At 64.4% G+C, this 115343-nt stretch carries 96 protein-coding genes, 1 tRNA gene and 1 pseudogene (1 of these 98 running past the window's edge); 51 read left to right on the forward strand and 47 right to left on the reverse strand.

Translation table 11 applies throughout. The annotated features are described in order from the left end of the window. The coding region (locus BM125_RS20440) for a hypothetical protein (protein WP_217647838.1) at window positions 1–201 on the forward strand (201 nt) is incomplete at its 5' end. A gap of 39 nt (window positions 202–240) precedes the next feature. Here the strand turns inward: BM125_RS20440 and trxB are convergent. Further along, window positions 241–1203 (reverse strand): thioredoxin-disulfide reductase, encoded by a 963-nt coding sequence (gene trxB, locus BM125_RS09020; RefSeq protein WP_092407134.1) that lies wholly within the window; start codon window positions 1201–1203, stop codon window positions 241–243. 272 nt (window positions 1204–1475) lie between these two features. Here trxB and ald point away from each other — a divergent pair, with 272 nt between their 5' ends. From ald to BM125_RS09095, 16 genes are all read left to right on the forward strand, one after another. After that, window positions 1476–2543, forward strand: a complete 1068-nt coding sequence (gene ald, locus BM125_RS09025) for an alanine dehydrogenase (protein WP_092407136.1) — start codon at window positions 1476–1478, stop codon at window positions 2541–2543. Window positions 2544–2588: 45 nt separating this feature from the next. Further along, the gene (locus BM125_RS09030; protein WP_092407138.1) at window positions 2589–4913 is read left to right on the forward strand and encodes a DNA translocase FtsK; all 2325 of its coding nucleotides are present in this window, start codon (window positions 2589–2591) and stop codon (window positions 4911–4913) included. Window positions 4914–5004: 91 nt separating this feature from the next. Beyond that, on the forward strand, window positions 5005–5655 hold the full coding sequence (gene lolA, locus BM125_RS09035; RefSeq protein ID WP_092407139.1) for an outer membrane lipoprotein periplasmic chaperone LolA: 651 nt from the start codon (window positions 5005–5007) through the stop codon (window positions 5653–5655). A 327-nt stretch (window positions 5656–5982) separates the two neighbouring features. Further along, complete coding sequence (locus BM125_RS09040) at window positions 5983–6390, forward strand: MerR family transcriptional regulator (protein ID WP_092407141.1); 408 nt, start codon at window positions 5983–5985, stop codon at window positions 6388–6390. After that, window positions 6387–7055 (forward strand): hypothetical protein, encoded by a 669-nt coding sequence (locus BM125_RS09045; RefSeq protein ID WP_092407143.1) that lies wholly within the window; start codon window positions 6387–6389, stop codon window positions 7053–7055. The genes BM125_RS09040 and BM125_RS09045 overlap by 4 nt, the downstream gene beginning before the upstream one ends. A 135-nt stretch (window positions 7056–7190) precedes the next feature. Continuing rightward, window positions 7191–9452 (forward strand): heavy metal translocating P-type ATPase, encoded by a 2262-nt coding sequence (locus BM125_RS09050; protein WP_245778860.1) that lies wholly within the window; start codon window positions 7191–7193, stop codon window positions 9450–9452. 666 nt (window positions 9453–10118) lie between these two features. Beyond that, window positions 10119–10538 (forward strand): DUF2141 domain-containing protein, encoded by a 420-nt coding sequence (locus tag BM125_RS09055; protein ID WP_092407147.1) that lies wholly within the window; start codon window positions 10119–10121, stop codon window positions 10536–10538. A 34-nt stretch (window positions 10539–10572) separates the two neighbouring features. Further along, window positions 10573–12084 (forward strand): carotenoid oxygenase family protein, encoded by a 1512-nt coding sequence (locus BM125_RS09060; RefSeq protein WP_092407149.1) that lies wholly within the window; start codon window positions 10573–10575, stop codon window positions 12082–12084. 54 nt (window positions 12085–12138) lie between these two features. Beyond that, window positions 12139–13488: a replication-associated recombination protein A gene (locus tag BM125_RS09065; RefSeq protein ID WP_092407151.1), complete on the forward strand. Its 1350-nt coding sequence runs from the start codon at window positions 12139–12141 to the stop codon at window positions 13486–13488. Window positions 13489–13517: 29 nt separating this feature from the next. After that, window positions 13518–15107, forward strand: a complete 1590-nt coding sequence (dacB, locus tag BM125_RS09070) for a D-alanyl-D-alanine carboxypeptidase/D-alanyl-D-alanine endopeptidase (RefSeq protein ID WP_175497983.1) — start codon at window positions 13518–13520, stop codon at window positions 15105–15107. A 99-nt stretch (window positions 15108–15206) separates the two neighbouring features. Then, complete coding sequence (locus BM125_RS09075; RefSeq protein ID WP_092407155.1) at window positions 15207–15764, forward strand: hypothetical protein; 558 nt, start codon at window positions 15207–15209, stop codon at window positions 15762–15764. A gap of 433 nt (window positions 15765–16197) precedes the next feature. Further along, on the forward strand, window positions 16198–17475 hold the full coding sequence (gene serS / locus BM125_RS09080) for a serine--tRNA ligase (RefSeq protein ID WP_092407157.1): 1278 nt from the start codon (window positions 16198–16200) through the stop codon (window positions 17473–17475). A 221-nt stretch (window positions 17476–17696) separates the two neighbouring features. After that, window positions 17697–17786, forward strand: a tRNA-Ser gene (locus tag BM125_RS09085). 802 nt (window positions 17787–18588) lie between these two features. Beyond that, window positions 18589–19014, forward strand: a complete 426-nt coding sequence (locus BM125_RS19775; protein ID WP_139224917.1) for a hypothetical protein — start codon at window positions 18589–18591, stop codon at window positions 19012–19014. Next, window positions 19011–19337: an STAS-like domain-containing protein gene (locus tag BM125_RS09090; protein WP_092407159.1), complete on the forward strand. Its 327-nt coding sequence runs from the start codon at window positions 19011–19013 to the stop codon at window positions 19335–19337. The genes BM125_RS19775 and BM125_RS09090 overlap by 4 nt, the downstream gene beginning before the upstream one ends. 748 nt (window positions 19338–20085) lie before the next feature. Continuing rightward, window positions 20086–20814 (forward strand): hypothetical protein, encoded by a 729-nt coding sequence (locus BM125_RS09095; protein ID WP_092407161.1) that lies wholly within the window; start codon window positions 20086–20088, stop codon window positions 20812–20814. A gap of 69 nt (window positions 20815–20883) precedes the next feature. Here BM125_RS09095 and chrA read toward each other — a convergent pair whose 3' ends face one another. Beyond that, entirely contained in the window at window positions 20884–22263 is a 1380-nt protein-coding gene (gene chrA / locus BM125_RS09100; RefSeq protein WP_092407163.1) for a chromate efflux transporter, read from the reverse strand. A 46-nt stretch (window positions 22264–22309) separates the two neighbouring features. Next, window positions 22310–23815 (reverse strand): MocR-like pyridoxine biosynthesis transcription factor PdxR, encoded by a 1506-nt coding sequence (gene pdxR, locus BM125_RS09105; RefSeq protein ID WP_092407165.1) that lies wholly within the window; start codon window positions 23813–23815, stop codon window positions 22310–22312. Between the two features lie 334 nt (window positions 23816–24149). Here pdxR and BM125_RS09110 point away from each other — a divergent pair, with 334 nt between their 5' ends. From BM125_RS09110 to BM125_RS09120, 3 genes are all read left to right on the forward strand, one after another. Beyond that, entirely contained in the window at window positions 24150–24575 is a 426-nt protein-coding gene (locus BM125_RS09110; RefSeq protein WP_092407167.1) for a Cif family virulence factor, read from the forward strand. A 540-nt stretch (window positions 24576–25115) separates the two neighbouring features. Then, window positions 25116–25517 carry a fluoride efflux transporter CrcB gene (gene crcB, locus BM125_RS09115; protein ID WP_245778861.1) on the forward strand — a complete coding sequence of 134 codons (402 nt, stop codon included), beginning with the start codon at window positions 25116–25118 and terminating at the stop codon, window positions 25515–25517. Then, window positions 25514–25834 carry a DUF190 domain-containing protein gene (locus BM125_RS09120; RefSeq protein ID WP_092407171.1) on the forward strand — a complete coding sequence of 107 codons (321 nt, stop codon included), beginning with the start codon at window positions 25514–25516 and terminating at the stop codon, window positions 25832–25834. The genes crcB and BM125_RS09120 overlap by 4 nt, the downstream gene beginning before the upstream one ends. Before the next feature lie 33 nt (window positions 25835–25867). Here the strand turns inward: BM125_RS09120 and BM125_RS09125 are convergent, their stop codons facing one another. From BM125_RS09125 to BM125_RS09140, 4 genes are all read right to left on the reverse strand, one after another. Beyond that, complete coding sequence (locus BM125_RS09125; RefSeq protein WP_092407173.1) at window positions 25868–26782, reverse strand: TSUP family transporter; 915 nt, start codon at window positions 26780–26782, stop codon at window positions 25868–25870. Between the two features lie 325 nt (window positions 26783–27107). Next, window positions 27108–27638, reverse strand: coding sequence for a hypothetical protein (locus BM125_RS09130; protein WP_139224918.1), 531 nt, complete (start codon window positions 27636–27638; stop codon window positions 27108–27110). A gap of 321 nt (window positions 27639–27959) precedes the next feature. Continuing rightward, window positions 27960–29615, reverse strand: coding sequence for an MFS transporter (locus tag BM125_RS09135; RefSeq protein WP_092407177.1), 1656 nt, complete (start codon window positions 29613–29615; stop codon window positions 27960–27962). A gap of 13 nt (window positions 29616–29628) precedes the next feature. Further along, window positions 29629–30975 carry a DcaP family trimeric outer membrane transporter gene (locus BM125_RS09140; RefSeq protein ID WP_425429609.1) on the reverse strand — a complete coding sequence of 449 codons (1347 nt, stop codon included), beginning with the start codon at window positions 30973–30975 and terminating at the stop codon, window positions 29629–29631. Between the two features lie 165 nt (window positions 30976–31140). Here BM125_RS09140 and acs point away from each other — a divergent pair, with 165 nt between their 5' ends. Next, complete coding sequence (gene acs, locus BM125_RS09145) at window positions 31141–33084, forward strand: acetate--CoA ligase (RefSeq protein WP_092407181.1); 1944 nt, start codon at window positions 31141–31143, stop codon at window positions 33082–33084. A gap of 71 nt (window positions 33085–33155) precedes the next feature. After that, complete coding sequence (locus BM125_RS09150) at window positions 33156–33815, forward strand: response regulator transcription factor (protein ID WP_092407183.1); 660 nt, start codon at window positions 33156–33158, stop codon at window positions 33813–33815. Between the two features lie 534 nt (window positions 33816–34349). On the opposite strand, the gene BM125_RS09160 is transcribed toward BM125_RS09150, so the two are convergent. The 8 genes from BM125_RS09160 to rnt form a co-directional block, all read right to left on the reverse strand. Further along, window positions 34350–37910: a hybrid sensor histidine kinase/response regulator gene (locus BM125_RS09160; protein ID WP_175497984.1), complete on the reverse strand. Its 3561-nt coding sequence runs from the start codon at window positions 37908–37910 to the stop codon at window positions 34350–34352. A 201-nt stretch (window positions 37911–38111) separates the two neighbouring features. Beyond that, window positions 38112–38846, reverse strand: coding sequence for a phosphate signaling complex protein PhoU (phoU, locus tag BM125_RS09165; RefSeq protein ID WP_092407187.1), 735 nt, complete (start codon window positions 38844–38846; stop codon window positions 38112–38114). Between the two features lie 9 nt (window positions 38847–38855). Continuing rightward, entirely contained in the window at window positions 38856–39680 is an 825-nt protein-coding gene (pstB, locus tag BM125_RS09170) for a phosphate ABC transporter ATP-binding protein PstB (RefSeq protein ID WP_092407189.1), read from the reverse strand. Beyond that, window positions 39673–40563 (reverse strand): phosphate ABC transporter permease PstA, encoded by an 891-nt coding sequence (gene pstA, locus BM125_RS09175; protein WP_092407191.1) that lies wholly within the window; start codon window positions 40561–40563, stop codon window positions 39673–39675. The genes pstB and pstA overlap by 8 nt, the downstream gene beginning before the upstream one ends. Next, on the reverse strand, window positions 40560–41531 hold the full coding sequence (pstC, locus tag BM125_RS09180; protein ID WP_092407193.1) for a phosphate ABC transporter permease subunit PstC: 972 nt from the start codon (window positions 41529–41531) through the stop codon (window positions 40560–40562). The genes pstA and pstC overlap by 4 nt, the downstream gene beginning before the upstream one ends. 174 nt (window positions 41532–41705) lie before the next feature. Next, on the reverse strand, window positions 41706–42791 hold the full coding sequence (pstS, locus tag BM125_RS09185; protein ID WP_175497994.1) for a phosphate ABC transporter substrate-binding protein PstS: 1086 nt from the start codon (window positions 42789–42791) through the stop codon (window positions 41706–41708). 174 nt (window positions 42792–42965) lie between these two features. Then, window positions 42966–43247 (reverse strand): FmdB family zinc ribbon protein, encoded by a 282-nt coding sequence (locus BM125_RS20200; protein WP_175497985.1) that lies wholly within the window; start codon window positions 43245–43247, stop codon window positions 42966–42968. A 31-nt stretch (window positions 43248–43278) separates the two neighbouring features. Further along, window positions 43279–43953 (reverse strand): ribonuclease T, encoded by a 675-nt coding sequence (gene rnt / locus BM125_RS09195; RefSeq protein WP_092407199.1) that lies wholly within the window; start codon window positions 43951–43953, stop codon window positions 43279–43281. A gap of 324 nt (window positions 43954–44277) precedes the next feature. Here rnt and BM125_RS09200 point away from each other — a divergent pair, with 324 nt between their 5' ends. Then, on the forward strand, window positions 44278–45441 hold the full coding sequence (locus BM125_RS09200) for an OprO/OprP family phosphate-selective porin (RefSeq protein WP_092407201.1): 1164 nt from the start codon (window positions 44278–44280) through the stop codon (window positions 45439–45441). A 243-nt stretch (window positions 45442–45684) separates the two neighbouring features. Here BM125_RS09200 and nth read toward each other — a convergent pair whose 3' ends face one another. The 5 genes from nth to BM125_RS09225 form a co-directional block, all read right to left on the reverse strand. Further along, window positions 45685–46323 carry an endonuclease III gene (gene nth, locus BM125_RS09205; protein WP_092407203.1) on the reverse strand — a complete coding sequence of 213 codons (639 nt, stop codon included), beginning with the start codon at window positions 46321–46323 and terminating at the stop codon, window positions 45685–45687. Further along, complete coding sequence (locus BM125_RS09210) at window positions 46320–46967, reverse strand: RnfABCDGE type electron transport complex subunit B (RefSeq protein WP_245778862.1); 648 nt, start codon at window positions 46965–46967, stop codon at window positions 46320–46322. The genes nth and BM125_RS09210 overlap by 4 nt, the downstream gene beginning before the upstream one ends. Further along, window positions 46964–47503 carry a hypothetical protein gene (locus BM125_RS09215; protein WP_139224919.1) on the reverse strand — a complete coding sequence of 180 codons (540 nt, stop codon included), beginning with the start codon at window positions 47501–47503 and terminating at the stop codon, window positions 46964–46966. Before BM125_RS09215 ends, BM125_RS09210 begins: the two co-directional genes overlap by 4 nt. Window positions 47504–47522: 19 nt before the next feature. Further along, window positions 47523–49685 (reverse strand): methionine--tRNA ligase, encoded by a 2163-nt coding sequence (metG, locus tag BM125_RS09220; protein WP_092407209.1) that lies wholly within the window; start codon window positions 49683–49685, stop codon window positions 47523–47525. Between the two features lie 91 nt (window positions 49686–49776). Next, window positions 49777–50229 (reverse strand): hypothetical protein, encoded by a 453-nt coding sequence (locus BM125_RS09225; protein ID WP_139224920.1) that lies wholly within the window; start codon window positions 50227–50229, stop codon window positions 49777–49779. A gap of 155 nt (window positions 50230–50384) precedes the next feature. On the opposite strand from BM125_RS09225, the gene apbC reads away from it, so the two are divergent. The 6 genes from apbC (at window position 50385) to BM125_RS09255 (ending at window position 54266) form a co-directional block, all read left to right on the forward strand. After that, a complete protein-coding gene (gene apbC, locus BM125_RS09230) occupies window positions 50385–51476 on the forward strand; it encodes an iron-sulfur cluster carrier protein ApbC (RefSeq protein WP_092407314.1) in 1092 nt (363 codons plus the stop codon). 2 nt (window positions 51477–51478) lie between these two features. Next, on the forward strand, window positions 51479–52084 hold the full coding sequence (locus BM125_RS09235) for a DUF1287 domain-containing protein (RefSeq protein WP_217647839.1): 606 nt from the start codon (window positions 51479–51481) through the stop codon (window positions 52082–52084). Window positions 52085–52156: 72 nt separating this feature from the next. Then, on the forward strand, window positions 52157–52726 hold the full coding sequence (gene dcd, locus BM125_RS09240; protein ID WP_092407213.1) for a dCTP deaminase: 570 nt from the start codon (window positions 52157–52159) through the stop codon (window positions 52724–52726). A 75-nt stretch (window positions 52727–52801) separates the two neighbouring features. Beyond that, the gene (locus BM125_RS09245; protein ID WP_092407215.1) at window positions 52802–53176 is read left to right on the forward strand and encodes a hypothetical protein; all 375 of its coding nucleotides are present in this window, start codon (window positions 52802–52804) and stop codon (window positions 53174–53176) included. 12 nt (window positions 53177–53188) lie between these two features. Beyond that, the gene (locus BM125_RS09250; protein WP_092407217.1) at window positions 53189–53545 is read left to right on the forward strand and encodes a hypothetical protein; all 357 of its coding nucleotides are present in this window, start codon (window positions 53189–53191) and stop codon (window positions 53543–53545) included. A gap of 100 nt (window positions 53546–53645) precedes the next feature. After that, window positions 53646–54266 (forward strand): hypothetical protein, encoded by a 621-nt coding sequence (locus BM125_RS09255; protein ID WP_139224921.1) that lies wholly within the window; start codon window positions 53646–53648, stop codon window positions 54264–54266. 60 nt (window positions 54267–54326) lie between these two features. Here the strand turns inward: BM125_RS09255 and pcp are convergent, their stop codons facing one another. From pcp to BM125_RS09300, 9 genes are all read right to left on the reverse strand, one after another. After that, window positions 54327–54980, reverse strand: a complete 654-nt coding sequence (gene pcp, locus BM125_RS09260; protein WP_092407221.1) for a pyroglutamyl-peptidase I — start codon at window positions 54978–54980, stop codon at window positions 54327–54329. Further along, entirely contained in the window at window positions 54977–55948 is a 972-nt protein-coding gene (locus BM125_RS09265) for a DUF979 domain-containing protein (RefSeq protein WP_092407223.1), read from the reverse strand. The genes pcp and BM125_RS09265 overlap by 4 nt, the downstream gene beginning before the upstream one ends. Further along, the gene (locus BM125_RS09270) at window positions 55935–56654 is read right to left on the reverse strand and encodes a DUF969 domain-containing protein (RefSeq protein WP_245778863.1); all 720 of its coding nucleotides are present in this window, start codon (window positions 56652–56654) and stop codon (window positions 55935–55937) included. Before BM125_RS09270 ends, BM125_RS09265 begins: the two co-directional genes overlap by 14 nt. A 79-nt stretch (window positions 56655–56733) precedes the next feature. Continuing rightward, complete coding sequence (gene pxpA / locus BM125_RS09275; protein ID WP_092407225.1) at window positions 56734–57483, reverse strand: 5-oxoprolinase subunit PxpA; 750 nt, start codon at window positions 57481–57483, stop codon at window positions 56734–56736. Window positions 57484–57615: 132 nt separating this feature from the next. Further along, on the reverse strand, window positions 57616–58587 hold the full coding sequence (locus BM125_RS09280) for a 5-oxoprolinase subunit C family protein (RefSeq protein WP_217647840.1): 972 nt from the start codon (window positions 58585–58587) through the stop codon (window positions 57616–57618). Next, window positions 58584–59279, reverse strand: a complete 696-nt coding sequence (gene pxpB / locus BM125_RS09285; RefSeq protein ID WP_175497986.1) for a 5-oxoprolinase subunit PxpB — start codon at window positions 59277–59279, stop codon at window positions 58584–58586. Before pxpB ends, BM125_RS09280 begins: the two co-directional genes overlap by 4 nt. After that, a complete protein-coding gene (locus tag BM125_RS09290) occupies window positions 59276–59701 on the reverse strand; it encodes an HIT family protein (RefSeq protein ID WP_092407227.1) in 426 nt (141 codons plus the stop codon). Before BM125_RS09290 ends, pxpB begins: the two co-directional genes overlap by 4 nt. Further along, entirely contained in the window at window positions 59698–60366 is a 669-nt protein-coding gene (locus BM125_RS09295; RefSeq protein ID WP_092407229.1) for a dienelactone hydrolase family protein, read from the reverse strand. The genes BM125_RS09290 and BM125_RS09295 overlap by 4 nt, the downstream gene beginning before the upstream one ends. Continuing rightward, entirely contained in the window at window positions 60341–62470 is a 2130-nt protein-coding gene (locus BM125_RS09300; protein WP_175497987.1) for a tetratricopeptide repeat-containing diguanylate cyclase, read from the reverse strand. The genes BM125_RS09295 and BM125_RS09300 overlap by 26 nt, the downstream gene beginning before the upstream one ends. 240 nt (window positions 62471–62710) lie before the next feature. Between BM125_RS09300 and BM125_RS09305 the strand changes: the two genes are divergently transcribed. The 9 genes from BM125_RS09305 (at window position 62711) to BM125_RS09345 (ending at window position 74271) form a co-directional block, all read left to right on the forward strand. After that, on the forward strand, window positions 62711–63559 hold the full coding sequence (locus BM125_RS09305; RefSeq protein WP_092407233.1) for a DUF3025 domain-containing protein: 849 nt from the start codon (window positions 62711–62713) through the stop codon (window positions 63557–63559). A gap of 202 nt (window positions 63560–63761) precedes the next feature. Continuing rightward, window positions 63762–64703 carry an ABC transporter ATP-binding protein gene (locus BM125_RS09310; protein WP_092407235.1) on the forward strand — a complete coding sequence of 314 codons (942 nt, stop codon included), beginning with the start codon at window positions 63762–63764 and terminating at the stop codon, window positions 64701–64703. Beyond that, window positions 64700–65434, forward strand: a complete 735-nt coding sequence (locus BM125_RS09315; RefSeq protein ID WP_092407237.1) for an ABC transporter permease subunit — start codon at window positions 64700–64702, stop codon at window positions 65432–65434. The genes BM125_RS09310 and BM125_RS09315 overlap by 4 nt, the downstream gene beginning before the upstream one ends. A 14-nt stretch (window positions 65435–65448) precedes the next feature. Continuing rightward, a complete protein-coding gene (locus BM125_RS09320; protein ID WP_092407239.1) occupies window positions 65449–67308 on the forward strand; it encodes a GldG family protein in 1860 nt (619 codons plus the stop codon). A 20-nt stretch (window positions 67309–67328) separates the two neighbouring features. Then, a complete protein-coding gene (locus tag BM125_RS09325; RefSeq protein ID WP_175497988.1) occupies window positions 67329–68567 on the forward strand; it encodes a DUF4340 domain-containing protein in 1239 nt (412 codons plus the stop codon). Window positions 68568–68652: 85 nt separating this feature from the next. Further along, window positions 68653–69027, forward strand: coding sequence for a DUF423 domain-containing protein (locus BM125_RS09330; RefSeq protein WP_092407323.1), 375 nt, complete (start codon window positions 68653–68655; stop codon window positions 69025–69027). Window positions 69028–69286: 259 nt separating this feature from the next. Beyond that, window positions 69287–69643 (forward strand): hypothetical protein, encoded by a 357-nt coding sequence (locus tag BM125_RS09335; RefSeq protein ID WP_139224923.1) that lies wholly within the window; start codon window positions 69287–69289, stop codon window positions 69641–69643. Further along, complete coding sequence (locus BM125_RS20805) at window positions 69640–71157, forward strand: LamG-like jellyroll fold domain-containing protein (RefSeq protein WP_092407244.1); 1518 nt, start codon at window positions 69640–69642, stop codon at window positions 71155–71157. Before BM125_RS09335 ends, BM125_RS20805 begins: the two co-directional genes overlap by 4 nt. Window positions 71158–71394: 237 nt before the next feature. Further along, complete coding sequence (locus BM125_RS09345; RefSeq protein WP_092407246.1) at window positions 71395–74271, forward strand: penicillin acylase family protein; 2877 nt, start codon at window positions 71395–71397, stop codon at window positions 74269–74271. A gap of 95 nt (window positions 74272–74366) precedes the next feature. On the opposite strand, the gene BM125_RS09350 is transcribed toward BM125_RS09345, so the two are convergent. From BM125_RS09350 to BM125_RS09385, 8 genes are all read right to left on the reverse strand, one after another. Then, window positions 74367–75440: a M35 family metalloendopeptidase gene (locus tag BM125_RS09350; protein ID WP_092407248.1), complete on the reverse strand. Its 1074-nt coding sequence runs from the start codon at window positions 75438–75440 to the stop codon at window positions 74367–74369. A gap of 198 nt (window positions 75441–75638) precedes the next feature. Continuing rightward, window positions 75639–78938, reverse strand: coding sequence for a S41 family peptidase (locus BM125_RS09355; protein ID WP_092407250.1), 3300 nt, complete (start codon window positions 78936–78938; stop codon window positions 75639–75641). 134 nt (window positions 78939–79072) lie between these two features. Continuing rightward, the gene (locus BM125_RS09360) at window positions 79073–79636 is read right to left on the reverse strand and encodes a M15 family metallopeptidase (RefSeq protein ID WP_092407252.1); all 564 of its coding nucleotides are present in this window, start codon (window positions 79634–79636) and stop codon (window positions 79073–79075) included. Window positions 79637–79976: 340 nt separating this feature from the next. Next, window positions 79977–80159, reverse strand: coding sequence for a DUF4177 domain-containing protein (locus BM125_RS09365; protein ID WP_092407254.1), 183 nt, complete (start codon window positions 80157–80159; stop codon window positions 79977–79979). Between the two features lie 19 nt (window positions 80160–80178). After that, window positions 80179–80370, reverse strand: a complete 192-nt coding sequence (locus tag BM125_RS09370) for a type II toxin-antitoxin system antitoxin (protein WP_092407256.1) — start codon at window positions 80368–80370, stop codon at window positions 80179–80181. A 34-nt stretch (window positions 80371–80404) separates the two neighbouring features. Further along, on the reverse strand, window positions 80405–81289 hold the full coding sequence (locus BM125_RS09375; protein ID WP_092407258.1) for an SPFH domain-containing protein: 885 nt from the start codon (window positions 81287–81289) through the stop codon (window positions 80405–80407). A 141-nt stretch (window positions 81290–81430) separates the two neighbouring features. Continuing rightward, window positions 81431–82360 carry a hypothetical protein gene (locus tag BM125_RS09380; RefSeq protein ID WP_092407260.1) on the reverse strand — a complete coding sequence of 310 codons (930 nt, stop codon included), beginning with the start codon at window positions 82358–82360 and terminating at the stop codon, window positions 81431–81433. After that, window positions 82357–83796 carry a transglutaminase-like domain-containing protein gene (locus BM125_RS09385; RefSeq protein ID WP_092407262.1) on the reverse strand — a complete coding sequence of 480 codons (1440 nt, stop codon included), beginning with the start codon at window positions 83794–83796 and terminating at the stop codon, window positions 82357–82359. Before BM125_RS09385 ends, BM125_RS09380 begins: the two co-directional genes overlap by 4 nt. An 86-nt stretch (window positions 83797–83882) precedes the next feature. Between BM125_RS09385 and purT the strand changes: the two genes are divergently transcribed. Further along, window positions 83883–85067: a formate-dependent phosphoribosylglycinamide formyltransferase gene (purT, locus tag BM125_RS09390; protein ID WP_092407264.1), complete on the forward strand. Its 1185-nt coding sequence runs from the start codon at window positions 83883–83885 to the stop codon at window positions 85065–85067. Here purT and BM125_RS09395 read toward each other — a convergent pair. The 4 genes from BM125_RS09395 to BM125_RS09410 form a co-directional block, all read right to left on the reverse strand. Continuing rightward, a complete protein-coding gene (locus BM125_RS09395) occupies window positions 85060–85779 on the reverse strand; it encodes an arginyltransferase (protein WP_092407266.1) in 720 nt (239 codons plus the stop codon). The two genes, purT and BM125_RS09395, sit on opposite strands and share 8 nt — an antisense overlap. A gap of 128 nt (window positions 85780–85907) precedes the next feature. After that, window positions 85908–86294 (reverse strand): putative signal transducing protein, encoded by a 387-nt coding sequence (locus BM125_RS09400; protein ID WP_092407268.1) that lies wholly within the window; start codon window positions 86292–86294, stop codon window positions 85908–85910. Between the two features lie 121 nt (window positions 86295–86415). Continuing rightward, window positions 86416–87288 carry an acyl-CoA thioesterase II gene (gene tesB / locus BM125_RS09405; protein ID WP_092407270.1) on the reverse strand — a complete coding sequence of 291 codons (873 nt, stop codon included), beginning with the start codon at window positions 87286–87288 and terminating at the stop codon, window positions 86416–86418. A gap of 217 nt (window positions 87289–87505) precedes the next feature. Then, window positions 87506–88081, reverse strand: coding sequence for an N-acetylmuramoyl-L-alanine amidase (locus BM125_RS09410; protein WP_092407272.1), 576 nt, complete (start codon window positions 88079–88081; stop codon window positions 87506–87508). Between the two features lie 667 nt (window positions 88082–88748). Here BM125_RS09410 and BM125_RS09415 point away from each other — a divergent pair. The 4 genes from BM125_RS09415 (at window position 88749) to BM125_RS09430 (ending at window position 92999) form a co-directional block, all read left to right on the forward strand. After that, window positions 88749–89264 (forward strand): alpha/beta family hydrolase, encoded by a 516-nt coding sequence (locus BM125_RS09415; RefSeq protein ID WP_092407274.1) that lies wholly within the window; start codon window positions 88749–88751, stop codon window positions 89262–89264. Beyond that, window positions 89264–91429, forward strand: a complete 2166-nt coding sequence (gene rlmKL, locus BM125_RS09420; RefSeq protein ID WP_092407276.1) for a bifunctional 23S rRNA (guanine(2069)-N(7))-methyltransferase RlmK/23S rRNA (guanine(2445)-N(2))-methyltransferase RlmL — start codon at window positions 89264–89266, stop codon at window positions 91427–91429. The genes BM125_RS09415 and rlmKL overlap by 1 nt, the downstream gene beginning before the upstream one ends. Before the next feature lie 74 nt (window positions 91430–91503). Continuing rightward, a complete protein-coding gene (locus BM125_RS09425; RefSeq protein WP_139224924.1) occupies window positions 91504–92046 on the forward strand; it encodes a hypothetical protein in 543 nt (180 codons plus the stop codon). 290 nt (window positions 92047–92336) lie between these two features. Beyond that, a complete protein-coding gene (locus BM125_RS09430) occupies window positions 92337–92999 on the forward strand; it encodes a class I SAM-dependent methyltransferase (protein WP_217647842.1) in 663 nt (220 codons plus the stop codon). Window positions 93000–93253: 254 nt separating this feature from the next. Here BM125_RS09430 and BM125_RS09435 read toward each other — a convergent pair whose 3' ends face one another. The 4 genes from BM125_RS09435 to BM125_RS09450 form a co-directional block, all read right to left on the reverse strand. Beyond that, window positions 93254–94048 (reverse strand): queuosine precursor transporter, encoded by a 795-nt coding sequence (locus BM125_RS09435; RefSeq protein WP_092407282.1) that lies wholly within the window; start codon window positions 94046–94048, stop codon window positions 93254–93256. Beyond that, window positions 94045–94752, reverse strand: coding sequence for a YceH family protein (locus BM125_RS09440; protein WP_092407284.1), 708 nt, complete (start codon window positions 94750–94752; stop codon window positions 94045–94047). The genes BM125_RS09435 and BM125_RS09440 overlap by 4 nt, the downstream gene beginning before the upstream one ends. Beyond that, on the reverse strand, window positions 94752–96791 hold the full coding sequence (locus BM125_RS09445) for a S9 family peptidase (protein WP_092407286.1): 2040 nt from the start codon (window positions 96789–96791) through the stop codon (window positions 94752–94754). Before BM125_RS09445 ends, BM125_RS09440 begins: the two co-directional genes overlap by 1 nt. A gap of 542 nt (window positions 96792–97333) precedes the next feature. Then, on the reverse strand, window positions 97334–98872 hold the full coding sequence (locus BM125_RS09450) for an FG-GAP repeat protein (RefSeq protein WP_092407288.1): 1539 nt from the start codon (window positions 98870–98872) through the stop codon (window positions 97334–97336). Between the two features lie 217 nt (window positions 98873–99089). Between BM125_RS09450 and BM125_RS09455 the strand changes: the two genes are divergently transcribed. The 7 genes and pseudogenes from BM125_RS09455 to BM125_RS20630 all read left to right on the forward strand — a co-directional run. Continuing rightward, the gene (locus BM125_RS09455) at window positions 99090–100973 is read left to right on the forward strand and encodes an FAD-dependent oxidoreductase (protein ID WP_245778865.1); all 1884 of its coding nucleotides are present in this window, start codon (window positions 99090–99092) and stop codon (window positions 100971–100973) included. Between the two features lie 373 nt (window positions 100974–101346). Beyond that, window positions 101347–103191 (forward strand): 2-oxoacid:acceptor oxidoreductase subunit alpha, encoded by a 1845-nt coding sequence (locus BM125_RS09460; protein ID WP_092407292.1) that lies wholly within the window; start codon window positions 101347–101349, stop codon window positions 103189–103191. A 157-nt stretch (window positions 103192–103348) separates the two neighbouring features. After that, window positions 103349–104404, forward strand: a complete 1056-nt coding sequence (locus tag BM125_RS09465; RefSeq protein WP_092407294.1) for a 2-oxoacid:ferredoxin oxidoreductase subunit beta — start codon at window positions 103349–103351, stop codon at window positions 104402–104404. Window positions 104405–104460: 56 nt separating this feature from the next. Next, window positions 104461–106578, forward strand: a complete 2118-nt coding sequence (locus BM125_RS09470) for an STM2767 family DEAD/DEAH box helicase (protein ID WP_217647843.1) — start codon at window positions 104461–104463, stop codon at window positions 106576–106578. Next, complete coding sequence (locus BM125_RS20205; protein WP_483862686.1) at window positions 106541–107206, forward strand: STM2766 family helicase-associated protein; 666 nt, start codon at window positions 106541–106543, stop codon at window positions 107204–107206. Before BM125_RS09470 ends, BM125_RS20205 begins: the two co-directional genes overlap by 38 nt. A 673-nt stretch (window positions 107207–107879) precedes the next feature. Continuing rightward, window positions 107880–109220: an NHL repeat-containing protein gene (locus BM125_RS09475; protein ID WP_175497990.1), complete on the forward strand. Its 1341-nt coding sequence runs from the start codon at window positions 107880–107882 to the stop codon at window positions 109218–109220. Between the two features lie 177 nt (window positions 109221–109397). Further along, window positions 109398–109760: pseudogene (locus BM125_RS20630) on the forward strand (integrase core domain-containing protein); the annotation flags it as partial. Window positions 109761–109920: 160 nt separating this feature from the next. Here BM125_RS20630 and BM125_RS09485 read toward each other — a convergent pair. Both BM125_RS09485 and BM125_RS09490 read right to left on the reverse strand, forming a co-directional pair. After that, a complete protein-coding gene (locus BM125_RS09485; RefSeq protein WP_175497991.1) occupies window positions 109921–112764 on the reverse strand; it encodes an outer membrane protein assembly factor BamB family protein in 2844 nt (947 codons plus the stop codon). Window positions 112765–113282: 518 nt separating this feature from the next. Continuing rightward, the gene (locus BM125_RS09490; RefSeq protein WP_139224926.1) at window positions 113283–114413 is read right to left on the reverse strand and encodes an MSCRAMM family protein; all 1131 of its coding nucleotides are present in this window, start codon (window positions 114411–114413) and stop codon (window positions 113283–113285) included. A gap of 557 nt (window positions 114414–114970) precedes the next feature. On the opposite strand from BM125_RS09490, the gene BM125_RS09495 reads away from it, so the two are divergent. Beyond that, window positions 114971–115343 carry the start of a tyrosinase family protein gene (locus BM125_RS09495; protein ID WP_175497992.1) on the forward strand. It continues 2024 nt past the right edge of the window, so 373 of the gene's 2397 nt are visible here — the first part of the coding sequence; it begins with the start codon at window positions 114971–114973; its stop codon lies off the right edge, out of view.

The raw sequence follows: 115343 nt of genomic DNA on the forward strand, positions 1-115343 counted from the left end.
GGCTTCAGCCGCGATGCACTTCTTGTTTCCAGATCCCCGCATGTTGCCGAAAAAACATCGAGCCTGAAGGCTCTTCCTGCAGAAGGGCCGAATCGGCGGCGCGGGTTTCTATGGCTTTCGATGCGTCGCGGCTTCGTTGTAGGAAGCGGCTTCAGCCGCGATGCTCTTGGTCACGGCAGAAAAATAGCGCCCCGCGTATGAGGCCGCCTCCTGCAGAAACAGGTCAGCCGAACCAGTCCATCAGCCGGCCAGGCCGAGTTTGTCGAGATACTTCTCGGCATCGAGCGCGGCCATGCAGCCGAACCCGGCCGAAGTGACCGCCTGGCGATAGACCTGGTCGGCGACGTCGCCGGCGGCGAACACGCCGGGGATGCTGGTTGCCGTGGCATTGCCCTCGAGACCGGTGCGGATCGTGATGTAGCCGTTGCGCATGTCGAGCTGGCCTTCGAAGATGCTCGTGTTCGGCGTGTGGCCGATGGCGACGAACATGCCGGTGACGGCGATCTCGCGGGTCGACCCGTCCTTCGTGCTCTTCAGGCGCATGCCGGTGACCCCGGTATGGTCGCCGAGCACCTCGTCGACGCTGTGGTCCCAGATGATGTCGATCTTGCCGGCGGCCTGCTTCTCGAACAGCTTGTCCTGCATGATCTTTTCCGCGCGCAACTTGTCGCGGCGATGCACCAGGGTGACCTTGGTCGCGATGTTGGCCAGGTACAGCGCTTCCTCGACCGCCGTGTTGCCGCCGCCGATCACGGCGACGTGCTGCTCACGGAAGAAGAAGCCGTCGCAGGTCGCGCAGGCCGACACGCCCTGGCCCTTGAACTTGTTCTCCGACTCGAGGCCTAGGTACATCGCAGTTGCCCCTGTGGCGATGATCAGCGCATCGCAGGTGTACTCGCCGCTGTCGCCCTGCAGGCGAAACGGGCGCTGCTTGAGGTCGGCCGTGTGGATATGGTCGAAGATGATTTCGGTGTTGAAGCGTTCGGCGTGCTGCTTCATGCGCTCCATCAGGGCCGGACCCTGCAGGCCCTCGACATCGCCGGGCCAGTTGTCGACGTCGGTCGTCGTCATCAGCTGGCCGCCCTGGGCGAGTCCGGTGATCATGGTCGGCTTGAGGTTGGCGCGCGCCGCGTAGACGGCGGCCGAGTAGCCGGCCGGGCCGGTTCCGAGGATGAGCAGACGCGTGTGCTTCGGGGTCGTCATGTATAATCCCGGCCGCATTTCCGGCCTTGTTCTTGTGGCGATTCTGTTCCGTGACGGTGGTCCATGCTTTCGCCTGGAGGCTGCCTTCACGCCTGGTCCTCGTTGCCGTTGCTGATGTCGATCCTTCGGATCGCCGCCGGCACGCGGGTCAAGAGGATGGGGGGCAGGCGCGGACGAATCAAGGCTTGGGCCCGCGCCTGCGGGATTCTAGTTTCGCCTGACCCGCGTCGACACTTCGTCCGGCGCGCCACCTGATCAATCTGGAGATTCTGATGCGCATCGGTATTCCGTCCGAGACCAAGACCCTAGAAGGGCGCGTTGCCCTGGTGCCAGCGGCCTGCGCCGACCTGGTCCGTCGCGGCCACGAGGTTTTCATCCAGTCCGGCGCCGGCACCAAGAGCGGATTCAGCGACGACGACTTCGTGCGCAACGGGGTCAAGGTCGTCGCCGATGCCGACAAGCTCTATGAGAGCGGCGAGCTGATCGTCAAGGTCAAGGAACCGATCGCCGGCGACCTCGCGCGCCTGCGCAAGAACCACCTGCTGTTCTGCTACCTGCACCTGGCCGCCGAACCGGCCCTGACCCGGAGCCTCTGTGATATCGGCCTGACCGGCGTCGCCTTCGAATCGGTCGAGGAGATGGATGGCTCGCTGCCACTGCTGGCGCCGATGTCGATCATCGCCGGGCGCATTGCGGTGCAGGTCGGCACCCATCTTCTGCACCAGCCTGCCGGCGGCAAGGGCAAGCTGCTGGGCGGCCTCCCCTCGACCGATCGCGGCAAGGTGGTCGTGCTCGGCGCCGGTGCCGCAGGCGGCAATTCGGCGGCACTCGCCGCGGCCGGCGGCGCCAACGTGATCGTCTTCGACAAGCGCCCTGATCGCCTGGCCCAGATGATGGCGCTCGGCGCCAACGTCACCGCGCTGTATCCGTACGAGGAATACGTCGCCCGCGAACTGCGCGATGCCGACCTCGTCGTCGGCGCCGTGCTTGTGCCGAGCGCGCGTGCACCGCGCGTGGTCACCGCGGCCATGGTCAAGGACATGGAGCCGGGCAGCGTGCTCGCCGACATCTCGATCGACCAGGGCGGTTGCTTCGAAACCTCGCGGCCGACCACCTGGAAGGAACCGACCTACGTGGTCGACGGCGTGACCCATTTCGCCGTGACCAACATGCCCGGTGCCGTGCCGCAGACTTCGTCGCAGGCGATTTCGGCGGCGATCCTGCCCTACGTGCAGCGCCTCGCCAGTGGCCCGGCCTGGCGCGACTATGCTCCGCTCAAGGGCGGCATCAATGTCGATGCTGGCAAGGTCGTGCATCCCGCGTTGGAAGGCGTCGTTTGATAATAAACAATCGCTTGCGCCACTAAATTAAGGTAACTTCTGCTGGTGGCGCGAGAATCCAAAACAAAAAAGCCCATCCCGCTCAACGACAAGCTGCAACGCCGCTTGCGCGAGGTGGGCTTCCTGCTGTTGCTGCCGCTGGCGATCTATCTGTTCGCCTGCCTGTGGACCTACAGCCCGGCTGACTGGGGTTGGTCCCATGTCGGCAATGAAGGTAGCGCCGTCAACAATTTCGGCGGAAAGATCGGTGCCTACATCGCCGACCTGCTGTTCTACTTCTGTGGCGCGATGGCCTATGCCTTCCCGGCCCTGTTGCTGCTGGTCGGCGCCGTGGTCCTGCGCGGCGCCGAGGAGATCGAGCGCTCGCCGCTCGAACCGGCCCTGCGCCTGATCGGCGGCCTGGCCTTCTTCGTCGCCGGCTCGGGTCTCGCGCAGATGCATTTCAACGGGCCGAGCCAATTGCCGGCCCAGGCCGGCGGCGTGCTCGGCGCGCTGATCGGCGGCTCGCTGACCCGTGGCTTCGGCTTTCTCGGTGCGACCCTGTTCCTGCTCGCCCTGTTCCTGATCGCGGTCACGCTGGCCACGGGGCTCTCGTGGTTCAAGGTCATGGACGGGATCGGGCGCGGCCTGCTGACCCTGGTCGGCTGGATCCGCGATCGTTCGCGGCGCGCCGAGGACTGGAGCGCAGCGCGCCAGGCCCGGGTCGAGCGCGAGGTCGTGCGCAAGGTCGACACGGCGCGCCAGTCCAAACGCGAGCCACTCAAGATCGAGCCGACCCTGGCGCCGATCGAGAAGAGCGAGCGCGCCCGTCGCGAAAACCAGATTCCGCTGTTCGTCGGCTCGCCGAGCGATGGCGAGGTGCCGCCGCTGGCCCTGCTCGATGAACCGAAGCAGCGCGTGGTCGGTTACTCGCAGGAGACCCTCGACGCGCTCTCGCGCCAGGTCGAGTTCAAGCTCAAGGATTTCCGCATCGATGCGCAGGTGGTCAGCGCGCATCCGGGGCCGGTCATCACGCGTTTCGAGATGCAGCCGGCGCCGGGCATCAAGGGCAGCCAGATCTCGAGCCTGGACAAGGACATCGCCCGCGGCCTGTCGGTGCTCAGCGTGCGCGTGGTCGACGTGATCCCGGGCAAATCGGTGATCGGCCTCGAGATCCCGAACGCCAATCGCGAGATCGTCTACCTCTCCGAGATCCTGCGTTCGGACAAGTACGACCTGATGAAGTCGCCGCTCGCCCTTGCCCTCGGCAAGGACATCGGCGGCGCGCCGGTGGTCGTCGACCTGGCCAAGATGCCGCACCTGCTGGTCGCCGGCACCACCGGTTCGGGCAAGTCGGTCGCGCTCAATGCGATGGTCCTGAGCCTGCTGTACAAGGCCAGTGCGACCGACGTGCGCATGATCATGATCGATCCGAAGATGCTCGAACTCTCGGTCTACGAGGGCATCCCGCATCTGCTCGCGCCGGTCGTCACCGACATGAAGGAAGCGGCCAACGCGCTGCGCTGGTGCGTGGCCGAGATGGAGCGCCGCTACAAGCTGATGGCCGCGGTCGGCGTGCGCAACCTGGCCGGATTCAACAAGAAGGTGCGCGACGAGGAGGCCAAGGGCACGCCGCTGCTCGATCCGCTGTTCCGCCCCGACGCCTCGCAGCCGATGATGAAGGCCGAGCCGCTGACCCCCTTGCCCTACATCGTCGTCATCATCGACGAATTCGCCGACATGATGATGATCGTCGGCAAGAAGGTCGAGGAACTGATCGCGCGCCTCGCCCAGAAGGCGCGCGCGGCCGGCGTGCACCTGATCCTCGCCACCCAGCGGCCTTCGGTCGACGTGATCACCGGCCTGATCAAGGCCAATATCCCGACCCGCATCGCCTTCCAGGTCTCGAGCAAGATCGATTCACGCACGATCCTCGACCAGTCCGGCGCCGAAACCCTGCTCGGCCACGGTGACATGCTCTACCTGCCGCCCGGCACGGCCACGCCCGAACGCGTGCACGGCGCCTTCGTCGATGACCATGAAGTGCACAAGGTGGTCGAATGGCTGCGTGCCCAGGGCAAGCCCGACTACATCGACGGCGTGCTCGAGGAAACCCAGACCATGGCCGACGGCAAGGTCATCGGCGAGACCGGCCTGCCGCAGGATGCCGCCGACGCCGAGGGCGGCGAGGATGCCGCGTTGTATGACAAGGCCGTGCGCATCGTCACCGAGACCCGGCGTGCCTCGATTTCGGGCGTGCAGCGGCATCTGCGCATCGGCTACAACCGTGCCGCCCGCCTGATCGAGCAGATGGAGCGCGACGGCGTGGTCAGCGGTCCCGAACACAATGGCAACCGCACCGTGATCGCGCCACCGCCGCCGCGCGACTGAGTTGCCCCAGCCAGCGACGCTTCAGGCCCGGCGTGTGATCCTGCGCTGCTTTGAAACCCCCGTTTGCCACGACTTTCCAGGAAACCCGTCGATGCTGCGTGCCCTCCTGCTGCTGTTCGCCCTCGTTGCCTCGAACGCGTTCGCCGCGGAGGCCGCCCGGGCCAGGCTCGATGCGTTCTCCAACGGCATCCGCACGATCAGCGCCCGCTTCGAGCAGTCGATCACGGGTGCCAAGGGACAGCGCGGCGAGACCTCGTCCGGCACGCTGGCGCTGAAGGCGCCGCGCCAGTTCCGCTGGCATGTCACCGCGCCCTACGAACAATTGATCGTCGCCGACGGCAGCCGGGTCTGGATCTACGATCCGGATCTCGAACAGGTCAGCGTGCGCGGGCAGGGCGCCGAAGAAGCGCACAGCCCGCTGGCCGTGCTCACCGATCTGTCCCAGCTCGACCGCGAGTTCACTGCCATCGAAGCGGGCCAGCGCGACGGTTTGCGCTGGCTGAAGCTCGTCTCGAAAGCGAAGGAACCGGAGTTCGCCTTCGCCGAACTCGGTTTCGACGAGAACGGGCTGGCGCGCATGCGCTTCGAGGACTCGCTCGGCAACACCACCGAAATCCGTTTTTCGGACTGGCAGCGCGACCCCAAGCTGGCGGCCGACACCTTTGCCTTCACGCCACCCGACGGCGTCGATGTGGTCGGCGATCCGGGCGAGGACGCCGAAGTCTTCCCGATCAAGGACTAGCTGCGTCCCCGCAGTCCCCAAGCTGCCAGGGCGTCGGGTCGGGCATTCGAAACTTCATGCCCACAGGGCCCTGCAACTTCATGCCCACCACGCCATCATCCCGGCGAAGGCCGGGACCCAGGGACTTTGGCCCCGCTCAAAGCCGAAGCTCGATCGTTCGGCTCCGCTGCAGCGACTGCGGCTCTGCCGCAAATCTGACTGGTGGCTGAACGCCTCGACCCAAGGCCTTGACTCTGGACCATGGTCCAGGGTGCAAGCTGCGCCTCGTGGAAACCGGCGTGGCGTGCAAGCCCCCCGGAATCCGTTCTCACCAGATCGGAGGCAGTCATGACCCAATTTGCCATCGGCCAGCTCGCCAGCGCCGCCGGCGTCGGCATCGACACGGTCCGCTACTACGAGCGCAGCGGCCTGCTCAAGCCGGCCAAGCGCTCGGCGTCGGGCTACCGGAAGTACGGCGAAGGCGAACTCGACCGCCTGAATTTCATCCGTCGAGCGCAGCACCTCGGTTTCAGCCTCGGCGAGATCAGCGAGCTGCTCGCGATCAGCAGCCGAGGCGACGTCAAGGCCATGTACCAGGCGGCCAAGGTCCGCCTCGACGACATCGACAAACGCATCACCGAACTGCATCGCATGCGCGACGCGCTGGCCAACCTGATGTCGGGTTGCCCGCGCGAAGGCATGGATGTGGATTGCCCCATCCTGCGTGCTTTGCTCCACAAGGAGGCTAGCCAATGAAATCCGTGAATGCTCTGGAAAGAACCGAAAACGTGTCGCGTGAAGCCAGCCGGTTGTGCTGCCTGACCCGCGTCAATTCCCTGCTCAAGGCATTGCGCACCCAGCACGCTCACGCCGACACCGCGCAGCAACTGCGGGCGATCCACGATGCGCGTAGGGACGACGATGGCGTGTCTGTCCCGACTCCGCACGACGATTTTGTCAGCGAACTCGAAGCCGCGGTTGCGATCGGCAGCTTCGCCCGCCTGCAACGGGACACGCTCGTGGCCTTCGACAGTGCGCGCGAGCTCGCCCGCGTAAAGCTCGTCTTCACGGCGACCCTGGCTGTTCCGCTGGTGCTGGTTGCGGTCGTCCTGGGTCTGTTCGGTGCGCAGCTCGACCGCGCCGTGACCTCGCTGCTGCAGGTCTCAGCTTTGGCCCTGGCCACGCCGCTGATCCTCAGCCTGGCAAGAACCGCAGTGCGCAGCGGCTGGCAGGGCATCCGCCAGCACCCGTGGCTGGCCCTGCTCGGCGCGGCCGCGGCCGGGGGTTATGCCAGCAGCGCCGTGGCGATGACGGGGCCGGCCAGCGCGACCACGTCGGCGATGACGCTGTCGGTGGCGGGCCTGCTGGTGATGACGGTCCAGCTCGGACATTGGTGGCTGGTGCGCCGGCCCGTGGCCTGACGCGCGATGCACACGTCTTCCGAACATGACAAGGGCGGGTGCCGGCATTGCCATGCGCCGACCGACCCGGGTGTCACGACAGAAAGGGCTCGCGGCACCGGCACCCACGTGTCGTCGACCGACCCCGTTTGCGGAATGTCGGTCGACCCGGCCACTGCGAAACACGTCGCCGAGCACGCGGGTCAGACATTTCACTTCTGCTCGGCGGGCTGCCGGCAGAAGTTCATCGCCGAGCCCGGCAAGTATCTGGATCCGGTAGCCGCCCGGTCGGCGCCCGCTGCTGACAGGGACGCCATCTACACCTGCCCGATGCATCCGGAGATCCGCCAGCACGGACCGGGCAGTTGCCCGAAGTGCGGCATGGCCCTGGAACCGCTGGTGCCGACCGGCGCGGTCGACGACGGCGAGCTGCGCCGGGTGCGGCGCAAGTTCCTGATCGCCTCGGTGCTGGCGATACCGTTGCTGCTGGTCGCGATGGGGCCGCACCTGTTCGGCCTGCATTTCGCTGCCGGCACGGCTACGGTGCTGCGCTGGGCCGAATTCCTGCTGGCGACGCCGCTGGTCACGTGGCTGGGTGGCAGTTACTACCTGCGCGGCTGGAAGGGCGTGCTGGCTGCATCACCGAACATGTACAGCCTGATCGGCCTCGGCGTGCTGGTCGCCTACGGGTTCAGTCTCGCCGCGCTGTTCGCGCCGGGTCTGTTCCCGGCCTCGATGCGCGATACCCATGGCGATGTGCCGTTCTACTTCGAGGCATCCGGGGTGATCATTGCCCTCGTGCTGCTCGGCGAGTGGCTCGAGCTGCGCGCGCGCGGCAGGACCTCGGCCGCGATTCGCGGCTTGCTCGATCTCGCGCCGAAGACCACGCATCGCGTTGGCGACGACGACAGCGAGAACGAGATTGCGCTCGATCGGGTCGAAGTCGGCGATCGTCTGCGGGTGCGGCCAGGCGAGAAGATCCCGGTCGACGGTACGGTCGAGGACGGCCATAGCAGCGTCGACGAATCGATGCTCAGCGGCGAGCCGATCGCGGTAGCCAAGAGCGCCGGCGACACCGTCACCGGCGGCACCATCAACGGCACCGGCAGTCTCCTCATGCGCGCCGAGAAAGTCGGCAGCGACACCGTGCTCGCGCAGATCGTCGACCTGGTGGCCAGGGCGCAGCGGTCGAAGGCGCCCCTGCAGCGCCTGGCCGACCAGGTTTCGGTCTGGTTCGTACCGGCCGTGGTGGCGATTTCGGCGCTGGCATTCGGGCTCTGGTTCGCGTTCGGCCCCGAGCCGCGCCTGGCCCATGCCGTCGTCAATGCGGTCGCGGTACTGATCATTGCCTGTCCGTGCGCGCTCGGACTGGCCACGCCGATCTCGATCATGGTCGCCAGCGGTCGCGGCGCCGGGATGGGCGTGCTGTTCCGCGAAGCGGCGGCGATCGAGGGCCTGAGCCGGACCGATACGCTGGTCCTCGACAAGACCGGCACGATCACCGAGGGCAAGCCGAAGCTGACCGATGTCGTCGCCGCCGAGGGTTTCGACGAAGCCGATGTGCTGGCGGTCGCGGCAAGCCTCGAGTCGGCCAGTGAACATCCGCTGGCACGAGCGGTCCTGGACGGAGCACGCGAGCGCTATGTCTCCACCGGCAAGACCCGGGGATTCGATTCGGTGACCGGGCAGGGCGTGCGCGGCGAAGTCGATGGCCGCAAGGTCTCGCTGGGCAACGCACGCCTGATGGCCAGCTACTCGATGCCGGCCGCACTCACCGACCAGGCCGACGTGCTGCGCAGGGACGCCAAGACCGTGATGTTCGTGGCCGTCGATGGCCGGCTGGCCGGACTGATCGCCGTGCAGGATCCGATCAAGCCCGATGCCGTCGAAACCCTGCAGGCACTCAAGGCCGAAGGCTTGCGCCTGGTCATGCTGACCGGCGACAACGAGGCGACCGCGAAGGCGGTGGCGTCACGGCTGCCGCTCGATGAAGTGCGGGCCGGACTGTCGCCGAAGGACAAGGCCGCTGCGATTGCAGAACTGCAGAATGCCGGTGCGCGCGTGGCCATGGCTGGGGACGGCATCAACGATGCACCGGCGCTCGCGGCGGCAGATATCGGGATCGCCATGGGCAATGGCACCGACATCGCGATGGAGAGCGCGCAGATCACCCTGGTCAAGGGCGAGCTCGGCGGCATCCTGCGCGCCCGACGCCTGTCCGCCGCGGCCGTGCGCAACATCCATCAGAACCTCGCCTTCGCCTTCGGCTACAACGCGCTCGGCGTGCCGATCGCGGCCGGTGCGCTGTATCCGTTCTTCGGACTCCTGCTGAGTCCGGTCATAGCCGCGGCGGCGATGAGCTTCTCGTCGGTATCGGTGATCGGAAACGCACTTCGCCTGCGCCACGCCAGGCTCTGATGCATGGGTGCCGCGAACGCGGAGAGGCTCCATACAAGTTTTGGCGAGTGCCAACCCCAGTTTCGATGGCGTGTGACGCGTCGCCGCTTCGTTGTAGGAGCGGCTTCAGCCGCGATGCTTTTCGCAAATTGGCGAAGGGCATCGCGCGTGAACGCGTTCCTACGAAAGCATGCGGTAAATGGCGCGGGCTTCGATGGCCCTGCAGGCGTTTCTGCTTCGTTGTAGGAGCGGCTTCAGCCGCGATGCTTCTTGGTGATCGTGCGCGAGGCTCGCGCCTGAAGACGCTTCTGCGAAGAGCGAGCCGAAAGCCGGCGCGGGTTTCGATGATGGGCCTCGCGTTGCGGCTTCGTTGTTGCTTCAGCCGCGACGCTTTTCCATCAACGTGAGGATGAACATCGAGCCTGAAGGCTCTTCCTACGAAGAGCGAGCCGAATGCCGGCGCGGGTTTCGATGATGGGCCTCGCGTTGCGGCTTCGTTGTTGCTTCAGCCGCGATGCTTGTCCATCAACGTGAGGAAGGGAATCGAGCCTGGAGGCTCCTCCTGCGAACGGTACGCGATGCGAGGTGAAGTGACTTTCGGCACCTCGATTTGGTGCCGCCTGGCACCTGCACGTTGGCTGAGGGAATTCCGATACTGATCCTGGCACCCAACCAGGAGAACACCTCATGAAATCGATCCTCGCCTGCACCCTCACGGCCGGCATGCTCGCAAGCGGCTTCGCCCTCGCCACCGATCTCACCGTCAAGGTCAACGACGTGCGCACCCCGAAGGGCAAGCTGCTGATGGCCGTGTTCGACTCGGCCGCAGCCTGGGACGGCAAGGCCGAGGCCGTGGCCAAACAGGCGCTCGATGCCAGCGCAGGCGCGGTCGATTTCCGCTTCACTGGCCTCGCCCCCGGCCGCTATGCCGTATCGGTCATGCATGACGAGAACGGCAACGGAAAACTCGACAGCAATTTCATCGGCATGCCAACCGAAGGGTATGGCTTCAGCAACGATCCGCAGGTGATGCGCAAGGCGACATTCGACGAAGCCGCTTTCGCCGTCGGCGCCGACAGCGCCACCATCGAATTGCACCTGCGCTGAAACCGTATTGCATCGCGCCCTCTGGAGGCCGCCCATGAACCGACGTCGATTCCTGCGCCATGCCCTTGCCGGCGCATCGGCCCTCGCGCTGGCTCCCGCGTGGCTGCGCGCTCAGGCCGGTCGCAACGGACCCGCCGAATTCACCGAAGGGCTGCGCGCGCATCCGTGGCTGGCCGGCTGGAAAAGCGTCGGCGGCGAGTCGTTCGGGCCGAGCACGGCCCAGATCGAAGGCCGCCTGCCGAAGGCGCTGGCCGGAACCTACTATCGCAATGGGCCGGCCTGGTACGAACGTGCCGGGCTGCGCTACGAGCACTGGTTCGACGGCGACGGCATGCTGCACGCCTGGCAGCTGGGCGAGGCCGGCATCAGCCATCGGGCGAGAATGGTGGCGACCTCCAAGTTCCGGCGTGAACAACGCGCCGGCCGATTCGTGGTGCCGGCCGTCGGAAGCCGGATCGAGGGGGCCGAGTCGATCCGCAACAACGACGACATGAATACGGCGAACACCAGCGTGCTCTGTCTCGCCAACCGCGTTTTCGCGCTCTGGGAAGGCGGCTCGGCGATCGAGCTTTCGGCCGATGACCTGGCCACGATCGGACCGGTGGCCTGGCGCGACGACCTCGCCGCCGCGCCGTTCTCCGCGCATCCGCTGCGCGACGACGACGGTTCGATCTGGAATTTCGGTTCACTCGACATGCTCGGCGGCACGGGGCTGCTGATCTGGCACCTCGATCGCCAAGGGCGATTGCTGACGACAGCGACGCTGAAGGACGAGCAGCACGGCTACCTGCACAGTTTCGCCATGACCGCACGGCATCTCGTCTTCGTGCTGACCCCGTACCGCATGATCGAAGGCAAGGCCTTCTTCGAGCGCCTGCGCTTTGCCGCAGACCTGCCTTGCCGAATCGCCGTGGTGGCCAAGGACGCGCTCGACGCGCCGCGCTGGTTCGATGCCGACTTCGGCAAGGTCTACCACTTCGCCGATGCCTTCGAACATGGCCGGGAGATCGTCGTCCGCGCTGCCCGTCATGGCAATCCGTCGGCGGCGCGCTCACCGTTTTCGGCAGCCATGCGGGGTGAAGTCGCCGATTCGGACGATCCGGTCGACCTGGTCGAACTGCGCATCGATCTGGCCAGTGGCACAGCGCGCTGGGTCGAAACGGGCATCCGTGGTACCGAATTCCCGACCTTCGATGCGCGCGCGGACAAGCCGGGCCGTTCGCGCATCTACGCGCCGATCCGGCACGGGCTGGCCCTTGCGCCCTATCCGAATGCGATCGCCGCGATCGACGTGCGCCGCGGCCGCATGGCGGTGCACCGTTATGGCGACGAGATCATGGCCGAGGAACATGTCTTCGTTCCGAAACCCGGGTCGCGTCGGGCCGGGCAGGGCTGGCTGCTCGGTACCCTGCTCGATCCGGTCAGGGGCCGCAGCGGGCTGGCCGTGCTCGATGCCGAACGCGTCGATGCCGGTCCGCTGGCCATGGCGTGGCTACCCTATGCCTTTCCACTGGGTTTCCACGGCGCGTTCAGCCAGCAAGCCTGAACGGTACGCGGCCGCTGCTCCGGAAACCGCGAGGGTTTTCCGTATCATGGCGACATGGCGCGCAAGAAAACCGCTGAATCTCCATCGCTGTTCACCGAACCCGAGGGTCTCAAACCGCTGGCCGAGCGCATGCGCCCGCGCACGCTCGACGAGATCGTCGGGCAGTCGCGCCTGCTCGAAGCCGGCAAGCCGCTGCGCCGCGCGATCGAGAGCGGCAAGCTGCATTCGATGATCCTGTGGGGGCCGCCCGGCTGCGGCAAGACCACGCTGGCCCTGCTGCTTGCCCGCTATGCCGACGCCGATTTCAAGGCGATTTCGGCGGTGCTGTCCGGATTGCCCGACGTGCGCGCTGCGCTGGCCGAGGCCGAGGTCAACTTCGGCCAGGGCAGGCGCACCGTGCTGTTCGTCGACGAGGTGCACCGCTTCAACAAGACCCAGCAGGACGCCTTCCTGCCGCATATCGAGCGTGGCGTCATCATCCTGGTCGGCGCGACCACCGAGAATCCCTCGTTCGAGCTGAACTCGGCGCTGTTGTCGCGCTGCCGCGTGCATGTACTCGAAGCGCTGACGATCGAGCAGATCGTGGCCGCCCTGCAGCGCGCGCTGTCCGACAAGGAACGCGGGCTCGGTGATCTCGGCCTCGCCGTCGAAGCCGAATCGCTGCGCCTGATCGCCCAGGCCGCGGACGGCGACGTGCGTCGCGCCCTGACCCTGCTCGAGATCGCCGCCGAACTCGCCGACGACGGCCAGATCGACGAAACCACGCTGACCCAGGTGCTGGCCGATCGCACGCGCCGTTTCGACAAGGGCGGCGAACAGTTCTATGACCAGATCTCGGCCTTGCACAAGTCGGTGCGCTCATCCGATCCCGACGCCGCGCTGTACTGGCTCACGCGCATGCTCGATGGCGGTGTCGACCCGGCCTATCTTGCGCGTCGGCTTACGCGCATGGCGATCGAGGACATCGGCCTGGCCGATCCGCGTGCGCTGACGCTAGCGCTTGAGGCCTGGAACACCTGGGACCGGCTCGGCTCGCCGGAAGGAGAGCTGGCCTTCGCCGAACTGGCGATCTATCTCGCGATCGCGGCCAAGAGCAATGCCGCCTATGCCGCGCTCAATGCGGCCCGCGCCGAGGTGCGCGCGAACGGGACTCTCGAGGTCCCGATGCACCTGCGCAATGCGCCGACGAAACTCATGAAGGGACTCGGTTACGGCAAGGGCTACCAATACGACCCGGACATCGAAGGTGGCGTCGCCCTCGACCAGCAATGCCTGCCCGATGCGCTGGTCGATCGCACGTTCTACCAACCGGTCGAGCGTGGCCTCGAACTGAAGATTGGCGAGAAGCTCGCCGCCCTGAGGGCCGCGCGCAGTGCCGCGCGAACGAACAAGGGCGAGGCCTGATGGTGGGTCTGCAGATCGCCGGGCGATGCTTGCATGATCGACTCGTGGCGGCTTCGTGGCCCGGCCGGACGGCGGGCGTTGCCGCACTTGTTGTTGCCGTGCTGCTGCTCGGCATGGCCCGGTCGCAGGCTGCCGAAGGCGCGACCCTGGACTCATCGAAGAATGCGAAGTCGCTGGCGACCCTGGCCGCGCGCATCGACGCGCACATCGGCGATCCGCAGTTCGCCGACGCTTCCTGGGGCATCGACGTGGTCTCGCTCGACAGTGGGAAGACGCTCTATGCACATGATGCCGACAAGCTGTTCGTGCCGGCCTCGACCGGCAAGCTGTACACGGCGGCGCTGGCGCTGGACACCTTCGGACCCGACTACCGGATTCCGACCAGCCTGTTCGCCACCGAGAAGGCCGGTCGTGACGGCGAACTGCGCGGCGACCTGATCCTGGTCGGCTACGGCGATCCGACCCTCGGCTTCGACAAGCGTGCGTCCTGGGCCGACGTGCTGGCGACCGCGGTGCGCAAGTCCGGCATCAAGAGCGTGCGCGGCGCCCTGATCGGCGATGCGACCTGGTTCGCCGCGCCGCTCTACGGCAGTGGCTGGGAAGCGGCCGACCTGCAGAGCTGGTTCGGCGCACCGGTCTCGGCGCTCAGCGTCGACGAAAACGTGGTGCGCGTCGAAGTGCGTCCGGCGCCGCAGTTCGGAGCCAAGGCACGCATTCTTTTCGATCCCCCCGGATCGGCGCCGACGCTCGACAACCAATTGCGCACATTGCGTGCCCCGGCGCCGACCGATATCAGCCTCTACCGCGCCCCCGGCGAACACGTGCTGCACGCATTCGGTACGATCGCCAGTAATGCCGGCCCGCAGTTCTACCGGCTCGCCGTGCATGACCCGGCGCTGATCGCGGTCGAGCAGCTGCGCGCCGCGCTGGCACGGCAGGGCGTCAGCGTGCAGGGCAAGTCGCGCAGCATCTACTGGCCCGAGAGCAACGATCGCCTGGCCAGCGGATCACTCGAGCGCGTGGCCGACGTCTGGTCGCCGCCGCTTTCCGAGATCGTCAGTCGCGGCCTCAAGGTTTCGCAAAACCTGTATCTGCAGAACCTGCTGCTCATGGTCGGCGCCAAGACGGCTGCCGAGGAGCGCCTGGCCGGCAAGGAATCGCCGGCGTTCCGCTCGACCGAAGCACGCGGCATCCAGGCCCTTCGCAACTATCTTCGACGCATCGACGTGCCGCTCGACGGCGTGCTCATGGAAGATGGGCCCGGCCTGTCGCGACGTGACCTGACCTCGGCCGCCGCGCTGACCGCATTGCTCGCCCATCTCGGCGACAACCCGGCAGCGCGGGCCTTCCGGCTCGGCCTGCCCGAGGCCGGGGTCGACGGCTCGTTGACCGGACGCATGCGCAACAGCGCGGCGCAGGGCCGGATCCATGCCAAGACTGGCAGCATGGCCTTCACCTACGCGCTGGCCGGCTATGCCCTGACCGCAGCCAACGAGCGGCTCGCCTTCGCGATCATGCTCAACAACTACCGGCGCCCGCGCGACGCCGGCCGACCCACCGCCGAACTCGATGCGATCGCCATCATGCTGGCCGAATTGAGCGAGCGCAGCGCGCCCTGACCGGGGTCGCCGGCCCGCGCCCGCCGCACGCTGCATCGCAGCTTGCCGCGCCCGTGGCCAACAGGTAGCGTCCGCGCACCATCTCTGGGAGGGGAAACCATGCGCATCCTGATTGCCGCCGTGCTCGGTACCGTCGTCATGTTCGCCTGGGGCTTCGTCGCCCACATGCTCCTGCCGATCGGCGAAATGGGCATGCACCTGCCGCAGAGCGAAGATGCCGTCCTCGAAGGGGTCAAGACCGGCATGCCGACGCCGGGCATCTACATGTTGCCGAGCCTCGATCCGCAGAAGTGGGGTGACGAGGCGGCCATGGCGCCCTGGGTGGAAAAGGCCAAGGCCAATCCCTTCGTCTACCTCGTCGTCGCGCCGCCATCGACCGACCCGGCCAGCATGGGACCGCAGCTGGCCAAGCAGGTGGGCAGCGACTTCCTCGGTTGCCTGATCGCGGCCTGGCTGCTGGCCGCCACGGCCTGGGGCTTCGGAGCACGCGTGCTCGGGGCGGCGGGAATGGGTGTTTTCGCCTGGACTGCCTCGATCGTGCCGATGTGGAACTGGTACCGCTTCCCGACCGATTACATGGTCGGCGGCTTCATCGAGCAGGGTGCGGGCTGGCTGCTGGCCGGCATCGCCATTGCCTGGTGGCTCGGTCGCAAGTGACCCGACCGCCGTCGCACCGAGATGAGTATTCCGGCATTCCCTGGCTTCTCCCGCCTGCGGGAGAACCTGCCGACAGGCTGATGAAGGGCCCTGGCTTCTTGCTTCTCCCGCCAGCGGGAGAAGCTGCCGACAGGCTGATGAGGGGCTTTTGCCTTGTGCTTCTCCCGCAAGCGGGAGCAGGATAAGGTCGGCATTCGCTCAAGCCAGCCGAACCCCGGCCGCTTTCCCGTTGCCCCATGGCGGAGGGTCCCAAAGGGAGCGTAGAGGCCTTGCCAATGTGCGTCCGCCGACTGCAGGCAGAGTCATGCGAGGCATGCTTGCAGCGGCATCTGCCATCAAGGTCACGCCATTGGGTCCGCAATGGACGGTTTGCGGCAGACGGCTCTGGGCGGCGATAATCCGCGCCCTTCGTCGTCTTGCGGATGTTCCCCCGATGCTTGATCCCAACCTGCTGCGCGGACAACTCGCCGTGGTCGCCGAGCGCCTGGCCACGCGCGGCTACACGCTCGACGCAGCAGCGATCGAATCGCTCGAGGCGCAACGCAAGGCCGTCCAGGTCGAGACCCAGGAACTGCAGAACACGCGCAATACCCGTTCCAAGGCCATCGGCATCGCCAAGGGCAAGGGCGAGGACACCGCCGCGCTGATGGCCGAGGTCGCCGGCATCGCCGAAAAGCTCAAGGCCAACGAAGCCCGCCTCGCCGAGATCCAGCAGCAACTCGCCACGATCACCCTGGGAATCCCGAATCTGCCCGATGCCTCGGTACCGCAGGGTGCGGACGAGAACGCCAATGTCGAGCAGCATCGCTGGGGCAGCCCGCGCAGCTTCGATTTCGCGGTCCGGGACCATGTCGAGCTCGGCGCGCACAAGGGCTGGCTCGACGGCGAAGTCGCGGCCAAGCTTTCCGGTTCGCGTTTCACCGTGCTGCGTGGCGAACTGGCGCGCCTGCATCGCGCGCTTGCCCAGTTCATGCTCGACCTGCACACCGAAGAGCATGGCTACAGCGAAACCAACGTGCCGCTGATCGTCAATTCCGAATCGATGCAGGGCACCGGCCAGTTGCCGAAGTTCGAGGAAGACCTGTTTTCGATCGAGGTCAACGAGGCGAAACGCTACCTGATCCCGACTTCGGAAGTGCCGCTGACCAACATCGTCCGCGACACGATCGTCGACGCCGACCAGCTGCCGCTGCGCATGACCGCGCATTCGCTGTGCTTCCGCGCCGAAGCCGGTTCGGGCGGCCGCGACGTGCGCGGCATGATCCGCCAGCACCAGTTCGAGAAGGTCGAGCTGGTCAGCATCAGCAAGCCGGCCGAAAGCGACGACGAACACGAACGCATGACCCGCAGCGCCGAAATCGTCCTGGAGAAACTCGGTTTGCCCTACCGGCGCATGTTGCTGTGCACCGGCGACATGGGCTTCGCCGCGGCCAAGACCTATGATCTCGAAGTCTGGCTGCCGAGCCAGGATACCTACCGCGAAATCTCCTCGTGCTCGAACTGCGGCGATTTCCAGGCCCGCCGCATGCTCGCCCGCTGGCGCAACCCGGAATCGAACAAGCCCGAACTCGTGCACACCCTGAACGGCTCGGGCACCGCCATCGGCCGCGCCCTGATCGCGGTCATGGAGAACTACCAGAACGCCGACGGCTCGATCGACGTACCCGAAGTCCTGCTGCCGTACATGGGCGGCATCACCCGCTTGAGCTGAAATCCGCTCGAGACCGCAGACGGGCTTTCCTTCTCCCCTCGGGAGAAGGTGCCGAAGGCGGATGAGGGTCCGGCCTTGGCTGGAGTCCGGGCTCCGAACGAACCCTCATCCGGCCTGCGGCCACCTTCTCCCGGAGGGAGAAGGAAGAGGTTTGGGCGGATCCGGCGACTGCGTTAGACTTCGACGTCCTCGCAGGGCGCAATGATGCCTGGAAAGGTTCCGGAGAGATGGCCGAGTGGTTTAAGGCAGCAGTCTTGAAAACTGCCGTGGGTTTACGCCCACCGTGGGTTCGAATCCCACTCTCTCCGCCATCCATTGGTTCCGAGAGTGTAAGGTCGAAATTGTTCGCGTGAAACTTCATTCCGGCCCATCTATCTCCGGTTGGAAGGTTCTCCCAAAGGACGGCATCGGACTCAAGTGAAGCGAAGGTTAGTACAGAAGCGATTGGTATTCTTGGCTCGTCAAAAGTGGTTGTCTACTCGAGCTGCAGCTGAATCCGAAAGAAGAAGAGAGCGGAGTGCTTCCGCAGAAGCGTTCAGGCACAAGGGCCGGCACGTAATCACCTCAAGTAAGAGGAAACCTGTTCGCTATTTTCCAGCGCCGGAAGCCATAGACCTGAGTGACAACTATGAGGCAACTGTAAAATTCCTGATGCAGTTTCGGAGGTGGACATCCTCAACCCGTCGAGCGAGTTCCTTCTACGTAGACCTCAGGCCAGTAAAGCGACTTACTCCTGCGGGCGCATTGCTGCTCGCCGCCGAGTTTCACCGATGGAAAATTGCTCATGGTCGGAGACTTCGAGCTCTTGATGCAGGCGAGTGGGATCTGGAAGTGCGGAATTTGCTGGGAACCATGGGGTTCTTTGAGCTGTTGGAGGTGGATCGAGGGTTGCTATCAATTGATGCTCCCCCATCACGCAACGGGGTCATTTACTTGCCGTTCGAGTGTGGTAGAGATACTGACACTAGGCCGTTTGTAAAACTTCGTGATCTAATCGAAAGTTCGGTAGGTAGACTCCCGCAGCGATTAGTTCTATATCAAGCAGTTAGCGAGGCAATTACAAATGTGAGGCATCACGCCTACGAGCGGAAGAATAATCTGTCGAGGTGGTGGATGTCTGCTTCCATAGACACAGTCGCCATGAAGCTAAAAGTGCTTGTATTGGATCATGGGCTTGGAATTCCATCGACCCTGCCGAGAAAGGGAGTGCTCGAAAAAATTCTTAGCTACCTAAAAATTTCTACGCTCCGAGGATTCTCGGATGACGGGCGAATGATTGACGCAGCAGTAACGCTAGGAAGATCTGCTGTGAAGATGCCGCACCGTGGTCACGGACTGAAGCGCGACATTCAATTTGCGATTCGGTCGTTTGATGGTATGGCTCGGCTTCGGATTCACAGCAATAGAGGCAGATATGTGTTTGCGCGCGACTTCGCAGGAACGGAGTCAAAATCCACAGCTTCGCTCAATAATTCTCTCGATGGTACCTTCGTGGAATGGACGTTTGAGCTGCAGCAGCTTGAATTGAATCTGACATGAAAATTGACTTAGCAAGAGAGTTTTCAACCGTCCCTTCAGGACGCTACTACAGCGACGGTCCGGATTCCGGCGAGCGATTTCGCGAGGAGTATCTGCGGCCTGCAATTTCTGAACCCGGGCCGATTGAAATTCGGATCGATGGGACAGCCGGGTTTGGTTCTTCATTTCTTGAAGAGGCTTTTGGAGGTGCGGTGCGATTGGGCTACATAGACGCGGCAACATTTCTAAGCAGGCTAAAGTTGGTTTATGATGATGAAGAATTTGCCATGTATGAAGATCTCATAAAGCTGTTCATAAATGACGCAAGATCAGAAAATCTCTAACCAGAGACTGGATAACGAGGCTTCGTTTCTGGAGATCGTATTGAAGTCTATCCCTGGCGGAGCAATCGCTGGAGGATTTGTGTCGTGGGTCATGGCGAGAAAGAAGATTAGAGAGGATTCGGTTGCCAAAATTGTGGATCTACAAATTGACCTAATTTCAGAGATTCATCTCTACTGGTCGCTGGATTCGCGAGATAGAGTCATCGAATCAACCATTGTCAGGCTTTTTCAAAGGTTCTCGAATCGGGTACGAGTGCACCTAACGAAGTATGGGAACAGGAAGAGTCTGAAACTGGCTATGGATTGCGTAACGCGTGCGCATGTAGCGATCACAGGGTCGCCATTTTCAACGAGTTCATGGAGGCGTGCGGTTTGGCGAAGCACGGCTGCCAAATCAGAGCTTGAAAATGTTGCTAAGTTTGTGAAGTGAATTTCGTCGAGTTGGAATTCGCCGAAATACGAGAATTCCTCGAAAATCACTGAACCTGGGCGAACTCATTTTGTCTGGCGCACTTCGTCAATGGAGAGTTGCGTAGGCCAATACGACTGTAAGGGGTGTTTGTAGTCCGGAGTTAACGTTTTAGTTGGGTGCAGAGTGTCACTGAAGCGAACTCCCGTCGTAGCGAGATTTGTTGATGCCGGTTGCAGTTCGGCGGCGCCCATATACCTATCAAACCCATCCCACACTCTCCCCGGCCAAAATGTACAATCAGCCAGGCGCAATCGGGCAGCGCAGGGAGAGTCATTGATGAGACGCGGGATCCTGGCAGTCCTCGTGGTTGTCCTGTTTTCCGGTTGCGCCAACTACCAGACCATGGCACTGAAGAAGGGGCAGCGCACGATCAGCACGACGGCCGAATCGGTGGTGCTGCTGACGGTCGAGGTGTCGCGGCCGGATGGCAGCCGCTATCAGCCGAATCCGGCGATCGTGCTTGTCTCTGCGATGCACACCGGCGACCGGGAGCAGGCGACGTTGTTCCGCTTCAGCCGCAAGGATGACCGGGTCGAGATGGACGGTCATGCCGTCTATCTCTCCAGCATGGCCCTGGCGCCGGGCCATTACCGGATCGATGGCATCTCGGGCATCGCCAACGCTTTTCCGTTCATTGGCCAGTTCTTCATTCCCGTGCTGGCCGAATTCGACGTCGAGGCGCAGTCGGTGAGCTATCTCGGTCACATCGCGGCGACGATGCGCGAACGCAGGGAAGGCGAGTTCCGCGCGGGTTCCACGATTCCGCTGATCGACCAGTCGGCGACCGGCATGATCAGTCATACGTGGGATGTCGCGATCGAGAACCGCTACGACACCGACATGGCCACGTTTCGCCAGCGGTTTCCGGCCCTCGCCGATCTGCGCGTGCAGAGCGAAGCGCTGCCTGCATGGGATCGCGCTGCTGCCCAGCGCCTTTGGGACGGTGTCAGCAAGCCGGCGGCCGAGACAACCGCGGACGAAGCCGTTTCTTCGCGGGCCAACTAGAACCGGACTGCGGGCGGTGGGCCGGACACCGCAGCAACCCTGAAGGACGGTCGGCCCATCTCGCGCCAATCAGCCGTGAAGGAAGATCCCGAGCAGGGCACAGCCGAGCAATAGCCACCCCAGCCCCAGCCGGAAGCGCAGGATCGCCACCAGCGCCGCGGCGGTCAGCAGCAATCTGGTCGGCTGCCATGACGCCCACACGGGCACATCGATCTGCACCGGTCCCGCACTCCACGCACGCAGTTCGCCGAACACCGTGTGCAAGGCAAACCACGCGGAGAGGTTCAGAATGACGCCGACGACGGCGGCCGTGACCGCCGACAGCGCCGCGTGCAGGCTGCGGTTCCTGCGCAGGGCTTCGACATAGGGTGCGCCGACGAAGATGAAGAGGAAGCAGGGCACGAAAGTAACCCAGGTGGTGAGCGCGGCGCCGAGCAGGGCGGCGGTCCATGGATCGAGCGTGCCGGGATAGCGATGGGCGGCCACGAAGCCGACGAACTGCAGGACCATGACCAGCGGGCCCGGTGTCGTTTCGGCGAGGGCGAGTCCGTCGATCATCTGGCCCGGCTGCATCCAGGCAAAATCCTCGACCGCACGCTGGGCGACATAGGCGAGCACCGCATAGGCGCCACCGAAGGTGACCACGGCGGTCTGGCTGAAGAAGCGGCCTTCGCGTGCGATGACATGGTCGGCGCCGAGCCACCATGCCGCCAGCACGACGGGCGTGAACCAGAGCACCACGCAGATTGACATCGTGGCAACGGCCCGGCGCAGCGACGGCACCGTGTGCGGGGCCTCGCCGTGAGCAAGCATGCGGTCGACCAGATAGTGCTGATCGGTTCCGGCAGAGTCCGCCGTGGCCGCCGGTAGCCATGCGGGCGCCATGCGACGGACCAGCAAGCCGATCATCGCCGCGCCGAACACGATCCACGGAAACGGCACCTTCAGCGCGAAGATTGCGATGAAGGCGCCACCGGCCAGGGCAATCAGGAATTTCGACTGCAACGCGCGCCGGCCGATGCGCAACACGGCATCGACGACGATCGCCAGCACGGCGGCCTTGAGGCCAAAGAAAAGAGCCGACACCAGCGGCACCTGACCGAAGCGCACATAAAGCGCACTGAGCGCGCCGAGCACGAGGGCGCCCGGCAGGACAAACAGCAGGCCGGCGATCAGTCCACCCCAGGTCCGGTGCATCAGCCAGCCGATATAGGTCGCGAGCTGCTGCGCCTCGGGCCCCGGCAGCAACATGCAGTAGTTCAGTGCATGCAGGAATCGCGGTTCGCTGATCCAGCGTCTGTTCTCGACGAGTTCGCGATGCATCAGCGCGATCTGACCGGCGGGGCCGCCGAAGCCGAGCCAGCCGATGCGCGACCAGACTCGCGCAACCGCGCCGAGACCCGGAGTCTGCACGGGCGCCTGGTATCCATCGCTGGGACACGTATTCATTCGGTCATGTTAGCCGGAGGAGGGCTAGAGGCACCTGGGTTTCGGATCAAGCAGGCGTCTTGTCATTTTCGCTGAGCTGTCGAACTACAGCTGGACCCTCTCTGCTCACCTGATCGAGGCAAACCTCCAGTATGGCCAGCCCCTCGCTGATTTCCGTATTCGAAAGCGCACCGTAGCCCATCAGAAGTCCGGCACGTCGCGGTGGCGACTGATAGCAGACGTCAATCGGGAACAGGCCGAGTCCGCGCTCGTGTGCGAGCTCGATCAGGCGTCGCCCGGTGGCGCTATCGCCGACATTGAGCCAGACCACGACGTGCATCCCGGAACTGGATTGCACGATGTCGAGTCGGCCCCGACTGAGGCGTTGCAAGCCATCGAGGAGGCGCACGCGGCGCTGCCTCAGCAACTTGCCGTTGCGCCGAAGGTGTCGTTCGAAGCCGCCGTTTGCCATGAAATTGGCCAGAGCGAGTTGCTCCAGAGCCGGCGAGCCCATGTCGTCGAGAAACTTCGCGGCGATGAAGTCCTCGCGCAGCGGCGCCGGAGCGATCAGATATCCCAGACGAAGTGCTGGAAACAGGGTCTTCGAGAACGTTCCTGCGTAGACCACGCGATCTCCATGATCGAGAGATCGCAGTGCGGCGACTGAACGGTTGCGCACGCGAAATTCGCTGTCGTAGTCATCCTCGAAGATCCAGCCATCGTGTCGCTCCGCGTACTGCAGGATCTGGTGTCGTCGCGGCTGCGACAGGACGGCGCCTGTCGGAAACTGGTGGGCCGGCGTCAGGCAGATCAGGCGAGCGCCGCGTTCGGGCAGGCGGTCGCACTGGAGCCCATCGCTGTCGACCGGCAGCGCGTCGACGCGCGCGCCGTGCGTTTCGAGCACGGTGCGCGTGGCGTAGTAGTGCGGATCCTCGATGATGGCGCGATCGCCGACGTCGAGGAGCACCCTGGCAGTCAGGGCGAGCGCCTGCTGCGTTCCGCCGACGATGACGACGTCGTCAGGTTGCGCGTGGATTCCGCGGTAGCGATCCAGATAGGTGCAGACCTGCGTGCGCAGTTCGTGAAGCCCTGGCGCTGACGGATATCCGGTCCGGCAGTACGCGCTGGCTCGGACCAGTTCGCGATGCCACGCGCTGGCGAGCAGCGGGTGGGCCATGGGCTCGCCGTAGAGGAAGGCGACGCGAACATCCGGGGGGCGCCGCCCCGGCACGGCACGATAGTCGCAGCAACTGCGCAATCTAGCAGCGTACGTGCTTGGCGGCGCGCAAAAGCGGCGACTGCCCGGTGTGCCTTGCCGCATATTCTGCGCGCCAGAAGCCTTGTGCTCGGCGACGCGTGTGCCGGCCCCGACATGCGCCGTGAGCAGTCCCTCGGCCTGCATTTGCTCGTAGGCAGCGACGATCGTGCTTCGCGAAAAACCGTACTCGGCCGCGAGTTGCCGGGTAGGCGGCAGCGCGCTGCCGGGAGGCAGGCTGCCGCTGGCGATCGTTGCCCGCAATGCGCGGACCAATTGCGAGACGATGGAGCCGGTTCCGTCCAGTTGCAGGTGCATCGTTCGTTCCTCGATGGTCCTATTCAACACGCGGTCATTGGTCTGGGAAAGGACCAATTCGCCGCCGCTCGACGCCGGCCAAGCGGCGCCCGATATCGCACGCCGGCATGCAAATCATCAGGTTGCATGACGTGACAGGAAGCGGATTGGTTGCCGCAATCGCGCATGAATTGTGTCTTTGGAGGGTGCCACGGGATTGGCAAGCTGAACTCCCCCCACGCGTCAAATCCGAGGTGGAGTCATGAAGATGCGAATTGCCCAGCTGTTGCCATCCCCGTTGGTCCTGGCAGGATGGTTGATCCTATCGGCCGCTTGTGCCGCGCCCACGACTGCCATGGCGTCGTCCACCGATGTCGCCAAGCCCATGCCATGGGATTACTTCTGTCGCCTGCAGTTCGATCTCGCGCAACGTACCGACATGGAGTCGTTCCGCGACTACGATGCCGACACGTTTCGTGCCGGACATACCGATGATGCCGTCACCGTGTTTTCGAGTGGCGCAGTGCGCTACGGCATAGACGCGATAATGCAGGCCCTGGCCAGTCATTTCTCCGGGCGCGAAGCGATCTGGGAATGGACCGAACTTAGCCGCAGCGTGAACGGCTGCAAGACCGCCTACATTCTCTACGAAACCCATTACCGCATTCCGCGCATCAATCTGGATATTCACGCCCTGACCGGAGTGACCTACACCTATCGACACGGCTTGTGGCTGGCGGTGGCCGACCAGGGCACCCAGCTGCCCGATCCTGCTCCCTGATTTCCGGGTCTTCCCGATCCCCAGGGAGGGTCTGATCAAGTAGCAAAGTCGTCATGGCGTTCGGAAGGTTCTCCACATGTGCTGCGTGGCGAAGTGAAGGCTGGTTGCCTTGACGAGGCGCGCGATGCGTGTGGGGAGCCTTCTGGGTACCACCTTGTCAACATCCAATCAATCGGTCAGGCGACGCCTGCCTGCGCGCAGCTCTTTGTTGCGCCGACTTGAAACGACTGCAGAGATGCAGGAGGTGAGGTCGCTCCAGCGCATCCTGCGCGCGCGACATTCGCACATCCCTGTGCAGCACAACGCAGGAGCAGTTGACGAGACGGCCAGTCTGTCTGTGCGATTCGCGATGTTGCGGCACGCAGGATTGCGACTAAGATGGTCGGGCAGGATGCGTGATTCATCTGCGCCAGTCGGGGCGGATCACGTTTCGCCATGCCGGGATCGGCGATTCCGGACCGGTTTCGCAGCCTGCGTTGGTGGACAAGGGCGGCGCCTGCTCTCGCGCAGGCGCCGCGGCAGAACTGGGAGACATCCAGCGTGGATCTGTTTTCGGCGTCAGGCATATTCGTGGGAGCCGGGCTCGGTGCGCTGCTACGTTGGGGGCTCGGCATCGCCCTCAATCCGGTGTTTCCGACCGTGCCACTCGGGACGCTGGCGGCAAACGTGCTCGGCGGCCTGCTGATGGGCCTGGCCCTGGGCCTGTTCACCCAATTCGAAGGCCTGTCCCCGGCCATGCGGCTCACGATCACGACCGGCTTTCTTGGCGGACTGACCACATTCTCGACGTTCTCCGCGGAGACCGTCACCCTGCTCATGCGCGGCGAGTATGGTTGGGCCGGCGCGACTGTGGCTTCGCACGTCTGCGCCTCGCTGGTGGCGACGTTCGCCGGCATCGGCCTGGTCCACTGGCTGCTCGGCCACCCGGGAGGAGCGACATGAACGGCGTGCACCTGCGTTTCTACACCTACGAAGACCGCAAGCATCATGGCCTGCTCGTCTACGAGTGGCTGCTGCAGAACGCGCGCAAGCTCGGCATCCATGGTGGCTCGGCGTTTCGGGCCATGGCCGGCTTCGGGCGGCACGGAAAGCTGCACGAACAGCACTTCTTCGAACTGGCCGGGGAAGTGCCGGTACTGGTCGAATTCATTCTCGATCCGGATGAGGCCGACAAGCTCGTCGCCCTGCTGCGCGAGGAAGGCCTCGATCTGTTCTATGCGAAGCTGCCGGCCGAGTACGGCATGATCATAAGCGCCTGAGCGGCGGCATCGAAACAGGCGTCGGGAAACTCCTCAATCGGCATCGGCGGGCTGCGCGGGTTCCGCTGGCGGGGAATCAGCGCTCCGTGAGGTCTCGCGCGCACCGGACCAGGCCGCGCACAGCAATACGGCGGCCGCATACAGCACGACGAGCACGACACCCCAACGCAGGGCGTCCAGCGGCAGGTTCTTGACGACGTAGGCGGCTAGCAGCACCGCCGGAATGCCACCGATGGCCAGGCCCAGCACGATGCGCAGGTCGATGCGCGGGGTACCGACGAAGCGCGTCGCGCTGATCGGCATGAGAAAGGCGCAGGCACCCATCATGACCGGAAAGGCCGCGGTCGGGTTCAGGCCAAGCAGACTCAGCAGGATCAGGGAGGGCGCGTACAGGCCGATGCCGAAGGCCATCAGCGCGCCGAGCAGGAAGTGCGCGGCGACGGCCACGCCGAACAGCCAGCCGCCAAGGCCGAGCGCGTTGCCGCCGGCCGGCACCAGGCCGACATTGGTCATCGCATAGAGCAACGCGGCGACGAGCAGGGCGACACCGACCACGGCCTGCACGCTGCGCACGCTGAGGCGCTGGACAAGTGGCACGCCGAGCGTCGCACCGGCCACGGCGGCGGCAATGCAACCGAGCATGAGCAATGGATCGACCTCGACGAGCTTGATGAAGATCAGTGCCTGGCAGACCGTCGGCAAGGCATGACCCGTGTTCAGCGTGGCCGGTATGAAGCTGTCGGGAACGAGGCCACGCAACTTGATCCAGGCGGTCGTGGGCGCGAAAGAGCCGATGCCGAGGGTGTCGAAGAAGTTGGTGATGGCACCCAGCACCATGGCTTCCGGGCGCGGCCGCAGCTGACCACGTTCGCGGGCGGCGAGAACCAGGCGGGCGAGGAAAATCGTGGCAATGATTGTCAATGACAGGAGCAGGAAAGTGACAATCAATGCAATGTCCTCTCGAGCGTTCGGGCTGGCAATCGGGTCATTGAGGCGCAATTCGCCGACTTTACTCCCTGGCGGACGCCTCTGGCGCGCCTTTGCCGCGATCTGACCAATACCGCCAACGATGCGCGATATCGGGCGCTCAAGCGAACTTCGTGCTGAGTAGGCAGGACCCCGAAAAACAGGTCGGGCCATTGCGGCCCGACCTCGACGCTACGCACGGCCTGGGAGTCCGCGCGTTTTTTCAGCCTGTCTGGTGGGGACAGAACAGGCGCTCTTGGGACCGGTGTTGAATCATTGGAGGGACCCTGCGTGGCAATCGCCGGGCTCAGATGCTCGAGAGCATCTGTTCGATGCGTCGGGCCATGGCCTCGGGATAGGCGGGGTCCGATTTGCTGCTCTTGGCCAGCAGCCGCTTGTATTCGGGAACGAGGTCCGACAGCTCCGCCTTGCTGTTTGCGCGTTCGAGTTTGAGGGTGAACATGAAGGCGCGCAGACCGAGCGCAGCCACGGTCGTCTCGTTCATGAACTGCCTGACCAGACCGATCGGCGGAATTACATGCATCGAGTTCGAAGCGGTCGGCTCTGCCTGCGGGGCAGCGGGCGGGGCGGCGCTGTCGACTGGCGAGAGGGTGTTCGCCGGCCTTCCATTGAAATGGATGAGCCCGGCTGCGCGCAGTTCCTCGATCAGCGGCGACACGTCTCCGAGCACGCTGAACTGTTCACGCACCTGCTGCACGCTGTGGGCGCCGTCAATCGAGATCAGCAGCATTCTCTGGCGCGCGCCCAGATGGAGCTTGCGGTCCTGGATCTCGGCATAGCCGGCCGTCGTCTTGTTCGGAACGTCGGAACTGAGCATTTCTTGCATCCCCCCAGAGATTTCCGATTCATCCTCGATCCGGAATTGCCTGCGTCGATTGATTCACCGGGCACCCGTGTTGCCGGCGCGACCATTGCGCCTGCGTTGCCACCGCCTTTCCTGTCATGGACGTCGGCGGACTGCTGAGAGCAAGCAATCTGCGTGCCATGTTCTTTCGAAAATTGATGCGAGTCTCCCTTGCAAGCAAAAAAAAGAGGTCGGACCTGGCGGTCCGACCTCATCCGCGTCGCACGGGGGAGAGATCCGTGCTCCGGGTGGCCTGCCCTTCATGTGGGGGGGCAGGCCCTTTGGGACCGTTTGCTACTTCGAAATGTCGACATCTTTCGTTTCGGGCAGGAACAGCGTGCCAATGACCAGGGTCATGACGGCGATGATGACCGGGTACCAGAGACCCTGATAAATGTTGCCGGTCGCCGCCACGAGCGCGAACGAGATCGTCGGCAGGAAGCCGCCGAACCAGCCATTGCCGATGTGGTAGGGCAAGCTCATCGAGGTGTAGCGGATGCGGGTCGGGAACAGTTCGACCAGCCAGGCCGCGATCGGTCCGTAGACCATGGTCACGTAGATGACCAGGATCGTGAGCAGGACGATCAGCATCGCATTGTTGATGCGGGTGGCGTCAGCCTTTTCCGGGTAACCGGCAGCGGACAGGGCGGCCTTTACCTCACTGCTGAACCGATCCGCTTCGGCTTTTGCTGCGTCGCCCTGCAGCCCGGAGGCCTCGTAGGAGGCGATGGTCGTCGAGCCGACCCGGACGCTGGCCACCGAGCCGGAAGCCACTGCCTCATTCGCGTACGGCGTGCCGCTGCGGGCAAGGGCACTCTTGGCGATATCGCACGAGGTGGTGAACTTGCTCGTGCCGACCGGATTGAACTGGAAGCTGCATTCGGCGGGATCGGCAACCACGACTACCGGGCTCGACTGTGCCGCGGCTTCGATGGCTGGATTGCCGTAGTGGGTCAATGCCTTGAAGATCGGGAAATAGGTCAGCGCGGCCAGCAGGCAACCGGCCATGATGATCGGCTTGCGGCCGATCTTGTCGGACAACCAGCCGAATACTATGAAGAACGGCGTGCCGAGGGCGAGTGCGCCGGCGATCATCAGGTTGGCGCTGGTGGCTTCGATCTTGAGCGTCTGGGTGATGAAGAACAGCGCGTAGAACTGGCCCGCGTACCAGACCACGGCCTGGCCGGCGGTGGCGCCGAGCAGGGCCAGGATCACGACGCGGCTGTTGCGGGTCATGAAGCTTTCGGTCAACGGCGCCTTGGATGTCTTGCCTTCGTTCTTCATCTGCTGGAACAGCGGCGATTCGGCGAGTTGCAGGCGGATCCAGACCGAGACCATCAGCAGGACGAAGGAGAGCAGGAAGGGAATGCGCCAGGCCCAGGCCTCGAACGCATCCTTGCCGAAGTAGTAGCGGCAGCCGAGGATGATCAGCAGGGAGAGGAACAGGCCGAGCGTGGCCGTGGTCTGGATGAAGCTCGTGTACAGACCGCGCTTGCCTTGCGGCGCATGTTCGGCGACATACGTCGCGGCACCGCCGTACTCGCCACCGAGGGCCAGGCCCTGCAGGAGCCGAAGGGTGATCAGGATGATCGGCGCGGCCACGCCGATCGTTGCGTAGGTGGGCAGCACGCCGACCAGGAAGGTCGACAGGCCCATGATCACGATGGTCACGAGGAAGGTGTACTTGCGTCCGATCATGTCGCCAAGGCGACCGAACAGCAAGGCGCCGAACGGGCGCACGGCGAAGCCGGCAGCGAAGGCGAGCAGGGCGAAGATGAAACCGCTGGTCGGGTTCAACGCCGTGAAGAACTGCTTGGCGATGATCGCGGCCAGTGAGCCGTACAGGTAGAAGTCGTACCACTCGAACACGGTGCCGAGGCTGGAGGCGAAGATCACCTTCTTGTGGCCCTGGGTCAGGGTTCCCGGGGCTGGATGGGTCGTTGTTGCCATGGTCGTGTCCCCCTCAGAATGAGTACTTGGTCGTGAACTGCAGGCGGGTCAGCGAGCCGTCGACACCGCTTTCGAGTTCACGCTTCGCGCGCATCAGTTCGATACCGACATCGAGCTTGGGCATCGGCGAATAGAAGATGTTGGCCCGGAAGCTCTGCACGGATTCGTTGACGGCGGTGCCGGTCAGGTCGATCGGATTGTCGTACTGGCTGCGCGCATAGATCAGGTTCATGCGCAGTTGTGACGAGAAGACATGACGCCAGGCCAGGTAGCCGGCGAATCCGCCGATCGCGTCGAGGTTGCCGTCGGCGCTCAATGCGGCGTCGCCGGTGACGCCGAGACCGATGTAGCGGCTCATGCCATCGCCCGCGGTGACCTGGTAGCGCAGGTCGTCATTGCTGCCGAGGTTCCACTTGCCGCCGACCGTGAAGGCGTACCCGCCCTCGCTGTCGCTGATGGCCGCAGCCGAGGAGGTGGCTGCACGATCGATGTCGAGGCTGCGGAACAGGGCGCCGATGCCGAACGATCCCCAATTGCCCTTCCAGCCGTAGCGCAGGGTCAGGTCTGGCACCGCGCCGCGGTCCGATGCTGCCGCTCCGCCGCCGCCGTTCGGGATGACTGTCGTTTCGGGATTTTCCAGAGACGCCGAGAACCCGCCCGTGGTGTAGCGGATCTGGGCCTGACGCACGAAGATGACGCCATCGGTCGGGCCGATGAAATCGACCGAATCGGGCAGCGCCGCGGTGTCCATGAAGTTCGACCAGGTCTGGCCGGCCAGCCAGTTGTTCCAGTAGGCGTAGGCGTGGCGCACGGTGACGCCGTAGGTGTTGGTCGAGGTCTGGTTGCCGAGCGCATTGCCGAAGAAGTCCATTTCGAGGAAGGCACCGGCCTTGTCGCCCGATTCGGACACGTTGTCGATGCCGATGTTGAAGCGCGAGAACTTGGCGTGGGCGTCGTAGTCGACGTCGGAACTGTCGCCGCCGACCGGCGTCTGGCCCGGAACATAGAGAATGCGGCCAACCGCAGCGTCCGCCAACTGGCCGTCGTGCGCCTTGGTCGCCATGAAGTCGGCCTTGATGAATCCGCCGATCTTGACCGTGGTGCCGGCCGGCGAACCCGGCGTCAGCGTGGTCAACTGGATCGGCAGTTTTCCGGCCGGCAGGGCAGGTGCCGCAGGCGGCGCCGCCTCGCGTTGTGCGCGAATTTCCGCAGCGAGGTTCTGCAACTGCTTCTCGAGGTCGTTGATGCGTTGCTCGAGGGCCTGTTCACGGGCTTCATCGGCCATGGCGATGCCCGGCAAGGCAACGAGGCATGCGAGCGTGAGTGTCGAAACACGTAATCCAAACAGTTTATGGCGAATCATGGGGTCCCCTCCCATTGGTGGCGGACCGAGAATGCGCAAGGCGGCCCGGGCAAACCATTAGCCATTGGTCTATGTGCGACCAAAGTCGAATCAGGGGCCCGCATGCCGGGCTCGCGTGGCATTATCGAAAGCAGACGCTTACAGTGATTGCAGGAGGATCCGATGGCGAATCTTCATCCGGTACCGGCGGAATTTGCAGCCAGGGCCCGCATCGACAAGGCGGGGTACGAAAAGCTCTACGCCGAGTCGGTTTCCGACCCGGAGGGGTTCTGGGGCCGGATCGGCAAGCGCCTCGACTGGATCAAGCCCTACACCCGGGTCAAGGACGTTTCCTTCGACATCAGCGATCTGCATATCCGCTGGTACGAGGATGGTGTGCTCAATGTGTCGGCGAATTGCCTGGACCGCCATCTGGCAACGCGCGGCGAAAAGACCGCGATCATCTGGGAGGGCGACGATCCCGATGATTCGCGGCATATCAGTTATCGCGAGCTGCATGCCGAGGTCTGCAGGGCAGCCAACCTGCTGACCCACCTCGGCATCGGCAAGGGCGATCGCGTCGCGATCTACCTGCCGATGATTCCGGAAGCGGCCGTGGCCATGCTGGCCTGCACGCGGATCGGTGCGGTGCATACGATCGTTTTCGGCGGATTCTCGCCCGATTCGCTGGCCAGCCGTATCGCCGACAGCCAGTGCAAGCTGGTCATCACCGCCGACGAGGGTGTCCGTGGCGGCAAGCGGGTGGCCCTCAAGGCCAACGTCGATGCGGCGCTCGAGCGGCCGAACACGAACAGCGTCGAGACCGTGCTGGTGGTCCGGCGCACGGGCGGCGCGGTCGACATGCAGGTGCCGCGTGACCGCTGGTGGCATGCGCTGATGGAGGGCCAGTCCGAGCAGCATGACCCGGTGCCCTGCGAGGCCGAGCACCCGCTTTTCATTCTCTATACGTCGGGCTCCACCGGCGCCCCGAAGGGCGTGCTGCATACGACTGGCGGCTATCTCGTGCATGCCAGCTATACGCACGAATGCGTATTCGATCTGCGTGAGGACGACGTCTACTGGTGCACCGCGGACGTTGGCTGGGTCACCGGGCACAGTTACCTCGTGTATGGGCCGCTCGCCAACGGCGCCACCACGGTGATGTTCGAAGGCGTGCCCAATTACCCGGATAGCTCGCGCTTCTGGCAGGTCGTGGACAAGCACAAGGTGACCATCTTCTACACCGCGCCGACGGCGATCCGGGCGCTGATGCGCGAGGGCGAGGATCCGGTCACGCGGACATCGCGGGCAAGCATCCGCCTGCTCGGCTCGGTCGGCGAGCCGATCAACCCCGAAGCCTGGGAATGGTATTACCGCGTGGTCGGCGAAAGTCGCTGTCCGATCGTCGATACCTGGTGGCAAACCGAAACCGGCGGGATCCTGATCACGCCGCTGCCCGGCGCCACCGACCTCAAGCCGGGCTCGGCGTCCTTGCCGTTCTTCGGCATCAAACCGGCGATCGTCGATGCCAACGGCAACCTGCTTGATGGCGCGACCGAGGGCAACCTGATCCTGACCGATTCGTGGCCCGGGCAGATGCGTACGGTCTACGGCGACCATCAGCGTTTCATCGATACCTATTTCCGCACCTATCCGGGCAACTATTTCACCGGCGACGGCGTCCGCCGCGACGAGGACGGCTACTACTGGATCACCGGCCGTGTCGACGACGTGATCAATGTTTCCGGTCACCGTCTCGGCACGGCGGAAGTGGAGAGCGCGCTGGTCGCCCATGTCAGCGTTGCCGAAGCCGCGGTCGTCGGCTGCGCCCATGACATCAAGGGGCAGGGCATCTATGCCTATGTCACGCTCAAGGTCGGGGTCGAGCAGAGCGAGGCGCTGCGCAAGGAATTGATTGCCTGGGTACGGAAGGAGATCGGACCGATCGCAACGCCGGACTATCTGCAATGGGCTCCGGGCCTGCCGAAAACGCGATCCGGCAAGATCATGCGACGCATCCTGCGCAAGATCGCCGAGAATGCGCCCGATCAGCTCGGCGACACCTCGACCCTGGCCGACCCGAGCGTGGTCAGGAATCTCGTCGACGAGCGCATGATTCGGGGCTAGGCCATGGGAGCCGAGGGGGTGCGTGAAGTCCGCTTTGCCCAGGCGGGAGCGCGCTCAAGCTGGAGTAGGGCATGCCGGAAATCCTGATCGCTGATGATCATCCGCTGTTCCGCGACGCGCTTTGTCGCGCCGCCGCGCAGGCGGTGCCTTCGGCGACGCTGCTGCAGGCCGATAGCGTGCAGGCGCTACTGGCCGTGGTCGAAGCGCATGCCGACGCCGACCTCCTGCTGCTCGACCTGCACATGCCCGGAGCGCGCGGATTTTCGGCGCTGGCCCATCTGCGCGGCCAGTATCCACAACTTCCGATCATCATCGTCTCGGCGCACGAGGAAGCCGAGGTGGCGAGGCGCGCCCTGGCCCATGGTGCGGCTGGATACATTCCCAAGTCGCTGGCCAGCGAGAGCATCGTCGCCGCGATCCGGGCGGTCCTCGATGGCGAAATCTGGCTGCCGGCACGCATGCCTGGCGCTGCCGCTGAACTGCGCGATGCGGAGGCCCAGGTAGCGGCACGTATCGCCGAACTCACGCCTCAGCAGTTCCGCGTGCTGAACATGCTGGCCGACGGCCTGCTCAACAAGCAGATCGCCTATGAGCTCGGGATCTCCGAAGCCACCATCAAGGCGCACATGACCGCGATCATGCGCAAGCTCGGATGCAACAACCGGACCCAGGTGGCCCTGGTCGCGAGCCAGCTCGCACTGGATTCCGATACGCTTCCAGCCAGCCACTAGCGAGCCTCTGAACAAGTGGCGCAATCGACATGGCGCTCAGGAGGTTTGCCAGATGTGCTGCGTGGCGAAGTGAAGGCTGGTTGCCTTGACGAGCCGCGTGGTGCATTTGGCGAGGCTTCTGAACGCCACCTCTTCTGTGTTAATCAATCGGTTTGGCGACGCCTGCCTGCGCGCAGCTCTTTGTTGCGCCGACTCGAAAGACAGCCAGTCTGTCTTCGCCGGCGCGCCGCGATCTGCACGCAGGCTGGCGTCGTGACGGTTGTACCACTTGTTCAGAGGCTCCCTGGTGTGGTGTCCCACAACTACCATCAGATAACTCCGGCGTCTTTCACGGCGATACTGCGTTGCTCGTCGTCGCCATAGTGCCCGCCGTGACTCCTCCTCGCGCCTTGTCCCGCCCTGAAATCCATCCGGAATTTCTTCGCGTTATTTGCGGGACACCACACTAGTGGAGGCTCTAAACCAGTAGCAAAGTCGTCACGATACCTGCCTGCGTCATGGCAGTCGCTGCGAGCACAGCGAGGCTCGTGACGGTCAATCGACGCCGGTTGCTTCGCTCGTGGCCGGATCGGCGACACCCATGCCTTCCGTGGCGGATGTCTGGGCGCCCGAGCGGCGCGCGAAGGATGAAAGCAGAGCGCGCAATGCAGCGGGTCGCACAGGCTTGAGCAGCACCGGAAGGCCGAGCGCCTTGGCCCGCTGTTTCAGCTCCGGGCTCGCATCGGCCGTGATCAGGGCGGCCGGTGGCGAGGGATTGCAGTGCTTGAGCAACTCGCCAAGTACTTCGATCCCATCCGGCCCACTGCCGAGGTGGAAGTCGATCAGGATCAGATCCGGACGCCGTCGTAGCAGGGCATCCAGTGCCTCGGTCCGATTGGCGGCAAGGTCGCAGCTCATGCCCCAGCGAGTCAGAAGGGAGGCCATGCCTTCGAGGATCGATGGCTCGTTGTCGAGGCAAAGCACATGCTGCGGACGCAATTCCCCCGCCAGCATCGACCGCCGTGGCTCGCTGACTTCGTCGCGCGCACGTATGCGTACGCGCGGCACCTGGATGGCGAAGCAGCTTCCGTGTCCGGGCCAGGAGCGAACCCGCAACTGGTGATTGAGGATACGGGCGATGCGTTCGCAGATCGACAGGCCGAGCCCCAGCCCCTGCTCACCCCAGGGGGATGCGCCATCGACCCGGTGGAACTCGTCGAAGATGCGCTGGAGCTGCTCATCGGCGATGCCCGGCCCGGTATCCCAAAGCTCGATGCGCACATCGTCGCCGACGTGACGCACTCCCAGGACGATACGGCCCTTGCGGGTGTAGCGCAGTGCATTGGTGCAGAAATTCTGCAGGATCCGGCGCAGCAGGTGCGGATCGCTGCGAATCACGGCCCGGCTCGGGACGACGCGGAATTCCATGCCGCGCCGCTGCGCAAGCAGGGAAAATTGCTGGACCAGGGGTTCGATCAGTTCGGCCACGCCGATGTCGGCGGGTTCGGGGTGGTATTTTCCGGCATCGAGGCGCGAAGTTTCGAGCAGGGATTCGAGCAGGTCTTCGGCGACGCGAAACGCGGTGTCGATGCGCTCCGCCAACTGCGCGGATTCGGCGTCGAGCGATGGCTGGTGGCGCAAGGCCGAAGTGAAAAGACGGGCCGCGTTGAGGGGCTGCAGCAGGTCGTGGCTGGCTGCGGCCAGAAAGCGCGACTTGGACTGGTTGGCGGACTGCGCTTCGTAACGCGCGAACTCCTGGGCTTCGAGCGCGGCGGATAGCTCCGCGGTGCGCTGGGCGACCCGCTGCTCCAGGGTCTCGTTGGCTTCGAGCAGGGCAAGTTCGACCTTCTTGTAGTCCGAGACATCGGTGAACGTCGTGACGAATCCTCCGCCGGGCAGTTGCTGGCCGCGCATTTCGAGCACGCTGCCGTCGGCTCGCTCGCGCCGGAACACATGGGCGGTTCCGGCGCGCATGTGGCGCAGGCGCTTGGACACGTGCTCTTCGACTTCGCCCGGGCCGCAATCGCCGCGTTCGGCGTTATAGCGGATCAGGTCGGCGATCGGTCGGCCGACGTAGACGAGACCGTTCGGGTAGTCGAACATCTCCAGATAGCGACGGTTCCACGAGACCATGCGCATCTCGGCATCGACCACGCTGATTCCCTGGGAGATGTTTTCCAACGTCGTCGAAAGCAGTTCACGATTGAATCGCAACTCCTGGGAGGCTTCGTCGAGCAGCGCAACCGCCTCGCCAAAATCGAGGCCGGTACCGCGCAACGCGGTCGTCAGCATGCGCCGCGCTGACGCCGAGCCGACGGCTGCAGCCAGCAGTCGTTCCACGTGCTGAAGGAGCGCACGATCGGCCGAGGCGTCGTCGTGCAGTGTATTGCCGGATGCGGTCGCATATTCGGCGAACGCATTCGCCGCGTTGCGTTCACCCAGGATGCGGCCGGTGATCGTGCGCAGGTCGGCGATGCTGACCCGGCCATGCCACTCGCTGGCGCCGGTGGGATTGCGATCGGGGCCGGCGTCGAGGAAGCTCGCCGCACGCAAGCGTTCCTCGACGCTCGGTCGGAAACGCAGTGAGACAAAGACGCATCCTGCGATGTTTGCCAGCAGCGACCAGAACGTGCCATGGGTGATCGGGTCCCAGCTGCTCAGGTTGAAAAGGGCGTGCGGTCGCAACCAGGTCTGTCCGAACAGGCCTTCACGTGTCCAGGCATCGTCGAACCACTCGGCGCTCGCCATGCTCGGCAGGAGCAACGTGTAGATCCAGACCGCGAAGCCGACGAGCAAGCCGATCAGGACGCCGCGTCGGGTGGCGCCGCGCCAGTACAGGCCCGCGACGATCGCCGGTGCGAATTGAGCGACCGCGGCGAATGCGAGCAGTCCGATCGCGGCCAGCCCCTGGGCTTGGGAGACCGCCCGATAGTAGGCGAGCGCGAGCACGGCCAGGCCGATGATGGCGGTCCGGCGGATGCCGAGGACGATGGCGGAGACGTCGTTGCGTTCGTCTAGCCGGAGGAATTGCAGGCGCAGCAAGGCGGGCATGACGAGGTCGTTCGAGATCATCGTGGCCAGAGCCACGGAGGCGACGATGACCATCCCGGTGGCCGCCGAGAATCCTCCGATGTAGGCAAGAATCGCCAGGCCGTTCTCACCGTGCGCCAGCGGGAGCCAGAGCAGCAGTGCGTCCGGACTGACGCTCGTGCCGGACATGGCCGACATTCCGGCTTCCGCGATCGGCAGCACGAAGATGCAGATGATGGCCAGATAGAGAGGAAACAGGATGCGGCTCTTTGGCACGTCGTCGGGGTTCTCGCATTCGACGACGCCTACCTGGAACTGGCGCGGCAGGCAGAACATCGCGGTGAACGCGAGCAGGGTCTGGGCCAGGAACCCCGATGGAAGCCCGTCGCGAACCACCTCTGCCCAGACATCGTGGCTGCGCGCGGCGATATCGAATGGCATGTTCAAGGCATAGATGCCGATGGCAACGAAGGCGATCAGTTTCATCATCGACTCGGCCGCGATCGCGAGCATCATGCCGTGGTGATGTTCGGTGGCGTCGATGCGTCGCGTGCCGAACAGGATCGCGAACAGGGAAAGCATGGCCGCCACGTAGAGCGCGGGATCGTTCAACAGCGGGGCCTGCGCCGCTTCCGGAGCGCTACCGCTGAGGACGCCGACGCTCATCGCGACCGCCTTGAACTGGAGCGCGATATAAGGCACGGCCGATGTCACCGCGATAATGGTCACCACGGCTCCCAGCGCATGCGACTTGCCGAATCGGGAACCGATGAAATCGGCGATCGAGGTGATGTTGTTGGCCTTGGCCACCCGGGTCAGGCGCTGCAGCAGCCCGCTGAAAAACACGAACAGGACGATCGGTCCGAGGTAGATCGGGAGAAAGGACAGACTGGAGCGCGATGCGCTGCCGACTGCGCCGTAAAAAGTCCAGGAAGAACAGTAGACGGCGAGGGCGAGGCTGTAGACGATCGGGCGCAGGGCTGGCCGCGTCGGGTAGAGCGGACGTGAGTCGCCGAAATAGGCGATGCTGAACAGGGTGGCCACATAGGCCAGCGAAACCAGCATCAGGATCCAGCCAGCGATCAACGGTGTGCTCCCGCCTGTGCGCGCATGCGCCCCGGTGCACAGACTCGACCGGGATGCCTCACAGGTCAAGCATCACGGCCGCGTTCGCTGCCCGGGTCGGCGGACCCGGGCCTCAGTTCGCGCCGAGGGGCGTTATCAGCGGTTCGGACGACGGTAAGCCGGGCATGGCTCGTGCCACTGGCGGCTGGCGCCAAGCCCGGGTCAGGCGGACTTGCCGGTACCGACCTTGGCCACGACCGACGCGGTGTTGTCGCCCTTGCGGCGGGTCTGCGCGATCTGGGTCCCGTGCACGATGAAGTAGACGTTCTCGGCGATGTTGGTGGCGTGGTCGCCGATGCGCTCGATGTTCTTGGCCATGAACAGCAGGTGGGTGCAGGCCGTGATGTTGCGCGGGTCTTCCATCATGTAGGTCAGCAGTTCGCGGAACATGCCGGTGTAGAGGCCATCGAGTTCCTCGTCGCGGGCCCAGGCGAGCAGGGCGCGGTCGGCGTCGCGGTCGCGGTAGGAAAGCAGCACTTCGCTGATGATCTCGGCGGCCAGCTTGCCGAGTCTGGGCAGGCTGAAGACCGGGCGAACGAGTTCGACGCGATTGAGCGCGATCGCACGCTTGGCGACGTTGGCGGCGTAGTCGCCGATGCGTTCGATATCCGAGGAGATGCGCAGGGCGGCCATGACTTCGCGCAGGTCTCGCGCCATCGGCTGACGCAGGGCCAGCAGGCGGATAACATCCTGGCCGACCTCGTTCTCGAGCGCATCCACTTCCTTGTCGCTTTCGACGATGCGCTCGGCCGAATCGCTGTCGCGTTCGACGACGGCGGCGATCGCCGCCTCGAGTTCCTTCAGCGCGAGGTCACCCATGCGCTGGATCTCGCCGGTCAGGCGGGCGAGTTCTTCGTCGTAGCTCTTCACGATATGTTCGCTGGGTAGGGGAGGCATTCGTATTCCTTAGCCGAAGCGGCCGGTGATGTAGTCTTCGGTCTGCTGCTTGGCCGGTTGGGTGAACAGCTTTTCGGTTTCCCCGAATTCGACCAGTTCGCCAAGATACATGAAGGCCGTGAAGTCCGAACAGCGTGCGGCCTGCTGCATGTTGTGGGTGACGATGGCGATCGTGAACCGCTCGGCCAGCTCGGCGATCAGTTGTTCGATCTTGCCGGTGGCGATCGGGTCGAGCGCCGACGTCGGCTCGTCGAGCAGCAGCACCTCGGGCTTCAGGGCGACGGCGCGGGCAATGCACAGGCGCTGCTGCTGGCCGCCGGACAGACCCAACGCGCTCTGCTTGAGCTTGTCCTTGACCTCGTCCCAGAGCGCGCCCTGGCGCAGGGCTTCCTCGACCCGCGTATCCATCTCGGGCTTCTTGAGCTTCTCGTAGTGGCGGATCGCGTAGGCGATGTTTTCATAGATCGACATCGGGAACGGCACGGGTTTCTGGAAGACCATGCCGACCTTGCCGCGCAAGCGGTTCAGGGGGAATTTCGGGTCGAGCACGTTCTCCCCATCGAGCAGGACTTCGCCTTCGGCTTCCTGCTTCGGGTAGATTGCATAGATGCGATTGAAGATGCGCAGCAGGGTCGACTTGCCGCATCCCGAAGGGCCGATCAGGGCGGTCACGCGCTTCTCGGCGATATCGAGATTGACGTCCTTGAGGGCGCGGAAGCGGTCATAGTAGAAGTTGAGCTTGCGCGCGCTCATCTTCGGCTTCGCGCCGGCATCGACCGCACGCCCGGACGTGCCGACGACAGGCGCCGACATGGCGAAATTGAGGTCAGTCATTGCTGGTCTTGTTCCTGAGGAGTATGGCTCGCGCGATCATGCTGAGGACAAGCACGAAAAACGTCAGTACGAGGGCGCCGGCCCAGGCCAGGGTCTGCCAGGACTCGTAGGGGCTGGCGGTGAACTGGTTCATGACCACCGGCACGCTGGACATTGGCCGGGTCAGGTCGGTGCTCCAGTACTGGTTGCCGAACGAAGTGAACAGCAGGGGCGCAGTTTCGCCGCTGATGCGAGCGAGGGCCAGGATGATACCGGTGACGATGCCCGCGGACGCGCCGCGATAGAGCACCTGGACGATGACCTTCCACTGCGGCACGCCGAGCGAAAGTGCCGCTTCGCGCATCTGGGCGGGCACGAGGCGGAGCATCTCGTCGGTGGTTCGTACGATCACGGGCAGGACGATGAAGGCCAGCGCAATGGCGCCTGCGAGGGCCGAGAAGCCGCCGCCCATCTGGGCCACGACCACGGTGTAGACGAACAGGCCGAGCACGATCGACGGTGCCGAGAGCAGGATGTCGTTGACGAAGCGGATCACGGTGCCGATCTTCCGCGCGCCGGCGTACTCGGCGAGCCAGGTGCCGGCTGCAATGCCGAGCGGGGTTCCGATCAGGATCGCAAGTGCGCACATGACGGCGCTGCCGAAAAAGGCATTGGCCAGGCCGCCGGATTGCATCGGTGGCGGCGTGTTTTCGGTGAACAGGGCGAGCGAGATCCCGCCGATGCCCTTGCTGATCGTGGTCCACAGGATCCAGGCGAGGAAGAACAGGCCGAATATGGCCGCCGCGCAGGAAAGGATGATGGCGATCCGATTGACGATCCTGCGCTTGCGATAGAGCCGCTCGGCGACGCGGTTCGATGTCGCGACAGTTTGCGTCGCGCTCATTTCAATCCCTCCCGGCGCGAGAGCCGCATCAGCATCAGGCGCGCGATGGAGAGGACGAAAAAGGTGACGATGAAGAGGACGAAGCCGAGCAGCAGCAGGGCTGAACGGTAGGTGTCGGTTGCTTCGGCGAAATCATTGGCGATCAGGGCGGCGATCGTGGTCCCGGGTTCGAGCAGGGAGACCGAAAACCGTACGGTGTTGCCGACCACGTAGGCGACGGCCATGGTCTCGCCGAGGGCGCGACCGAGTCCGAGGAAGATGCCGCCGACCACGGCCGACTTGGTGTACGGAAGGACGATGTCCCAGACCACCTCCCACTTGGTCGCGCCGAGCGCATAGGCCGATTCCTTCAGGCGTGTCGGCACGGTCAGGAAAACATCGCGCATGACCGATGAGACGAACGGGATCACCATGATGGCGAGCACGAAGCCTGCGGTCAGCATGCCGATGCCGATTGGCGGCCCCTGGAACATCGGTCCGATCACGGGCAGCGTGCCCAGGTGGTCGTTGAGCCAGGGCGTGCCGTACTCGGTCATGACCGGGACCAGCACGAAAAGGCCCCACATGCCATAGATGATCGAGGGGATGCCGGCGAGCAGCTCGATCGCCGAGCCGACCGGGGTACGCAGCCAGGATGGCGCGACTTCGGTCAGGTAAAGGGCAATGCCGAAACTGACCGGCACCGCGATGATCATGGCGATCACGGCCGTGACCAGGGTCCCGAAGATCGGCACCAGGGCTCCGTAGCGGTTTTCGACCGGATTCCATTCCGCCGAGAAGAAAAACCTCCAGCCTTCCTGGGCCAGGACCTCGCGACCACCCCAGAGCATCGACAGGGCGGCGCCAGCGAGCGCAATCAGGACGAAGAATGCGGTGAAGGCAAGTACATAGCTGAAGCCCTTGTCCTGCAGCTCGTCGCGGCGGGATTCGGGTTGGGGCACGGAGCCGCGAGCTGCGATCGTCGTCATGTAGGAGCGGTCTTCGGGAAATTTCCGGCCGGGGCCGGATCGAGCAGCAATGGCGTCCCATGGCGAGGGACGTCTGCAATTATGTCAGGCCGACCAGGCATTCTGAAGCATTACGGGTCGATGCCCGCGGCACGCAAGCGCGTGACGCGGGCATCGGATGGTCCAACACGGCTGTTACTTGATGCGGTCTGCCCAGTAGGCCTTGATCTGCTCGACCAGGTTGTCCGGAAGCGGGACGTAATCCAGTGCGGCGGCCTGCGCCTTGCCGTTTTCATAACCCCAGCTGAAGAAATCGCGCGCGGCCTTCGCGCGCTCGGCATCTTTCGGCTGTGCATGCATCAGCACGAATACGGTGGCGCTGATCGGCCAGGACGCATCACCGGGCGCATTGGTGATGACCAGGCTGAAGTCGGTGGCGTTCTTCCAGTCGGCGCTGGCCGCAGCGGCGGCGAACGATTCGGCGCTCGGCTGGACGTACTTGCCGGCGGCATTCTCCATCTGCGCGTAGGACATCTTGTTCTGCAGCGCGTAGGACAGTTCGACGTAGCCGATCGCATTCTTGACCTGCTTGACGTAGGCGGCGACGCCTTCGTTGCCCTTGCCGCCGAGGCCGGCCGGCCACTGCACCGAGGTGCCTTCACCAACCTTTTCCTTCCACTCCGGGCTGACCTTGGACAGGTAGTTGACGAAGTTGAAGGTCGTGCCCGAGCCGTCGGAGCGATGCACGATCGTGATCTTGCCGTCCGGCAGGCTCAGACCTTCGTTGATCGTGGCGATCGCCGGGTCGTTCCACTTGGTGACCTTGCCGAGGAAGATGTCGGCGAGCAGGGGGCCGGTGAGCTTGAGCTTGCCCGGCTCGATGCCGGCGACATTGACGACCGGCACGACGCCGCCGATCACGATCGGGAACTGGGCGAGACCGGCTTCGGCCACTTCAGCCGGGGGTAGCGGCTTGTCGGACGCGCCGAAATCGACCGTTCCGGCCTTGATCTGGGCGATGCCGCCGCTGGAGCCGATCGACTGGTAGTTGATCTGGTTCTTGGTCGCGACATTGTAATCGGCCGACCACTTCGACATGAGTGGGAAAACGAAGGACGAACCGGCGCCGGTCACTTCCGAGGCTTGCGCCCCGCTGGCGGCGAATACCGTGGCGATTGCAAATACCGCCGCACTCAGTTTCGTTGGGATGGACACGCGGGCAACTCCTTGGGGTAGGTGACAAGGTTTGGACCGCGCCTTTGTAGCCCGCCAACGTTGCAGTTGTGTTACATGGGGCCGGGATTGGGGATTGGGATTCGGCAACGCAAGTCCGCGGCGTTCGTCGCAGTCTCTCGGTCACCGGCGCCATGCGTTCATTCACCATCGGCCGGGCGGCCGAGCTCTCGCCCTTTCGAATCCGAATCCCGAATCTCGAATCCCCAATCCCGGCCCCAATCAGTCTCCGCTGATGAAATCCGGGCCCTTGCCCACGGTTTTTTCGTAGACGCCCTTGCCGGCCCGGCGGTACTGGGTGAAACCGTGCTTGCCGATGTGGCTTTCGTTGCTGCGGTGGGCCTGTCCGGAGATGACCTGGGGGGCACTGACGACGCGGTGGACCGGCGTCGTGCAGTCGGGGCAGCGGGTCAATGCGGGATCGGACAGGCGCTGCAGGACCTCGATGCCATTGCGGCAGGTCGCGCAACCAGGGCCATCGGCGGCATATTGGTAGATCGGCATGCCGGCATCATGGGGGCATGCGGGCGCGCGTTCAATGCGGTTCGCTTTCAAGTTCCCCGCGAGTCGGATCGGCGTGCGCATCGGCCAGGTTCGACAGGTGCTTCCAGCGGTTGATGATCTTGCAGAACAGTTCGGCCGTGCGCTCGGTGTCATAGACGGCCGAGTGCGCCTGGCCGGGATCCCAGTTGACGCCGGATGCAGCGACGGCGCGGGCCAGCACGGTCTGCCCATAAGCCAGCCCGGCCAGGGTCACCGTATCGAAGTTGCTGAACGGGTGGAACGGATTGCGTTTGTGTCCGGTCCGGCGCACCGCGGCGTTCAGGAAGCCGAGGTCGAAGGCGGCGTTGTGACCGACCAGGATCGCCCGCTGGCAGTCCTCGGCGCGCATGGCGGCGCGGACCGGTGCGAACACGTGGTCCAGGGCGGCGCGCTCCTCGAGCGCATTGCGAAACGGGTGGTTCGGGTCGATACCGGTGATCTCGAGGGCCTTGGGTTCGATGTTCGCCCCCGGAAAGGCCTCGACATGCGTCGATACGGCCGGACGCGGGTACAGGAAGCCGCTTGCGTCCATGCCGATCACGACCACGGCGATCTCGAGCAGGGCATCGCGCTCGCAATCGAAACCGCCGGTTTCGACATCGACGACGACGGGCAGGAATCCGCGAAATCGCTCGGCGATGCGGGTGACATGGGCGGCTGACGACATCCCGCAAGGATAGCCGATTAGGCAAGGGGGCGCCTTCGATACGACTCCGAAGAGAGACCGGCCGAACCTGCCCTGCGATCGCGCCCGCCTCGCAAAATCCAATCGAATTCGTCGCCTGGCATCGACGTCGCCATGCCCGGGATGTGGCCTCGTCGACGATTGTTTCGATTCCTTGGCATTGCCGTTTCGCCGACTTGCGACTGTCACAATTCAGTTATCGAGCTGAAATGTGGCAGTAACAAATCGCCAATAACCTTGCGGCCCGATGGATACGTACACGCCAGCGTGTCCTTGCCGTTCCCTCCTCCCAAAGAGATTTCACTCATGAAACGTACTGCTCCCCGATTGCTCGCTGCCGCAATCATCGCAACGCTTGCCAATCAGGCGCATGCCGATGTGGCACTCGACGTGATCGGCGACTACGAAGTCAGCTTCGAAGGCCTGGTCCAGGCCGATGGCAACTGGTACAACAACGATGTTGTCGATCTCAATGGATCTTCCGGCAACGACGGCAAGGACTCCGAATTCGAGATGCGTCGCTCCGAGCTCGTGCTGAAGGGCAAGGGCACCATGTTCGACTGGGTAATCGGTTACGACGCCAAGGCGAACAAGTGGCTCGACGTGAACCTGAAGTGGAAACTCGGCTCCAACTATGTGCAGGTCGGCCAGTTCAAGCAGGTCAACAGCCTCGAGGAACTGAGCAGCACCAAGAACAACGATTTCATTTCCAAGGCCATGGTGACCAACACGTTCGGCATCAGCCGGCGACTGGGCGTCACCTACGGCGACGGCGGCAAGAACTGGGGCTATACGGCCAACGTGTTCGGTCGCGAATTGACCCGCAACCTCGGCCAGGGCCCGGGATTCGGTGGCCGCTTCTACTATGCGCCGATCGTCGGCGACGGCAGCCTGCTGCATTTCGGCATCTCGGCGGTCGACTACGACACCAACAGCGACACCCAGCGCTGGCGCATCCGTCCGGACGCCGACCTGGCCACCGCGCGCCTTATCGACACCGGCAACATCCTCAACACCGATCGCAACCGCACCTTCGGCCTCGAGGCGGCCTGGGTTGGCGGCCCGTTCAAGGTGCAGGGCGAATACATGCGCACGACCACGACGCGCACCAACAACACCTCGGCATCGGACTGGTCCGGCGACAGCTGGTACGTCTCGGGGCTCTGGAACCTCACCGGCGAGACCTGGGGCTACAAGGGCGGCACGCCGACCACGCCGTTGCCGAACGATCCGGCCGCCGGCATGTGGCAGCTCGGCATCCGCTATGACGACGCCAACCTCAACGATGGCGCGATCAAGGGCGGCGACGAGCACAACATCACGGTCGGCGTGAACTACTACTGGCACTCGAACTTCAAGATCATGGCCAACTACGTGGCGGTCAGCAGCTCGAAGTTCAGTTCCGCAGCCGGCGCCAACGTCAGCGACGATCCGAACATTTTCGAAACGCGTCTCCAGTTCTTCTGGTGACGCTTCATTCCCGGTAACGGGAAACCAGCTCTCCCGCGACATCCTGGCTTTGAGCCAGTCGTGATTGGGACGGTGTGCTCGGCGCACCGTCCCTGTTTTTTATTGCCGCCCGTGAGTGCAGCGGAACGAATTCAGATCCGGCGTGGATGCCGGCAGATTGCGTATCGCGGCGTTGGGATTCGCAGGCTCACCCCAATCTACTGGGCCGCATCGAGGACTTGGGGTTTGCAGGTTCACGCCGACCTAGGGGGCGTGAACCTTGTTCCGCCAGGCGCAGAGATCGCGGATCAGGCATTGCGGGCATTCCGGCTTGCGCGCCTTGCAGACGTAGCGGCCGTGCAGGATCAACCAGTGATGGGCGTCCTGGCGGAACTCGGGCGGCACCACCTTCATCAGCTTGTCCTCCACCTTGCGCACGTCGACGCCGGGAGCAAGTCCGGTGCGATTGGCGACCCGGAAGATATGCGTGTCGACGGCGATGGTCGGTTCGCCGAAGGCCGTGTTGAGGACCACGTTGGCGGTCTTGCGACCGACTCCGGGCAAGGCCTCGAGCTTTGCGCGGTCGCGAGGTACTTCGCCGCCATGCTGCTCGACCAGGATACGGCAGGTGGCAATCACGTTCTTCGCCTTCGCATTGAACAGGCCGATCGTGGCGATGTGCTTCTTCAGCGCTTCTTCGCCGAGGTCGAGCATCGCCTGTGGCGTGTTGGCGACCGGAAACAGGCGTCGCGTAGCCTTGTTCACGCCGACGTCGGTCGCCTGTGCCGAGAGGATCACCGCGACCAGCAGCTCGAACGGCGAGCTGTAGTCGAGCTCGGTGGTCGGCTTCGGATTGAAGTCGCGCAGCCGCGCGAACATTTCGACCACGTGTTCGCGCTTCATGACCCGGATGTATCGTCGGTGCCCGCCTTGCGCCGGGCCTTGCCGCGGGCGATGGCCTCGAGCACCGCGGACCTGGTGATGGGTGGCGTGCTCGCCCTGGCTGCGGCGGTTTGCGCGGAAGCCCGCTTCGCATCGCGCACGGAACGATCCCTGTCGAGTCGCCGGTTGCGCGCATCGAAGCGGCGGCGGGCGTGGTCGGCGCGGTTGAGAATGTCGAACCTGGGCAAAGGCTCGACAGCGAATGCGGTCATCGAGATGCAGTCGACCGGACACGGTGCAATGCACAGTTCGCAGCCGGTGCATTCGGCGCTGAGTATGGAATGCATGCGCTTGGCCGCGCCGACGATCGCATCGACCGGGCAGGCCTGGATGCATTTGGTGCAACCGATGCAGAGCCCTTCTTCGATCACCGCGATGGTCGGCGGCACCTCGACCCCATAGCCGGCGTTCAGCGGCTTCGAATCGCGACCGAGGAGCGCTGCCAGCGCATCGACGCCGGCCTGGCCACCGGGCGGGCACTGGTCGATATCGGCTTCGCCCCGGGCAATCGCCTGCGCATAAGGCAGGCAGGCCGGGTAGCCGCAGCGCGTGCATTGCGTCTGCGGAAGCATTCGATCGATGCGTGTCACGAGATCGAAGTTCACGAGTCCTGCTCGGCTCGGCGCTGCTGATCCGAGAATGGTTCGTCGCGTCGCGTGACCCACGCATTTCCGCATCGATTGCAGCGATAGCGGCCGACCAAGAGTCGATCGCCGAACAGGATGATGACGACGAATGCCATCCATATCGCGAACAAACCGAGCAGGACCTCGGCGGCACCCCAGAATGCAATGAGCGCGAGCTCGAAGACGGAAAGCAGGATGTAGGCGGACCAGAGATTTCGTCGCGCCCCTGCGTCAGCATCACCGGACCCGCCATCGCAGCGCGGGCATGGCGGACGCTCGACGAGATCCTCGGCCAGCGCAAGCTCACCACGTCGATAAGCGGCGACCAGTTCGCGCGCCTCGCCGAGTTGCGAGTCCGGGGCCATGACTCGGAACCCGCCGTAGAAGATGATCTCGAACCAGTTCTGGCGCACTAGATTTTCGTCGAACAGCTGTGCCTGGAGATCGCGCGAGCGCAATAGGGCGACGACCGTCAGGCCGTCGAGCTGGTCCAGGGTGCGTTCAACGCAGCGCATGCAAGCGCGACCCTCCTTTTCAGCGCACGGTCGCGCCAGGGTTTGCGCCGGCATCGACGTCGAGCAGCTTGAGATCCTCGCCACCGCTGCCGGCCGAGAGGATCATGCCTTCGGACAGCCCGAAGCGCATCTTGCGCGGGGCCAGGTTGGCGATGAAGACGACGTTGCGGCCAACCAGCTTTTCGGGTTCGGAATAGGCGGCGCGGATGCCCGAGAAGATCTGGCGTTCGCCCAGTCCGCCGGCGTCGAGGCGGAAGCGCAGCAGCTTGTCCGAGCCTTCGACGAAGGCGCATTCGAGGACCTTGCCGATGCGCAGGTCGAGCCTGGCGAAATCGTCGATCGAGACATGCGCCGACTTCGTTTCTTCGGCTGCACCCGCGGCTGCGGCCGCCGCATCGAGGGTCTTCATCTTGCGCGTTTCGACGTCGGCCTGGGATGGCTTGGGCGGTGCGGACAGGGATTCTTTCGATGCGTCGATCATGGCGGCAACCTGTTTCGGGTCGATTCGTGTGGCGAGCGGCTGGTAGCTCTGCAGGGCGTGCGAACCCAGGTGATTCGCGATGTCGTTGAATCCATCGAAGCGGCCACCGGGCAGGGCAAGGAATGCCTCGGCTTGAGTGATGGTGGCCGGCAGGACCGGTTTCAGGGCGCAGGCGATCGCGCGGAAAAGATTGATCCCGGTCGATAGGACCACGTGCAGCTCGTCGCGGCGCGCGGGATCCTTGGCCAGGGCCCAGGGCGCGGCCTCGGCAATGTATTCGTTGGCGCGGTCGGCGACCTGCATGATCGCGCTGATGCTGCGGTTGAAATCGTCGCGGGCGTAATGGGCCACGGCGTCCTGCAGCAGGCCGGTCGCCTGGCTTAGCATGAGTGCGCCCTTGCGTGCGAATTCCGGCTCGTTCGTTGCGTCCGTCCCGTTCCAGAACGGCGCGGCCAGGCGGTTGTCGAAGTTCGCTTCCAGCAATCTGGCGCAGCGGCTCGCGATGTTGACGAACTTGCCGACGATGTCGGCATTCACGCGCTGGGCGAAATCGTCGAGATTGAGGTCGAGGTCGACGACGCCGCCCGAGGACTTGGCCGCGAAGTAATAGCGCAGGTATTCCGGGTTGAGGCCGGCATCGAGGTAGGTGCGCGCCATGATGAAGGTGCCGCGCGACTTCGACATCTTCTCGCCATTGACGGTCAGGTAACCGTTGACGTGCAATGCGGTCGGCACGCGTAGCCCGGCGCCATGCAGCATGGCCGGCCAGAACAGGCCGTGGAAATTCACGATGTCCTTGCCGATGAAGTGGTGCAGCTCGGTGCGGCTGCCGGCCTCGAGGTATTCGTCGAACGAAAGCCCGGTGCGATTGCACAGGGCCTTGAAGCTGGCCAGGTAGCCGACCGGCGCGTCGAGCCACACATAGAAGAACTTGCCCGGTGCGTCCGGAATCGGGAAGCCGAAATACGGCGCGTCGCGCGAGATGTCCCAGTCGCGCAGCCCACCTTCTGCGTTGAGCCACTCGCCGAGCTTGGCGACGACGCCCGGATGGGCGACGGGCTGTCCGTCGGTCAGCTTGCCGGCCAGCCAGTCGCGCAGCAGCGAAGTGAAGTGGCCGACGCCGAAAAAGAAGTGTTCTGAGTCGCGCAGGACCGGTTCGGCGCCCGACATGACCGAGCGCGGATTGATCAGGTCGGTCGGTGCATAGGTCGCGCCGCAGTTCTCGCAGTTGTCGCCGTACTGGTCGGGCGTGCCGCAGTTCGGGCAGATGCCGCGGATGTAGCGGTCTGGCAGGAACATCTGCTTGACCGGATCGTACAGCTGCTGGATCGAGCGGCGCGTGATGTGGCCCGCATCGCGCAGCCGCGTATAGATCGTTTCGGCGAGTTCGCGGTTTTCTGCCGAATGGGTGGAGTGGTACTGGTCGTAGTCGACCGAAAAATCCGTGAAGTCGCGTTCGTGCGAGGCCTGGATCGGCTTGATGAATTCCTCCGGGCTCAGCCCGGCTTTCTCCGCGGCCAGCATGATCGGCGTGCCGTGGGCATCGTCGGCGCAGACGAAATGCACGGTATGCCCGCACATGCGCTGGGCGCGCACCCAGATATCGGCCTGGATATAGCCGACCAGGTGGCCGATGTGCAGGGGCCCGTTGGCATAGGGCAAGGCATTGGAGACAAGGATCTTCCTTGCGGGCGAGCTCATTCCGTACGGGTTCCGCGCATTCAGGGGCGCGGAATTATTGCATGCAGAGCCCTCTCATGGGCTGTTGCGGGGAGGCCATGAGGTCAGGGCGTCAAAGCGCACAGCCGAGAGCTTCGAGTTTCTTCGCCGCCAGCGCCCGCGACTTCTTGCACTGCTTGGCGACCCTGGCCGGATCCACGCCGCGTGCGATATTGCCGAGGATCGCGCGCACCGAAGCCTTAAGCTCGCTCGCCTTGGCCCGTCGCTCGTCACTGCCAAGTCGGGAATTCAGGCACTGGCGGTAGAGCTCGACGTAATCATCGCAGTCCGGGAAACCGGTCTTGTCGAATTCGGGGATCGGATTGTCCAGCGGCGGTGGCGCGGAATCGAGCGGAGCGACCGCCGTGGCGACCGGGTTCGCTTCAGGCTTCGGTGCCGGCGCCGGTGCAGCGGGAGCAGGCGCTGCTGCCGGTGGTGTTTCCGGAATGCCGGACGGCTGGTTCTTGCTGCAGGCAGCCATCGCCAGGAGCAACGGAATGAGGAAAATCAGGCGGGTCGGATTCATGCGCATGCTCGTGAACAGAAGGCGTCGGGATCTTTGACTCCGGCGCACCGCGACAGTTCAGTGCGGTCAACGCCAGCGGCGCGCGCGCCAGCTGCGCAGGGTAACCGGTCCGGCGAAGCAGTACACTAGCGGGTCTCTGCAAAATGATCGAATCCATGAGCGAAACCATAGAAGCACGCGCCCGCGAAATCCTTGCCGGAATCATCGATCCGCACTCTGGCCAGGACCTCGTTGCCGCCGGCGCCCTGCGCGGAGTCGGGGTATCCGGCGACAAGGTCTCCGTCGACATCCAGCTCGGCTATCCGGCCCTGTCCTGGCAGGCGACCCTGTCGGCCCAGGTCAAGCAGGCCCTCGAGAGCGACCCGGGCATTGGTTCGGCGGCCGTCGGCGTTTCCTGCCGGGTCGGCGCCCATCGGGTACAGGAAGGCCTGACGCCGCTGCCGAACATCCGCAACATCATTGCGGTTGCCTCGGGCAAGGGCGGCGTAGGCAAATCGACCGTGGCCGCCAACCTGGCCCTGGCCCTGCGTGCCGAAGGCGCCAGTGTCGGCGTGCTCGATGCCGACATCTACGGCCCCAGCCAGCCGCGCATGTTCGGCCTGTCCGGCAAGCCCGACACAAAGGATGGCAGCCGCATCGAACCGAAGATCAACCATGGCATCCAGGTCATGTCGATCGGCTTCCTGATCGAGGAGGACACGCCGATGATCTGGCGTGGACCGATGGTCACCCAGGCCCTGCAGCAACTGCTCGGCGACACCAACTGGGTCGATCTTGACTATCTGGTCATCGACCTGCCGCCCGGAACCGGTGACATCCAGCTGACCCTGTGCCAGCGCGTACCGGTCTCCGGGGCGGTGATCGTGACTACACCGCAGGACATCGCCCTGCTCGATGCGCGCAAGGCGCTGAAGATGTTCGAGAAGGTCAACGTGCCGGTACTCGGCATCATCGAGAACATGTCCACCCACATCTGCTCGAATTGCGGGCATGAGGAGCACGTGTTCGGCGAGGGTGGTGGCGAACGCATGGCCGCGCAGTACGGCGTGCCGATGCTCGGTTCGCTGCCCCTGGACATCCGCATCCGCGAGCAGGCCGATGGCGGCACGCCAACCGTTGCCGCCCTGCCAGGTTCCGAACTCGCCGCCCGCTACCAGGGCATCGCGCGCAACGCCGCGGCGCGGCTGTCGCTGCAGGCCCGCAACAAGTCGATCCAGTTTCCCAAGATCGTCATCCAGAACACCTGATCGTGCGCTGGCCGGTGCTCCCGGGCGTGTTCGGCCTGCTGTTGCTGGGCAGCACGGCGCGGGCCGATGATGACCTCGTACGCATGCTGGCGGCTGCGCATGCGCAGATCGGCGTGACCGTCCGCTACGCGCCGGCCTACGTGCGCCTGGACTATCCCGGTGGCGACCTGCCGGCCGATCGCGGAGTCTGCTCGGATGTGCTGGTCCGGGCCTTGCGTGCGGTCGGCATCGACCTGCAGGTCGCCGTGCATCGCGACATGCAGGCGCACTTTTCGGCCTATCCCGACCATTGGGGCCTGGCCGGGGCCGATGCCAATATCGATCACCGCCGCGTGCCCAATCTCGAACGCTATTTCGAACGCAGCGGCAAGAGCCTGCCGCTGAGCCGGGATCCCGTCGATTTCGAGGCCGGCGATTTCGTCTCCTGGCGGCTCGACGGCGGCCAGCCGCACATCGGCATGGTTTCGGACCGGCGCAGTGCGGATGGCCGAAGGCCGCTGATCATTCACAATATCGGCGCCGGGACCCAGCTCGAGGACGTGCTCTTCGAGTGGAAGATGACCGGTCATTTCCGGTATTTTGCCGGCCCCTCCGGCGCCACACCCTGACCCGGGCCCATCCTCCCGTCCCGCACGTCGCTGTTCGACGTCGGATCCGGGCAATACCAGCGAGAGTCGCCAATGAGCATCAAATCGGACCTGTGGATCAGGCGCATGGCCCAGCAGCATCGGATGATCGAACCGTTCGAGCCCGGCCAGGTCAAGCTGAACGCCTCCGGCGGCCGCCTGATCTCCTATGGAACCTCGAGCTACGGCTATGACGTGCGCTGCGCCTCGGAGTTCAAGATCTTCACCAACATCAATTCGACGATCGTCGATCCGAAGCATTTCGAATCGGGCAATTTCGTCGACTTCAACGGCGATGTCTGCATCATCCCGCCGAATTCCTTCGCCCTGGCGCGGACCGTCGAGTATTTCCGCATTCCGCGCAAGGTGCTGACGATCTGCCTCGGGAAGTCGACCTATGCGCGTTGCGGGATCATCGTCAATGTGACCCCGCTCGAACCCGAGTGGGAGGGCCATGTAACGCTGGAGTTCTCCAACACCACACCGCTGCCGGCCCGCATCTATGCCAACGAGGGCGTCGCCCAGATGCTGTTCCTGGAGTCGGACGAGGAGTGCGAGACCAGCTACAAGGATCGTGGCGGCAAATACATGGGGCAGCAGGGCGTGACCCTGCCACGCACATGAGCTTCGGTGGTAGTCTTGGTCTCTTGTCCCGACCCGGAGAGTGAGTCCATGCGGTTGTTCGTGAGGAATCGTGGAATGCGTCTGTTGGCCTTGCTCATGGTGGTCGTGGCGCTCGGCGCCTGCGCGAGGGGTACGCGGTCCGATACCGCCAAGGCTCCGGTGAACGTGCCGGCCTCGTTCGACGTGACCCTGATCGCCACCAAGGACGGGCAGTTCGACTACCTCGATGCCCCGCTCACGCCGCAGGACCTGCGCGCCGCGCTCAACTACCGGAAGGAACAATCCTTGCCGATGTCGACGGTTCTTCTAAAGCGCGGCGAGAAGGACAAGGTAAAGGACGTCCACATCGTGGCACTGGCGCGAATTGCCGTTGCACTGGGCTTCACCGCCTATGTGATGGAAGACGGCGAAATCAACGAGATTCGCACGACCACCACCAAAGAAGAGTAAGCGGGGATCACCATGAAAAAGTTCATGCTCAAGGCGCGTGCGATGCTCGTTCTGGCCATGCTGGCCATGTTCCTGGCCACGGCCGCACACGCCGGCGACGTGCGTGATGGCCGCGCCATCGTCACTCCGGCCAAGGAAGACCGCTACAAGATCGGCAGCTATACCTTCGGCAAGGCGGAACTTTTCGGCTATATCAGCGAACTGAAGGAAACCAAGAAGATCACCGGGATCGTGCTCAAGAATGGTTACAGCGACAGCAACAAGGCCACCGACGAGCAGCGTCATTCGATCGCCAGCATCGGCAAGACCCTGCAGCTCGAGACCTTCACCCAGGACGGTCGCGACCTCCAGCCCCTGTCGAACGACTAGAAGTAACCGAGGCCAGGCGCGCCTGTCGGGGCGCGCCGACGGCCGGCGGCTTTGCAGGCTGTGCGCCGCCGTCACCTGCGGGTTCGGCCTGGCGCTCTCGATGTCTGCGCCAACCGCATCCGCAGCCAATCCGTTCGTGGCCTGGAAAGACCGTCTGTTCGGCGCCAGGCCCGTGCATTCGCCCGTGCGTGAGTCGAACCCTGAGGGTGTGGTCGTCCTCGGCGTCGATCGACCCGAGCACCTGCGCATCCTCGGCGACTCGGACCAGCGCGAGTTTCCGCAAGGCAAGAGCCGGTTCCGCGAACTCGAACTGCAACGCGAATTCGAGCATGTCGCGCTGCGCGTCCAGGTGATCGCCAGGTCGAACCCGCACGGTCGCGGCAACGCCGTGTTCAAGCCGGTCATTTACCTGCTCGACGATCGCGGCGAAGTGCGCGAGAGCAAGGCCGTGGAACCGCTTTATCTGGACATCCGCCCGTTCCGGCCCACCCGCCTGCTCGCCTGCGTGCCGCTGGAAAAGGTCCGCCGGTTCGCCGTGGCCACGCCGGCCTCGGCGCTGGGCACGTCCTACGAGTCGAAGTCGCGGGACAAGGTCAGCGCAAAGAGCAAGGGCGGCTTCTACTACGCGACCGATCCGATCAAGGTCAATCTTCCGTATGTCGAGACCGGCGAACTGATCGTCGAAGTGGTCCGTGCCAACCGCAAGGGTGAGGGCTGCTGAAGGCCGGGCGGCCGCCGGGTCCGGTCGATCGCCCCCGGCTGCGATCCGCATGCACGACGGTCAATGCGTGGTGCCGCCGGCGACCTCGAGATCCGTGGCCGTGGTCACGGCACAGGCGATCGCCGCGCGAATCCCGTGCAGCATGGTCGACAGCGGCAGGCACGGTTCCCCCGGATGCGCAACGAGTTGCTCGGGCAGCCACGGCACGTGGATGAAGCCGCCGCGCAGGCCCGGATGCTCGGTCGCCAGCAGGTGGGCCAGCCAATAGAACACCTGGTTGCAGACGAAGCTGCCGGCGCTGAGCGAGAGCGAGGCGGGAACGTCCAGCTCGTGCAGCGCGGCCCGAATCGCCTTGACCGGCAGGCTTGAAAGGTAGGCCATGGGGCCGTCCTCGAGGACGGGCTTGTCGATCGGCTGCAGGCCGGCATTGTCGGGGATGCGGGCGTCGATCAGATTGACCGCAACCCGTTCCAGCGAGATTTCGCTGCGGCCTCCGGCCTGACCGAGCGCGATCACCAGTGCCGGCCGGCAGCGGTCGAGCCATTCGGCGAGGGCGGTCGGCGCCTCGGTGAAGGACACGGGCAGGACGGCGCCGACCACCCGGTGCCCCGCGATCGACTCGCCATCGAGGCAGCGCGCGATTTCGGCCGACGGATTGACCGGCTCGCCGGCGAACGGCTCGAAACCTGCGATCAGGACAACCGGCTCGCTCATCGGAACACCAGCAGGGCCATCAGGGCGACATTGACGACCATGAGGGCCAGGGCAGTCGGGATCTGCGAGCGGATCACGCCGTACTGGTCGGGCAGTTCGAGCAGCACGGCCGGCACGATGTTGAAGTTCGCCGCCATCGGCGTCAGCAACGTGCCGCAGTATCCGGTCAGCATACCGATCGCGCCGAGGATGGCCGGGTCGGCGCCGTGCCTGAGGACCAGCAGGGGCAGGCCGATGCCGGCCATCATCACCGGAAAGGCGGCGAAGGCGTTGCCCATGATGATCGTGAACAGGACCATGCCAAGGGCGAATGCGAGCAGGCAGGCCATGCGGCTGTCGATCGGGATGACGGCACTGGTCAGCGCGGCAATGGTCTCGCCGACCCCGGTGGCGGCGAATACGCCGCCCAGCGTGGCCAGGATCATCGGCAGCAGGACTGCCCAGCCCAGCGAATCGAGGAGGCGGCGCCCCTCGACGATCGAATGCAGCGGGCGGGCGCGGGTCACGCGCACCGCGCCGACGAGGGCAAGCAGGCTGGCCAGGCCCAGCGAAGTCAGGGTCAGCGCCTTCGGATCGAGCAGCGGCATGCCATTCAGCGAAAGATGACGGCCCGCGAAGAACAGCGCGAGGGTCAGCACCGGTATCGCCAGCGCCGGGGCAAACAGGCGATTGCCGATGCGTGCGGCGGAACGCTCGCGTTGCTCATGCTCGGCGGGCGTATCGGCCTTCGAGCGCAGGCCGCCGCGCGCGGCGAGCAGGCCCAGGGCGACGACACCGCCGCCCATGAACTGGGCCGGCAGCGCCTCGTTGCGCTGGACCGCAGCCAGCACGAGGTCGCCGAACACGAACGGACCGGAAAGGATCAGCCAGAATGCCGCCATCGAGAAGCGGCGCTCGCGCAGGTTGAACCAGGCGGCGGCGATCAGGAAGGCGCCGACCAGCCAGTACAGGTACTCAACGCGGAGCATTGGTTGCTCCATCCTTGCCGATCAGGCGCCTTTCGCGATCGATGCGTCGCTGCAGCAGGCGCACGCGGACGGAATGGATCAGAAACGCCGCGATCGCCGTAGGCAACGCCCACAGGGAAATCGACAGCGGTTCGAGGACGATGCCGTTGCGGGCATAGAATCCCTGGATCAGCAGGACCGCGCCAAAGGCCACGAACACGTCCTCGCCGAAGAATCGGCCGACATTTTCCACGGCGGCGGCGCTGGCGCGTACGCGGTCGCGTTGCGAGTCGGTCAACGGACCGCGACCGCCTTCGGCTGCGCTTTCGCTCATCGGTGCGATCAACGGGCGAACCGTCTGTGCGTGGCCGGCGATATCGATCAGGCCGGCCATGCTGAGCAACTGGCGCAGGCCGAGGTAGGTGATCTGGAAGCGCGCCAGGGTCAAGCCGCGAAAGCTCGCTATCCAGGTGCGGGCGCGCTCGCGCAAACCGAAATGCTCGAGCAGTCCGATCACCGGCAGGGTCAGCAGGAACAGAAGCAGGACGCGGTTCTCTACGAAGGTGCGGCCGAGCAGGGCGAGCAGGTCGGGCAGGGGAATGCCGGCGCAGAGGCCGCTGACCAGTCCGGCAGTCACCACGACGAGGACGGGGTTGCGGCGCAGCGTGAAGCCGATGACGACGACGGCGACGCCGAGCAGCGGCCAGTAGTTGATGACGCCTGGCATGGGTGGAGACTCCCGGATGGTCCAACGCCCATGCTAACCCGATGCCGTTGCACGGCCTATTCCTTGGCCATGCCGCTACTCACCGCGGCTCTCGGGCAATGGCGATGCCGGCGGCGATCAGGGCGTCGTGCAGGGCCCGTGCGAATTCGCTCGCATGGGTGCCGTCGCCATGCAGGCAGAGCGTATCGGCGCGCAGCGTCAGCGCTTCGCCCTCGAGGGTCGTGACCATCCCGTGCTGCACGATTGAAATCGCCTGCTGCACGGCGGCTGCGAGGTCGGTGATGACCGCGCCTTCGGTGCCACGAGCGGCGAGCTGGCCGTTGCCCAGATAGCGACGGTCGGCGAAGGCTTCATGGGCGACCTGCAGGCCTGCGCGTTCGCCAGCCCGCGGCAGTTCGCTGCCGGCCAGACCGACCAGGATCAGTCGCGCATCGAACCGGGCGACGGCGCGTGCGATGGTCTCGGCGAGACCTCGATCGCGGGCCGCCTGATTGTAGAGCGCACCATGCGGCTTGACGTGGATTAGGGTGACCGCTTCCTCGACGGCGATCGCCGCCAGTCGCTGCAACTGCGCGTCGATCGTTTGCGCAACCTCGGCATGCGGCAGGTCCAGTTCGCGTCGACCGAAGTGCCCGGGATCGGCATGTCCGGGATGCGCGCCGGCCTTGACTCCGAAGCGCCGGCACAGGCGCAGGGTCTCGCGCATGCTCGCTTCGTCGCCGGCGTGGCCGCCGCAGGCGATGTTGGCCGAACTGATCCACGGCATGATCGCCAGGTCGTGGCCGCAGCCTTCGCCGAGATCGCAGTTGAGGTCGATGGACGGTGGCATGCCAGTGCTCCGGTGTTCATTTCGCAGGCGGACCGAATGCCGGTGCCTGCCGGAATTTCGTCGCCGCCGGCGCAGGCGCGATCTCCGAGACTAGGCAATGGCCGGGGCGCGCGCAACGCATCGCGGGATTGCTCAACGTAGTTCGTTGAGCGCTGGCGCCTGGTCGATCGCAATGGCCATGCGGGCCAGGCGTTGGCGCTGGTCGTTGTGCAGGTGTTGGGCCATCGCCCGAGTGCACGGCAGCAGGCGCAGGCTCTCGCCAGGGCGCAGCTGGGCCAGGCGCGGCAGGTCGGTAGCGATCGCGTGCGCAATGCGCGGATAGCCACCATGGGTTTGTGCGTCGGCCAGCAGCAGGATCGGATTGCCGTCAGGTGGAAGCTGCAACGTTCCCGGCATGACCGGTTCGGACACGCGCTCGCCCGCGTCGGCCAGTGCCAGGCAGGGTCCCTGCAGCCGCAAGCCCTGCCGATTGCTTGCCGCGCCGACCTGCCATTCTCCGGCAAACAACTGCTGCGGCTCGCGCAGGGCATCGTGCCCGGCCAGCACGCGCACCACGGCGGGCTGGTTGAAGTCTAGGTCGGGTGCGGGATCGATCCAGCGTCGGTCGATTTCGAACCGATTCAGCGCGCGATGATGACCGGCCTTGATCGCCAGCACGTCGCCGGCCGCCAAGGCACGGCCGTCGAGCCCACCGAAGCCGGCGCGCAGGTCGGTGCTGCGGCTGCCCAGCACCGGCGCCAGGTCGAAGCCGCCGGCGACGGCCAGGTAGGCGCGTGCGCCGCGCCGGCAGGCGCCGAGCTTGAGTACGCTGCCTTCTTCCAGGTCGACGCGTCGCCAGCCGGGCACTTCCCGGCCATCCGCCGTTGCCTCGATCTGCGCGCCGCACAGGGCGATCCGCGCCGCCCGCGCGAGTTGCAGCGTCGGTCCGGTCAGGCAGATCTCGATGACAGCTTCGCCATCGGCGTTGCCGACCAGCCGGTTGGCGATCATGGAAGAGAACGGGTCGAGCGCGCCCGCGCTGCCGACGCCGAGATGCCGGTAGCCTGGCCGACCCCGGTCCTGGATGGTCGTCTGCAGGCCGGCCGCGAGGATGCCGATGCTCAACGCGGCGGCTCCGTCTTCGCGGTGTCCGAGATGAAGCTTACGGTGTCACCGGGACCGAGCAATGCCGGTGGATCGCGTGCCGCATCGAAAAGATCCACGCCGGTGCGTCCGATGATCTGCCAGCCGCCGGGCCCGCGTCGCGGATAGATGCCGGTCTGTGCACCGCCGATGCCAACGCTGCCGGCGGTGACATCGGTTCGCGGTGTGGCCCGGCGTGGCATGGCCAGCTGGCGATCCATGCCGATCAGATACGGAAAGCCGGCGGCAAAGCCGAGCATGGCCACCCGGTAGGTCGCCTCGGTGTGGCGCCGGATCACTTCGTCGGTGTCGATCCCGGCGTGCCGGGCGACGGCCTCGAGATCGGGTCCGTCGCTGCCGCCGTAGCGAACCGGAATGACGTGATGGCGGCCTGGTGCTTCCTTCGGGCTGCGGATTTCGCCTGCAGCACGAGCGGCAAGCCAGCGACGCACGGCCTCGAGCGGTTCGCTCTCGCCGGCCAGCGCCTCGAGGTCGATGCACAGGGCCAGCGTCGCAAAGGCCGGCACGATGTCGAGCAGCCAGCCGGGGCGATCGTGTCCAAGTTCGCCAGCCAGGGCGTGCACGCGAGCGTTAAGGTCGGGATCGAGGGTATTGCCGAAGCGCAGCAGCAACGCATTCTCGCCGAGGTCCTCGATGGCGAAGCCGGTGCTCACCCCTGCAGATGCTTTTCCAGCAGGGTGATCCGCTCGACCAGCGCTTCGGGTGCATAGGGTCGCGATTCGACCTTGCCCCAGACCGGCGCCGGCCAGGCAGGATCGTCCTCGAAACGCGCGATCACATGCACGTGCAACTGCGCCACCACATTGCCGAGGGCGGCCACGTTGAGCTTGTGCGGGCGCACCGCATCGCGCAGCAGGCGCGATGCCCGGTCGATTTCATCGCACAGCGCGTGTCGCTGCCCGACGTCGAGATCGATGAGATCGCGCGCCCCGGGCACGCGCGGAACCAGCACCAGCCAGGGATAGTGGCTGTCGTCCATCAGGCGCAGTTCGCAAAGCGCCAGGCGCGCCAATGGATGGGAATCCGCGGCGAGCCGCGGATCGAGCGTGAACGGGACAGGGGCAGCCTGCTTCATGGCGATATCAGTGTGCGTTCGAAGAAATCCAGCGTGCGTTCGAAGGCGAGCTGCGCACTGGGCGCATGATAGTCCTTGCGACGATCGCAGTTGAAACCGTGCCCAGCCGGATAGACGTGGATTTCGGCGTTGGGCAGCAGTTCCCGGTGCCTTTGCACGGCGGCCGCGGGAATCGAATGGTCGAACTCGCCGAAATGAAACTGCACAGGCGCGGTGAGCGGTTCGTGGAGGTACTGGACGTTCCTCGCGCCGTAGTAGCTGACTGCCGGAAGTCCGAGTCGCATCGCCGCCAGCAGGGCGATGCTGCCGCCCCAGCAGTAGCCGACCACGCCGATGCGCCCGGCCGAACGAATCGCATCGGCGGCGCTGCCGACGTCAGACACGGCCCGTTCCGCGCCGAGTTCGTCGACCAGGGCTCGGCCCCTGGCGACGCCGTGCGCGTCATAGTCGAGTTCGACGCCACTTTCCAGATGATCGAAGAACGCCGGCGCGATGGCCACGTAGCCATGCTCGGCAAAGCGATCGGCGACGCTTCGGATATGCGCGTTGACGCCGAAGATTTCCTGGACGACGACAATGCCGGCTTTCGGTGTTCCGGTCGGCGTTGCGCGATAGGCGCCGATGCACTGCATGCCGCTGCTATTGAGATGTAGGGTCTCGCCCACGGATCAGCTCCTCGATCGGATGCATGGCCCGGCTGAACAGGGCAACGCGGTTGCGGCCCGCCGCCTTGGCCCGGTACATGGCCTGGTCGCCGGCGTCGAACAGGGCATCGACACTGGCCTCTTCGAGGGCCGGCAAATCGGCGAGCCGGACCACGCCGATGCTGACCGTTACCGCAATGCCATGCGTGGGCAGTCGCGACAGCGACTCCTGCACCTGGCTGCGTATCGCTTCGGCCACACCAACCGCCGCCAGCGCGCGCTCGCCCTCGAGGACCACGATGAATTCCTCGCCACCGAAGCGACCGATGATGTCGCCATGCTCGAGGCATTGGCGGATCGCGGCAATGCCTTCGACCAGGACGCGATCGCCGAACAGGTGTCCGAGTTGGTCGTTGACCTGCTTGAACGAGTCGTAGTCGATGACCAGTACCGCCAGCGATCGACGGGCCGCGATGCTCGTGGCCAGCATGCGTCCGACCTGTTCGCGAAGATGGGATCGATTGTAGACGCCGGTGAGGGGGTCGGTGATCGCGGCCTGATAGAGCTGCGAGGCACGCTCCTCGAGTCGGGAGTTGGCCTCGGCGAGCGCCTTGCTCTGCTGGTCGATCTCCGAATTTTTCAGGCGCAGGGTTCGATTGAGCCGGGAAATGCCGTTGAACCGCCAGGTGATCAGCAGCAAGGCCAGGCCCAGGCTGGTCAGGGCGACCAGGCCGAGGCGCTTTTCGATTTCCTGCTTTTCGAGCCGGGCATTCTGCAGTTCGTTGTCCTTCTGCAGCAGGGTCAGGTCCTTCTCGGCTTCGGCCCGGGCATGGCGGGCCTGCAGGTCGCTGAGCTGCCTCCCGGCGCGCGTGCCCAGCAGCAGTTCGCGCTGTTCCGCATAGCGCCGCAGAAAACGCAGCGCGCCTTCGGGATCGTGCTCGGCCAACGCGATCTTTTCGCGGACGGCATAGGCCTGGACAAGTTGCGGTCTCAGCAGGGCCTTCTCGAGGCCGGCGATCGCTTCGTCGATCATGCCGCGGGCGCGCAACGAATCGTGTCGGACCTGGCTGATCTCGGCCAGGTGCAGCAGCGCGCGAGAAACGATCTCGTGCTGGTCCAGTTCGCGACCGATCTCCAGAGCCCCTTCGAGCTGTTGCACGGACTCCTCGTTGCGCCCGAGTCCGAACAGGGCGCGGCCGGTCTCGAGTCGCTCGAGGCCCTGGTTCGCGCGATTGCCGAGGGCGAGATCGATCTGCAGCGCTTCGCTGGCGGCCGATAGCGCCGCGGCGTGCTCGCCGATATCGTTGAGCAGGCTGGCGTAGCTGCCGAGAACAGGCGCGTAGGTCTCCGGATTGGCCAGCCGGTCGACGCTGGCCAGCGCGCGTTCGAAGTAGCTGCGCGCCGTGGCCTCGTCTTCGATTTCACGATAGAGCAGGGCGACGTTGCGCAGGCTGGTTTCGAGCCGGTCGCCGATGCGCTCACGGATCGCCAGTGCATCGAGTTGCAGCTCGAGGGCGCGGGCAAAGTCGCCGCGATCTCGCAGGACGGTTCCGAAATTGCTGAGGATCAAGGCCTTGCGAAAGTCGTTGCTGCTGTCGGCGAGCAGTCCGATCGCGGTCTCGTAGCTATTCAGTGCTGCGTCGAGGTCACCCTGGCGGCGCGCGAGGATTCCGAAGTAGCCGTGCGCCGATGCTTCGTACTCCTTGACCCCGGCGATTCGAGCCGTGTCGAGCAGGCGCGAGGCCAGTTCGCGCGAACGCGCGTAGTCGCTCAACAGCAATGCATCCTCGGTCTCGCGCTCGAGCGCATACATGGCTTCGGACAGATCGCCTTGCGCACGCGCCATGGTCTCGACCTGATGCCAGGCTTCGCCAGCGGCGGCGACGGCATGCAGGGCGGACATGGCATGCGCTTCGATGCGGGCCAGGGCAAACTCGCCGCGGGAGCCGAGGATGGCTCCGCCGACGAGGATCAGGCCCTCGAACAGCGAGTCGAGGGTTTTCGCCACGCCGCGCGTGTCCACCGCTGCCGCAGCGACAGGAACGCCCGCGACGACGGTTTCGGCAGCCGAAGCGGGCAGCATGCCGATACCGAGCAGGAAGGCGAGCAATGGCTTGTGGTTCATGGACCAACCCGAAGCATCGAGCGGATATCCCGGAGACTGCGCAATCAGGTGAATGCTATCGCGTTTGCATGCCGGGCGAATCCCGGCAGGGGGCTTTTCCCGCAATCCGAGGCACATCCGTTATCGGCAGCGCCGGGAGCGGCTAGACTTCGCGGTCGTGCAGGCGACTTGCAGGAGTTGCCGCGTCGCGCATTTCCCTGTCGATGCCTGAACCCGTCCCCAAGGCCGGCGATCCAGCCCATGTCGGATGACCCATTGAAGATCCCCCAGTCCTTCGTGTTCGATCGACCCCCTCTGGCGGATTGGGCGAGCGAATTCGCGAGCCTGTCGCCGGGCCAGCGCTGGCCATCGATCGTCGAGCTCGAAGAACTTCGCGTTCAACGCGAACGCAGCGACGGCATCCCGCGACCGCATTTCGTTGCCCAGTCGCGCGCGCTCCTCGCCGACGGGCTGCACTACGAGGAACGCATCCGCGGTGGCCGCGTCGCAACCCGGGAAGACAACTGGCACGACCTGTTGAATGCCCTGGTCTGGCTGCGCTATCCACGCACGAAGTCAGCCCTCAACGAGGCGCAGTGCGTCGACATCGGAAGGGTCGGTGCTCGCCAGCGTACGCGCGCCCAATGCGCCATGACCCATTTCGATGAAGCGGGTGCGATCGTGCTGTGCAGCGATCCGGAACTGGTCGCGCTGTGGGACCAGCACGACTGGCATGGTCTCTTCTGGCGCCGGCGCGATGCCTGGAACGTGCGCATCGCGGTGCTCGTCTTCGGTCATGCCATCCTCGAGCTCGCCTTGCAGGCGGAGCGATTCCTGGTCGCCAAGTGCATCGCCCTGGCGGCGACGGCCGAGCAGGTTGCGCGGGTTGCGGCGAATACCGATGAAGGCCACGCCATGGTCGATGCGCGGGTCGCCGCCGCGATCGCCGCCGGGACCCATCTGCGCGATCCGCAGGAGCTGCGCCCGCTGCCGCTATCCGGTATCCCCGGCTGGAATCCCCGTTCCGAAGACGAATCCTTCTTTGCCGACGCGCCGTGCTTCCGGCCATTGCGCGCCGATCGCCGCTATCCGCAACCGGATCAGGCCTGAGCGCCTGTTGCATGGCGCCTGTCGGGAACTTTTCGCCCCTTCCTGCTGTACATTGCGCATCGCTCGCGATCCCTGGCGTGTTCCGCTCCGGTTGACTCTCCCCGGCGGATTCCAACGCCCGGGCCTGTGCCGCGATGGACCAGTCGAACGTTTCGCGGCAACAGCGAAGCGCACGGAAACTTGCAAACAAGGTGATTCGACGATGATAGAAACCCAAGCTCTGGGAAAGCGGTACGGCGACTTCGTCGCCGTGGATGGCATCACGTTCAAGGTCGAACCCGGGCAGGTGCTCGGATTCCTCGGCCCGAATGGCGCCGGCAAGTCGACCACGATGAAGATGATCGCCGGCTTCCTCGCGCCGACTTCGGGCAGCGCGCGGGTCTGCGGTTTCGACGTCGAGGAACAGTCGCTCGAAGCACGCCGGGTCGTCGGCTATCTGCCTGAAGGCGCTCCGAGCTATGGTGAGATGGACGTGCGCCAGTTCCTCGAGTTCATCGCCGACGCGCGCGAGGTGCCGGCGAACCTGCGCAACAAGCGGATCGACGATGCGATCGACCGGCTCAACCTCGAGAGCGTGCTGCAGCAGCCGATCGACACCCTGTCAAAGGGCTTCAAGCGCCGCGTCGGCCTGGCCCAGGCGATCCTGCACGACCCCAAGGTGCTGATCCTCGACGAGCCGACCGACGGTCTCGATCCGAACCAGAAGCACGAAGTGCGCACGCTGATCAATGCGATGGCGCGCGACAAGACCATCATCGTCTCGACCCATGTCCTCGAAGAGGTCCACGCGGTCTGCCATCGCGCGATCATCATCGCCAGGGGCCGGGTGCTGGCCGACGCAACCCCGGCCGAGCTCGAGTCGCGATCGCGCTATCACCAGGCGGTCTCGCTGACCGCTACCGACGTCAAGGCCGCGAAGGAGGCCCTGTCCCGGGTCCCCGATGTCGCTTCGATCGAAGTCGACGCCCAGGACGGACGCATCACCGCCTTCCCGAAGCCGGGCCGGCAGATCTTCGTCGCCGTCAACGCAGCCCTGCAGGAGCGTTCGATCGTGGTCCGCGAGCTCGCCCTCGAGGGTGGCCGCCTCGACGAGGTCTTCCGCAGCATCACCCAGGGCGGCGCGGCCACGGAGGCAAGGGCATGAGCGCGATCTCAACGGTCTGCAAGCGCGAGTTGCGCAGCTACTTCGCGACGCCGGTGGCCTACGTCTTCATCGTCATCTTCCTGGTCCTGTCGAGTGCGTTCACGTTCTATCTCGGCGGCTTCTACGAGCGCGGCCAGGCCGACCTCCTGCCGTTCTTCAACTTCCTGCCGTGGCTGTACCTGTTCCTCGTACCGGCCGTTTCGATGCGGCTGTGGTCCGAGGAGCGCAAGAGCGGCACCATCGAACTGCTGCTGACCCTGCCGATCACGATGTGGCAGGCGGTCATGGGCAAGTTCCTCGCCGCCTGGGCCTTCATCGGCATCGCCCTGGCCCTGACCTTTCCGCTCTGGATCACGGTCAACTACCTCGGTGATCCGGACAACGGAGTGATTTTCGCAAGCTATCTGGGCGCCTTGCTGATGGCCGGTTCGTTCCTCGCCATCGGCTCGTGCATCTCCGCGGCCACGCGCAACCAGGTGGTCGCCTTCATCCTGACCGTGGTCGCCTGCTTCGTACTGGTCATGGCCGGTTTTCCGCTGGTCCTCGACGTGTTCCGTTCGTGGGCGCCGCAAGGCCTCGTCGATGCCATTGCAGGGCTCAGCTTCCTGACCCATTTCGCCTCGATCAGCAAGGGCGTCATCGATCTGCGCGATCTGCTCTACTTCGTGTTGATGATCGGCTTCTGGCTGTATGCGAGCGCCATCGTGATCGACCTCAAGAAAGCCGACTGAGGAAGCCCAAGAACATGTCATCCAATCGAAAGACCCTCTCCGGCGGCGCGCTGGTCGTCATGATCATCCTGTTCGTCGCCCTCATGCTCGTCGTCAACGTGCTGTTCCGCGGCGCCCGCGTCGACCTCACCGAGAACAACCTCTACACGCTCTCACCGGGCACCAAGGAAATCCTGTCCAAGCTCGACGAGCCGATCAACCTGTACCTGTTCTACTCCGACAAGGGCACCCAGAACCTGCCACAGCTGCGCACGTACGCGACGCGAGTGCGCGAACTGCTCGAGGAAATGGCGGCCCGTTCGGACGGTCACATCAACCTGGAGGTCATCGACCCCTTGCCGTTCTCGGAGGACGAGGACCGCGCCACCACCTACGGGCTGCAGGCGGTGCCGGTCAGCGCCGGCGGCGAGACGATCTTCCTCGGCCTGGCCGGGACCAACTCGACCAATGGCCAGGCGGTCATCCCGTTCTTCCAGCCCGAGAAGGAAGCCTTCCTCGAATACGACGTGGCCAAGCTGGTCCACGACCTGGCCACGCCGAAGAAGCCGGCCATCGCACTCGTTTCAAGCCTGCCGATGGGCGTAGGCTTCGATCCGGCGACCCGGCAGATGCGTGATCCCTGGGCGATCCAGCAGCAGCTCTCGCAGTCCTTCGACGTGCGCGACCTCAACGCGGCCGGCATCAAGTCGATTGATGCGGATATCAACGTGCTGGTGCTCGTGCATCCGAAGGAGCTTTCGGAGGATGCGCAATATGCGATCGACCAGTTCGTCCTGCGCGGCGGCCACCTGCTCGTGTTCGTCGATCCCGATGCCGAGCTCGATACCTCGGGCGCCGATCCGCAGAATCCGCAGGCGGCCATGTTCGCCGACCATTCCTCGGACCTGCCGAAACTGTTCAAGGCCTGGGGCGTCGACTACGACCCGAAGAAGATCGTGCTCGACCGCGCCCGCGCGGTCGCGGTCAGCGTTGGCCAGGGCCGCGCACCGGTGCGGCATCCGGGCATCATCGGCCTGACCGCCGAAGACCTGAATCGGGACGACGTGATCACCGCCAACCTCGACTCGATCAATGTCTCCAGCAGCGGCTATTTCGGCCTGGCCAAGGATGCGACGGGCAAGCTGGTCCCGCTGATGCAGAGTTCCGGCGATGCGATGTCGAGCGCGGCAGATCGTCTGCGCATGCTGCCCGATCCATCCGCGCTGCTGAGCGACTTCAATCCGAGCGGTGAACGCTATGTGATCGCCGGCCGCATCGAGGGCAAGTTCAAGACCGCGTTCCCCGAGCGCACCGAATCCGGCCATCTCGCCGAGAGCAAGGACGACGGCCAGATCGTGATCGTCGCCGATACCGACATCCTGTCCGATCGGCTCTGGGTCCAGGTGCAGAACTTTCTCGGCCAGAAACTCATGAACGCGTTTGCCAACAACGGCGATTTCATGCTCAACGCCATCGACAACCTGACCGGTTCCTCGGCGCTGATCTCGATCCGCGGTCGCGCCACCTCGCAACGGCCGTTCACCACGGTCGAGGCGCTCAAGCGCAGCGCCGACGACCGCTTCCGGGCCAAGGAGCAGGAACTGCAGCGCGAACTGCAGGAGACCGAGCGCAAGCTGACCGAACTGCAGGGCGCGAAGTCGAGCGACCAGGCCATGATCATGTCGCCCGAACAGAAGGCTGAACTCGACAATTTCATCAAGCGCAAGGCCGACATCCGCAAGGAGTTGCGGGATGTCAGGCGCTCGCTCGATGCCGAGATCGAAGCCCTGGGCAGCCGCCTGAAGTTCTTCAACATCGTGCTCGTGCCGCTGCTGGTGACGCTCGCCGCGGTGGGTTTCGCGATGTGGCGCGTGCGCCGGCGCACGTCGGCCTGAACGGGGAGGAGCAGACGATGATGAACCAGAGAACCTTGATCAAGCTCGGCGTGGTCACCGTGGTGGCCGTGATCGCCGCGTTCGCGATCAACCATTCGCGGCAACCGGTCAGCGAGTTCAGCGACCGGGCGACCTCGCTCGTCGACGGCCTCGGCGAGCATGTGAACGATGTCAATGGCCTGACCCTGAGTGAGGCCGGAGGGCGCAAGACAGTCGAGTTGACGCGTTCCGACAAGGGCTGGACGGTGAAGGACAAGGGTGGCTACCCGGCCGATACCGGCAAGTTGCGCGGCTACCTGCTCAAGGTCGCCGACGCCAGCCTGATCGAACGGAAAACGGCGAACAAGGAGCGCTACCCGGATATCGGGGTCGCCGACATCAGCGAATCGACCGCCAAGGGTATCCAGGTCGAGATCGCCGGGCTCGCCGCGCCGGTCAGCTTCATTGCCGGCACCTTCAATGCGCAAGGCGGCGGTACCTATGTCCGCCGCAGCGGCGAGGCGCAGAGCTGGCTGGCCAAGGGCAACCTGATTCCGGATCGCAACGCGTCGGACTGGTTGCGCAAGGACCTGGCCAACATCCCGTCAGAGCGTATCGCGTCGGTCACGATCACGCATGCGGACGGCAGGCCCCTGCGCGTCTTCAAGAACGCGCCGGAGGATCCGCACTATACGATCGCCGATCTGCCGAAGGGGCGCGAGGCAAGCTCCGATTTCGCTGCCAACGGCCTCGCTTCGGTCCTCGCCGACCTGCGCATCGACGACGTCGCGCCGACCACCGAGGTTGCCGTGCCCGACAATGCCAAGTTGATCCGCTACCAGACCTTCGATGGGCTCGTCGTCGATGCCCATGAGTGGCAGGTGGGTGACAAGCATTACGCAAGCTTCGCCGCATCGCTGGACGAAGATGTTGCCGGCAAGCACATCGCCGCGGAACAGGAAAAAGCCAGTGCCGCGGCCGCAGCAGTAGAGCAGAAGGCAGCCGCGACCGATACTGGAAAGACCGAAGGCAGCGACGCCAAGGCCGAGGGTGCAAGCCAACCGGCGTCGCCAGTTGATCCGGAAAAGGATCGTGCCGATCGCATGGCCACATTGAGAACCGAGGTCGACGCGCTGAATGCGGCGTTCCAGGGCTGGAGCTTCGTCGTCCCGGCCTACAAGAGCGCCAACATGACCAAGACCATGGACGATCTGCTCAAGCCGCTGGAAGCCAAGGCTGGATCGGGTCCCGCCAAGACAGCGGGATCGTCGAAGAAATGATCGCGGACCGATTTCGCGGGTCGGGTCGGTCGGAGCCGGAAGTTCGGCTCCGCCTGATGGCCGGACGCGAGCGGCGTTGAATCCGGTGCGCCGTCAGGCGGGCGTATCGGGTTCCGTGTTCGGCGCGCTCGCCGTTGCCCTCGGTGCCTTTGCGGCGCATGCCTTGAAGGACACGCTGGATGCGCATTCGCTGGCGCTCTGGCGGACGGCTGTGGAGTATCAATTCGTGCATGCGCTCGCGCTCATCGGTGTCGCCCTTGCCTCGAAAGACCCTCCTTCGCTGGCCGGGCGTTTCGCCGGCTCGGCGTTCCTGGTCGGTGTCGTGCTGTTCAGCGGCAGCCTCTACGCACTGGCCCTCGGTGGTCCGCGCGCGCTGGGGCTGCTTGCTCCGATCGGTGGAGCGGCATTGATTGCCGGCTGGATCGCCCTGGCCAGGTTGTTCCTCGTACGGAACGAATGACGGTGCATGGGCAGGGGCCCGGGTCGACGCGTAACCGAGCGGTTCCATGCGCATGCGCGCTTTTGCATTTCGGCAAGCATTGACAATGAGGCAAGCGACTATGCATTCGGCGGAACTGCCGTGTATGATCGGGAGTGGCTCGTCCTGGCCGGGACCGTTCAGTCGGTTGCAGATTTATCGACGAAGCGGAATCGTCACGCCTGCGCATGCCCACCATCCATCATCCAGGACAATCCTTGGCGGCAGGACCTCTCTCGACGTGATGCATACGCTTTCAAGACTGGCACACGGTGCCCGGCGCGGCGTCGGAGCGCCGAACAGGTGCCACCTGGCGCTGCTGATGGTGCTTGGCTCGGCGGTCGCTGCCGCGGAAACCCCGGCGCCGGCGAAGCAGGTCGCCGAGGGTACGCCTGGCTACCAGATTGTTTCCGCAGTCGTTGCCGGTGGCGGAATCTCGCGTGCGCAGAACGCGTGTTTCGAACTGGCCGCAACAGCGGGGCAACCCGTCGTGGGTACGTCTGCCAATTCAACCTTTACGCTTGTTGCCGGATTTTGGGGCGCGGCCGTGCAAGGCGACACCCTGTTCCGCAGTTCATTCGAGGCTTGCCAACCGTGAAAATCTGCCGCTCGTTCCTGCTTTCCCTGATCCTGGCCCTGGCGGCGACTTCCGCGGCGCTGGCACAGGTGGCCCAATTGCCGGATTTCACCTACCAGGGGCACCTGGAGCAGGGGGGAGTGCCGGTCGACGGTCCCGTCGATCTGGCCTTCGCCTTGTTCGATGCGCCGGTCGGCGGCAACCAGGTCGGCTCGACCGTATTGGAACCGCAGTTTCCCGTCACCGGAGGCCTGTTCACGGTCAGCCTGACTTTCCCTGGTGCGTTCGCCGGCGACCAGCGCTGGCTCGAGGTAAGGGTCAATGGTGATCCGCTGTTGCCCCGCCAGGCGATTTCGACGACACCCGTGGCCGACTACGCCCTCAATGGCAATCCGGGCCCCCAGGGCATCCAGGGTCCGCAGGGCGAACCCGGGCCGGCGGGTGCGACCGGTGCCCAGGGCCCGCAAGGCGAACAGGGTCCGATTGGCCCGCAAGGCCTGCAGGGTCCGCAGGGCGAACCCGGGCCGGCGGGTGCGACCGGTGCCCAGGGCGCGCAAGGCGAGCAGGGTCCGATCGGCCCGCAAGGCCTGCAGGGTCCGCAGGGCGAACCCGGGCCGGCGGGTGCGACCGGAGCCCAGGGGCCGCAAGGCGAACAGGGTCCGGTCGGCCCGCAAGGCCCGCAGGGCGAGGCCGGCCCGGCGGGTGCGACCGGTGCCCAGGGTCCGCAAGGCGAACAGGGCCCCGCCGGCGGCTCATTCCCGGATGCGCCGGCCGATGGCAAAACCTACGCGCGTTACAACAATACCTGGGTCGAAATCGATGCGGCGAGTGGGTTGCCGACCCTGCAGGCGGCGATCCTCGCTGATGATCCGACACTCTACTATCCGCTCGACGAGCCGGCCGGATCGAGCGTCTTTCAGGACGCTGGGTCCGCGGGCATCGATGTCAACCTGAGCGGCGATCCGGTCACCTTGAAGCCCGGCTGGAGCAGGTTGTTTCCGACCAGCGATGCGGATTATCTGCGAACCAACGAAGGCAATGGCAAGGCCCAGGCGGTCGGCAACCCGACCGGGACCAGCACGCCCAATGGCTCGCTGACAGTGGAGGCAATCTACAGCCCGCAGACCAATGGTTCGGGTTTTCAACCGATCCTGTTCATTGGCGACCCTGCACCGGCGGTGCCATTCCTCTCGTTCGGCGTGATCGGCCTGCAGCCACGCATCGTCGTCGGCGACGGCGAGCGTGTCGATCTGGCCGGTCTGACCGCCGGGCAGACCTACCACATCGCTGCCGTGCTCGACGCCACCGCGAACTCAGTGCGCTTCTACGTCAATGGCCGGTTGCTGCAGGTGCAGGAACTGTTCGGCTTTCCCTATACGCTGACCGCGCCCAAGGTCGCGGTGGCGTCGACGCCCGATGAGGACAGGCCCTACGTGTATTCCATCCTCGGGCACGTCGCCTTTTATTACGGTCAAGCCCTTTCCGAGAGCCAGATTGCCGCGCACGCCAAGGCGGCGGGTCTCTACGGCCACTGACGCAGGGATTCCGGGAACCCCGGTCGACCGGCCGGCCCGGCCCGCTGGCCGGGTCGGCAGCTCCGAAGCGCTGCAACGAGCGTTGCTTCTTGTTTCCGCCTGGTGCCACCCGGCGTGAGGCCCCCCCTGCGAGCCGCCGCCGCAGGGCGGCGATGTGCGGCGCACAAAAGGATTCTGTGAACCACAGCGCATAATGCTGCGAACGATCGTTTGAGCCAATTCCTCGGAGGGTTTGCCATGGTGCGTTCGACAGCGGGTTTTTCCTGGGGCGGAAAGTGGGTGCATCTTTGCTTCATCGGTCTGCTGTTCGCGGTTCCTGCGGCGGCGCAGTCGCTCAGCGCACCCGGACTCAAGGCGCCGGCCAGGATCACCTGGGATGCCGAGGGCATTCCGACCATCGATGCGTCCAACGACAACGATGCCGCCTTCCTGCAGGGTTATGCGCATGCCCGCGACCGGTTCTTCCAGATGGACCTGACCCGCCGCTCGGTCAGCGGCACGCTGGCCGAACTGGTCGGCATGTCGCAACTCGCGGCCGACGTACAGGCGCGCAATCTCGGCCTGCGCCGCGGCGCCGTGAAGACCTGGGCTGCCATGTCCGACGACTCACGCGGCTGGCTGCGCGCCTACGCCGACGGCGTCAACTTCTGGCTGGCCAACAACCCGCTGCCGCCCGAGTACGGTGCGCTGCAATTGACCCATGCCGATCCATGGACGCCGGTCGACTCGTTGTGCGTGGGCAAGGGCCTGGCCTTCCAGCTCTCGTTCGATCTCGACATCAATCCGACCATCAACCTCGGTGCCTACCAGCAGGCCGGCCAGGCCGGAGGATTCGACGGTTCCACCCTGTATTTCGCCGATACGCACCGGATTGCTCCGGCTGATGACCGGGTCACCGTACCGGGCTTCGTGCCGGGCGGCGCTGCGAACGGAGTCGCGACGGCATTGTCGCAACCCCTGGCCGGTAATCAGGTGCCGGCCGTTGGCGTCATTGACGCGAGGACGGTCGATCTCGCCCGCGCGTTCCGCGCGCAATTGCAGGATTCGCCATTGCTCGGCCGCGCCCTGGACGGCCGCGATACGCCGATCGGCAGCAACGAATGGGTCATCGCCGGCAGCCACACTGCGTCGGGCAAGCCCATCCTCGCCAACGACCCGCACCTGGGCCTCGACCTGCCGTCGGTCTTCATGGAGCAGCACGTGCTTTCGCGCGATAGCCGCTACCCCGTCCCGATGGACGTGACTGGCGTGACCGTGCCCGGAACGCCCGGCGTGATCCAGGGCTGCAACCAGCGCGTCTGCTGGGGAACCACGACCAACTCGCTCGATGTGACCGATGTGTTCCAGGAACAGCTCAAGCTGAATTCCTATGGCCTGCCTTACGCGATCGTGCACGATGGCCAGGAAGAGTACCTGCAGTGGGTGTTCCAGAACTACTACGTCAACCGCATGGACGGCACACCGGACACGGTGACGCGCGAGAACTCGATCGGCTACACCAACGGCGGAGTCAGCATCCTCGTGCCGCGGCGAAACAACGGTGCACTGGTCAGCATCACCGGCAATACCGGCCTGTCGATCGCCTACACCGGCTGGGGCGCCACGTTTGAAATCGAATCGTTCCGGCGCATCAACCGGGCGGCCAACCTGGCCGACTTCCAGAATGCGCTGAGCTATTTCGATTTCGGTTCGCAGAATTTCGCCTATGCCGATGTCGACGGCAACATCGCCTACTTCGTCAGCGCCGAAGCGCCCGTGCGCACCGACCTGCAGACCCAGAATGCGCCAGGCGGCGGCATCCCGCCGTTCGTGATCCGCGATGGCAGCGGCGCGCTCAAGCACGACTGGCTGCCGGTGGCGCATCCGCAGCCGAACCAGGCGACGCCCTACGAGATCCTGCCGGCCAATGAGATGCCGTTCGTGATCAACCCGTCCAGTGGCTACTTCGCCAATGCCAACAACGACCCGATCGGTTTCTCGCTCGACAACAATCCGCTCAACCAGTTGCGTCCGGGTGGCGGCATCTACTACCTCGATGTCGGCGGGGCCTCGGCCTATCGCGTGGGCCGCATCGATCGCGAGATCCAGCGCCTGATCGCAGCCGGCGGCCACATCACCGTGGCCGACATGAAGAACCTGCAGGCCAACAACCAGCTGCTCGATGCCGAGCTCGTGCTGCCCTACCTGATCACCGCATTCAAGGCCGGCGAGGCCCCCGGCGCATGGTCGCAACTGGCCACGCTGGCCGCCGAGCCGCGCATCGTCGAAGCCATGAATCGCCTCGAGACCTGGGACTACTCGACGCCGACCGGTATCCAGCAGGGCTTCGATCCGGGCGACAATCCCGCGGCATTGCCGGTGCCCTCGCAGTCCCAGGTCGACGCCAGCATCGCCGCCACGCTGTATGCGACCTGGCGTAGTACGTCGATCCGCAACACCATCGATGCCGGCCTGACCGCGGTCGGCCTCGGCGGCTACAAGCCGGGCGGTCGTGACGCACAGGCCGCGTTCAAGTTCCTGCTCGACAATTACGCCCAGCTGGGCGGCAAGGGCGCTTCCGGGGTGACCTTCTTCTCGGTACCGGGTGCCCCGAACGCCACCGCGGCGCGCGATTACATCCTGCTCAAGTCGCTCTCCGAGAGCCTCGACCTGCTTGCCGGCGACAATTTTGCCGCCGCCTTCGCTGGCTCGACCAACCAGTCGGACTACCACTGGGGCAAGCTGCACCGGATCGTCTTCGAGCAGCCGCTCGGCGCACCGTTCAGCATTCCGGGCCCGAACGGTTACGGCTACAGCGATCTTTCCGCAGAACTGCCGGGTATCGCCCGTCCTGGCGGGTTCGAGTCGGTCGACGCAGCCAGCCACGACACCCGCGCCAACGCCTCGAACAGCTTCATGTTCGGCAGCGGTCCGGCGCGCCGCTTCGTCGGCGAGATGTTCCCCAGCATCAATGCATCGGAAATCATCCCGGGAGGCCAGAGCGGCGTACTCGGCAGTCCGCTCTACGTCAGCCAGCTCGGCCGCTGGTTGACCAACCAGTACCATCCGCTGCCGATCTCCGCCTCGGCCTCGATCGCGCAGGCGACTTCCTCGCTCAGCTTCGTGCCACGCTGATTTTCACGCTTCCGGAAGCAACGAAGCCCCCGCCATCCGGCGGGGGCTTCCTTTTTGCGCTGCACGAGAACCCGGAGCAGCCGTTCCGCCCCTTCCTAATTTCGCGCCGGCGTGTTTTCCGCGAAGTACTCGTGGCTGTCGGCGTTGGCCACGGCCTTGGCCGGATTGCTCAGGGCCAGGTTGTGCGCGGCGGTCTGTCCATAGGCATTGTCCTTGGTGCTTGCGACCACGTTGAAATGGCTGGTCTCATGCACGAGCGTACCGGCACGCGAATCCGTTCCCGTATTCGGCGCCGACCAGAATGCGCCGCACAGGTAGACCTTGTACGGCTGGGTCGGATAGACGTAGGCATAGGTGCCGCTGTCCGAGCACGAGCAGTTGAAGGTGTAGGCCTGCGATGAGAGTGCGCTGTAGATGTTGTTGAAATGCGTGCGTACGGTCGAGTAGCGCGAGCTGTTGTAGGTACCGAACCACCAGGTGTAGCGCGAGCCGGTAGTGCCGGCGGTCAGATAGCTCTTCGAGTTGCTGGCATAGGTCACCGACGAATTGCGCGCCGTGGCCAGTTGGGTCTGCCGGGTGTTGCTGCAGCTGATGAAGCTGTTGCTGGCGGCCAGAGGAATGACCGGCGTGCGGGACTCTTCGCTGTCCATGTCGAGGGCGCCCGGCGTGGCATCGGCGAACACGCTGGTCGAGCCGCGACTCAGGTCGAACGCGCCGAGTCCGGCCGCGACCCCGCCGCGCTCCGCCTGCATGACTTCACGGATGACCTCGCTGGCGCTGCGCGCATAGCTGACCTGGTACTGGCCGCCGGCCCGCATGTCGTAGAACGCACTGAGGTCGACCACCGCGTTCAGGCTCTCGCCGGGCTTCAGCTCGATGAAATCCTGCGCCCTCGGAGCCACCCGCTTGTACAGGGGGCCGACATAGTCGACCGGCTTGCCATTCTGGCGGACGTCGAACAGGTCGTTGGTGACGCCGTCGAGCGGCGTCTGCCAGCGCAGGACGTGGACCGTGCTCGTACTCTGGTTGATCAGGCTGTAGCTGATGGTGGCATCCGCGCCGTTCTGGTCGGATGGCGTCAGGGCGATTTCAAGACCGGCGGAATACGCCGCCGACGTTCCCACGATACCCACGGCAAACACAACAAAACCCACGAAGAGCTTGTGCATGTCATACCTCGATGCTGAGTAGTCGCCCCTCCCCAGGGACGAGCGCCACGGACGTGACGCGGGCCGAGCATATGCCTGCCTATAGGTCTATACAAGTAGATCGATCACGTTCCGGCGCCGATATCTCCGGCTGCGGTCCGGAACCCCGCGGCGATGCCGTCGCGCCGCGGCATCGCCTCGCCGGAGCAGCGCGCCGACTCAGCGCATGTCGACCGGTGCCTTGACCGGGTCCGCCGGTCGCGCGGGCAGGGCGACCGGTTCGGCGGCGATCTGCTTGCGGATCTCGACGATGGCACGGTCGAGTTGCGGGTCGCGGCCGGCCAGCGCCGATGCCACGTCGAACTCGACTTCGATGTCGGGATCGACGCCATGGCCCTCGATCGCCCACTGGCCGTTGGTGTCGGCGGTGGCGAACTGCGGCACGTTGGTGGTGCCGCCGTCGATCAGCGGACCCCAGTCGTTAATGCCGACCACGCCGCCCCAGGTCCGCGTGCCGATCAGCGGGCCCAGTTTCGCCTGCTTGAACATGTACGAGAAGATATCGCCGTCGGAGGCCGTGGTGCCGTTGCAGAGCGCTGCCAGGTGCCCGATGAATGTCTGCTGCGGATAGGTTCCGATGAGGTCCGAGCCGCGGCCGTAGTCGAGGCCGAGCAGCTTTCGCGAGAGGCGTTCGATGATCATCGACGAGACGTTGCCGCCGCCGTTGTCGCGCACGTCGACGACGAGACCCTGCTTGCGCAATTGCGGGTAGAACCACTTGATGAACTCACGGATGCCGTCGCCACCCATGTCGGGAATGTGCAGGTAGCCGATCGTGCCATTGCTGGCCTTGGCCACGTATTCACGGTTGGCGGTGGTCCAGGCGTAGTAGTTCAGTTCCGCCTCGCTGTCGACCGGATCGACCAGCACGGTCCTGGCACCGTCCAGGCTTGCGCGTGAGTTCACGGTCAGCTGGATCAGCTGGCCCTTGGGCGAACGCAGCAGGCGATAAGGATTGTCGGTGCCGGCCAGTGGCTGGCCGTTGATCGCGAGCAGGAAATCACCCTCGTGGGCGTCGACGCCGACTTCGGTCAGCGGCGAGCGGTAGCGTTCCTCGTCGTTCTCTCCGCGCAGGATCTTCGCGATCCGGTAGCGGCCGCTGGGCGAGTCGAGTTCGAAGCGCGCGCCAAGCAGGCCGACGTGCGGTCGGTCGGGCAGGCCGAGGTCGCCGCCACTGACGTAGGCGTGCGAGCTCGACAGTTCGGCGACCATCTGGCCGAGCAGGTAGTTCAGGTCGCTGCGGTCGCCGACATCAGCCAGTTTCGGCTCGTACTTGGCGCGGATCGCGTCCCAATCGTAGCCATGCATGTTCTGCACGTAATAGTGGTCGCGATAGCGACGCCAGACTTCGCGGAAGATCTCGGCATACTCGGCTTTCGGGTCGACCTGGGCGAAGAGTCCGTCAAGTTTGATGTCCTTCGGCTCGGGCTTGGACTCGCCGGGATCCAGGCGCTTGTAATCCTTGCCGCTCTTCACGAGCACGGTCGATCCGTCGGCGGAAAGGGCCAGTTCCTCGAGGCCCTTGAAGATTTCCTTCGACTCGCGGTCCTCGAACGACCACGCCATCAGGCGCGGCTTGTTCTCGCTCTCGCGACCATAGTAGAAGGCATCGCTGACCACATAGAGCAGAGCCTTCGACGTGACCGCGATCCACTGCAGGTTGTCGGGCTCGATCGGCGCGCGCACGAGACGGCTGTCGATGCCCTCGAAGCTGATGCGGTCGTCGACGCTCGCCGGCTCCGGCTTCTTCGATTCCTTTTCATCACTGTCCTTCTTGCCGGGCTTTGCCGAATCCGCGCTCGCGCTGTCGTTGCGCGGTGCGAACGGATTGGCGACATCGGGGCGCAGGGTCAGTGCAAACAGGCCGGCGCTGCGATTGCTGGCGAAATTCCATTCGACGCCCGAGATCTGCGGGGCCCATTCGCGGTCACCGATGAAGAACAGCAGCTTGCCGTCCGGTGAGAATGCCGGTGCATAGCCATTGGAGAGGGGATCGCCGACCGGGTAGTTGGTCTTCCCCGAGACATCGTAGATGCGCAGCTGGGTCAGGTTCGAATCCGGGTTGGTCACGGTGTAGGCGAGGTAGTGACCACCCGGCGACCAGGCGTGGTCGCGACGGGAGAAACCCGGATCGTCGGCGACCAGCGTGCTCGTTCCACCACTGGCGGCCACCAGGTGCAGGCGGCTTTCGTTGTCGACATAGGCAATGCGCGATCCGTCCGGCGACCAGCGCGGTGCATAGAGGCGTCCGAAATTCTCCCGGCTCAGCTGGCGCGCGGCGCCGCCATCGGCATCGCGCACCCAGATCGCATCTTCGCCGCTCTCGTCCGACACATAGGCGACGCGTTTGCCGTCCGCGGACCAGGCCACCTCGCGTTCGTGGGCGCCCGGCGTATGGGTCAGATCGAGGGTCAGGCCATGTTCCATCGGTACGCTGAAGACTTCGCCGCGGGCGACGAAGGCGGCGCGCTTGCCGTTCGGGCTGAGCGCGAAGTCCTCGATGAAATCGCGCACGCTGCGCGTGCCGGCATGGCGCGGCACCAGATCGCTGGGCACGCTGATGTCGAGCGCATTGTCGCGGTTGGTGGATGTGTCATAGAGGTGCAGCGAACCGTCGACTTCGAAGACGATCTGGCTCTTGCCATCGGAGCCGGCCCAGCGCGCATCCTGGCCCTTGTAGTCGGTCAGCTGGCGGGTTTCACCGCTGCCGATATCGAAACGGTACAGGTTCAGGTGTTCGCCACGGTCGGATAGGAAATAGATCGCATTGCCGATCCACATCGGGTCGCGATCGGTGTGCTGGTCGGCGGTGATGTTGCGCGCCGTGCGAGCGGCGACGTCGTAGATGTAGAGATCCTGGGCCCAGCCGCCGACGTAGCGGTTCCAGGTGCGGTAGTCGCGGAACTTCGGCGAGTAGACGATCTGCTTGCCGTCGGGCGAGTACTCGCCGCTGCCGGCGGTCGGCATCGGCAGGGCGGTCGGCAAGCCGCCGGCTACGGAGACCTGGAACAGTTTCGGGTTCGAGATGCCGACCGCTTCGCGGGTCGAGCGGAAAACCACGGCGCTGCCGTCCGCGGTCCAGCCATAGACCTGGCTGTCGATGCCCCAGCGCTGCGGCAGTGGCCCGGGCGTCGGATACCAGGTCAGCTGGCGCGGCTCGCCGCCACTGGCCGGGATCATGAAGACCTGGTCGTCGCCGCTGTACTGGCCGGTAAAGGCGATCTGGCTGCAGTCCGGCGAATAGTGCGCAGCCTGCTCGACGCCGGGCCCGGCGGTCAGCCTCACCGCGGTCCCGCCCTGGGTGCCGACAGCCCACAGGTCGCCGGCATAGGTGAATACGATGCGATTGCCGCAGACATCGGGAAAGCGCAACAGGCCGGTACCGGCCAGCGCGCTGGAGGCCGGCGCCAAGGCACTGGCGAGGACAAGAAAGAGGGGCAGGATCAGGCGTACGCGCATGAGCGACTCCGGTTGAAGGTACAAAAGACGATGGATACACCGTTTGCCGCTTGGATGCCTGCGGCGAAAGTCACGTTAGCCCGGCAGATGCCAGACGAGCGCCGAGCGTGGCTCTTTTGACGGTGTAGGCCGGTTCAGGGGCGATGCCAGCACCAGTGCCAGGGCTCATAGGCGATGCCATGGCGGTTGCCGCGCGGATAGGAAAGGGCATAGCCGAAGCGGCGCGCCTCGCGCTGCAGCCAGGCGAACGCCGGCGACTCATCGAACTCTTCCTCGAGCGCTGCGTAGTCGGGCGTGCTGATGTCGAGGGCACGACCCGAGTGGTGCTCGCTGAAGCCGGGCGCGGCGCTGACGCGCAGGATCTCGTCCATCGACAGGCCGCGTTCGAGTTTGCGCTCGATGATGACGAGCTGGTAGGACGCCGAGCGGAATGCCGAGACGACCTGCAGCACGATGCCGTCAGAGGCGGCGGCGCTGCGCATGCGCTGCCAGGCGCGAGCCGCTCTGGGAGCGAGCCACTGATGGCGGCCATGGATGTCGTCGCCGATAGAGAGCAGTTCGCGCGGCTCGCGGACCACGCGCTGACGGTGCTTGCGCCCGTAGTCACGCGGAATGCCGAGGGCAAATGCCGCTTCGATCACGCGCAGGCGCTGCGCAGTGTCGCAGCGGGCCGGCGGCAGGGGAGACTGGACATGCATGCGGCAAGCTTAGCCGAATCGTCCGCATCAACGAACGGGTACTCATGACCTGCAACGGACGTCGAACGTTCACCGTAGGTTGGCGGTGAGCGCCAGCGAACCCCAACGTTGCCGATTGCGTACGGCAGGAAACCGTTCGGGCACGCGCCGAACGCTAGCCGTTGGGCATCGCTTCGCTCAGCACCAATCTACGGCGAAATTGACCCGCGCAGGCCGCCGGGCCTGCACCGTAGGTTGGCGGTGAGCCCCAGCGAACCCCAACGTTACCCTGCAGCGCAGGATGGGGTGATCACCAGCGAAACCTTTCGCTGCGAGTTCCGTCGGCAGTGCGCCTCGTCCCTCAGCGTGGTTTCTTGAGGAACAGATAGATCGGCCGCATCGGGCCTACGTTGAGCGTGCTGACCAGTTCCCAGCCTTTCATGCCCTCGCGGGTCAGCACCTCGTTGAGGGTGTCGGCATCGAAGCTGCCGAGGAAGGACGGCTTGATCTCGATGGTCTGGTAACTCCAGTTCTGGTCGGACATCAGATGGCTCCAGGGTGGTTCAATCCGTTTCGTCGGTCTCGATCGCTGGCGGTTTCGCCGCCGGCTTGATGCGTCCGGCCTTGCGCAGCGCTTCGCGCATGACGTATTCGATCTGCGCGTTGAGCGAGCGCAGATCGTCGTCGGCCCAGCGCTGCATCGCTTCGAGCACGGCGGCGTTGATGCGCAGCGGATAGGCCTTCTTCTCGCTCACACCGGTCCTGTCGCGCTGGCCAGGGCAAGATGCATCAGTACAGCGTCCCTGCGTTCACCACTGGCTGGGTCGCGCGATCGCCGCAGAGCACGACCAGCAGGTTGCTGACCATGGCCGCCTTGCGTTCGTTGTCGAGTTCGACGACACCGCGCTGGCTCAGGTGATCGAGGGCGAGCTCGACCATGCCGACCGCACCTTCGACGATGCGCGTGCGTGCGGCGACGATGGCGCTGGCCTGTTGGCGCTGCAGCATGGCCTGGGCGATTTCCTGGGCGTAGGCGAGGTGGCTGATGCGTGCCTCGACAACCTCGACGCCGGCCTTGGCCAGGCGTTCCTGGATCTCGTCGCGCAGGTGGGCATTAACCTCCTTGCCGTTGCCGCGCAGCGAAATGCCTTTTTCGTCGTGCGAATCGTAGGAATAGCTGGTCGCCATCTGGCGCAGCGCCGACTCGGCCTGGATGTGCACGAAGTTCTCGTAGTCGTCGACCATGAACACGGCCTCGGCGGTGTCGATCACCTGCCAGACCACGATCGCGCCGATCTCGATCGGATTGCCGTCGAGGTCGTTGACCTTGAGCTTGCCCGATTCGAAGTTGCGCACGCGCAGGGAAACCGCGCGTCGTGAGTAGAAGGGATTGGTCCAGCGCAGGCCCTGCTCGCGCACGCTGCCGGCATAGCGCCCGAAAAGTTGCATGACGCGGCCGACGTTCGGCTGCACGGCGAACAGGCCGCGCAGCAGGAAGATGATCAAGCCGAGCACGAGCATCGGCCCGAAGATCTGGCCGAGGCCCGGATCGATGCGGCTCTCGGCAGCCGTGCGCACGGTATCGACGAACCAGGCGGCGTTGGCGATCAGCGCGGCGATCAGGACCAGCAGGACCGGAATGCCGGGCAGGGAAATGGCGTTGCGTTCGTTCATGGCGAATCTCCAGGACGAGCCGTCGGCGGACGGATCGAAGACCGGTTCATTCCGGCTTGGTGGATGATATCATAGTGATATCAAACTGCAACACAGCGCCGCGAGCCGGATCGCAATGGGGATTCGCTTTGGGCCGGCTGCTCAGTGCTCCTGGCCTGCGGCACCCGTTGCCTCGAATCGCAACAGCGGCGCGGGCAGGCGCTCGCCGCTGACCAGGATTGCCGAGTCATCACGACTGAAGCCGATCGCCTCGGCCTGGGCCATCGGTGGCAGCAGCAGGTGTTGCGGCCGCCTTGCGAAGGCCCGGATCCAGGATTCCTGGCGATGACGCGGAAACACCCAGACATCGCGATAGGTCAGGAGCACCGCGGTGCGATTCCGGCTGTCGATGTCGAGGCCGGTCGGCGAGCCGCCAAGGCGCGCCGCCGGAAAGCGGGCGAGCAGGGCATCGCCACTGGGCTGCGGAATGAAGTCGAGGCTCAGGCGCTTGCGCGCGACCGCGACGACCCGCCCTCCCGGTCCCAACGGTACCGAGTAGAGCACCGGCGGTGCGTGCTTGCTGACCAGCAAGACCTCGCGCGCGGCCACGTCGACCGCCATCGCTTCGACGTCGTGCGATCCATCCGGATAGCGGAAGCGCATGCGCCAGGCCGGCCTGACCGGCTGGGTCAGGCCATTTCCGCTCAAGGCGGGTTCCTCCACGGCGATCAGCTCGTAGTCCTTGCGCTTGCCCGCGTTGTCGCCGATGTCGCCGATCAGCAGCCAGGCCTTGCCGTCGAGTTCGTAACTGGCGATATCCTCCCAGTCGACCGCGCGCACGCCGTCAATGCGCAATCGACCGCGGCGCTGGCCCGTTTCATCGATGGCGTCGAGGCGTGCTGGTCGCGGTGCGTCGTTGTGGATCCAGAACACGCCTGCGCTGCGACGCGACGCCGCGATCCCGCTGATCTCGTCGAGATCGGCCTCGGTGATCAGTGCGGAGAGGCTGGCCGGGGCGAACGGCGCCGGCGCGAAATCCTGCGCGAGGGCGCATGCGCAGAGCAGGCATGGCAGGCAGCCCCAGAGCTTCATTCGGGGCGGGACAGGGCCAGCGAGTCGACGCGCTTGAGTTCGGTACGGCCGAGCAGGTCGAGACCCTGGTAGAAGCGCCAGGGATCGCCGTCACCGGTCGAGAAGGCGATGTGTCCGGCATCGAAGCCGCCGAGCGCGGCATCGAAGCTTTGCCAGCGACCATCGATCCAGGCCTGCATCCAGGCATGCGGCACGAATACCTCGCGTTCGCCGGCAAATCCCGGTGCGTAGGCAAGTCCGTCGACGACGCGCGTGGCGATGCCGATGGCCCGGCCCAGCGCAGCGAGCAATACCGCGTGTTCGGTGCAGTCGCCTTCCGGCTTGCGCGCGACCTGCAAGGCCGAGGCGTAACCGACGCCGAGGGTCTTGTCGGAGATGAACTGGCGAACGAATGCTTCGAGCGCACGCATGCGCTCCTCGTGGCCCTGCACGCCTTCGGTGGCCCGGGTCGCCAGGGCGACGATTTCCGGGGCGGTACTCTGCAGCCAGTCGTTGGGCGCATAGTCGGATGGTTTCGGCGCGTCGCCGTGGCCCGGTCGAGCCTTGCGCCAGACCTCGACGATCAGGTTGCGGCCGCTGCGGCGCACGCTCTGCTCGGATGTCTCGGGAATCTGCAGCGGTGCGTCATGGTTGCGCGGCATGATCGTGTAGCGCAGTCCCATGCCCAGTTCGCGCCGCCCGAGTTCGCGCGGCGAGCGCATCAGGGTGTGCTCGAACACGTTCGAGCTCTGGTTCGGTGCGGTCGCGCAGGCCTTGTCGCAGGCGAGCAGGGTCAGGTCCACGCCGATCGCCGGCATGGTCAGCTTGTGCACGTCGCGCTCCTCGTCGACCCAGGCCGTATTGGCCACCGGCGTGCCGGCAAACGCGAACACCTGGTCGATCCGATGCAGGGACAGCGGGCCGCCGGGCAGGCTGACCGTCTCGCGCTCGCCGATCGTCGTCGTCACCTCGATCGCATCGAGGCTCGAAGGCTGGAATGAAAGATCGCGATAGGTCCGACCGCTCTGCAGGGGCACGCGCAGGCTGGCCAGGCGCAGCCCTTCGGCGAGCAGGGCGCCACTCGGCCAGGGCATCTCGCGTTCCTGCCAGCTGCCGTCGTTGTTGACGCGCACATGCAACTGCGCGCCCTCGATGCGGCCCTCGACCCGGTTCTCATTGCCGCTCAGGCGAGTCGACGCGGCGAACGCCAGCGGCTTGCCGTCGCGGGTCTCCTCGCTGGATTCGCTGCTGCCCATGGCGATCGGCGTACCGGCCCGGTCGAATTCGATCTGCAGTGTCTGCCGGGTCCTGACCACGTCGCCTTCGACGATGCGCGAACTCTCGAAGCTGCCGATCTTGCGGCCGTCGAGCAGCACGCTGAACCATTGGTCCTGCGCAGGCCTGGCCTGGGCGAACAGCGGAAGCAGCAGGGCGGCGACAATGGCGAAACGGAACATGGGATGGCCCGGGCGGAAGATGGCCCATTGTGCCGCAGCCGCTACAATTGCGCGCGTCGAACTACGAGCACTCCGGAGCCGCACGAATGAAACCGTTTGGAACGCCGCATCGCGGCAGCGCGATCCGCGCGATGCTGCTCGGCTCGGGCGAGCTCGGCAAGGAAGTCGCAATCGAGTTGCAGCGCTTCGCCGTGGAGGTCATCGCGGTCGACCGCTACGCCGATGCGCCGGCCATGCAGGTGGCCCATCGCAGCCATGTCATCAACATGCTCGACGGTGCCGAGATCCGTCGCCTGGTCGCGCTCGAGCAGCCGGACCTGATCGTGCCCGAGATCGAGGCAATCGATACGGCGACCCTGATCGAGCTCGAGCGCGAAGGCGTCAACGTCATTCCGACCGCGCGCGCCGCCTGGCTGACCATGAACCGCGAAGGCATCCGTCGCCTCGCTGCCGAGGAACTGAACCTGCCGACCTCGGCCTATCGTTTTGTCGACAGCGAAGCGGACTACCGGACGGCGGTTGGCCAACTCGGCCTGCCGTTCGTGATCAAGCCGGTCATGAGCTCGTCCGGCAAGGGCCAGAGCCTGGTCCGCACCGAGGCCGAAATCGCCGCGGCCTGGGACCATGCGCAATCGGGCGGACGTGCCGGCAAGGGCCGCTGCATCGTCGAGGGTTTCGTTGACTTCGACTACGAGATCACCCTGCTGACCATTCGCCACGAGGGCGGCACGAGTTTTTGCGCACCGGTCGGCCATCGCCAGGAAGCGGGCGACTATCGCGAGTCCTGGCAGCCGCAGCCGATGAGCGAGGTCGCCATTGCCGAGGCCGAGCGCCAGGCGCGTGCGATCACCGATGCCCTCGGCGGGCACGGCCTGTTCGGGGTCGAGTTCTTCATCAGGGGCGATTCGGTGATCTTCTCCGAAGTCAGCCCGCGCCCGCACGACACCGGCCTGGTCACCCTGATCTCGCAGGAACTCTCCGAGTTCGCCCTGCACGCGCGGGCCATCCTCGGCTTGCCGATCCCGGCCATCCGCCAGCTCGGCCCCTCGGCCTCGTGCGCGGTCCTGGTCGAGGGGGACGGCAACGACATCGTCTACGCGGGCATTGCCGGGGCGCTGGCCGAAGCGGACACGGCCCTGCGCATCTTCGGCAAGCCCGAGGTACGCGGCCATCGGCGCATGGCGGTCACCCTGGCCCGCGGCGAGAGCATAGACGCGGCGCGCGACAAGGCGACGCGGGCGGCGGCGCGAATCTCGGTTTCGGTCAGCTGACGATGTCCGGCTCGTGGCGTTGCCAGAGCCCGTTGCGCAGGACTTCGATCGGGCGGAAGCGGATCTTGTAGTCCATCTTCACGTGCCCGGCGATCCAGAAGCCGAGATAGAGGTACTTGAGTCCGAGCTCGCGGGCCGCTGCGACCTGCCTGAGGATGGCAAAGGTGCCGAGGCCGCGCGAGCCCTCGTCCGGATCGTAGAACGTATAGACCGCCGACAGGCCGGCCTCGCAGTAGTCGGTCACGGCCACGGCAAGCAGGCGCTGGTCCTTGCGCAGTTCGATGAAGCGGGTCGGGCTCCACTCGGTGTGCAGGAAGCGCGAGAAATCCTCGGGCTGCGCATCGTCCATGCCGCCATCCGGATGCCGCCACTGCAGGTAGCGCCGGTACAGGGCAAAGCGTTCGTCGCTGAACCCGGCCGCTTCGGTGCGGACCTCGAGGTCCGCATTGCGCTTCAGGCAGCGGCGCTGGGCGCGGTCGGCGACGAACGCGTCGACCGGAATCCGGCAGGCGATGCAGGCGCGGCAACTCGGACAATGCGGGATGTAGACGTGGCCACCGGCGCGTCGATAGCCGCGTTGCAGGCCGAGCTCATAGAGCTGGTCGAGCTGCGGCGAACTGGGATCGATGACGAGGTTCTGGGCCGTGCGTTCGGCAAAGTAACCGCAGCTATGCGGCAGGGTCTGGAACAGGCGGACGACATCGGAGCGCATGCCTCATTGTGCACCAATGCAGGCGCCGCGGAGCAGGGCCGGGTGTCGGGGATGCAGGGAATGCTGAACGCCACGGCGACCGATCGCGGCAGGCCGGGCGCCTTCGCGGGTCGCCAGGGCAAGCCGCGTCAGCGCATCAGGTACGTGCTGCCGATGAGCAGGATCACGCCGCCGATCAGGGCCAGCAGGATCATGCGGATGCGCATCGAATTGGCCTTGTGCCGACCGGGGTCGGCCGGCGCGCGCGCAGCCGCCAGTTCGTCGGCGAAGCGGGTGGCCGGTTCGAGGCCGGCTTCGCGCAGGATCTCGCGGGCGCGGGTCTGGTCGTTCGAATCGGTCACCCAGACCTGGGCCCAGCCTTCGCTTTCGCCGCGCTGGGTGTAACTGAAGCGCTTCCACTGTCCACCCTGCCAATCGCGGCGGTTGCGGATCGTCGTCGCGATGTTCGCCGCGTTCAGCAGGGCGACGACGCGTTCGACGTTTTCGTAGCGGGGCGAGGTGTAGATCTGGCGCATGGTGGATGGTGTCCGGGAAAGCAGGGCGCAGCGCCGAGATTGCGGCTTCGGGCCGGTCCGGTGCAAGGCAGCAGGCGCCGCGGGGTCCGGCCTACATCATCGGGCGTTCGTCGATACTGGGCTATTTGGTGTCTTCGACCACGCGGATCAAGCCTTCCTGGGCGGTCGAGGCGACCAGCACGCCGTCGCGGGTGAAGATCATGCCGCGGGCGAGGCCGCGCGAGTGCTGCGCGCTCGGACTGTCGCAGGCGTACAGCAGCCACTCGTCGGCACGGAACGGGCGATGGAACCAGAGGGCGTGATCGAGGCTGGCCATGCGCACGTTCGGCTGCAGGTAGGAAATGGCATGCGGAAACGTGGTCGTGCCGATCAGGTGGAAATCCGAGGCATACGCGAGCAGCGAGCGATGCAAGACCGGATTGTCGGGGACGCGGTCGACCAGGCGGAACCAGACATTCTGGTACGGCGGCTGCTTGGTCGGATTCAGCTCGTTGCGCGGGTGCACGTGGCGAAACTCGAACGGACCGGCCTTGTTCAGCCAGCGCTTGCGCTTGGCCGGAATCTTGTCGAGCTCGTTGGCCGGCACGAGGTCGACCTGGGGCAGGTCCTCGGGCCGCGGCACCAGCGGCATCGGAAACTGGTGTTCGGCGCCGGGTTCCGGGGTCTGGAACGAGGCGGTCATGTTGAAGATCGGCTGGCCGTGCTGGATGGCGACGATGCGCCGCGCCGAGAAGCTGCCGCCGTCGCGGCTGCGCTCGACGCTGTAGATGATCGGCGCCTCGACGTCGCCGGCGCGCAGGAAATAGGCATGCAGCGAATGCGCGTGGCGACCCGCGTCGACGGTCTGTTGGGCGGCCGACAGGGCCTGGCCGAGGACCTGGCCGCCGAACACGTAACGCGTGCCGATGTCCCGGCTCTGGCCGCGGAACAGGTTGTCCTCGAGGCGTTCGAGCTGGAGCAGGTCGATCAGTTCGCTGACTATCGATGCAGGCATGGCGGCATTCGTTCGAAAGGGCGCTGGGAGCCTGTCGGACTTTGCTGATGGAGGCGAGAATTCGGCTGTGTGAGGGTAGATTTTCGACGATTTGCAGACCCATGGTGGTTCCATGGGTCAAAAAGCGGCGGAAATATGCACCACACAGTCGGATTCGCAGCCCGGCCAAGTAAGGTCCGGCAGACCCCTAGTATAGGCCAGCGGATGCTGCGGCGCGTCAATCCGCGTCCAGCGCAGCCCAGCGCGCCAGGCCGCAACGGCTGAGCACCTCGGCCCAGGGAAACATCGGCCCGGGGTCGATCCGGCGTGGCAACAGCACGGCAGGATCGTCGATGGCCGGCTCGCGACGCCGGTCGAGTACGTCGTGGCCGGCGATCCAGTGCAGGCCGGGGAAGCGGGTCCTCAGCTGGTCGATCAATGCGAGCAGGGCATCGATCTGCGCGGCGGGATACGGTTCGGTCATCAGCTGGTGGCGGCTATCGTCCCAGTCCGGGTAGCGCCCCAGATTGACCAGCTCGATACCAATCGAGCGCGGGTTGTAGCGGAACACGTGATGGGCCACGCGCAGGGCGCTGACGAACTGGTGGGTGCTGCCATCACGGTCGATGTAGTAATGCCCGCTGTTGCCGGTTTGCGTTTCCGGGTAGCGGATGCGCTCGCCGTATTCGCGCGCGGTGGCCAGGTCGGGCAGCTCGGTGCAGTGGATGACCACCATGTCGATGTCCGTGGACAGGCGCGTGGCCAGGCGCGGCTCGTAGGGCAGGGGCCATTCGTGGATGGGCAGTTCGGTCATGCGCACAGTTTCGCATGGGCGCGAGGTCAGGTGATGGCCTTGGGTGACGTGCGCCAGGACCGCGAAAGGGGGCGCGGGCTTCGATCGCCGTTCTCGCGTTTCGGCTTCGTTGTCGTTTCATTGTAGGAAGCGGCTTTAGCCGCGATGCTCCTCCCACAGCATTTCGAAAGGCATCGAGCCTGAAGGCTCTTCTTACGAAGGGCATGCGAAGCGTGGCGCGGGTTTCGTTGGCACTCGGCGCGTTGCTGCTTCGTTGTTGCTTCAGCCGCGATGCTCCTCGCACAGCATTTCGAAAGGCATCGAGCCTGAAGGCTCTTCTTACGAAGGGCATGCGAAGCGTGGCGCGGGTTTCGTTGGCACTCGGCGCGTTGCTGCTTCGTTGTTGCTTCAGCCGCGATGCTCCTCCCACAGCATTTCGAAGGGTATCGAGCCTGAAGGCTCTTCCTACGAAGGGCATTCGAAGCGCGGCGCGGGTTTCGTTGGCACTTGGCGCGTAGCCGCTTCGTTGTTGCTTCAGCCGCGATGCTCTTCGGGCGTCGTATCGAAAAAGAGAATCGAACCTGAAGGTTCTTCCTACCAAAGCCGCGAAAACGGGTGCCGGCTTCGATTGCTTTCCTCGCGTTGCCACTTTGTTGTTAGCATCGCGCGTTTTCACGGAGTTCTCCCCATGAAGGGAACCATCATTCTTTCGCACGGGCTCGAAAGCGGGCCGCAAGCGACCAAGGTCAGCGCCCTGGCCCGGGTTGCCGAGGAACTCGGCTGGGCCAGCATCCGGCCCGACTACCGCGATCTCGACGCCTCGCGCGAACTCGAGGCGATCACTGCGCGCACCGCCCGCTGCATCGCGGCGGCGCCGAAAACGGGCCGCGTGATCTTCGCCGGTTCGAGCATGGGCGCCTTCATCTCGGGTTTTGCCTCGACCCAGCGCGAATGCGACGCGTTGTTCCTGATGGCCCTGCCGGTCGGCATCGAAGGCTATGCCTTCGACTACACCGCGGCCCCGGTGCCGACCGTGCTCGTGCACGGTTGGCGCGACGAGCTGTGCCCGGTCAATGCGGTCATCGAATTCGCCCGCGAGCGCAACGATACCCTGCACCTGGTCGACGACGACCATCGCCTGACCGCGCACGTCGAATTTTGCGCCGAGGCCTTTCGCCAGCAGCTGCTGAAACTGGACGCCTGATGTCGCAGTTCTTCGCCACCTGCCCGAAGGGCATCGAGTACCTGCTGCGCGACGAACTGGTCGCGCTCGGCGCCAGTGACGTGCACGAAGCGCTTTCGGGCGTGCACTTCAGCGGCACCCTGGCCGATGCCTATCGCGCCTGCCTGTGGTCGCGCCTGGCCAGTCGGATCCTGATGCCGCTCAGCGACTTCGCCGCGGCCGACGAGCAGGCGCTCTACGACGGTGTCCAGCAGATCGACTGGTCGCAGCACCTCGGCGTGAACGATACCCTCGCCGTCGATGCGGTCAGCAATGCGAGCCTGCTTCGGCACACGCGCTATCTCGCGCAGAAGGTCAAGGACGCGGTCGTCGACCAGTTCCGCGACCGCGACGGCGAGCGTCCCGGGGTCGACCTCGAACGCCCGTCGATCCGCCTGAATCTTCTGTTGCGCAAGGACCGCGCCTTGCTTTCGCTCGATCTCTCCGGCACGCCCCTGCACCGGCGCGGCTATCGCGTCGGCCAGGGCGAGGCGCCGCTGAAGGAGAACCTGGCCTGCGCAATGCTGCTGCGCGCGACCTGGCCGGCCATCCATGCCGCCGGCGGTGCGCTGGTCGATCCGATGTGCGGTTCGGGCACCCTGTTGATCGAAGGGGCCCTGATGGCGGCTGATGTCGCCCCGGGCCTCAGGCGCGATTATTTCGGCTTCCTCGGCTGGCTCGGCCACGACGCGACGCTCTGGGAGTCCCTGCTCGAGGACGCGCGCAAGCGTGCCGAAGTGGGCTTGCGCGCGTTGCCGGCGAAGTTCTACGGCAACGACCTGGACCCGCAGGTGCTCAACGAGGCCCGGCGCAATGCGCAGCAGGCCGGCGTGGTCGGCTTCCTGCATCTCGAGCGGCACTCGATCGAACACCTGCACAAGCCGGCGGAAGCCGGCGACCAGGGCCTGCTGATCTGCAATCCGCCGTATGGCGAGCGCATCGGCCAGCACGACGCGCTGGCGCCGACCTACCGCGCCCTCGGCGAACGCGCGCGCGCGGAGTTCAGCGGCTGGCGACTGGCCGTGATCACCTCCGACGAGGACCTCGGCCGCGCCATCGGCCTGCGCGCGCACAAGCGCTACGTGCTCTACAACGGCGCCCTCGAGTGCCGCTTCCTGCTGTTCGAACTAGGCGGAAAGGCGGCACCGCAGCCAGTCGCCGAAAAGCCGCTCAGCGAAGGCGCCGAAGCGGTTGCCAACCGGCTGCGCAAGACCCTGCGCCACCTGCGCAAGCGGCTCGACCGCGAGGGCGTGCATTGCTGGCGTGCCTACGACGCCGACATTCCCGAGTATTCGGCGGCGATCGATGTCTACCAGGGACAAGAGGAATCGCGCCCCGAAGCGGCGCCTTCGACCTGGCTGCACATCCAGGAATACGCAGCACCGAAGGACATTCCCGAGCATGTCGCCTCGGCGCGCCTGGCCGACCTCGTGCGTGCGGCCGGCGCCGCTTTCGAGCTGCCGCGCGAGCGCATTGCCGTGAAGACGCGCTACAAGGCCCGCGGCGGCGGCAAGTACGGACGCATGGACGACCGTGCCCGGTTCCTCGTGGTCGAGGAGGGTGGGCTGCGATTCCGCGTGAACCTGTTCGACTACCTCGATACCGGCCTGTTCCTCGATCACCGCCCGGTCCGTGCGCGCGTTCGCGAGCTCGCTCGGGGCGGCCGTTTCCTCAACCTGTTCTGCTACACCGGAACGGCCAGCGTCTACGCCGCCGCCGGTGGCGCGCGGACCACGACCAGCGTCGATCTCTCCGGCACGTATCTGGAGTGGGCCGCGCAGAACCTGGCCCTGAACGGCTTCGCCGGCGACGCCCATGCGCTGGTCCAGGCCGATTGCCTGCAATGGCTCGAACACGAGCGCGGCGAGTACGACCTGATCTTCGTCGATCCGCCGACCTTCTCGAACTCCAAGCGGGCCGAGGATTTCGACGTCCAGAAGGAGCACGCACGCCTTCTCCACCTGTGTGCCGAACGCCTGGCCTTTGGCGGCCAGATCGTGTTTTCGAACAACTTCCGGCGCTTCAAGCTTGACCCCGAGGTGGCTGAACGCTTCGTCGTGCGCGATATCAGCGCGGCCACCATTCCGTTCGACTTCACGAGAAATTCACGCATCCATCAATGTTACGAACTGCAACCGCGCGGATAATCGATCCGGATTTCAGTCGCGATTCAGACTGCCAAACGCAAAGTGCAGGCGTTCAAGTAGAGGAGGCACCCGCCATGAACGTCCGTAACGCCCGATTCAGTGTGTTTTCCGCAGCGGTCGCGCTGATTCTGGCGCTGTTCGTGGCGCCGAGCGCGTATGCCCGCGGCGGCCACCATGGTGGCCATCACGGAGGCCACGGCAGCAACTGGGGCGTCAGCATCGGTTTCGCCGGCCCCGGCTACAGCATCGGTTATTCCGACTGCCGCCACTGCGGCGGTGGTTACGTCAGCGGCAGCTTCTATGGCGGTTACTACGGCGGCGGCTACCCGGTCGGCTACTACGGGCCGAGCTACAGTTCGAGCTACTACGACTACTATCCGAGCTACGGGACCTCGTACTACTACAGCTATCCGGCGTACTATCCGTCCTATCGCCACTACCGGCATGCGCCACGCCGCGTAGTCCACTATGATGGCTACTACCGCGACCACGACCGTGGACGCGACCACCGCCGTCATGATGGATATCGCGGCGACAGTCGCCATCACGACCGTGACTACAGCCGTCATGATCGTGGCTACTCGTCGCGCGCCGCCTATTACGACCGCCGTAACTGACGGTCGCACCAGCAAAGGCCGGCACCAGTCTCGCACTGCTGTCGGACCCTCGGACCCCGCGGACATTTCCCCTGATTTCCGCGGGGTCTTCTTTTTTCGGAGATTCCCTTTCGGCTTGGCCGGCCGATCACCGCACTGGCCCGGAAGCAGCTGGGCCGACAGGCCCGAACACGGCCCGGGAGGGCGCCCCCCCCCTGACTTTCGATTCTGGTTGAATCCCTTGCCCGGTGTTACGCTGCGGCCATCAGCACCTGCGGATACCGCAGGCCGACCCAGCATCGGTAGCCAGAATGTCAATGATCGACCCGCCATTGCGGGGCCACCCCGCCAAGGCGGATCGCTCCGCCATCCACTGGACGTTTTTCCGGCAGTGGCTGAAGAACCCGCTCGCGATCGCCGCGCTTTCGCCATCCAGCCGCCGGCTGGCCCGCGAGATGGTCAAGCAGCTTCCCGAACACCCGGGGCGGGTCATCGAACTCGGCGGCGGCACCGGCGTGTTCACCCGGGCGCTGCTCGAGCGCGGCGTGCATCCGAACAACCTGCTCGTGGTCGAACTCAATGAGGAACTGCATCGACTGCTGCAGCAGCAGTTCCCCGAGGTCCACGTGGTTCGGGGCGACGCCCGCGAACTGCAGGCGATCATCGAAGGCGAAGGGTTTGCCGAAGCCGGTGGAGTCGACGCGATCCTCAGCGGCCTCGGTCTGCTCTCGATGTCGCGCGGCACCCAGCGCAGGATCCTCACCGCCGCGTTCAGCGTGCTCGGCCCGAACGGGCGCTTCATCCAGTTCACCTACGGTCCGGCCAGCCCGGTCTCGCGCGACCTGCTGACCGAACTCGGCATCAGCGTCCATCGTGGCGGCGTCGCCTGGCGCAACGTGCCGCCGGCCGCGGTCTACGTGTTCACGCGCAACCGCTCGACCTCGATTCGCGCCGTGCGCACGCACAAGCGCTGAGAACCGGCGCCGAATCCCCGTCACCGATCTACGCAGATGGGGGGAATCCAGGGTCGCCGTAGTGCCGAAGTGCCGTAGATTGGTGGTGAGCGCAGCGAACCCCAACGTCGCCATCGTCATCGATGCCGGACCCGGCAACGGGCAGAGGCCGTCTCCCGGCTCGTTGCCTCCTGCGTCGCGCACCTCGCGCGGCGGCGCGCATTCCGCCATGGAAGATTCAAGGCCGTTGGGGCTCGCAATCGCTCACCACCAACCTACGCGAGTGCCGCTTCGCGCTTGAGTTCCTCGGCCAGGTCTTTGCCGAGCCAGCGCTCGATGCCCATGCGCAGCAGGTAGATCAGCGGAATCAGGGCAACCGCGGCGAGCACCTTGTAGATGTAGTTGACCGTGCCGACCGCCAGCCACAGGTTCGTGCTCCAGTGCTGCGGACCGATCACGAAGGCGATGTAGAGGACGACGAAGCTGTCGATGAACTGCGAGACGAAGGTCGACACCGTCGCGCGCATCCAGATATGTCGCTCACCGGTGCGCTGGCGGATCGAGTGGAACACGCGCACGTCGATGAGCTGGCCGATCAGGAAGGCCGTGATCGATCCGGCGATCGTCCACAGGCCCTGGCCGAACACGTAGGCGTAGGCCTTTTGCAGATCCGGCACGCCGCTGTTGGCGGCCGCGCCGACCCACCACGAGGCCGGCGCCAGCGAGATCGCGGCGTAGGCGAACAGGAAGGCATAGGCGATCAAACCGACCGCGAGCCAGGACAGGAAGCGCACGCCGCGCTGTCCGTAGAACTCGTTGATGACGTCGGTCATGATGAACACGATCGGCCAGAGCAGGGTGCCGGCGGTGAAGTTCAGCGAGCCGGTCTGGGCGAACAGGTTCCATTCGAATGGCTTGAGGCCCAGCGTGTCCTCAAGGGCGAAGATCTTGACCCCGATGAACTCGGCGATGATCGCGTTGGCGATGAAGAAGCCGGCCAGTATGAGGAACATGCGCTGCGCGCGGGGCGCGGCCGAGGCCGCGCGGATATCGAGGTCGATCGTACTCATGCGTTGCCGGTATCGTCGTCAGCCACGTGGCCGTTGCCGGGTCGCGACTGCAGCTCGGCGACCACTTCCTGCAATTGCGCGACCAGGCTTTCGAGCTGGGCCACGCGCTCGCCGAGTCCGCCCGAGGCGCGCGTTGGCGCGTCGGCATCGGCGGCCATCGCCGCGTCCATGGTCACCGGGCCGCATAGCAGGTGCATGTAGCGATCCTCGCGCTGGCCCGGCGCGCGGTGCAGGCGCACGACCAGGGCCGGGATCCGCGAGGCGAGCCGGTCCAGCACCGTGCGGACCTCCTCGGCATCCGGAAAATCGGCCAGCCGTTCGCTGCGCGAGAACAGCTCGTTGAGCGTTTGTGGACCGCGCAGCATGAGCAGGGCGAGCAGGGCGCGCTGGCGCGTGGTCACGCCATACCCGTTCTCGAAGCGATGCGCGTAGCGCGACGCGCGCGCACTCAGCGTGCCGGCCACGAGTCCCTTGCCTTCGAGCTGGCGCAGGGCGTGGCCGACTTCACCGGGCTCGTACGCCGTCATCGGCTCGCGGTTCGACTTCTGGTTGCAGGCGGCGACGACCGCATTGAGGGTCAGCGGATAGGCATCCGGCGTCGTCGCCTGCTTTTCGATCAGGCAGCCGAGGATGCGCGCCTCGATCGCCTCGAGTTCGATCAGGGCCGACCCGTCCTCGGCCGGCGGTTGATTCTGCTCGTCCATCATTCGCTCTTCGCGTCGGTCTTCTTGTGTTTTTCGAACCAGCCGATGATGTTGAGCACCTTGCCGATCAGGTTGCTCGGCCGCTCGGCGATGCCGTGCGAGGCACCCGGTACGCGGACCATGGCGGTGTCGATCTTGCGCAGCTTCAGTGCCTGGTAGAACTGCTCAGCTTCGGAAGCCGGGGTGCGGTGGTCGTCGTCGCCGACCATCATCATAGTCGGGGTGGTGACGTTGCCGACATAGGTGATCGGCGAGCGCTGCACGTAGTTCTCGGCACTCTCCCAGGGCGTGGTCGTGAACCAGTAACGCGTAAAGAACGGATAGAAGTCCGAAGTCAGCACGAAGCTCGACCAGTTGATCACCGGCTTGACCGAGACCGCCGCGCGGAAGCGGTTGGTATGACCGACGATCCATGCGGTCAGGCAGCCACCACCGCTGCCGCCGGTGACGAACAGGTTGTCGGTATCGATCGAGCCGAGTGCGATGGTCGCATCGACCACGCTCATCAGGTCGTCGAAATCCTGGCCCGGATAGGCATTCTCGATCAGGTTGGCGAACTCGCTGCCGTAGCTCGTGCTGCCGCGCGGGTTGGCATAGACCACGACATAGCCGGCCGCCGCGTAGAGCTGGATCTCGGGGGCGAAGGTCGGTCCGTAGGCGGCGAACGGGCCGCCGTGGATCTCGAGCAGGAGCGGATATTTCTTCGAGGCATCGAAGTTCGGCGGGCGCACGACCCAGGCCTGGATCTCGCGCCCGTCGGCCGAAGATTTGACCTTCATCTCCTGCATCTCGCCGAGGGTCATGTGGTCGAGCAGGTTGGCATCGAGGTCGGTCAGCACTTTCGATCGGCCCGAGCGTTCGACCACGGCGAGGTTGGCCGGGCTCTTCGCTGCGCCGCGCGTGTAGGCAACGCGGCCCGCGGCCGCGGAAAAGCTGGCCGAGGTGTAGGGCCGGCCGATTTCGGTGCCGCCGAGGTCGTCGGCAACCGTTTCGATCTTGCCGCCGCTGGCCGAAATCCAGCCGAGCTTGGTACGCCCGTGGTCGTCATACTGCAGCCACAGGCCGCGGTTGCCGTCCCAGGTGATCTCCTGGATGCTCAGGTCGATGCCGTCGGTCAGCGAGCGCACATTGCCGGCGTTGGCGTTGCCGACATAGACGCGCACCGGCTGGTAGGGGTGGCGCTTGTCGTCGAAGCCGAGCCAGGCCAGCTGCCTGCCGTCGGCGGAGAAGGTCGGGTCGCTGTCGGGACCCTTGCGTTCGGTCAGGCGGGTCATCGCGCCGTCGCTGATCGCCACGCGGTACAGGTCGCTGTCGAGCGGCTGGTATTCCCAGTCGTCATCGAGGTTGGCCGACACGATCAGTGCCTTGCCGTCGGCCGTCCAGGCCGGCTGCCCGTTGAAGTTGTGCTTGCCGCTGGTGACCTGGCGCGCCGCGCCACCCTCGGCCGAGATCACGAAGACGTGGGTGTAGCCCGGATCGACATAGCCGCCGCCATCGATGCGGTAGATCACGCGATCGATCACCTTGACCGGCGCCGCCCATTCAGCACCCTTCGGCGCCTTCGGCATGGCCGCCATCTGCGTGTCCTCTGCCGGCACGCGCATCGTGAAGGCCAGCCACTGGCCGTCTGGCGACCAGCTCAGGTTGCCCGGTGATTGGGTCAGTTCACTGATGCGTGCGGTCTGGCCGCTGTCGACCCAGTGCATCTGGATTTGCGCGGAACCCTCGCCCTTGGCGACGAAGGCGAGACGCTTGCCGTCGGGCGACCAGGCCGCGCCGGAACCCGTCGTGACCAGCGGGCGCTGGTTACGGCCATCGGCATCGATCGTCCACAGGCTGCTGCGCTTGCGGTCCTTCATGATGTCGAAACCCATACGCTGGTAGACGATGTGTTTGCCGTCGGGCGAAATCTGCGGGTTGTCCGCCCACTGCAGGGCGAACACATCCATCGGCTCGAACACGCGCGTGTCGGCCTGGCTGGCAGGGGCGGAGAGAGCGGTTGCGGCAAGAACAAGGCCGGTGCAGGCAAATCGAAGCATGGTGTCCCCCGGTTGGCATACGAGCCCCCATTCTGGCCCGATGTGAGGCGAAGGGCCAGCCGGGCGGGCGAACCGACTACCGGCGCGCTGCTCGGGCCTTGATAGCCGGTGCCGCGATTCCGCTTCGTTGTAGGAAGCGGCTTCAGCCGCGATGCCTTACTGGGTGTCGTGATGCAGGCATCGGGCCTGAAGGCCCTTCCTACGAAGGGCGGCGACTGTCGACGCGGGCTCCGATGGCCGGTGCGGCGTTGCTGCTTCGTTGTTGGAACCGGCTCCAGCCGCGATGCGCTTTCCGCAACGTGACGAAAGGCATCGAGCCTGAAGGCTCTTCCTACGAAGAGCTCGCGATACGTGGCGCGGACTTCGTTGGCGTTTGCCGCGTTGCCGCTACGTCGTAGGAGCGGCTTCAGCCGCGATGGCTTTCCTGGAACCGTGAGACAGAGCATCGCGCCTGAAGGCGCTCCTACGGAAGCAACGACGGTGGACGCGGGCTTCGCTGGCCGGGGCCGCGTAGCTCCTTTGCTGTTGGCCCTGACCGCGCTTCACTCGCTGTCGAATCCATCCTTGAAAATGAACTCGCTCTGGTACAGCACCTGCGCGCCGCCGGTATTGGCATCGCCGCCATCATCGTGCTGGTAGGCACCCGCGACGAGGTCGTTCATTCCGTCGCCGTTGAAATCGCCGATGGCGATGGAGCCGCCGAATCGATCCTCGGCTGCGGGTGGGCCGATGCGCAAGCGAGCGCTTGCGACAAGGCGTTCGACGATCGAGGTCGAAATGATCGCCGAGCCGTTTCCGCTGTGCAGGACCCACATCGCGCCGGCCTCGATGAGTCCGTCGACGGTCTCGAGGGCCGAACTGATCGCCAGGCTCTGGGCGGAGGTACGCAAGCGCCCAAGCTTGACCTGGTTGCCGAACTGCAGGAACGGAATCGACACGCCACCCGGCAGGTCGGTCACCGAAATAAACTTGTTGGCGCCGGTGTTCAACCCGCCCGAGCTGCCGAACATCAGGTGCACGGCGCCGGTTTTCTCGACACCGCCCACGTCGGAAAGCGGTGCGCCGATGACGAGGCCCTGGTAGGCCTGGCCGTTGACCTTGCCGATGCTGAGCGAAGCGCCGAAGTAGCTGGCCAGAGGACAACTGCCGAGCATGCCGGCGACGCCGGGCTGGAAGGCCTGGGCTTCGAGCGTGGAAAGGCCGAGGCTGGTCGAGCCCTTGAGGATCACCACGCCGCCCGCGCGCTCGCCGGTATTCGGGCATGCGCGCTTGACCACGCCGATGGCCAGGTCATCGTCGCCGTCCGCATCGATGTCGCCGGCCGCCACGGCGTACCCGTACTGATCGGAATTCCCGGGCGCAAAGTCGAGTCCGTCGTTGGCCGCCGTGAAGACACGGTCGCGCGTGCCGCTCAAGCCGGATGCCGACCCGTACACCACCTGCACAGCACCCGCTGAGACGATCTCCGGGCTGCCGGCCTGATTCTTGCCCGGGATTCCAATCGCGAGGTCATCGAATCCGTCATCATCGAAATCGCCACTGGCCAGCGTAAACCCGAACTTGTCGCCGGCTTCGTCGACCCCGTTGTAGCTGCCAAGGCCCTGGCGGATGATCGCCTGTACGGTCCAACTGTCGGCCGCCGAGCGTCGATAGATGTAGACCGTCCCGCCGCCTCCGGCGTTGCTCGCGCTGTCGCGATCGCCGATGGCCACCTCGTCGACGCCATCCCCATTGAAATCGCCGGTGGCGAGAATGCTGCCGTAGGCTGCAGTCGCCACGGTCTTGCCGGTGAAGCGCGAAACGGGATAGGGGCCGCCGATCGGATACGCCTTGCCCAGCAACACCCTGAAGCGTTGCGAAGTGCCCAGCTCCGAGACCACCAGGTCGTCGATACCATCGCCATCGAAATCGCCAACGGCGGTGCGAAAGCCGTAATAGCCCTCAGCCGGATCCGTATACGGATTGGCCAGGTAGACATTGCCTTCGGTACCGAGCTTGGTGTCGCCAAGGGCCAGTGTCCCGGTTGTCAGACCGAGCACAGCAATGACGCAGGCGGCGGCAAATCGAAAACGCACAGACATGGGTCGATCTCCAAAGTGAACCTCTGGGACTGTTCACGGAGTCCGGCAGGCCCAAGGGCCACGCCTGCCCGCGGAAGGGTTGCAGCCGACCGCTCTTGCGAATCCCGAATCCCCATTCCCCATTCCCCATTCCCCGCATTTGTGCGCCGTGTCTTTCATTCCCGGGGCCTTGGTGTCTAGACTCCAAGCCGACCGTGTCATGGGGCGGTCACATTGCGTGAGGCGTCCCGAATCGCCGGCACCACCGGCCTGTCGTCCGCGAGGCAACCAGGTGCAACCCACCGACATCAGTAACCCGAACTACTTCCATAAAGTCGTCGATTGCCAATGGGCCTGTCCGGCCCACACTCCAGTCCCCGAATACATCCGATTGATCGCGGCAGGGCGCCACGCCGATGCCTACATGGTCAACTGGGAGTCCAACGTCTTCCCCGGCATCCTCGGGCGCACCTGCGACCGCCCCTGCGAACCGGCCTGCCGGCGCGGGCGCGTCGAGGAAAACAATGGCGAGAAACCCGAGCCGGTCGCCATCTGCCGATTGAAGCGCGTCGCCGCCGACAACAAGGGCGAGGTCAAGGCGCGCATGCCGAAACCGGCGACGAAGAAGAACGGCAAGCGCATCGCCTGCATCGGCGCCGGCCCGGCGTCGCTGACCGTGGCTCGCGACCTGGCCCCGCTCGGCTACGAGATCACCGTCTTCGAGGCCGACCCGAAGGGCGGCGGCTTCATGCGCACTCAGGTACCGCGCTTCCGCCTGCCGGAGCGGGTCATCGACGAAGAGGTCGGCTACATCCTCGATCTCGGCGTCGAACTGAAGGGCGGCCATCGCATCGACTCGATGCGCGCGATGCTCGAGAAGGGCTACGACGCGATCTTCGTCGGCTCCGGCGCCCCGCGCGGACGCGCCCTCGAACTGCCTGGCTCGGCAGAGGCCGCGGCCAACATCCACATCGGCATCGACTGGCTGTCCTCGGTCTATTTCGGGCACGTGAAATCGGTCGGCAAACGCGTGATCGTGCTCGGCGGCGGCAACACGGCGATGGATTGCTGCCGCTCGGCGCGCCGCCTCGGCGGCGAAGACGTCAAGGTGATCGTGCGTTCGGGCTTCGAGGAGATGAAGGCCTCGCCGTGGGAGAAGGAGGATGCCGCCCATGAGGGCATTCCGATCCTCAACTACTACGTGCCGAAGACCTTCGTCCACGAGAACGGCAAGCTCACCGGCATGACCTTCGAAAAGGTCCGCGCCGAATACGATGAGCGCGGTCGGCGCAAGCTGGTCCCGACCGGCGAACCCGATCCGTTCTTCGAGTGCGACGACGTGCTGGTCGCGGTCGGCCAGGAAAACGCCTTCCCGTGGATCGAGCGCGACCTCGGCATCGAATTCAACGAATGGGACATGCCGGTCGTCGACGAAATCACCCATCAGTCGAGCCTGCCGCACGTGCTGTTCGGCGGCGATGCCGCGTTCGGCCCGAAGAACATCATCTGGGCCGTCGCCCACGGCCACGAAGCGGCGATCTCGATCGATAGGCTGCTCTCCGGCCAACCCACCTCCGAGCGCCCGCCGCCCGAAGTCAAGGTGCTCTCGCAGAAGATGGGCATCCACGAGTGGAGCTACGACAACGACATCTCCGGCGATGAGCGCTACAAGGTGCCGCTGGTGCCGTTCGAGGAGGCGCTGAAAAGCATCAGCACCGAAGTCGAACTCGGCTTCGACGCCGCCACCGCCTGGAAGGAAGCCCAGCGCTGCCTCAACTGCGACGTGCAGACCGTCTTCACCGACCAGGCCTGCATCGAATGCGATGCCTGCGTCGACATCTGCCCGATGGATTGCATCAGCTTCACCGGCAACGCAGAAGAACCCGAGCTGCGCCAGAAGCTCACCGCACCCGCCCTGAATCTCACCCAGTCGCTGTACGTCTCCGGCCCGCTCAAGACCCAACGCGTCATGGTCAAGGACGAAGACGTCTGCCTGCACTGCGGCCTCTGCGCCGAACGCTGCCCGACCGGCGCCTGGGACATGCGCAAGGTCCTCATCGAAATGACCCACGCCAACACGCCCCCATGCCCCGGCAAGCTGCGCAAGCAGGAGGCCGCGTGATGTCCCTCCACGCACCAGGATCCCAGAAGGTCGTCGTAGGAGCAGGCTTCAGCCGCGATGCTCTTCCCGCAGCCTCGCCAAAAAGCATCGAGCCTGAAGGCTCTTCCTACACAGGGCGCGAACTCGCCTCCCGACTTCGATCGCCGCTCCCGCGTTTGCGCTCCGTCGTAGGAAGCGGCTTCAGCCGCGATGCTCGTTTCCATGCATGTCGGGACGACGGAATAACAAGGCGTCAAGCACCGCGAAGCCCCTCTCCCCTCGGGAGAGGGGGTGGGGTGAGGGTACGACCCCCGCGCCATTCCCACTCCTTGCGGCAAGCCCGAACCCTCACCCGAGCCTCCGGGCCACCTTCTCCCGAGGGGAGAGGGGAACAATGACCATGACCCCCATCACCGCCACCAACGACTTCGTCATCAAATTCGCCAACGTCAACGGCTCGGGCTCTGCCTCGGCCAACGAGATGTTCGCGAAATCGATCCTGCGCATGGGCGTCCCTGTCAGCCCGCGCAACATCTTCCCGTCCAACATCCAGGGCCTGCCGACCTGGTACGAAGTGCGCGTCAACGAAGCCGGCTGGCTCGGCCGCCGCGGCGGCGTCGACCTGATGGTTGCGATGAACCCGCAGACCTGGGAGGCCGACGTCAAGGAAATCGAAACCGGCGGCTATCTCTTCTACGACAACAGCAAGCCGCTGCCGAAATCCCGCTTCCGCGAAGACGTCACCACCATCGGCATGCCGCTGACCCACATCAGCAATGCCACCTATGACGATCCGCGCCAGCGCCAGCTGTTCAAGAACATCATCTACGTCGGCGCCGTCGCGCAGCTGCTCGGCATGGACGCGGAGGTCATCGAAACCCTGATCAAGCAGCAATACAAGGCCAAGGCCAAGCTGCTCGACGCCAATATCCATGCCCTCCATCTCGGTATGGATCACGCGAAAGAGCACCTCAAACCGATCGGCCTGCGCGTGCAGAAGGCCGACAACGTCGGCGACAAGATCTTCATCGACGGCAACAGCGCCGCCGCGCTCGGTTGCGTCTACGGCGGCGCCACGGTCTGCGCCTGGTATCCGATCACGCCGTCCTCCTCATTGGCCGAAGCGTTCCAGTCCTACTGTCAGAAATATCGCGTGGATCCGGAAACCGGCAAGAACCGCTACGCAATCATTCAGGCCGAGGACGAAATCGCCTCGATCGGCATCGTCACCGGCGCCGGCTGGAACGGTGCGCGCGCCTTCACCACCACCTCGGGCCCCGGCGTCTCGCTGATGAACGAGTTCATCGGCCTCGCCTACTTCGCCGAGATCCCGGTCACCATCATCGACGTGCAACGCGGCGGCCCCTCGACCGGCATGCCGACCCGCACCCAGCAATCGGACATCCTCGCTGCGGCCTACGCCTCGCACGGCGACACCAAGCACGTCCTGCTGCTGCCCGAAGATCCGAACGAATGCTTCGAGTTCTCGGCCCAGGCACTCGACCTCGCCGACCGCCTGCAGACGCCGATCTTCGTCATGACCGACCTCGACATCGGCATGAACCAGCGCCTCTGCGCGCCGTTCACCTGGGACGACACGCGCGACTACGACCGCGGCAAGGTCATGACCGCCGAGGAACTCGAGGCGGGCAGGGACTTCGGCCGCTACAAGGATGTCGACGGCGATGGCATTCCGTACCGCACCTATCCCGGCACGCACCCGTCCAAGGGCAGCTACTTCACCCGCGGCACCTCGCGCGATCCATATGCGCGCTACTCCGAACGCGGCCCCGACTACATCTACAATATGGAGCGCCTGCTGCAGAAGTTCGACACGGCCAAATCGCTCGTGCCGCAACCGATCCTGCGCACGGCGAAGAAGAAGGCGAGCTTCGGCGCCATCTACTACGGTTCGACCAGCCCGTCGATGGACGAAGCTATCACCGTGCTCGAAGCCCAGGACCTGCACCTCGACACGCTGCGCATCCGCGCCTTCCCGTTCCCCGAATCGGTACGCCAGTTCGTGCTCTCGCACGAGCGCGTGTTCCTGATCGAACAGAACCGCGACGCCCAGCTGCGCAGTCTGCTGATCAACGAGTTCGACCTCGACCCGGCCCGCGTCATCAAGATCCTCCACTACGACGGCACCCCGATCACCGCCCGCTTCATCGCCCGCGCCATCGCCGAGCACATGCGCGGCGCCAGCGTCTCCGCGCAAGCTTCGGAGACGGTCGCATGAGCAACCTGGCTCAGACATCGCCAATCTTGCGCGCAATTCAAAAGAACCGTCATTCCAGCGCAGGCTGGAATCCAGTTCTTGTTTTTTTCTCTGTAAATCAAGCGCAGAACTGGATCCCAGCCTACGCTGGGATGACGAGCAGGACCGAGCCCAGCAAATGACCTACATCACCAAGCCCAAGCTCCACCATCCGACCCTGCCCAAGAACGCGCTCTGCCACACAAGACGCGACTACGAAGGCAAGATCTCCACCCTCTGCGCCGGCTGCGGCCACGACTCGATTTCAGCGGCCATCATCCAGGCCTGCTGGGAACTCAACGTCGAACCACACCGCGTAGCCAAGCTCTCCGGCATCGGCTGCAGCTCAAAGACCCCCGACTACTTCCTCGGCCAGTCGCATGGCTTCAACACCGTACACGGCCGCATGCCCTCGGTACTGACCGGCGCCAACCTCGCCAACCGCGATCTGCTCTATCTCGGCGTCTCCGGCGATGGCGACTCCGCCTCGATCGGCATGGGCCAGTTCGTCCACGCCATGCGCCGCGGCGTCAACATGGTCTACATCGTCGAGAACAACGGCGTCTACGGCCTGACCAAGGGCCAGTTCTCGGCCACCGCCGACGAAGGCTCGATGTCGAAGAAGGGCGTGAAGAACACCGACTCGCCGATCGACCTGATCGGCCTCGCCCTGCAACTCGGGGCCACGTACGTCGCGCGCAGCTTCTCAGGCGACAAGGCCCAACTCGTACCGCTGATCAAGGGCGCCATCCTGCACCAGGGCGCTGCCTTCCTCGATGTCATCAGCCCCTGCGTCGCCTTCAACAACCACGCCGGCAGCACCAAGAGCTACGAATACGTCCGCGAACACAACGACGCCGTCAACCGCCTCGACGTCATCCCGACCCGCGAAGAAATCCAGGTCGACTACGAACCCGGCGAAACCATCGAAGTCGCCCAGCACGACGGCTCAACCCTGCGCCTCCACAAGCTCCATTCCCACTACAACCCCTGCGACCACATCGCCGCCACCAACTATGTGCAGCAGCATCATGCAAGAGGGGAGGTGGTGACGGGGTTGCTGTACGTCGATCCGGAGCCTTCGGATTTGCATAGCCACCTTGGGACTGTGCAAGTTCCGCTCAATCGGCTGGAGGTGAGGGAGTTGAGCCCGGGGCGCGAGGTGTTGGAGAGGATCAATGGGGGGTTGAGGTGAGTTTCATTCGAGTGTCGCTAGGAACTTCGTGCGAATAGGGAATCTCGGAAGTACAAGTGGGTCAGCCATCGCTCGGCGCAATTGAATTGCGCAAAACATCTCAAGCTAGCAGGGCAGCCTATCAAATGCCAGAATCAAAAGTCGCCAGCGGGAGCTTCTTCTATTTGCAAGCACCTGAAACCCAGGAGAGCCACGACCTAATCGCCGAGATTGAGCGTTGGAGCGACGAAAATAAAACTCAGGTCTACGTTGTGGATTCTCCGTTGGGCGACAGCAGATATGAGTATGCCTACAAGCAAGTTCTTGTCATTCTAATCCCAAAACGTAAACTTACGTTTATTAACTATGGATCGAGCGAGTCCCAATTTTCTGAATACGTAGAGGACTTTCTTGAGGATCTTGGGACGCTCTCCGATAAGTATCGATATCGTGATGCCATTGGGCGGCCAAGAAAATGGAGGGAGAGACTAGTTGCTTCCTTTAGAAGCGATGAATTCTCAAGTTTCGAGAATTTAGAGCAAGCGTTGAGAATAGAAAATGCACGTGACCAGCGTGTAGGTGAATTGCTTATCTCGCTACTTACTGGAAGTATCAATGATGTCGCCCGAGTTCGGGTTGATGTGCCCGAGAATAGACTTGACAAGGTTAAGAGAAAAATACTTCTTTTCGATGGCGAGCAAACGCGATTCATATATTTAAAGCCAAACAAGTCACCGACGAGGATTCAGGGTCTTTCTGGTACAGGGAAAACTGAGCTTCTTTTCCACAAATTAAAGGAGTTGTACGTAGGCGAGGATGAAGCTCGAGTTGTACTTACGTGCCACAACAAAATTTTGGCAGACAATCTTCGGCGCCGAATTCCAGATTTCTTTGATTTCATGAAAGTTGAGCAGCAAATCAAGTGGAATGAGAGGCTCTGGTGTGTGCATGCGTGGGGTTCAAGTTCAGCGCCAAATTCCGGAACGTATCGCTACATTTGCTTCAAGTACGGCATTCCGTTCATGTCTTGGAGCAAGTCAACACCATTCTCTAAAGTCTGTGAGGTCGCCCTTGAATTCCTGAGTCGTCTTGAGAGTCCAGAGCCAATCTTTGACTATATATTGATTGATGAGAGTCAGGATTTTCCTGAATCCTTCTTCGCACTTTGTGCGGCTGTCACTAGAAGGGCGGTATATATCGCCGGTGACATTTTTCAGAGCATTTTTGACGATTCAATTGTGCGGAGTATTTCGCCCGATTTTTTGCTGAGTAAGGTCTATAGGACAGACCCCAGAACACTCATGTTTGCTCACGCGCTCGGAATGGGATTATTTGAAGACACAAAGCTGAGATGGTTGGAAGATGAGGAGTGGAAAGCTTGTGGGTATAAGGTTGAAAAAACGAATAAAGGCCAAGAGTACCAACTATCACGAGAGCCGATTCGAAGATTTGAGGATATCGAGGATGAAAAGAAGCCGAGCGTAGAAATTTGCGAGGTAGGAGGCAGGTTCTATTCTGCGGCAGTCGAAGAGACTATTCGGTTGGTAAGGAAGATCATTGAAGAAAATCCGACTGTAACGCCGGAAGACGTAGGGATCATCTTGCTCGACAACAATAGCGCTGTTTATGAGTTCGCAGACCTCTTGCAGCAGCTGGTTCCTCGTGAAACAGGCTGGGAGGTCAATAAGGCATATGAGACAAAGCAGAAGACGCCTGGCTCATTATTTTTGAGCAATAGAAACAACGTGAAGGGGCTGGAGTTCCCTTATGTAATTTGCGTAACAGAGAAAATCACGAACTTCTATTCATATAGAAACGCTTTGTATATGACATTAACCAGATCGTTTCTTCAGTCGTATATCGTCCTATCAGCCGAACCGAATAAGAAGATTTTGCCTAGCATCCGTGCTGGCCTCGACATGATTAACTCTGACGGATGCATCAAAGTTTCGCGTCCCGATGATGAAGAGCGCGCTAGAATCAATACAACCATAAAAGTGTCTGGGTCAAATGTTTCCTTTTACGATTTCATGGAGTCAATCTTTAATAGTTTGAAGGTATTGCCCTTATTTAGGCCAAAAATCATGGAGGTAGTGAAGACCACGTTTGGAGACAACTGGGAAGAGGCAGAAGTGATTGAAACCGTTGAGTTTGTGTATGAACGGATGCAAAGGGGCGGCGGTGAAGAGGTTTAGTTTTGACTTGGATGCCTACCAAGCACAACGCCTATTTTCTCCAATTCGCGATAAGAGAGGCTCGATCTCTCTTTGGATGAACAGCATGAAGATCATGAGCGTCAATGCGCCATCTCCACGAGATGTTGTGGCGACGCTATCACTTGTTGTTTCGAAGATGAGCCGACTTTTTCTTTGTTCGGAAACAAAGGTTTTCTCTCTGAACTTTCCCTTTCACGTATATGATCAGAACGGATTCATCGGATTCAAATCCAGGAATTGCGGGGATATCGATAGTCGCGTGACATCGGAGATCCTGTCTCTTGTTGATTCATTTCAGGTTTTAGAGAAGTCGGATGTTTATGGTTTTTCTGAACCAATAATGGATAGCTGTGAAGTTTGTCCAGATTCATGGGTTCTGTTGCGTGACCTTATGTTATGTGAGGATGGATATTTGAGGTACGACAATGACCTAGCCCGAGCAAATGGTCATCTTCATCCGCGACATCATGTGGATTTCTTTTACACAGGTTCGTCTACTTTGAAGGTGGGTTCCGCTGCTCAGTTCGAAGTCGAAGATCTCGTAAATTTGTGCGATGTGAATACGGAATGCCTGTACTTCGTCCCTTCCAAGAACATTGGGACTTGAGAGTCAGGGATCGATGGGGTCAACATTTTGCCGCCAGAATCGATGCAAGGCTGGGGTCTGCGAGGCTGGAAGCTCGGGGTCAGGTCTTGAGTTTTGAATTTCTGTAGCGCTGCGGTCGCTGCTCGGAACTGATCCGGGCTGATGCGTAGTGTTTGAATATCCGGTCGGTGAGCCTGTTGAACCGTGGGCGAGTGCGGCGAATCGGTTCATGGTTCGACAGGCTCACCACGAACGGGCTTCGGACGGGCGGCACGAATCGCCGCAGCGGTGAATCGGACTGCCCCGCAAACCCGCGAACGCTCCGGGCGATCTGCCGCGTCGACTGACTTGACTGGGGCAGGCGGCCTGCACTGATGGCCCCCGGGAGTGACTTCTTCCGTTGTTGTTCGCGAACACCTCCATTCCGGGGGGGGCTGTGATCACACCTGCGGGAGACGGCAGCGCCATGATATTTCTAGTTCTTGTATCGGCCGCACTCGGCCCACTGGCAGCTGCCGCTGGGAAGTCGCCGTCAACGGCGTTGGTGGACACCCGTCAGCTCGCCAAGTCGCTCGGCGATGAGGCTCCAGTCACGGCAGCCCCGAGCCCAATCGACGCGTGCGCCGGCAACGGGATGCCGGGCGGCCTGCCCAAGGAGGGCGTTCGAACCTCCTGTACACGGGAGAACCGACCGATGAACATCGGTCCCGCGCCGTTGCGCTGCGCGCTCGCCTTGTTCGCCCAGCTCGTTGTGGCGATGCCACTCGCTGCCGATGACGGCGACGCCGATCCGAGCTTTGCCGACGGCGGCCAGATGAGCTTCGTCGTCGCCGCGCCGGCCGATGTCGGCAACCGCATCCTGGCGATCACCGCACTGGCAGACGGCGCGCTGCTGGCCACCGGCTTCGCGCGCACCGACGCCACCGGCCTCGACGTTGCAGTGGCGCGCATCACGGCAGCCGGCGTCCTCGATCCGGACTTCGGCGACCTCGGCGTTGCCGACTTCGACTTCGCCGGGAACGAGACGATGCGGCAACTGTCGGTCGAGACGGACGGCCGCATCCTGCTTGCCGGGGACCGGAACAACGTCCACGCACTGGTTCGCCTGAGCGGCCAGGGCGATCTCGACACGACCTTCGGCAGCGGCGGCGTCGCTGAAATCGCAAACCCGTGGCCGGCGGCCTCGGTCGGCCTCGGTCCGCTCAGCATTCGCTCGGATTCCAGCCGCGTCTATTTCGCCGGCCTCTGCAAGCTTTGCCCCGACAACGCTGCCTGGCGGCCGTACGTCCTCGCGGTCACCAGCGCGGGAGTCGCCGATCCGAGCTTCGGCGACGGCGGCTGGGCCGTGGTGCCGATGAATGTCAGCACGACCGCGCCCGTCTTCGCGCTCGACCTGGACGGTAGTGGCCGACCGATCGTCGCCGTCGGTGACGGTTCGACACCGTTGGCGTTTTGGCGGCTGACCCAGGCGGGTCAGCCTGATCCTGCCTGGGGGGACGGCGACGGTCGTGCCGATTCGGTGCACAAGATGACAGGCCCGCTGCAGTTGCTCGTCGCAGCTGATGGCGCGCGCCTCTACGCCTACAACTCAGCGCAGGTGCGCGCTTTCCTGCCGGGTGGCGCCGTCGACCCGGCCTTTGGCGGTGGCTTGGCGGTGCCTCTCGACGGCTTCGAGAACGACAGCCGCATCAACCGGTTCGTGTTGCAGGACGACGGCAAGCTGCTCGGCGCCGGCTGGGTGCAGCCGGACGCGCCCGGCTATGAGGACATGCTGCTGCTGCGCCTCGGCACAGATGGCGCGCCTGATCCATCCTTTCACGGTGGTGGCTACCGGCGCGTGCCCTTCGATCTGTTTGCCGGTGCGCGCGACATGGCCTACGCGCTGACCCTCTCCGTCGGCCGACCGGTGATGGCCGGCTCGGCACAGATGCTGTTCGACGCCGCCTCGCACTGGGCGGTCGTGCGCACCGAGAACGGCCTGATCTTCGCCGACGACTTCGACGATGGCTCGACGGCCGCATGGGCCGGGCAGTGAGCGTGAGATTCGGCGACTCGCGGCCACGGAGACTCGGAACCAGGTCTTGAATCATCATTTTCCGATGCGTGATTCGGGGGTGATGCGAGTAGCCTTGCTGTCCCGCATGAGGATAACAGTCTCGTCTTCACCAGCCGCAGCTACACGCGCCTTGTTCGCAGCTATGGTCTCGAGCAGGAGTTCATCACGCCGTATTGTCCAAAGCAGAACGGCATGGTCGAGCGCCTCATCCGAACCCTAAAAGAGCAATGCGTGCACCGGCATCGCTCTGAGAGTCAGCGACATGTCAGTCGAACGATCAGCGATTGGATCCAGTTCTACAACACCGAGCGCCGGGTCGCGACCCCATTTGAGGGAAAAATGTCGGCAACGAAGGGGAGTCTCGCCGCATTCCGTGTCGGGTTCGGTCCTGGGCTGAAAGGCCAGCCTGGGCTTACGGGCACAAGGGGATGGACGGGAAGCCGGCTCGGAAGTGGCGAGGCAGCCGTCAATCACTGTTTTGATCTGGCCTCAGATGGCGGAGCAGGCTTGTCGCCATGAGCACGGGGCGCCGAGACCTCGCAGCGCACCAGCCGCGCCATTCCGATCATCGCTGAATCGGTGTCTTCGCTGCGCCACATCTCGTAGCGAATAGAGGAGATCAATCCCTTCTTTGAGGGACAACAAGGCGGTTCCCGGATCTCCGGGGTGGATTTCGAGGCTAGTCGAATCCGTTGTTGAAGAGGCTCTGGATGACCTTCGAGCGCGCGAAGTTGTTGATGGTATCGGGTTCGCTGAGGCTGGTTGGTCCGTAGGTGCCGACGCCGATGTAGTTCGTCTCTGAGCCGTCGACTACGCGAGCCTGGCCGTCAATGGTGAGCGTGCCGCCCGGAAGGATGTCGAAGGTAGCGTTGATGCTGCCGAAGCGGGTATCGACCGAGCAGTTACACGCACTGACTGGCGTGCAGACCACCGAGCTGATTCCGCCTTGCCACGGCAGGTAGCCGAACAGGTGGGCGGCGGTAATGGGCTGGTCGCCGGTGTAGTTCACCGTCATGTGAAAGCCGACGTCCTGTCCAGGCGAAGCGGCGGACGTGTCGACGGTCAGGCCTGCGGAAAGATCGCCGCTTGCCAGTACGCTGGTATCGATCAAGGCAAGGCCGGTAGTGGCGGGTGAGGGCGCTTCAATCGACGTTGAGGTCGCCAGGACCGATCCGTCCATTGGCCAGGAAAGCGGATACCCATAGCGTGATGGGGAGCCGGCGTCGAGGGGCATCGGAGTCACCAGCTGCTGCCCAAGCATGGTTCCTGTGGTCGGGTCGAACCTGGCGATGAAGTGGAAGCTGATCGAGGTGGAGAGGAGGGACCGGCGAACCATCAGTTCGATGTTTCCCGATGGCGTCAGCAGTGGCGAGTGCGCCGATTGGGACAGAATCGGACTGGCAGGGCTCAGCACCCATTGCTCGACGATTGCGCTGCCGTCGTTGTGGAATCGGCGGACCACCGGCGTCGAATTGACTCCGAGCGCCGTCAGGGCGTCTCCGTTGGGAAGTGTGATGAAACCCTTCTCACTGCAGAATGTGCAGCCATAGGGTGCACTGGCGGCGATCCACGCCGCCGCGCCGGTGGTCACGTCTATCTTTGCGTTGTTTTGCGCGCTCGAGAAAATCACATGTTGGGCGTCAACGCGGTAGAACCCGAAGTAGGAGCCGTCGCCCGAAAACAGGGTGGTCGACCACAGTTCCGATCCGTCGACTCCCGAGAGCCGCGCCAGAGTCTTGTTCGAGCCATCCAGGGGGCCGGAAAGGAGGATGTCGTTGCCGAACAGCTCGAACGTCCTTAGCCAGTTGCCCGCGCGGTCGGTGTTCCAGAGAATGGCTCCGGACTGCCTTGAAAACTTGTACATGCGCGTGTGCGAGCACGTGCTGCTGCCGCACGCCAGATCGATATTGACAACAACGTAGACGTTGCCGTCGGCGTCGATATCCGGTCCCACGGTGTACGTGCCGGTCTGGGTCGGCTCGTAGAGGACGGCACTCCATTGCTTGCTTCCGGTGGTGCGATCGTACAGACCGATCTGGAAGGCGCTGTCCGCTGGGGCAAGGTTGCCGGGGCGCGTCAAGGTGCTGAGTACCGCGACGAGATCATTCTTAATGGTGAAATCGGCGGGCTGCCAGAACTGAGGCGTGAAGAACTGGTCCCCAAGCGCCATGTCGTCGATGGTTTCCCATTGGGTTCCGCCAGTGCCTGCGTCGACGGAACGAATGCGCAGTTGCGGTCCGGTTGGACTCAGGTCATGGGCGACACTGATGACCTGGGTTCCATCGACTTTCGAATTGCCTTGCACGCCTTGGTCGACGAGCGGAATCGGATCCAGGGCTAACAGGCTTCCGCTTGAAAAGTCGATGGGCTGCACGAACGGAGGTGCAGCCTTGTTGACGTTGTAGGTGCTCGCAAGTCCGAGAATCCGGTTGTTGGCAAGCCCACCGAATTGTTGCCAGTAGAGCGGGTCTCCGTCGCCATTCACGACAGGCAAGGAGGTCGACCAGACGGTAGCGCCGGTAGTCGCATTGAGCCTGATGAGGGAATTGCCTGCGTTGACCAGAATCGAAGTGTCCACGGACCTGGCGAAGTGGCCGCTCGTCAGCGGCTGCGACCACCTCTCCGCGCCGGTATCCGCAGCCAGGCGACGGATCAAGTCGTCTCCGACAAGAACCAACTCCGAAGGTGAATCCTTGGTGGTAATGCCCGCCACATAGTCCCCGGGCTGGATGGTCCAGGCCATGCTGCCATCGGTCTGGCGAAATGCGCGAAGGTCGGGCCCGACCCGCACATAGAAATTGGTGTCGTCGATCCCGACCAGGGCGCCGACTTGTCCGCCGAACGTCGATCCGCCTGTTGTCTGGAAACTCAGGCTGCCATCGACAGCGAACTTCTCGACGTGAAGGACATCAGCCTGGTAGTAGGCGCTGTAGAGATTGCCGAGGCCATCGACCAACAGGCCGTCCAGCCCGCAGTTGCTGTTCGGCGCCGACCGACGCTCCCAGAGCAGATCGCCGGTGTTTGCATCGAGTACGCGGGTCTTGTTGCAATTTCGCGTTGCCAGGCGTCCACCTGGCAGTTTGGCCATCCAGAGTGCCTGCACCTTTCGCGCCCAGGCAAGCTCACCATTCGGGGCGATGCGTGCGATCGAGGGAAACAGTCCGTCACCCAGCGCGACAATTGCGCTGCCATCATCGTTGGCGATCAGTGCATTCGCCTGGTAGTAGTCCTGGCTGCTGTAGTTGTCCAGGTTGGCTGCCCAGCGCAGGTTGCCGGCGCTGTCGAGACGAGTCACCTGGGCATTGAATGGGGACGGGTTCACGCCGACGAACAAGACATCGCCATCGCTGGAGTAGGCGACCGGAGCGGTTGGCCCGTAGAAGGAGATCCCGGACGATACGAAGGGCGTCGACGTGAAGTTCCAGTCGTTCTGCCACACCGGGCTGGCCATCGTGCTGTGGGCCAGCGCGCATGATGCGATGCCGATGGCAATCGAGCAGATGAAGGGATTGAGGCGGTCCATGCGGGAACTCCGGAACGACTGAAATTCAGAGAAAATGCGAGAATGCCGCGCCGTTGGTGTTGCTGCGACGAATCGCCGGGTATTGCGCGGCGGGAAGCGGGTTTCCATCTTATACTGGAAGCATGAATTGACGCATCTATCCGCCGGAAAACCCAGCGGACCTCAGTGTCTGATACGACAGGCTTGCGCCCGCGCCCGGCTCGATGCGCAGGACGAGGTGCGCTTCATTGCGTAGTGCGACGTTGGCGTGCGAGCCGACCCCAATGTTGTCGGTCAGCGCTTGCGGCAGCTGCTCCAGCCATTCCCGCGAGGTTCGTCGGACGACCCGTGGCCAGGAATATAGGCCACATAGCCTGGCCCAGCGCGCTCATTGCGAGATGCAGAGTGCAGGTTTCGTTCGGTATTCAGGCATGAAAGCGTGACGAGGCTCGGGCCGGCCATCTGCAGGGAAATTCCGACAGTGCGGGTAGGACACGGGCCGGATTGTGGCTGTACCGGTTCGCCCTTCTCGTAGGAGGCTACGGATCGAATCCGTCATCGAACAACGTGTCGCTTTTGAGGATGTGCAAAGCGTAGCGACCGGCGGAGGCCTGGCCACTGCCGTTGAAGTCAGGGTCGCCGTACGTGGTGACACCGACGCAGTAACGTCCGGATATCGTAACCGAGCCGGTTTCGAGGCGTGCGTTGCGTTGTCCCGGTGCGTCGTCGTTGCTGAGCAAGAGCGATGCGGGTGAGGTCGAGAACCAGCCCAGCACAGGGTCGACCCACGGGCTCGTGCTCGGCTCGCCCGAGATCGACACATCGGTGGTGGTCGTGATGAGGTAGTGATCGCCGGCAAGCGCTTCGAAACAATAGAAGTCGACATCGTTGCCGCGTGTCGAGAGGAGCGCTCCACTCGAATCCCAGGACAGGGAAATGCTTGGCAGGGAGGTGCCCGTTTCGAGCGTGGAATTGGGTTCGTAGGGGTCGACCGGCATTGGTTGCATGACCAGATTGCCGATGGTGAACTGGCTACCACTGATGATGATGTAGGGTCCGGGGGCGATGCGGTCGTCGTACTGCGCATCGAGGTCGTGGATCCAGAAGAGGTAGCTGCCGGGATCAACGCCGCACACGGTGAATGTACCCAGCGTGCCGGAGGATGCGCTCGTCACCGCGTCGACGTGGTATCGCCCATCACTGCGATCCTGCAGTCGCACCTGCACTCCGCCGAGTCCAACGCTGCCGTTGGTCACCGTGCCCTGCAGTGAACCCACGGTATTCAACGCGAAGTTGATGCCCGTGATGTTAGTTCCCGCTCCGATCGAGATGACATCGGCGGACGAATCGAGTCGGCCAGCGTCATAGGGGGCCATGGAATCGAAGTAGCGCTGCGCGTACAAGCACTGCTGCGGCGTGTTCATCGGGACGGCCTGGATGATGTAATTGCCTGCCGCGACACCGCTGAATAAATAAGATCCGGACGCATTCGTGGTCAATGACTGCACGACGGCCCAACCCTTGCCGCCTGCTGCATTGAGCAAATTCACGGCAAAGCCGCTGATCGGCGTGCCGTCCGGGCTCGCCGAGACCTGCCCGGCAATGCTTCCAGCCCACGCGGGCGGCGCAGACATCACAAGGCCGATGAAGAGAGCCGCGCGCACGCGCATGACATGCTCCTGACTCGAATCGCCAATGCGCGCCCAGACTCCCAAGCGCAGCCTGCGCAGATCATACACGCAGCCGGTTGAGTCACACTTTTGCGAGAAATCGGGCCCGAACGCGGACTGTCGCGCCAGGGCCGTTACCTCGAAATTCGGCCGCAGTACATCATGCCGCGCGTTTTCAAGCGACCCTGCGCGGGTGTTTAGCTCAAACCTTGTTTGAATACAAGCTGTAATAAGTGACAGGTTTACAGCGTCCGAATCAGGGTATAGGTTTGTACTCTGAAACAGTCGCGAACACCCAGTGGGTGAGCCAGGGCGGATCGGGACGCAGCTTCCGCCGGAATGGGATGTCGCGGGGGTGGTCGAGGTGGGTGTTGCGCCACGGGGTCACGCATCGAATTCTTTCGCACGGGCGATTCCAGCCCGGCGAGGTCCGCTTTTCAGAAGTGCCCGTTGCAGGGCGCCTCTGGCAATTCCTGCCGAGCCAGAAGGAACCCTCAAGGCAGGAAGACGGCAATCGCAAGTCTGAATTCCTCGACATGTCTCGAAAGGAGTGCGTCATGTCTATTCGTATCTGCTGCAGCGTCTTGTCGATTCTGGCGGTGTGGGCTCCCGCCTTGCATGCGCAATTCGTCCAGGTTCCCGGGGTCGGCTGGGAAGGCCAGGGGGCCGATCTGGTCGTCGTCCAGCTCGACAGCGACCCGCGTCCCGACATGATCCTGATGGCCTACGACGCGCCGGACCGGGACAACAGCTTCCGTTATCGCGTCGGGCTCAACCTGAATGCATCAGGCGTGGCCAGTACCTGGCTCGGCGGATTCGTGCAGGTGCCCGGCGTCGGCTGGGAAGGGCAGGGCGCGGGTGCGGCGGTGGCCGATCTCGATGGCAACGGTCGACCGGAACTGATCCTGATGGCCTACGACAACCCGAGCC

Source organism: Dokdonella immobilis (assembly GCF_900115085.1).
In the GTDB taxonomy this organism is placed as follows: Bacteria; Pseudomonadota; Gammaproteobacteria; order Xanthomonadales; family Rhodanobacteraceae; genus Dokdonella; species Dokdonella immobilis.

Coding starts and splice junctions, on each gene's coding strand:
- BM125_RS09345 (WP_092407246.1), top strand. CDS start 71,395: ATGGTGCGTTCGACAGCGGGTTTTTCCTGGGGCGGAAAGTGGGTGCAT.
- BM125_RS09095 (WP_092407161.1), top strand. CDS start 20,086: ATGAGACGCGGGATCCTGGCAGTCCTCGTGGTTGTCCTGTTTTCCGGT.
- lolA (WP_092407139.1), top strand. CDS start 5,005: ATGCTGCGTGCCCTCCTGCTGCTGTTCGCCCTCGTTGCCTCGAACGCG.
- BM125_RS09315 (WP_092407237.1), top strand. CDS start 64,700: ATGAGCGCGATCTCAACGGTCTGCAAGCGCGAGTTGCGCAGCTACTTC.
- pcp (WP_092407221.1), bottom strand. CDS start 54,980: ATGAGCGAGCCGGTTGTCCTGATCGCAGGTTTCGAGCCGTTCGCCGGC.
- BM125_RS09265 (WP_092407223.1), bottom strand. CDS start 55,948: ATGCTCCGCGTTGAGTACCTGTACTGGCTGGTCGGCGCCTTCCTGATC.
- BM125_RS09225 (WP_139224920.1), bottom strand. CDS start 50,229: ATGAATCCGACCCGCCTGATTTTCCTCATTCCGTTGCTCCTGGCGATG.
- dcd (WP_092407213.1), top strand. CDS start 52,157: ATGAGCATCAAATCGGACCTGTGGATCAGGCGCATGGCCCAGCAGCAT.
- BM125_RS09395 (WP_092407266.1), bottom strand. CDS start 85,779: ATGCGCTCCGATGTCGTCCGCCTGTTCCAGACCCTGCCGCATAGCTGC.
- rnt (WP_092407199.1), bottom strand. CDS start 43,953: ATGTCGTCAGCCGCCCATGTCACCCGCATCGCCGAGCGATTTCGCGGA.
- pxpA (WP_092407225.1), bottom strand. CDS start 57,483: ATGCCACCGTCCATCGACCTCAACTGCGATCTCGGCGAAGGCTGCGGC.
- BM125_RS20205 (WP_483862686.1), top strand. CDS start 106,541: ATGAACGGATGCAAAGGGGCGGCGGTGAAGAGGTTTAGTTTTGACTTG.
- BM125_RS09355 (WP_092407250.1), bottom strand. CDS start 78,938: ATGCGCGTACGCCTGATCCTGCCCCTCTTTCTTGTCCTCGCCAGTGCC.
- acs (WP_092407181.1), top strand. CDS start 31,141: ATGGCGAATCTTCATCCGGTACCGGCGGAATTTGCAGCCAGGGCCCGC.
- BM125_RS09465 (WP_092407294.1), top strand. CDS start 103,349: ATGACCTACATCACCAAGCCCAAGCTCCACCATCCGACCCTGCCCAAG.
- BM125_RS09375 (WP_092407258.1), bottom strand. CDS start 81,289: ATGAACGAACGCAACGCCATTTCCCTGCCCGGCATTCCGGTCCTGCTG.
- BM125_RS09300 (WP_175497987.1), bottom strand. CDS start 62,470: ATGAACCACAAGCCATTGCTCGCCTTCCTGCTCGGTATCGGCATGCTG.
- BM125_RS09110 (WP_092407167.1), top strand. CDS start 24,150: ATGGCGTCGTCCACCGATGTCGCCAAGCCCATGCCATGGGATTACTTC.
- BM125_RS09435 (WP_092407282.1), bottom strand. CDS start 94,048: ATGAGTACGATCGACCTCGATATCCGCGCGGCCTCGGCCGCGCCCCGC.
- ald (WP_092407136.1), top strand. CDS start 1,476: ATGCGCATCGGTATTCCGTCCGAGACCAAGACCCTAGAAGGGCGCGTT.
- BM125_RS09415 (WP_092407274.1), top strand. CDS start 88,749: ATGAAGGGAACCATCATTCTTTCGCACGGGCTCGAAAGCGGGCCGCAA.
- pstC (WP_092407193.1), bottom strand. CDS start 41,531: ATGACGACGATCGCAGCTCGCGGCTCCGTGCCCCAACCCGAATCCCGC.
- BM125_RS09075 (WP_092407155.1), top strand. CDS start 15,207: ATGCGCATCCTGATTGCCGCCGTGCTCGGTACCGTCGTCATGTTCGCC.
- BM125_RS09385 (WP_092407262.1), bottom strand. CDS start 83,796: ATGTTCCGTTTCGCCATTGTCGCCGCCCTGCTGCTTCCGCTGTTCGCC.
- BM125_RS09310 (WP_092407235.1), top strand. CDS start 63,762: ATGATAGAAACCCAAGCTCTGGGAAAGCGGTACGGCGACTTCGTCGCC.
- BM125_RS09215 (WP_139224919.1), bottom strand. CDS start 47,503: ATGCGCTGCGTTGAACGCACCCTGGACCAGCTCGACGGCCTGACGGTC.
- BM125_RS09440 (WP_092407284.1), bottom strand. CDS start 94,752: ATGGACGAGCAGAATCAACCGCCGGCCGAGGACGGGTCGGCCCTGATC.
- BM125_RS09055 (WP_092407147.1), top strand. CDS start 10,119: ATGAAATCGATCCTCGCCTGCACCCTCACGGCCGGCATGCTCGCAAGC.
- BM125_RS09050 (WP_245778860.1), top strand. CDS start 7,191: ATGTCGGTCGACCCGGCCACTGCGAAACACGTCGCCGAGCACGCGGGT.
- pstB (WP_092407189.1), bottom strand. CDS start 39,680: ATGACTGACCTCAATTTCGCCATGTCGGCGCCTGTCGTCGGCACGTCC.
- BM125_RS20200 (WP_175497985.1), bottom strand. CDS start 43,247: ATGCCGATCTACCAATATGCCGCCGATGGCCCTGGTTGCGCGACCTGC.
- BM125_RS09320 (WP_092407239.1), top strand. CDS start 65,449: ATGTCATCCAATCGAAAGACCCTCTCCGGCGGCGCGCTGGTCGTCATG.
- BM125_RS09325 (WP_175497988.1), top strand. CDS start 67,329: ATGAACCAGAGAACCTTGATCAAGCTCGGCGTGGTCACCGTGGTGGCC.
- BM125_RS09245 (WP_092407215.1), top strand. CDS start 52,802: ATGCGTCTGTTGGCCTTGCTCATGGTGGTCGTGGCGCTCGGCGCCTGC.
- BM125_RS09430 (WP_217647842.1), top strand. CDS start 92,337: ATGTCAATGATCGACCCGCCATTGCGGGGCCACCCCGCCAAGGCGGAT.
- BM125_RS09255 (WP_139224921.1), top strand. CDS start 53,646: ATGTCTGCGCCAACCGCATCCGCAGCCAATCCGTTCGTGGCCTGGAAA.
- nth (WP_092407203.1), bottom strand. CDS start 46,323: ATGAAGCGCGAACACGTGGTCGAAATGTTCGCGCGGCTGCGCGACTTC.
- BM125_RS09130 (WP_139224918.1), bottom strand. CDS start 27,638: ATGCTCAGTTCCGACGTTCCGAACAAGACGACGGCCGGCTATGCCGAG.
- BM125_RS09045 (WP_092407143.1), top strand. CDS start 6,387: ATGAAATCCGTGAATGCTCTGGAAAGAACCGAAAACGTGTCGCGTGAA.
- serS (WP_092407157.1), top strand. CDS start 16,198: ATGCTTGATCCCAACCTGCTGCGCGGACAACTCGCCGTGGTCGCCGAG.
- BM125_RS09410 (WP_092407272.1), bottom strand. CDS start 88,081: ATGACCGAACTGCCCATCCACGAATGGCCCCTGCCCTACGAGCCGCGC.
- chrA (WP_092407163.1), bottom strand. CDS start 22,263: ATGAATACGTGTCCCAGCGATGGATACCAGGCGCCCGTGCAGACTCCG.
- metG (WP_092407209.1), bottom strand. CDS start 49,685: ATGAGCTCGCCCGCAAGGAAGATCCTTGTCTCCAATGCCTTGCCCTAT.
- pdxR (WP_092407165.1), bottom strand. CDS start 23,815: ATGCACCTGCAACTGGACGGAACCGGCTCCATCGTCTCGCAATTGGTC.
- BM125_RS09040 (WP_092407141.1), top strand. CDS start 5,983: ATGACCCAATTTGCCATCGGCCAGCTCGCCAGCGCCGCCGGCGTCGGC.
- purT (WP_092407264.1), top strand. CDS start 83,883: ATGAAACCGTTTGGAACGCCGCATCGCGGCAGCGCGATCCGCGCGATG.
- BM125_RS09350 (WP_092407248.1), bottom strand. CDS start 75,440: ATGCACAAGCTCTTCGTGGGTTTTGTTGTGTTTGCCGTGGGTATCGTG.
- BM125_RS09120 (WP_092407171.1), top strand. CDS start 25,514: ATGAACGGCGTGCACCTGCGTTTCTACACCTACGAAGACCGCAAGCAT.
- trxB (WP_092407134.1), bottom strand. CDS start 1,203: ATGACGACCCCGAAGCACACGCGTCTGCTCATCCTCGGAACCGGCCCG.
- BM125_RS09460 (WP_092407292.1), top strand. CDS start 101,347: ATGACCATGACCCCCATCACCGCCACCAACGACTTCGTCATCAAATTC.
- tesB (WP_092407270.1), bottom strand. CDS start 87,288: ATGCCTGCATCGATAGTCAGCGAACTGATCGACCTGCTCCAGCTCGAA.
- BM125_RS09065 (WP_092407151.1), top strand. CDS start 12,139: ATGGCGCGCAAGAAAACCGCTGAATCTCCATCGCTGTTCACCGAACCC.
- BM125_RS09270 (WP_245778863.1), bottom strand. CDS start 56,654: ATGCCAGGCGTCATCAACTACTGGCCGCTGCTCGGCGTCGCCGTCGTC.
- BM125_RS09400 (WP_092407268.1), bottom strand. CDS start 86,294: ATGCGCCAGATCTACACCTCGCCCCGCTACGAAAACGTCGAACGCGTC.
- BM125_RS09290 (WP_092407227.1), bottom strand. CDS start 59,701: ATGAAGCAGGCTGCCCCTGTCCCGTTCACGCTCGATCCGCGGCTCGCC.
- BM125_RS09305 (WP_092407233.1), top strand. CDS start 62,711: ATGTCGGATGACCCATTGAAGATCCCCCAGTCCTTCGTGTTCGATCGA.
- BM125_RS09365 (WP_092407254.1), bottom strand. CDS start 80,159: ATGTCCGACCAGAACTGGAGTTACCAGACCATCGAGATCAAGCCGTCC.
- phoU (WP_092407187.1), bottom strand. CDS start 38,846: ATGCCTCCCCTACCCAGCGAACATATCGTGAAGAGCTACGACGAAGAA.
- BM125_RS09450 (WP_092407288.1), bottom strand. CDS start 98,872: ATGTCTGTGCGTTTTCGATTTGCCGCCGCCTGCGTCATTGCTGTGCTC.
- BM125_RS19775 (WP_139224917.1), top strand. CDS start 18,589: ATGTCTGCTTCCATAGACACAGTCGCCATGAAGCTAAAAGTGCTTGTA.
- rlmKL (WP_092407276.1), top strand. CDS start 89,264: ATGTCGCAGTTCTTCGCCACCTGCCCGAAGGGCATCGAGTACCTGCTG.
- pstA (WP_092407191.1), bottom strand. CDS start 40,563: ATGAGCGCGACGCAAACTGTCGCGACATCGAACCGCGTCGCCGAGCGG.
- BM125_RS09250 (WP_092407217.1), top strand. CDS start 53,189: ATGAAAAAGTTCATGCTCAAGGCGCGTGCGATGCTCGTTCTGGCCATG.
- BM125_RS09150 (WP_092407183.1), top strand. CDS start 33,156: ATGCCGGAAATCCTGATCGCTGATGATCATCCGCTGTTCCGCGACGCG.
- BM125_RS09485 (WP_175497991.1), bottom strand. CDS start 112,764: ATGGACCGCCTCAATCCCTTCATCTGCTCGATTGCCATCGGCATCGCA.
- BM125_RS09090 (WP_092407159.1), top strand. CDS start 19,011: ATGAAAATTGACTTAGCAAGAGAGTTTTCAACCGTCCCTTCAGGACGC.
- BM125_RS09060 (WP_092407149.1), top strand. CDS start 10,573: ATGAACCGACGTCGATTCCTGCGCCATGCCCTTGCCGGCGCATCGGCC.
- BM125_RS09425 (WP_139224924.1), top strand. CDS start 91,504: ATGAACGTCCGTAACGCCCGATTCAGTGTGTTTTCCGCAGCGGTCGCG.
- BM125_RS09135 (WP_092407177.1), bottom strand. CDS start 29,615: ATGGCAACAACGACCCATCCAGCCCCGGGAACCCTGACCCAGGGCCAC.
- BM125_RS09445 (WP_092407286.1), bottom strand. CDS start 96,791: ATGCTTCGATTTGCCTGCACCGGCCTTGTTCTTGCCGCAACCGCTCTC.
- BM125_RS09490 (WP_139224926.1), bottom strand. CDS start 114,413: ATGCGCGTGCGCGCGGCTCTCTTCATCGGCCTTGTGATGTCTGCGCCG.
- BM125_RS09380 (WP_092407260.1), bottom strand. CDS start 82,360: ATGAAGCTCTGGGGCTGCCTGCCATGCCTGCTCTGCGCATGCGCCCTC.
- apbC (WP_092407314.1), top strand. CDS start 50,385: ATGAGCGAAACCATAGAAGCACGCGCCCGCGAAATCCTTGCCGGAATC.
- BM125_RS09200 (WP_092407201.1), top strand. CDS start 44,278: ATGAAACGTACTGCTCCCCGATTGCTCGCTGCCGCAATCATCGCAACG.
- BM125_RS09475 (WP_175497990.1), top strand. CDS start 107,880: ATGAACATCGGTCCCGCGCCGTTGCGCTGCGCGCTCGCCTTGTTCGCC.
- BM125_RS09360 (WP_092407252.1), bottom strand. CDS start 79,636: ATGCATGTCCAGTCTCCCCTGCCGCCGGCCCGCTGCGACACTGCGCAG.